The organism is Nocardioides oleivorans (genome assembly GCF_004137255.1).
Classification (GTDB): domain Bacteria; phylum Actinomycetota; class Actinomycetes; order Propionibacteriales; family Nocardioidaceae; genus Nocardioides; species Nocardioides oleivorans.
This window is the reverse complement of the sequence record NZ_SDWT01000001.1, coordinates 958,608-1,069,878: the sequence shown is the minus strand read 5'-3', so window position 1 is coordinate 1,069,878 and position 111,271 is coordinate 958,608. Positions and strand designations below refer to the sequence as shown.

At 70.6% G+C, this 111,271-nt stretch carries 107 protein-coding genes, 1 tRNA gene and 2 pseudogenes (2 of these 110 only partly in view); 59 read left to right on the top strand and 51 right to left on the bottom strand.

The features are described 5' to 3' along the window. The 3 genes in view from EUA93_RS05155 to EUA93_RS05145 are tightly spaced (at most 5 nt apart) and all read left to right on the top strand, a layout consistent with a single transcriptional unit that may run on beyond the window. On the top strand, positions 1-131 hold the 3' portion of the coding sequence (locus tag EUA93_RS05155; protein WP_129399159.1) for a TlpA family protein disulfide reductase. 493 nt of this gene lie to the left of the window's left edge; the window shows 131 of its 624 coding nt (coding positions 494-624); the start codon falls outside the window, past its left edge; it ends in the stop codon at positions 129-131. Next, positions 128-853: an NUDIX hydrolase gene (locus tag EUA93_RS05150; protein ID WP_242497245.1), complete on the top strand. Its 726-nt coding sequence runs from the start codon at positions 128-130 to the stop codon at positions 851-853. The genes EUA93_RS05155 and EUA93_RS05150 overlap by 4 nt, the downstream gene beginning before the upstream one ends. 5 nt (positions 854-858) lie before the next feature. Then, complete coding sequence (locus EUA93_RS05145; protein ID WP_129399158.1) at positions 859-2,034, top strand: MarP family serine protease; 1,176 nt, start codon at positions 859-861, stop codon at positions 2,032-2,034. Between the two features lie 171 nt (positions 2,035-2,205). Here EUA93_RS05145 and EUA93_RS05140 read toward each other — a convergent pair whose 3' ends face one another. Beyond that, complete coding sequence (locus EUA93_RS05140) at positions 2,206-2,604, bottom strand: phage holin family protein (RefSeq protein ID WP_129399157.1); 399 nt, start codon at positions 2,602-2,604, stop codon at positions 2,206-2,208. 156 nt (positions 2,605-2,760) lie between these two features. Between EUA93_RS05140 and nhaA the strand changes: the two genes are divergently transcribed. Together nhaA and EUA93_RS05130 are read left to right on the top strand one after the other, a co-directional pair. Next, positions 2,761-4,176, top strand: coding sequence for a Na+/H+ antiporter NhaA (gene nhaA / locus EUA93_RS05135; RefSeq protein ID WP_129399156.1), 1,416 nt, complete (start codon positions 2,761-2,763; stop codon positions 4,174-4,176). A 9-nt stretch (positions 4,177-4,185) separates the two neighbouring features. Then, positions 4,186-4,617 carry a VOC family protein gene (locus EUA93_RS05130; protein WP_129399155.1) on the top strand — a complete coding sequence of 144 codons (432 nt, stop codon included), beginning with the start codon at positions 4,186-4,188 and terminating at the stop codon, positions 4,615-4,617. Positions 4,618-4,641: 24 nt separating this feature from the next. Here EUA93_RS05130 and EUA93_RS05125 read toward each other — a convergent pair whose 3' ends face one another. From EUA93_RS05125 to EUA93_RS05095, 7 genes are read right to left on the bottom strand one after another with little or no spacing between them, the layout of a single operon-like run. Further along, on the bottom strand, positions 4,642-5,787 hold the full coding sequence (locus EUA93_RS05125) for a sensor histidine kinase (RefSeq protein WP_129399154.1): 1,146 nt from the start codon (positions 5,785-5,787) through the stop codon (positions 4,642-4,644). Next, positions 5,784-6,494 carry a response regulator transcription factor gene (locus EUA93_RS05120; protein WP_129399153.1) on the bottom strand — a complete coding sequence of 237 codons (711 nt, stop codon included), beginning with the start codon at positions 6,492-6,494 and terminating at the stop codon, positions 5,784-5,786. Before EUA93_RS05120 ends, EUA93_RS05125 begins: the two co-directional genes overlap by 4 nt. A gap of 4 nt (positions 6,495-6,498) precedes the next feature. Beyond that, on the bottom strand, positions 6,499-6,912 hold the full coding sequence (locus tag EUA93_RS05115) for a hypothetical protein (protein WP_129399152.1): 414 nt from the start codon (positions 6,910-6,912) through the stop codon (positions 6,499-6,501). Beyond that, positions 6,909-8,081 carry a molybdopterin-dependent oxidoreductase gene (locus EUA93_RS05110; protein WP_129399151.1) on the bottom strand — a complete coding sequence of 391 codons (1,173 nt, stop codon included), beginning with the start codon at positions 8,079-8,081 and terminating at the stop codon, positions 6,909-6,911. Before EUA93_RS05110 ends, EUA93_RS05115 begins: the two co-directional genes overlap by 4 nt. Further along, complete coding sequence (locus EUA93_RS05105) at positions 8,081-8,716, bottom strand: class I SAM-dependent methyltransferase (RefSeq protein ID WP_207208604.1); 636 nt, start codon at positions 8,714-8,716, stop codon at positions 8,081-8,083. The genes EUA93_RS05110 and EUA93_RS05105 overlap by 1 nt, the downstream gene beginning before the upstream one ends. Next, complete coding sequence (locus tag EUA93_RS05100; protein ID WP_129399150.1) at positions 8,713-9,363, bottom strand: TIGR04282 family arsenosugar biosynthesis glycosyltransferase; 651 nt, start codon at positions 9,361-9,363, stop codon at positions 8,713-8,715. Before EUA93_RS05100 ends, EUA93_RS05105 begins: the two co-directional genes overlap by 4 nt. Beyond that, on the bottom strand, positions 9,360-10,028 hold the full coding sequence (locus EUA93_RS05095; RefSeq protein WP_207208603.1) for a glycosyltransferase family 2 protein: 669 nt from the start codon (positions 10,026-10,028) through the stop codon (positions 9,360-9,362). The genes EUA93_RS05100 and EUA93_RS05095 overlap by 4 nt, the downstream gene beginning before the upstream one ends. Positions 10,029-10,141: 113 nt before the next feature. On the opposite strand from EUA93_RS05095, the gene EUA93_RS05090 reads away from it, so the two are divergent. Further along, complete coding sequence (locus EUA93_RS05090) at positions 10,142-11,470, top strand: hypothetical protein (RefSeq protein ID WP_129399149.1); 1,329 nt, start codon at positions 10,142-10,144, stop codon at positions 11,468-11,470. 3 nt (positions 11,471-11,473) lie between these two features. Here EUA93_RS05090 and EUA93_RS05085 read toward each other — a convergent pair whose 3' ends face one another. The 5 genes from EUA93_RS05085 to EUA93_RS05065 form a co-directional block, all read right to left on the bottom strand. After that, a complete protein-coding gene (locus EUA93_RS05085) occupies positions 11,474-12,523 on the bottom strand; it encodes an NAD-dependent epimerase/dehydratase family protein (RefSeq protein ID WP_129399148.1) in 1,050 nt (349 codons plus the stop codon). Then, a complete protein-coding gene (locus EUA93_RS05080; RefSeq protein WP_129399147.1) occupies positions 12,520-13,332 on the bottom strand; it encodes an S-methyl-5'-thioadenosine phosphorylase in 813 nt (270 codons plus the stop codon). The genes EUA93_RS05085 and EUA93_RS05080 overlap by 4 nt, the downstream gene beginning before the upstream one ends. Positions 13,333-13,456: 124 nt before the next feature. Further along, positions 13,457-15,385 (bottom strand): acetate--CoA ligase, encoded by a 1,929-nt coding sequence (gene acs / locus EUA93_RS05075; RefSeq protein ID WP_207208734.1) that lies wholly within the window; start codon positions 15,383-15,385, stop codon positions 13,457-13,459. A gap of 207 nt (positions 15,386-15,592) precedes the next feature. Next, the gene (locus EUA93_RS05070) at positions 15,593-17,200 is read right to left on the bottom strand and encodes a solute symporter family protein (protein ID WP_129399145.1); all 1,608 of its coding nucleotides are present in this window, start codon (positions 17,198-17,200) and stop codon (positions 15,593-15,595) included. Continuing rightward, positions 17,200-17,553: a DUF485 domain-containing protein gene (locus EUA93_RS05065; RefSeq protein ID WP_129399144.1), complete on the bottom strand. Its 354-nt coding sequence runs from the start codon at positions 17,551-17,553 to the stop codon at positions 17,200-17,202. Before EUA93_RS05065 ends, EUA93_RS05070 begins: the two co-directional genes overlap by 1 nt. Before the next feature lie 212 nt (positions 17,554-17,765). On the opposite strand from EUA93_RS05065, the gene EUA93_RS05060 reads away from it, so the two are divergent. The 4 genes from EUA93_RS05060 to EUA93_RS05045 are packed head-to-tail and all read left to right on the top strand — an operon-like array spanning position 17,766 to position 20,177. Then, the gene (locus tag EUA93_RS05060) at positions 17,766-18,422 is read left to right on the top strand and encodes a phosphatase PAP2 family protein (protein ID WP_129399143.1); all 657 of its coding nucleotides are present in this window, start codon (positions 17,766-17,768) and stop codon (positions 18,420-18,422) included. After that, positions 18,419-19,321, top strand: a complete 903-nt coding sequence (locus tag EUA93_RS05055) for an NAD-dependent epimerase/dehydratase family protein (protein WP_129399142.1) — start codon at positions 18,419-18,421, stop codon at positions 19,319-19,321. Before EUA93_RS05060 ends, EUA93_RS05055 begins: the two co-directional genes overlap by 4 nt. Beyond that, positions 19,318-19,758 (top strand): hypothetical protein, encoded by a 441-nt coding sequence (locus EUA93_RS05050; protein ID WP_129399141.1) that lies wholly within the window; start codon positions 19,318-19,320, stop codon positions 19,756-19,758. The genes EUA93_RS05055 and EUA93_RS05050 overlap by 4 nt, the downstream gene beginning before the upstream one ends. A 17-nt stretch (positions 19,759-19,775) precedes the next feature. After that, entirely contained in the window at positions 19,776-20,177 is a 402-nt protein-coding gene (locus EUA93_RS05045) for a VOC family protein (RefSeq protein ID WP_129399140.1), read from the top strand. Between the two features lie 30 nt (positions 20,178-20,207). On the opposite strand, the gene EUA93_RS05040 is transcribed toward EUA93_RS05045, so the two are convergent. Together EUA93_RS05040 and soxR are read right to left on the bottom strand one after the other, a co-directional pair. After that, positions 20,208-20,624 (bottom strand): GNAT family N-acetyltransferase, encoded by a 417-nt coding sequence (locus EUA93_RS05040; protein ID WP_129399139.1) that lies wholly within the window; start codon positions 20,622-20,624, stop codon positions 20,208-20,210. 55 nt (positions 20,625-20,679) lie between these two features. Next, complete coding sequence (soxR, locus tag EUA93_RS05035; protein ID WP_129399138.1) at positions 20,680-21,156, bottom strand: redox-sensitive transcriptional activator SoxR; 477 nt, start codon at positions 21,154-21,156, stop codon at positions 20,680-20,682. Positions 21,157-21,206: 50 nt separating this feature from the next. On the opposite strand from soxR, the gene EUA93_RS05030 reads away from it, so the two are divergent. Next, positions 21,207-21,905 (top strand): SDR family NAD(P)-dependent oxidoreductase, encoded by a 699-nt coding sequence (locus tag EUA93_RS05030; RefSeq protein ID WP_129399137.1) that lies wholly within the window; start codon positions 21,207-21,209, stop codon positions 21,903-21,905. After that, a complete protein-coding gene (locus tag EUA93_RS05025) occupies positions 21,902-22,951 on the top strand; it encodes an S-adenosylmethionine:tRNA ribosyltransferase-isomerase (protein WP_129399136.1) in 1,050 nt (349 codons plus the stop codon). Before EUA93_RS05030 ends, EUA93_RS05025 begins: the two co-directional genes overlap by 4 nt. Before the next feature lies 1 nt (position 22,952). Here the strand turns inward: EUA93_RS05025 and EUA93_RS05020 are convergent, their stop codons facing one another. Next, positions 22,953-23,525 carry a hypothetical protein gene (locus EUA93_RS05020; protein WP_129399135.1) on the bottom strand — a complete coding sequence of 191 codons (573 nt, stop codon included), beginning with the start codon at positions 23,523-23,525 and terminating at the stop codon, positions 22,953-22,955. A 134-nt stretch (positions 23,526-23,659) separates the two neighbouring features. Here EUA93_RS05020 and EUA93_RS05015 point away from each other — a divergent pair, with 134 nt between their 5' ends. Beyond that, a complete protein-coding gene (locus EUA93_RS05015) occupies positions 23,660-24,346 on the top strand; it encodes a VOC family protein (RefSeq protein WP_129399134.1) in 687 nt (228 codons plus the stop codon). Positions 24,347-24,358: 12 nt separating this feature from the next. Here EUA93_RS05015 and EUA93_RS05010 read toward each other — a convergent pair whose 3' ends face one another. From EUA93_RS05010 to EUA93_RS04975, 8 genes are read right to left on the bottom strand one after another with little or no spacing between them, the layout of a single operon-like run. Beyond that, positions 24,359-25,873: a sodium/solute symporter gene (locus tag EUA93_RS05010; RefSeq protein WP_129399133.1), complete on the bottom strand. Its 1,515-nt coding sequence runs from the start codon at positions 25,871-25,873 to the stop codon at positions 24,359-24,361. Then, entirely contained in the window at positions 25,870-26,268 is a 399-nt protein-coding gene (locus tag EUA93_RS05005; RefSeq protein ID WP_129399132.1) for a hypothetical protein, read from the bottom strand. Before EUA93_RS05005 ends, EUA93_RS05010 begins: the two co-directional genes overlap by 4 nt. A gap of 10 nt (positions 26,269-26,278) precedes the next feature. Then, on the bottom strand, positions 26,279-26,992 hold the full coding sequence (locus tag EUA93_RS05000) for a LytR/AlgR family response regulator transcription factor (RefSeq protein ID WP_129399131.1): 714 nt from the start codon (positions 26,990-26,992) through the stop codon (positions 26,279-26,281). Further along, positions 26,989-28,119, bottom strand: a complete 1,131-nt coding sequence (locus EUA93_RS04995; RefSeq protein ID WP_129399130.1) for a sensor histidine kinase — start codon at positions 28,117-28,119, stop codon at positions 26,989-26,991. Before EUA93_RS04995 ends, EUA93_RS05000 begins: the two co-directional genes overlap by 4 nt. A gap of 21 nt (positions 28,120-28,140) precedes the next feature. Next, positions 28,141-29,358, bottom strand: coding sequence for a hypothetical protein (locus tag EUA93_RS04990; RefSeq protein ID WP_129399129.1), 1,218 nt, complete (start codon positions 29,356-29,358; stop codon positions 28,141-28,143). Between the two features lie 59 nt (positions 29,359-29,417). Continuing rightward, complete coding sequence (locus EUA93_RS04985) at positions 29,418-30,788, bottom strand: calcium-binding protein (RefSeq protein WP_129399128.1); 1,371 nt, start codon at positions 30,786-30,788, stop codon at positions 29,418-29,420. 19 nt (positions 30,789-30,807) lie between these two features. Continuing rightward, on the bottom strand, positions 30,808-31,659 hold the full coding sequence (locus tag EUA93_RS04980; RefSeq protein ID WP_129399127.1) for a class I SAM-dependent methyltransferase: 852 nt from the start codon (positions 31,657-31,659) through the stop codon (positions 30,808-30,810). Between the two features lie 36 nt (positions 31,660-31,695). Next, positions 31,696-32,982: a hypothetical protein gene (locus EUA93_RS04975; protein WP_129399126.1), complete on the bottom strand. Its 1,287-nt coding sequence runs from the start codon at positions 32,980-32,982 to the stop codon at positions 31,696-31,698. 88 nt (positions 32,983-33,070) lie between these two features. Here EUA93_RS04975 and EUA93_RS04970 point away from each other — a divergent pair, with 88 nt between their 5' ends. Both EUA93_RS04970 and EUA93_RS04965 read left to right on the top strand, forming a co-directional pair. Then, positions 33,071-33,796 carry a hypothetical protein gene (locus EUA93_RS04970; RefSeq protein WP_129399125.1) on the top strand — a complete coding sequence of 242 codons (726 nt, stop codon included), beginning with the start codon at positions 33,071-33,073 and terminating at the stop codon, positions 33,794-33,796. A 19-nt stretch (positions 33,797-33,815) separates the two neighbouring features. Continuing rightward, complete coding sequence (locus EUA93_RS04965; RefSeq protein WP_129399124.1) at positions 33,816-34,532, top strand: Fic family protein; 717 nt, start codon at positions 33,816-33,818, stop codon at positions 34,530-34,532. A 358-nt stretch (positions 34,533-34,890) separates the two neighbouring features. On the opposite strand, the gene EUA93_RS04960 is transcribed toward EUA93_RS04965, so the two are convergent. From EUA93_RS04960 to EUA93_RS04950, 3 genes are read right to left on the bottom strand one after another with little or no spacing between them, the layout of a single operon-like run. Continuing rightward, a complete protein-coding gene (locus tag EUA93_RS04960) occupies positions 34,891-35,685 on the bottom strand; it encodes an HAD family hydrolase (RefSeq protein WP_129399123.1) in 795 nt (264 codons plus the stop codon). Positions 35,686-35,725: 40 nt separating this feature from the next. Further along, positions 35,726-37,186, bottom strand: a complete 1,461-nt coding sequence (locus EUA93_RS04955; RefSeq protein ID WP_129399122.1) for a mechanosensitive ion channel domain-containing protein — start codon at positions 37,184-37,186, stop codon at positions 35,726-35,728. Beyond that, positions 37,183-39,417 (bottom strand): adenylate/guanylate cyclase domain-containing protein, encoded by a 2,235-nt coding sequence (locus tag EUA93_RS04950; protein ID WP_129399121.1) that lies wholly within the window; start codon positions 39,415-39,417, stop codon positions 37,183-37,185. The genes EUA93_RS04955 and EUA93_RS04950 overlap by 4 nt, the downstream gene beginning before the upstream one ends. Before the next feature lie 205 nt (positions 39,418-39,622). Between EUA93_RS04950 and ssd the strand changes: the two genes are divergently transcribed. From ssd to EUA93_RS04930, 4 genes are read left to right on the top strand one after another with little or no spacing between them, the layout of a single operon-like run. Continuing rightward, on the top strand, positions 39,623-40,633 hold the full coding sequence (gene ssd, locus EUA93_RS04945) for a septum site-determining protein Ssd (RefSeq protein WP_129399120.1): 1,011 nt from the start codon (positions 39,623-39,625) through the stop codon (positions 40,631-40,633). Next, positions 40,630-41,793 carry a TadA family conjugal transfer-associated ATPase gene (locus tag EUA93_RS04940; protein WP_129399119.1) on the top strand — a complete coding sequence of 388 codons (1,164 nt, stop codon included), beginning with the start codon at positions 40,630-40,632 and terminating at the stop codon, positions 41,791-41,793. Before ssd ends, EUA93_RS04940 begins: the two co-directional genes overlap by 4 nt. After that, positions 41,790-42,476, top strand: a complete 687-nt coding sequence (locus tag EUA93_RS04935) for a type II secretion system F family protein (protein WP_165355063.1) — start codon at positions 41,790-41,792, stop codon at positions 42,474-42,476. The genes EUA93_RS04940 and EUA93_RS04935 overlap by 4 nt, the downstream gene beginning before the upstream one ends. Continuing rightward, a complete protein-coding gene (locus tag EUA93_RS04930) occupies positions 42,473-43,159 on the top strand; it encodes a type II secretion system F family protein (RefSeq protein ID WP_129399117.1) in 687 nt (228 codons plus the stop codon). The genes EUA93_RS04935 and EUA93_RS04930 overlap by 4 nt, the downstream gene beginning before the upstream one ends. Positions 43,160-43,192: 33 nt before the next feature. On the opposite strand, the gene EUA93_RS04925 is transcribed toward EUA93_RS04930, so the two are convergent. Next, the gene (locus tag EUA93_RS04925; protein ID WP_165355062.1) at positions 43,193-43,666 is read right to left on the bottom strand and encodes a GNAT family N-acetyltransferase; all 474 of its coding nucleotides are present in this window, start codon (positions 43,664-43,666) and stop codon (positions 43,193-43,195) included. 173 nt (positions 43,667-43,839) lie between these two features. Here EUA93_RS04925 and EUA93_RS04920 point away from each other — a divergent pair, with 173 nt between their 5' ends. The 3 genes from EUA93_RS04920 to EUA93_RS04910 are packed head-to-tail and all read left to right on the top strand — an operon-like array spanning position 43,840 to position 44,755. Continuing rightward, entirely contained in the window at positions 43,840-44,058 is a 219-nt protein-coding gene (locus EUA93_RS04920) for a DUF4244 domain-containing protein (RefSeq protein ID WP_129399115.1), read from the top strand. Next, positions 44,058-44,420: a TadE/TadG family type IV pilus assembly protein gene (locus EUA93_RS04915; protein ID WP_129399114.1), complete on the top strand. Its 363-nt coding sequence runs from the start codon at positions 44,058-44,060 to the stop codon at positions 44,418-44,420. Before EUA93_RS04920 ends, EUA93_RS04915 begins: the two co-directional genes overlap by 1 nt. After that, complete coding sequence (locus EUA93_RS04910; protein ID WP_129399113.1) at positions 44,417-44,755, top strand: Rv3654c family TadE-like protein; 339 nt, start codon at positions 44,417-44,419, stop codon at positions 44,753-44,755. The genes EUA93_RS04915 and EUA93_RS04910 overlap by 4 nt, the downstream gene beginning before the upstream one ends. A gap of 4 nt (positions 44,756-44,759) precedes the next feature. Here the strand turns inward: EUA93_RS04910 and EUA93_RS04905 are convergent, their stop codons facing one another. Together EUA93_RS04905 and EUA93_RS04900 are read right to left on the bottom strand one after the other, a co-directional pair. Continuing rightward, the gene (locus EUA93_RS04905) at positions 44,760-45,059 is read right to left on the bottom strand and encodes a hypothetical protein (RefSeq protein WP_129399112.1); all 300 of its coding nucleotides are present in this window, start codon (positions 45,057-45,059) and stop codon (positions 44,760-44,762) included. A 10-nt stretch (positions 45,060-45,069) separates the two neighbouring features. Further along, a complete protein-coding gene (locus EUA93_RS04900) occupies positions 45,070-47,418 on the bottom strand; it encodes a DEAD/DEAH box helicase (protein ID WP_242497244.1) in 2,349 nt (782 codons plus the stop codon). 190 nt (positions 47,419-47,608) lie between these two features. Here EUA93_RS04900 and EUA93_RS04895 point away from each other — a divergent pair, with 190 nt between their 5' ends. Beyond that, the gene (locus EUA93_RS04895) at positions 47,609-47,944 is read left to right on the top strand and encodes an anti-sigma factor antagonist (protein ID WP_129399110.1); all 336 of its coding nucleotides are present in this window, start codon (positions 47,609-47,611) and stop codon (positions 47,942-47,944) included. A 171-nt stretch (positions 47,945-48,115) separates the two neighbouring features. Next, positions 48,116-50,407 carry a sodium-translocating pyrophosphatase gene (locus EUA93_RS04890; protein WP_129399109.1) on the top strand — a complete coding sequence of 764 codons (2,292 nt, stop codon included), beginning with the start codon at positions 48,116-48,118 and terminating at the stop codon, positions 50,405-50,407. 80 nt (positions 50,408-50,487) lie between these two features. Here EUA93_RS04890 and EUA93_RS04885 read toward each other — a convergent pair whose 3' ends face one another. Next, a complete protein-coding gene (locus EUA93_RS04885) occupies positions 50,488-51,381 on the bottom strand; it encodes a phosphotransferase family protein (protein WP_129399108.1) in 894 nt (297 codons plus the stop codon). A gap of 38 nt (positions 51,382-51,419) precedes the next feature. Between EUA93_RS04885 and EUA93_RS04880 the strand changes: the two genes are divergently transcribed. After that, positions 51,420-52,910, top strand: coding sequence for a DUF7059 domain-containing protein (locus EUA93_RS04880; RefSeq protein ID WP_129399107.1), 1,491 nt, complete (start codon positions 51,420-51,422; stop codon positions 52,908-52,910). On the opposite strand, the gene EUA93_RS04875 is transcribed toward EUA93_RS04880, so the two are convergent. Then, on the bottom strand, positions 52,903-53,703 hold the full coding sequence (locus tag EUA93_RS04875) for a hypothetical protein (RefSeq protein ID WP_129399106.1): 801 nt from the start codon (positions 53,701-53,703) through the stop codon (positions 52,903-52,905). The two genes, EUA93_RS04880 and EUA93_RS04875, sit on opposite strands and share 8 nt — an antisense overlap. 300 nt (positions 53,704-54,003) lie before the next feature. On the opposite strand from EUA93_RS04875, the gene topA reads away from it, so the two are divergent. The 5 genes from topA (at position 54,004) to EUA93_RS04850 (ending at position 61,837) form a co-directional block, all read left to right on the top strand. Further along, entirely contained in the window at positions 54,004-56,766 is a 2,763-nt protein-coding gene (gene topA / locus EUA93_RS04870) for a type I DNA topoisomerase (protein ID WP_129399105.1), read from the top strand. A 202-nt stretch (positions 56,767-56,968) separates the two neighbouring features. Continuing rightward, positions 56,969-58,411 (top strand): Vgb family protein, encoded by a 1,443-nt coding sequence (locus EUA93_RS04865; protein ID WP_129399104.1) that lies wholly within the window; start codon positions 56,969-56,971, stop codon positions 58,409-58,411. A gap of 48 nt (positions 58,412-58,459) precedes the next feature. Further along, complete coding sequence (gene tmk / locus EUA93_RS04860; protein WP_129399103.1) at positions 58,460-59,098, top strand: dTMP kinase; 639 nt, start codon at positions 58,460-58,462, stop codon at positions 59,096-59,098. Then, positions 59,095-60,270, top strand: coding sequence for a DNA polymerase III subunit delta' (locus EUA93_RS04855; RefSeq protein ID WP_129399102.1), 1,176 nt, complete (start codon positions 59,095-59,097; stop codon positions 60,268-60,270). Before tmk ends, EUA93_RS04855 begins: the two co-directional genes overlap by 4 nt. A 10-nt stretch (positions 60,271-60,280) precedes the next feature. Continuing rightward, positions 60,281-61,837: an alpha/beta hydrolase gene (locus EUA93_RS04850; RefSeq protein ID WP_129399101.1), complete on the top strand. Its 1,557-nt coding sequence runs from the start codon at positions 60,281-60,283 to the stop codon at positions 61,835-61,837. A gap of 86 nt (positions 61,838-61,923) precedes the next feature. On the opposite strand, the gene EUA93_RS04845 is transcribed toward EUA93_RS04850, so the two are convergent. After that, entirely contained in the window at positions 61,924-62,367 is a 444-nt protein-coding gene (locus EUA93_RS04845) for an OsmC family protein (protein WP_129399100.1), read from the bottom strand. A 122-nt stretch (positions 62,368-62,489) separates the two neighbouring features. Here EUA93_RS04845 and EUA93_RS04840 point away from each other — a divergent pair. Both EUA93_RS04840 and EUA93_RS04835 read left to right on the top strand, forming a co-directional pair. Next, a tRNA-Thr gene (locus tag EUA93_RS04840) sits at positions 62,490-62,562 on the top strand. A 159-nt stretch (positions 62,563-62,721) separates the two neighbouring features. Next, positions 62,722-63,222, top strand: coding sequence for a GtrA family protein (locus tag EUA93_RS04835; RefSeq protein ID WP_165355061.1), 501 nt, complete (start codon positions 62,722-62,724; stop codon positions 63,220-63,222). Here the strand turns inward: EUA93_RS04835 and EUA93_RS04830 are convergent. Next, positions 63,219-63,524 carry a hypothetical protein gene (locus EUA93_RS04830; protein ID WP_129399098.1) on the bottom strand — a complete coding sequence of 102 codons (306 nt, stop codon included), beginning with the start codon at positions 63,522-63,524 and terminating at the stop codon, positions 63,219-63,221. The two genes, EUA93_RS04835 and EUA93_RS04830, sit on opposite strands and share 4 nt — an antisense overlap. 130 nt (positions 63,525-63,654) lie before the next feature. Here EUA93_RS04830 and EUA93_RS04825 point away from each other — a divergent pair, with 130 nt between their 5' ends. Further along, complete coding sequence (locus EUA93_RS04825; protein ID WP_165355060.1) at positions 63,655-64,281, top strand: alpha-ketoglutarate-dependent dioxygenase AlkB; 627 nt, start codon at positions 63,655-63,657, stop codon at positions 64,279-64,281. A 39-nt stretch (positions 64,282-64,320) separates the two neighbouring features. Here EUA93_RS04825 and EUA93_RS04820 read toward each other — a convergent pair whose 3' ends face one another. Together EUA93_RS04820 and EUA93_RS04815 are read right to left on the bottom strand one after the other, a co-directional pair. Next, complete coding sequence (locus EUA93_RS04820) at positions 64,321-66,510, bottom strand: MMPL family transporter (RefSeq protein ID WP_129399096.1); 2,190 nt, start codon at positions 66,508-66,510, stop codon at positions 64,321-64,323. Positions 66,511-66,574: 64 nt separating this feature from the next. Further along, on the bottom strand, positions 66,575-66,886 hold the full coding sequence (locus EUA93_RS04815; protein ID WP_129399095.1) for a hypothetical protein: 312 nt from the start codon (positions 66,884-66,886) through the stop codon (positions 66,575-66,577). Positions 66,887-67,155: 269 nt separating this feature from the next. On the opposite strand from EUA93_RS04815, the gene EUA93_RS04810 reads away from it, so the two are divergent. From EUA93_RS04810 to EUA93_RS04800, 3 genes are all read left to right on the top strand, one after another. Beyond that, positions 67,156-68,175: an NADPH:quinone reductase gene (locus EUA93_RS04810; RefSeq protein WP_129399094.1), complete on the top strand. Its 1,020-nt coding sequence runs from the start codon at positions 67,156-67,158 to the stop codon at positions 68,173-68,175. Positions 68,176-68,304: 129 nt separating this feature from the next. Next, positions 68,305-69,684: an L-serine ammonia-lyase gene (locus EUA93_RS04805; RefSeq protein WP_129399093.1), complete on the top strand. Its 1,380-nt coding sequence runs from the start codon at positions 68,305-68,307 to the stop codon at positions 69,682-69,684. A gap of 25 nt (positions 69,685-69,709) precedes the next feature. Next, positions 69,710-70,735, top strand: a complete 1,026-nt coding sequence (locus EUA93_RS04800) for a serine/threonine-protein kinase (protein ID WP_242497243.1) — start codon at positions 69,710-69,712, stop codon at positions 70,733-70,735. 10 nt (positions 70,736-70,745) lie between these two features. On the opposite strand, the gene EUA93_RS04795 is transcribed toward EUA93_RS04800, so the two are convergent. Next, the gene (locus EUA93_RS04795) at positions 70,746-72,746 is read right to left on the bottom strand and encodes a vWA domain-containing protein (RefSeq protein ID WP_165355059.1); all 2,001 of its coding nucleotides are present in this window, start codon (positions 72,744-72,746) and stop codon (positions 70,746-70,748) included. An 85-nt stretch (positions 72,747-72,831) separates the two neighbouring features. Here EUA93_RS04795 and EUA93_RS04790 point away from each other — a divergent pair, with 85 nt between their 5' ends. Beyond that, positions 72,832-73,332, top strand: a complete 501-nt coding sequence (locus EUA93_RS04790) for a helix-turn-helix domain-containing protein (protein ID WP_129399091.1) — start codon at positions 72,832-72,834, stop codon at positions 73,330-73,332. Positions 73,333-73,335: 3 nt separating this feature from the next. Here the strand turns inward: EUA93_RS04790 and ilvA are convergent, their stop codons facing one another. Further along, positions 73,336-74,607 carry a threonine ammonia-lyase IlvA gene (gene ilvA, locus EUA93_RS04785; RefSeq protein WP_129399090.1) on the bottom strand — a complete coding sequence of 424 codons (1,272 nt, stop codon included), beginning with the start codon at positions 74,605-74,607 and terminating at the stop codon, positions 73,336-73,338. Positions 74,608-74,737: 130 nt separating this feature from the next. Between ilvA and EUA93_RS04780 the strand changes: the two genes are divergently transcribed. The 7 genes and pseudogenes from EUA93_RS04780 (at position 74,738) to EUA93_RS04755 (ending at position 82,983) form a co-directional block, all read left to right on the top strand. Further along, a complete protein-coding gene (locus EUA93_RS04780) occupies positions 74,738-75,418 on the top strand; it encodes a response regulator transcription factor (protein ID WP_129399089.1) in 681 nt (226 codons plus the stop codon). Positions 75,419-75,507: 89 nt separating this feature from the next. Then, the gene (locus tag EUA93_RS04775; RefSeq protein WP_129399088.1) at positions 75,508-77,766 is read left to right on the top strand and encodes an aminotransferase class III-fold pyridoxal phosphate-dependent enzyme; all 2,259 of its coding nucleotides are present in this window, start codon (positions 75,508-75,510) and stop codon (positions 77,764-77,766) included. Positions 77,767-77,827: 61 nt separating this feature from the next. Next, a complete protein-coding gene (locus EUA93_RS04770) occupies positions 77,828-78,523 on the top strand; it encodes a response regulator transcription factor (RefSeq protein ID WP_242497242.1) in 696 nt (231 codons plus the stop codon). After that, positions 78,520-79,716 (top strand): annotated as a pseudogene (locus EUA93_RS04765) (HAMP domain-containing protein); the annotation flags it as partial. The gene EUA93_RS04770 and the pseudogene EUA93_RS04765, both read left to right, overlap by 4 nt. A gap of 21 nt (positions 79,717-79,737) precedes the next feature. Then, complete coding sequence (locus EUA93_RS22290; RefSeq protein WP_420819073.1) at positions 79,738-80,181, top strand: sensor histidine kinase; 444 nt, start codon at positions 79,738-79,740, stop codon at positions 80,179-80,181. Between the two features lie 56 nt (positions 80,182-80,237). Further along, positions 80,238-81,491 (top strand): alpha/beta hydrolase, encoded by a 1,254-nt coding sequence (locus tag EUA93_RS04760; RefSeq protein WP_129399086.1) that lies wholly within the window; start codon positions 80,238-80,240, stop codon positions 81,489-81,491. 49 nt (positions 81,492-81,540) lie between these two features. After that, positions 81,541-82,983, top strand: coding sequence for a mycothione reductase (locus EUA93_RS04755; protein WP_129399085.1), 1,443 nt, complete (start codon positions 81,541-81,543; stop codon positions 82,981-82,983). Between the two features lie 4 nt (positions 82,984-82,987). Here EUA93_RS04755 and EUA93_RS04750 read toward each other — a convergent pair whose 3' ends face one another. Next, the gene (locus EUA93_RS04750) at positions 82,988-83,293 is read right to left on the bottom strand and encodes a CBU_0592 family membrane protein (RefSeq protein WP_129399084.1); all 306 of its coding nucleotides are present in this window, start codon (positions 83,291-83,293) and stop codon (positions 82,988-82,990) included. Between the two features lie 118 nt (positions 83,294-83,411). On the opposite strand from EUA93_RS04750, the gene EUA93_RS04745 reads away from it, so the two are divergent. After that, positions 83,412-84,332 (top strand): LysR family transcriptional regulator, encoded by a 921-nt coding sequence (locus EUA93_RS04745; RefSeq protein WP_129399083.1) that lies wholly within the window; start codon positions 83,412-83,414, stop codon positions 84,330-84,332. Between the two features lie 90 nt (positions 84,333-84,422). Here EUA93_RS04745 and EUA93_RS04740 read toward each other — a convergent pair whose 3' ends face one another. After that, positions 84,423-86,984: an AAA family ATPase gene (locus EUA93_RS04740; protein ID WP_129399082.1), complete on the bottom strand. Its 2,562-nt coding sequence runs from the start codon at positions 86,982-86,984 to the stop codon at positions 84,423-84,425. A gap of 336 nt (positions 86,985-87,320) precedes the next feature. On the opposite strand from EUA93_RS04740, the gene EUA93_RS04735 reads away from it, so the two are divergent. Then, complete coding sequence (locus EUA93_RS04735) at positions 87,321-88,238, top strand: hypothetical protein (RefSeq protein WP_129399081.1); 918 nt, start codon at positions 87,321-87,323, stop codon at positions 88,236-88,238. Between the two features lie 388 nt (positions 88,239-88,626). Here the strand turns inward: EUA93_RS04735 and EUA93_RS04730 are convergent, their stop codons facing one another. From EUA93_RS04730 to EUA93_RS04720, 3 genes are all read right to left on the bottom strand, one after another. Beyond that, positions 88,627-89,655 (bottom strand): DUF2510 domain-containing protein, encoded by a 1,029-nt coding sequence (locus EUA93_RS04730; RefSeq protein ID WP_129399080.1) that lies wholly within the window; start codon positions 89,653-89,655, stop codon positions 88,627-88,629. Between the two features lie 91 nt (positions 89,656-89,746). Then, positions 89,747-90,667, bottom strand: coding sequence for a hypothetical protein (locus EUA93_RS04725; RefSeq protein WP_129399079.1), 921 nt, complete (start codon positions 90,665-90,667; stop codon positions 89,747-89,749). Positions 90,668-90,856: 189 nt separating this feature from the next. Next, positions 90,857-91,996 carry an AbiH family protein gene (locus EUA93_RS04720; protein ID WP_129399078.1) on the bottom strand — a complete coding sequence of 380 codons (1,140 nt, stop codon included), beginning with the start codon at positions 91,994-91,996 and terminating at the stop codon, positions 90,857-90,859. Between the two features lie 240 nt (positions 91,997-92,236). Here EUA93_RS04720 and EUA93_RS04715 point away from each other — a divergent pair, with 240 nt between their 5' ends. From EUA93_RS04715 to EUA93_RS04705, 3 genes are all read left to right on the top strand, one after another. Continuing rightward, a complete protein-coding gene (locus tag EUA93_RS04715) occupies positions 92,237-93,781 on the top strand; it encodes a hypothetical protein (RefSeq protein WP_129399077.1) in 1,545 nt (514 codons plus the stop codon). 361 nt (positions 93,782-94,142) lie between these two features. After that, positions 94,143-95,774: a hypothetical protein gene (locus EUA93_RS04710; RefSeq protein ID WP_129399076.1), complete on the top strand. Its 1,632-nt coding sequence runs from the start codon at positions 94,143-94,145 to the stop codon at positions 95,772-95,774. A 585-nt stretch (positions 95,775-96,359) separates the two neighbouring features. After that, on the top strand, positions 96,360-97,589 hold the full coding sequence (locus EUA93_RS04705) for an ApeA N-terminal domain 1-containing protein (protein ID WP_129399075.1): 1,230 nt from the start codon (positions 96,360-96,362) through the stop codon (positions 97,587-97,589). A gap of 116 nt (positions 97,590-97,705) precedes the next feature. Here the strand turns inward: EUA93_RS04705 and EUA93_RS04700 are convergent, their stop codons facing one another. Both EUA93_RS04700 and EUA93_RS04695 read right to left on the bottom strand, forming a co-directional pair. After that, complete coding sequence (locus tag EUA93_RS04700; RefSeq protein WP_129399074.1) at positions 97,706-98,260, bottom strand: hypothetical protein; 555 nt, start codon at positions 98,258-98,260, stop codon at positions 97,706-97,708. A gap of 60 nt (positions 98,261-98,320) precedes the next feature. Next, entirely contained in the window at positions 98,321-99,139 is an 819-nt protein-coding gene (locus tag EUA93_RS04695; RefSeq protein WP_242497240.1) for a nuclease-related domain-containing protein, read from the bottom strand. Positions 99,140-99,296: 157 nt separating this feature from the next. On the opposite strand from EUA93_RS04695, the gene EUA93_RS04690 reads away from it, so the two are divergent. Beyond that, positions 99,297-100,202, top strand: coding sequence for a tyrosine-type recombinase/integrase (locus tag EUA93_RS04690; RefSeq protein ID WP_129399073.1), 906 nt, complete (start codon positions 99,297-99,299; stop codon positions 100,200-100,202). A gap of 80 nt (positions 100,203-100,282) precedes the next feature. Then, positions 100,283-100,582 (top strand): hypothetical protein, encoded by a 300-nt coding sequence (locus tag EUA93_RS04685; RefSeq protein ID WP_129399072.1) that lies wholly within the window; start codon positions 100,283-100,285, stop codon positions 100,580-100,582. Between the two features lie 87 nt (positions 100,583-100,669). Here EUA93_RS04685 and EUA93_RS04680 read toward each other — a convergent pair whose 3' ends face one another. Together EUA93_RS04680 and EUA93_RS04675 are read right to left on the bottom strand one after the other, a co-directional pair. Next, entirely contained in the window at positions 100,670-100,888 is a 219-nt protein-coding gene (locus tag EUA93_RS04680; RefSeq protein WP_129399071.1) for a hypothetical protein, read from the bottom strand. Positions 100,889-101,346: 458 nt separating this feature from the next. Further along, positions 101,347-102,060, bottom strand: coding sequence for a DUF6994 family protein (locus tag EUA93_RS04675; RefSeq protein WP_129399070.1), 714 nt, complete (start codon positions 102,058-102,060; stop codon positions 101,347-101,349). A gap of 182 nt (positions 102,061-102,242) precedes the next feature. Here EUA93_RS04675 and EUA93_RS04670 point away from each other — a divergent pair, with 182 nt between their 5' ends. Together EUA93_RS04670 and EUA93_RS04665 are read left to right on the top strand one after the other, a co-directional pair. After that, on the top strand, positions 102,243-103,025 hold the full coding sequence (locus tag EUA93_RS04670; RefSeq protein WP_129399069.1) for a hypothetical protein: 783 nt from the start codon (positions 102,243-102,245) through the stop codon (positions 103,023-103,025). 106 nt (positions 103,026-103,131) lie between these two features. Next, a complete protein-coding gene (locus EUA93_RS04665; protein WP_129399068.1) occupies positions 103,132-103,590 on the top strand; it encodes a hypothetical protein in 459 nt (152 codons plus the stop codon). Positions 103,591-103,739: 149 nt separating this feature from the next. Here EUA93_RS04665 and EUA93_RS04660 read toward each other — a convergent pair whose 3' ends face one another. From EUA93_RS04660 to EUA93_RS04650, 4 genes and pseudogenes are all read right to left on the bottom strand, one after another. Beyond that, a complete protein-coding gene (locus tag EUA93_RS04660) occupies positions 103,740-104,228 on the bottom strand; it encodes a hypothetical protein (protein ID WP_129399067.1) in 489 nt (162 codons plus the stop codon). Continuing rightward, entirely contained in the window at positions 104,225-104,497 is a 273-nt protein-coding gene (locus EUA93_RS04655; protein WP_129399066.1) for a hypothetical protein, read from the bottom strand. Before EUA93_RS04655 ends, EUA93_RS04660 begins: the two co-directional genes overlap by 4 nt. 254 nt (positions 104,498-104,751) lie before the next feature. After that, positions 104,752-104,973: pseudogene (locus EUA93_RS22285) on the bottom strand (DUF6152 family protein); the annotation flags it as partial. Between the two features lie 247 nt (positions 104,974-105,220). Further along, a complete protein-coding gene (locus EUA93_RS04650; protein ID WP_129399065.1) occupies positions 105,221-106,105 on the bottom strand; it encodes a helix-turn-helix transcriptional regulator in 885 nt (294 codons plus the stop codon). Positions 106,106-106,206: 101 nt separating this feature from the next. Here EUA93_RS04650 and EUA93_RS04645 point away from each other — a divergent pair, with 101 nt between their 5' ends. The 6 genes from EUA93_RS04645 to EUA93_RS04620 form a co-directional block, all read left to right on the top strand. After that, positions 106,207-107,517 carry a multidrug effflux MFS transporter gene (locus EUA93_RS04645; RefSeq protein ID WP_129399064.1) on the top strand — a complete coding sequence of 437 codons (1,311 nt, stop codon included), beginning with the start codon at positions 106,207-106,209 and terminating at the stop codon, positions 107,515-107,517. A 46-nt stretch (positions 107,518-107,563) separates the two neighbouring features. Next, positions 107,564-108,586: a zinc-dependent alcohol dehydrogenase family protein gene (locus EUA93_RS04640; RefSeq protein WP_129399063.1), complete on the top strand. Its 1,023-nt coding sequence runs from the start codon at positions 107,564-107,566 to the stop codon at positions 108,584-108,586. 230 nt (positions 108,587-108,816) lie between these two features. Next, entirely contained in the window at positions 108,817-109,179 is a 363-nt protein-coding gene (locus EUA93_RS21935) for a cyclophilin-like fold protein (protein ID WP_242497239.1), read from the top strand. A 47-nt stretch (positions 109,180-109,226) separates the two neighbouring features. Continuing rightward, positions 109,227-109,622, top strand: coding sequence for a (R)-mandelonitrile lyase (locus EUA93_RS04630; RefSeq protein ID WP_129399062.1), 396 nt, complete (start codon positions 109,227-109,229; stop codon positions 109,620-109,622). Positions 109,623-109,679: 57 nt separating this feature from the next. Further along, a complete protein-coding gene (locus EUA93_RS04625; RefSeq protein ID WP_242497238.1) occupies positions 109,680-110,495 on the top strand; it encodes an aldo/keto reductase in 816 nt (271 codons plus the stop codon). Between the two features lie 115 nt (positions 110,496-110,610). Next, positions 110,611-111,271: the 5' portion of an FAD-dependent monooxygenase gene (locus EUA93_RS04620; protein ID WP_207208601.1), read on the top strand. Its footprint extends 347 nt past the window's final position; only the first 661 of its 1,008 coding nucleotides appear in the window; its start codon is at positions 110,611-110,613; its stop codon lies off the right edge, out of view.

The following is a 111,271-nucleotide window of genomic DNA, read 5'->3' as shown; positions in this document are numbered from 1 at the left end:
GCCGCCGCGGCCTGCCGGCGTTCGTCTTCGTCGACGCCGACGGCACGGTCGTCTCCCAGACCTCCGGTGGCGTGGAGTCGATGGACGAGCTCAAGCAGCTGGTCGCCGACAACCTCGGGATCATTCTGTGACCCTCCCCGGCTGGCTCGCGCCCGTGGTCGAGGCGTCGTCGACGATCACCGTGCACGAGCTGACCCGGTTCATGCCGCCCGCGGACGCCGACCCCCGGCGCAGCGCGGTGCTCATGGTCTTCGCCGACCGGGACGGCGACGTCGCCGGACCCGACGACCTCGCCCACCGGGGCGAGCTGGTCCTCACCGAGCGCAACCACCACATGCGCTCGCACCCCGGCCAGGTGTCGTTCCCGGGCGGCTCGCTCGACCCGGGGGAGACCGCGGTCGAGGCGGCGCTGCGCGAGGCGTGGGAGGAGATCGGGCTCGACCCGGCCGAGGTGGAGGTCTTCGGGGAGCTCCCCGAGCTCTGGCTGCCGCCGAGCAACAACGCCGTCACCCCGGTCCTGGGCTACTGGCGCGACCGCGGCGACGTGCACATCGCCAGCCCGGCCGAGGTGCACGAGATCCACCACGTCGCGATCGCCGACCTGCTCGACCCCGACAACCGGATCCAGGTCCGCCACCCCAGCGGCTGGCTCGGGCCGGGCTTCCTGATCGGCCCCGACCGTGACGTGATCCTCTGGGGCTTCACCGCCGGCATCATCGCCCGGCTGTTCTCCTACCTGGGCTGGGCCGAGGACTGGGACCGGGCGCGGGTGCGTGACCTGCCCGACCACATGCTGCAAGGTGTCCCCCAGAACGCGCGACAGGTCGCGCCGAACACCGATCTCGAGGAGTGAGCTCCATGAACGTCCTCGACTGGTGCCTCGTCGCGCTCGTGGGGATCTATGCGCTCTCCGGCTACTGGCAGGGATTCATCACCGGTGCCTGCGCCACGGCCGGCCTCCTGCTCGGCGGCATGCTCGGGATCTGGGCCGCGCCCCTCGCGCTCGGTGACGCGGCGCCCTCGCTGTGGGTCTCGCTGGGCGCGCTCTTCATCGTCATCATCGCCGCCTCGCTCGGGCAGGCGGTGCTGCAGTTCGCCGGCACCCGGATCCGCGACCGGATCACCTGGCAGCCGGTGCGAGCGGTCGACGCGGTCGGCGGCGCCGCGCTGAGCGCGGTCGCGGTGCTCCTCGTCGCGTGGGCGCTCGGCGTGGCCGTCTCCGGCACGCGCATCGGTGCGATCACGCCCCTGGTGCGCGACTCCACGATCCTGGCGAAGGTCGACCAGACGCTGCCGACCGACTCGAGCAAGGTGCTGCAGGCCTTCAACAACGTCGTCGGTACGACCTTCTTCCCGCGCTACCTCGAGCCGTTCGCGCCCGAGCGCATCGTCGCGGTGAAGCCCGGTGACCCGCGGATGCTCACCGACCCCGACGTGGTCGCCGCCGAGGCGAGCGTGGTCAAGGTCCGGGGCGCCAACGGCTGCGGGAGCGGCGTCGAGGGCACCGGCTTCTTCTACGCGCCCGGCCGACTCATGACCAACGCCCACGTCGTCGCCGGCGTCACCCGGCCCGAGGTCGAGGTCAACGGCTCGAGCGTGGTCGCGTCGGTCGTGCTCTACGACCCCGACCTCGACATCGCCGTCCTGTCCGTGGCCGACGCGGGCGTCCCGTCGCTGGCGTTCGACACCGAGGTGGAGCCCCGCGACCCGATCGCCGTACTCGGCTACCCCGAGGACGGGCCGTACGACGTCGAGACCGGCCGCGTCCGGGCCGAGCAGCGACTGCGTTCGCCCGACATCTACGGCGAGGGCACCGTGATCCGGCAGGTCTTCTCGCTCCGCGCGCTGATCCGCCCCGGCAACTCCGGCGGCCCGATCGTCACCTCTGCCGGCGAGGTCGCCGGCCTGGTCTTCGCCGCCTCGGTCAGCGACCAGGACACCGGGTACGCGCTCACCGCCGACCAGGTCGCGGAGTCCGCCGAGGCCGGGATCTCGCGCACCTCGCCGGTCGACACCGGCACCTGCGTGCGCTGAGCCGTCGTACCCCGCGGTCCGGGCGGTGCGTGAGCCACGTTCTCGGCGTCACGAATGTGGCTGCGACACCGCTCGCCGGCGAGTCGCGAGCATGTCCTGCGCGGGCGGTGCGTCAGCCACGTTCGCGAGCTCCGGAATGTGGGTGGCTCACCGCCCGGAGCGGGACGAGCGTCAGCCCTTGCCCTTGAGGGCGTTCGGGATCTGCTTGCCCTGCTTGATCGCGCGCTCGGGCGCCTTGACCTGCTTGACCTGCTTCACGCCGACGAGGCCGAGGATCGCGGCGAGCAGGACGTAGAGGCCGAACACGATCAGGAACGCCCAGTGGAGGCCCAGGCCCGCCCAGTGGATGAAGTAGGCGATCGACACCGACAGCATGATGATCGCGAGCAGCAGGAGGAAGGCCGCGCCGGCGAAGAGGCCGATGCCGAGCCCACCGTGCTGGACGCTGACCTTCAGCTCCGACTTGGCGAGCTGGATCTCCTTCGAGATGAGCGAGGAGATGTCGCGCTGCGCGTCCATGACGAGCTTGCCGAGCGTCGGATCGTCGTCCTTGATCGGTGCGTGTGCCATGTGCGGAGGTGTCCTTAGGTACGCCGGTGTGGTGACGTCGTGACCCTACCAACGGGCCGCGTCTAGACTGGGGTCCAGGTGAGCCGGGAAGTCTGGTCGGCCCGTGGTGCCACGCCGCGGTGATGTCCGAACGACCACCCCGAAAGGTGGCCCTGCATGGCCTCCAGTCCCGGCACCCCCGACCCCCGCGAGCTCGACGAGCTCTGGGAGGCCGGTCCCGTCTACAGCGCGAGCGACCGGCCGCTGGCCCGGCTCGTGGCCCGACCGGTGCGCGAGTTCCTCCGGGTCGAGGCCGCCGGCTCGCTGCTGCTGCTCCTCGCCGCGGCCGTCGCACTCGTGTGGGCGAACAGCCCGTGGGCGGCGTCGTACGACTCCCTCTGGCACACGCACCTGGTGCTCGACCTGGGGCCGCTCCACCTCGACGAGTCGCTCCAGCACTGGGTCAACGACGCGCTGATGGTGGTCTTCTTCTTCGTCGTGGGGCTCGAGATCAAGTACGAGCTGGTCAACGGCGACCTGCGCGACCCGAAGACCGCCGCGCTGCCGATCGTCGCCGCGGTCGGCGGGATGGTCGTGCCCGCCGGCATCTACCTCGCCCTCAACCCCCCTGGCAGTGACGGCAACGCCGGGTGGGGGATCCCGATGGCGACGGACATCGCCTTCGCGGTCGGGGTGCTGGGCATCCTGGGACGCCGGATCCCGTCGGCCGCGCGACTCTTCCTGCTGACCCTCGCGATCGTCGACGACATCGGCGCGATCCTGGTGATCGCGGTCTTCTACACCGCCGACCTGTCGCTGGTGTGGCTCGCAATCGCGCTCGGGCTGCTCGGGGTGATGGTGCTCGCGCGGCTGCTGCGGGTCTGGTCGACGGTCGTCTACCTGCTCCTCGGCGTCGGTGTCTGGTTCGCCCTGCTCGAGTCCGGCGTGCACGCCACGCTGGCCGGCGTCGCGATCGGCCTGCTCGCCCCGGCGACGGCGCTCCTCAAGGAGGACGTCGCCCGGGGGTACGCCGTCGACGCGCTGAGCGACAACGAGCTCGACGCCGACGAGCTGCACCGGTTGCGCTTCCTGCTGCGCGAGTCGGTCTCCGTCGTTGAGCGGCTGCAGAGCAGCCTGCACCCGGTGTCGGCGTACGTCGTGCTCCCGGTCTTCGCCCTCGCCAACGCCGGCGTCGAGCTCGGCGCGATCGACAAGGTCTTCACCGAGCCCGTCGGCGTGGGCATCGTGCTGGGGCTGGTGGTCGGCAAGCCGGTCGGCATCTTCCTGGCGTCGTTCCTGGCCGTACGCCTGGGGCTGGGCCGGCTGCCCGACGGGACCTCGTGGCCGATGCTGGTCGGCCTCGGCGCGGTCGGCGGGATCGGCTTTACCGTCTCGATCTTCATCGCCGGGCTCTCCTTCCCGGGCGCGGACCTGCTGACGGAGGAGGCGAAGATCGCGATCCTGCTGGCCTCGCTCGTCGCGGCCGTCGTGGGCGTCGTGCTGCTGCTGGTCACGACCCGGGGCGCCTCGGCCCCGGAGGAGCCGGCCGACCGGGCCGAGGCGCGCGGGCACGCCCCTTCGGGTGGCGGGTAGACAGGTCGTATGGCACTCATCACCAGCAGCGGCTTCGCCCACGTCCGGCTCACCGTCACCGACATCGCGCGCTCGAAGGACTTCTACGACCGGCTCTTCGGATGGCCGACCGCGGTCGACAGCTCCGACCGCGTCGACGAGCCGGGTGTCCGTGACTCCGCCGAGGAGTTCTACGGCGGCACGGTCTACCAGACCCCGCAGGGCACCCTGTTCGGCCTGCGACCGGTCGGCGCCGAGGGCTTCGACCCCGACGCGACCGGGCTCGACCACATCAGCTTCGCCGTGGAGTCCCGCGACGCCCTCGAGGCGGCCCTGGCCGCTCTCACCGACGCCGGCATCGAGCACGGCGAGATCATCGACCTCACGGACGCCGGGATGGCGATCCTGTCCTTCCAGGACCCTGACGACATCAACGTCGAGCTGACCGCGCCGCTCGGCTGACCGCGGCCGGCGCCCGACCTCCCGTCAGCCCGCGGGCAGCACCACGCGGAAGCGGCAGCCGGGGGCGGGCGAGGCCGCGCTGCCGACGTTCTCCACGACCACCTGTCCGTGGTGCGCCTCGACGATGCCCTTGACGATGGCCAGCCCGAGACCGGCCCTCGACGTGTGCACGTCCTGCAGCGGGCTCTCCGGTGTGCGAGCGCTGGTCCCGCGGTAGCCGACGTCGAAGATCCGGTCGCGCGACTCGTCGGGGATCCCGCTGCACCCGTCGGTCACCACGAGCTCGACCCCGCCGTCCACGGGCGCGGCGCTCACGTGCACGGTCCCGTCGGCCGGGGTGTGGCGGATGCCGTTGACGATGAGGTTGGCCAGCACCCGGGAGAGGCCGGCGGGGTCGGCGGCGACCTGCAGGCCGTGGGTGACCTCGCCCCCGAGGGTGACCCGTCGTGCGCGGGCGACGGGGTCGGCGGCCGCGAGGGCCTCGCTGACGAGGTCGCCGAGCACGACCGGCTGCGTTTCTACGACGAGCTGGCCGGCATGGATGCGGGACAGCTCGAAGAGGTCGTCGACCATGGTCACCATCCGGTCGACCTCGCCGCGGATCTGACGGTGGTAGCGCGCCGGGTCGGTGGCGATCGAGTCCTCCAGCGCCTCGGCCATCACCCGGATCCCGGCGAGCGGGGTGCGCAGGTCGTGGGAGACCCACGACACCAGCTCGCGTCGGGACTCCTCGAGCCGATGCTCGCGCTCGCGCGCCGCGGCGAGCTTCTCGTGCGCCGCCGACAGCTCGGCCGACAGCTCCTGGAACTCGGCCGGGCCGCGTCGCTCGGCAGCGACCGCGCCACCCGCACCGACCCGTCGTACGTCCTCGCGCAGCGACCGCGACCACCGTACGAGCGCCGTGGAGAGGACCATCGCGGCGACGAGGGACACCACGGCGGCGGCACTGGTGACGATCAGCACCACCGAGCGGTCGTGGGACGAGATCAGCATCCGCCGCGAGATCGCCTGCACCCCGAGGAGGACGGTCAGCGTGGTGACCACGGCGACGAGGGCGAGCTGCCAGCGCAGCGACCGGTGGCGCAGCGCCCAGCCGACGAGCAGGCCGAGGAGCCCGACGACGAGGCCGCTGCCGATCGCCACGACCCAGATCTCGGTCAGGTCGCTCATCGGCTCTCCTCCTGGTCGTGCGGTGGCCGGGGCTCCCAGCGGTAGCCGACGCCCCAGACGGTGAGCAGGCGGGTCGGGTTCGTCGGGTCGGCCTCGACCTTCTCGCGCAGCCTGCGGACGTGGACGGTGACGGTCGACTGGTCTCCGAACGACCAGCCCCAGACCTGTTGCAGCAGGTCGTCGCGGGAGAAGGCGACACCGGGCCGGGAGACGAAGTGGGCCAGCAGGTCGAACTCCCGGACGGTCAGGGCCGCCTCCCGTCCGGCGACGGTGACCACCCGGCCCGGGCGGTCGATCACGAGGTCCCCGTCGACGACCACCGGCGGGACGGACGCGTCGGCGGTGCTCGCCGAGCGACGCAGGATGGAGTCGACCCGCAGCACGAGCTCGCGCGGGCTGAACGGCTTGGTGACGTAGTCGTCGGCGCCGATCTCCAGGCCCACCACGCGGTCCTGCTCGCCGCCGAGCGCGGTGAGCAGCACGATGGGTACGTCGCTGTGCCGCCGCAGGCGACGACAGACCTCGAGCCCGTCGAGGCCCGGCATCATCACGTCGAGGACGACCAGGTCGGTCTCCACCCGGTGCACGGCGTCGAGCGCTCCGGCGCCGTCGACGGCCTCGTGCACCTGGTGCCCGGCGTTGCGGAGGTAGTCCACGACCACCTCGCGCACGGTCGCGTCGTCGTCGACGACGAGCACCCTGGCCATCGGCTCACTCCCCGCCGCGGGCACGGCGGGATCGGACGAACCCGGCGAGCGCCACGGCCACCACCACGATCGCACTGAGCGCCCACCAGGTCGCGACGTAGGGCCGGTCGAGCAGCGTGGGGTTGTCCGCACGCGCCCCACCCCGGGCCAGCACGGGCACGGCGACGACGGTGAGCGAGCCCCACACGACGAGTGCGACGAGCGACGGCGCCCGCCACGGCCGGGGGAGCAGCCGCGTCCCGGCCAGGCAGACGCCGACGAGGATCGCGGAGAGCACGAGGTCGTGGGCGACCGCGCCGGCGCCGAGCCAGAGGACCACCTCGAGCCACTGGCCCGGGTCCTGCCGGGACAGGAAAAGGAAGGCGCCGTAGAGGCCGAGCAGGACACCCGCGGCGCCGATCGCCAGTCGGGTCCTCACGTGCCCACCTCCAGCCGGGTGACCCACTTGGTCTGGAGCACGCCGGGTCGGTTGGGTGCGATGAGACGGCACGGGTAGCCGTGGTCGAGCGCCAGCCGGTCCCCGGAGAGGTCCAGCGCGAGCAGCGTGCGCGGGTCGGCGGCGAAGCCCGCCGGCAGCGTCGTGACCCGGTAGGGGCCCGACTCCTGGAGTGAGGTCACCGTGACGTCGCGGTCCGCGGGTGCGCCGGCGGCACCGAGCAGGTCGGCGAGCCGGACGCCGGACCAGCTGCCCTGGGCGCTCCAGCCCTCGACGCAGGCGATCGGCAGGTCGGCGGTGTGCTGCGGCATCGCGCGGAGGTCGTCGTACGCGAGCGAGGCGGCGACGACCCCGTCGACCAGCACCTCCAGCCGCCAGTCGCCCGACATCGCCGACTCCTCGACCCCCGCAGCTCGCGCGGACTTGTTGATCGGCACCCCGCCCGGCGCCTCGCCGGTGCGGGTGGCGAAGACCGAGACCTTCCGGAGCCACGGGACGGTGCCGCCGGCCGTGGCGAGGACGGCGACACCCGCGGCGGCGAACGTCGTACGCACCAGGCCGCGTCGAGAGAGCGCGCCGGGGGTGGTCGCCGTCGCGCGGTCGTGGTCGCTCGCCTCGATGTCGCTGGTCAGCACGTCCCGGATGATCGGCAGCTTCACTGCGACGTGCACGACGAGCGCGCCGATGGCGACCCAGGCGATGGCGAAGTGCGTGGTGCGGAAGGAGAAGGTCGTCCAGGGGTACCACTGGGCCGCGTTGAGCAGCCCGGTGGCGAGCTGGAAGATCGCTGCCGCCACCAGCACGCCGATCGAGCCGCGCTCGAGCACCGCGAGCAGCAGCCGTCGGTGGTCGCGCAGCGGCAGGCGCTCGAAGAACTTCGGCAGCACCGACCAGAGCTTCACCAGCAGCAGGGGGATGGCGGCGACCCCGGAGGTGACGTGCAGCCCCTGGGTCACCCGGTAGCCCCAGCTCGGGCTGGTCGGGAAGGGGATCGGCGGCGTGGGCAGCTGGGCGTAGTGGCTGACCAGCCCGGTGACGAAGCAGATGCCGAACGACACCCCGAGCCAGACGCCGACGCGGGCGGCGACGGCCGGGCTGCGGAGCCGGGAGGTGAACTGCTCGGGCGTGGGAGGGGCCAGCGGGGCCTTCATCAGTCGGCGTCCCACAGGACGGCGACCCAGCGGTCGGCGAGCCGGTGCACGTCGAGCACCGCGAGCCCGGCCCGTGCGGCGACGGCCTCGAGGTCGTCGAGGCCCAGGGTCGCCCAGCGGAAGGGGCGGCTGCGCTGGCCCTCGGCGTCGAGCACGGCCCAGCTCTGCACCAGCCCGGTGCCGGGCCCGGTGACCTCGACGACGACGCGGCCGCTGGGGGCCAGGAGGGTCAGCACGCGCTGCAGCAGGGTGACCGGGTCGCCCCCGATGCCGATGTTGCCGTCGGCCAGGAGCACCGTCTCCCACCGGCCCTCGCCCGGCACGCGACGGAAGACGTCGCGGCAGAGCGCGGACGCACCCCGCTGTCGGGTGAGTGTCACGGCGGCGTCCACCACGTCGATGCCGAGCGCGACGTGGCCGGCCTCCTGGAGCGCGTGGGTCATCCGGCCCGGGCCGCAGCCGATGTCGAGGGTCGAGCCGGTGCACAGCGCGACCACGGCGTTGTCGACCGCGTCGGCCGCTCGGGTCCACAGCTCGACCGGCAGCGCCACCGGCTCGTCGCCCAGGCCGACCACGACGGTGGGCGAGCCGTGCAGCGCGTTGCCGAACACCTCGGTGAAGGACTGGTCGGTCACGGGGTGCCCCCTCGAGCCGTGCTGCGCCAGAGCCGCGCGAACCTGGTGTGCGGGGCGAGCGCGGCCACGCGGTCGGCGTCCTCGACCGTGTCGACGTCGGTCATGGCGTCGGTGCTGCCGACCCGGCAGCCGGCCCGCTCGAGCGCGCGCCGGGTGTCGGCACAGGTGTGCGCGGTCGACATCTCGACCTCCGCCACGTGGCGTACGACGTCGGGGTCGCGGCGGGCCAGCGCCCACCAGCCCCCGTCGTCGGCCGGGCCCAGCACCGCGTCGTGGTCGGCGAGCCCGGCGACGGCAGCGGTCAGGGCCGCGGCGGTGACGTGGGGGGTGTCCATCCCGATCTGCACGACGACGCCGGGCCCTGCGTCCTCGTGGGCGTGCACCAGGCGCTCGGCGAAGGTGTCGCCGCGCTGGGGGGTGATGGACCAGCCGGCGAGGGCCGCGGTGATGGCCTCGCCCCGCACGGCGCCCGCGAGGTCGCCGGCCAGGCTCAGGTGACCCGCCATCCCGGCCTCGCCACAGGCCTCGATCGTGTCGAGCAGGGCAGCAGCGGCGAGCTCGGCGGCCGCCTCGGCCCCCACCTCGGCGCCCAGCCGGGTCTTCACCCGGCCGGCGACCGGCGCCTTGGCGACGAGCAGCACCTTCATCGCAGCACCCGCATGAAGTCACGTGCCGTGCGTGCGGTGCCGACGACGGAACCGGACACCTTGGAGCGGGTGCCCTCGGCACGCGGGTGGTAGGCGACGTCGTGCTCGACGACGCGCCATCCGGCACGGGTGATCGACTGGAGCAGCTCGACCGGGTAGCCGAAGCGGCGGTCCTGGAGGTCGAGGGCGAGGAGGGCCTCGCGCCGGCAGACCCGCATCGGCGCGATGTCGTGCGCGTCCATCCCGATCGAGCGGCGCAGCCACGCCGCGATCAGCGCGTTGCCCACCCGCGCGTGCCAGGGCCACACGCCGCGTGCGGTCGGACGACGCCTGCCGACGGCGATGTCGGCGCGCCCCTCGCGCACGTCCGCGAGCAGCGGGAGCAGGTCGGCGGGGTCGAACGAGCCGTCCCCGTCCATCACGGCGACGTAGTCGCGGGTGGCGGCGACCATGCCCGCGTGGACGGCCGAGCCGTAGCCCGGCACCGGCTCGACCACCACGCGGGCGCCGAGGTCGGCGGCCACCGAGGCCGTCTCGTCGCGTGAGCCGTTGTCGACCACGATCACGCCGAACTCGGCCGGCACCCGGGCCAGCAGCGCGGCCAGCGCCGGTGCCTCGTCGCGGCACGGCAGGACCAGGTCACAGATGGCGGCGGCGCTGGTCATGTGATCGAACCTAGGCCGTGGGTCGTCGCCACGGACCACCCTTCGGCTTACGAAACTGTGACGCCGCATCCGCACGGGTGGGCCGCGGTCGGCGCCCACCTAGGCTCGACCACATGACCGCCCAGGGCCGTGCCGCACGAGCTGCCGCGGTCGGCCTGGCGGTTGCCGCCGTCGTGCTGCTCGCCTCGTTCCTGGTCCCGGTGCTCACCGGCTGGGACGTCGACGCCCGCAGCGACATGCTCGGCGCACCGCCCACCCACGGCTACTGGCAGGCCAAGGTCGGGGTCGGGACGGCTCCGGCCCTGGTGCTCGCGGCGGCCGGGGTGTGGCGGGCCGAGGCCTGGGCGCTCGCGTGGTCGTGGCGACGCGTGCTGCTGACGTCGTACGTCGCCGGGCTGGCGTGGATCCTGGCTCTCGCCCTGGTCGACGGCACGTCGGGCCTGACCCGGGTGATGACCAACCACCACGAGTACCTCGTCTCCGCGCGCGAGATCACCGACGTGCCGGCCATGCTGCGCGAGTACGTCGACCGCATCCCGCGCTCGCACCCCGAGAACTGGCCTACGCACCTCGCGGGCCACCCGCCGGGCGCGGTGCTGTTCTTCGTCGGGCTGGTGGCGGTCGGCCTCGGCGGCGACCTGGCCGCCGCGCTGGTCGTCTGCGCGGTCGCGGCGAGCATCCCGGTCGCGGTGCTGCTCGCGCTCCGCGCCCTCGGCGTCGACCGCGGCGCCCGGCTGGCCGCACCGTTCCTGGTGCTCAGCCCGGCCGCGGTCTACCTCGGCGTCTCCGGCGACGCCGTGTTCGCCGCCCTCGCGGCCTGGGGGCTGGCCGCACTGGCTGCCTCGGCGACGGCGCGGTCGACCCGGGCGATGGTCGGACGGGGAGTCGCCGCCGGCCTCCTGCTCGGCTGGTGCGTGATGAGCTCCTACGGCCTGCCCCTCCTCGGCCTGCTCGCCCTGGCCGTCCTCTGGCTGGCCCGCTCGTGGCGGCCGCTCCCGGTCGCGGCCCTCACCGCGCTCGCCGTGGTGCTCGCCTTCGCGGCCCTGGGCTTCGCGTGGTGGGAGGCCTACCCGGTGCTGGTCGACCGCTACTGGGACGGGATCGCGGCGACCCGCCCGGCGTCCTACTGGGTGTGGGGCAACATCGGGGCGCTGCTCGTCTCGGCCGGGCCGCTCCTCGGCGCCGGGCTCGCCGTCACGCTCCGGCGCCACGAGGGCGAGCCGCGGGTGCTCGGCGCGCTGGCCCTCGCGGCCGCCGGTGCCGTCGTGCTCGCCGACCTCAGCGGGATGTCGAAGGCCGAGGTGGAGCGCATCTGGCTGCCGTTCGTCCCGTGGCTGACCCTGTCGCTCGCGCTGCTGCCGGACAGTTGGCGGAGGTGGGGGCTGGCGCTGCAGGTCACGTCGGCGCTGCTCGTGCAGCACCTGCTCTACACGTCCTGGTGACGTTCAGGCCCGCAGTGACGCCGTCGCGAAGGCGGCCAGCCCGGTCGCGGGACCGACGGCGGCGGTGAACCCGAGCTCGGCGCTCGCTCGGGCGGGCGAGGCCACGACGTGACGCACGTCGCCGGGCCGGAACTGGCCGGTCACCTCGGGCTCGATCCCGCTCCCGGTGCCGGCGCTGACCTGCCGCGCGACGTCGAGGATCGTGACGGGCGTGCCGGAGCAGACGTTGTACGCCGCGAAGCGCGGGGCCTGCTCCGCCACCACCTGCTCGAGGGCGAGCACGTTGGCGCGGGCGACGTCGTCGACGTGGACGAAGTCGCGCACCTGCCCGCCGTCCTCGTAGACCTGCGGGCGCTCGCCGCGCTCGATCGACGAGCGGAACATCGCCGCGACCCCGGAGTAGGGGGTGTCACGGGGCATCCCCGGGCCGTAGACGTTGTGGTACCTCAGGGCGACCGCGCCGGCGCCGGCCTGCCGCACCCACGACGACGTGTAGTGCTCCTGGGCGAGCTTGCTCGCGGCATAGCTGCTGCGCGGGTCGAGCCCGGCGTCCTCCGGGACGAGCGACCAGCCGAGCGGCCGGCCGCACGCCGGGCACTGGTTCTCGAAGTCGCCGCCCTCGAGGGCCGTGACCGACCGCGGCGGCGGCTCCTGGTCGCCGTGCTCGGGGCAGGTGTATCTGCCCTCGCCGTAGACGACCATCGACGAGGCGAGGACCAGCCGGTCGACGCCCGCGTCGTGCATCGCGGCCAGCAGAGCCGTCGTACCGACGTCGTTGTGGGAGGCATATGCCGGCAGGTCCCCGACGCGCACGCCCGCACCGACCAGGGCGGCCTGGTGGCACACGACGTCGGTGCCGCGGAGCAGGTCGGCCCACTCGGGCGACCCCGCCTCGCGTACGTCGAGCTGGTGGACGCCGTCGGGCGGGGTGCTGTCGCCGTGGGCGGAGGCGAGCATCAGGTCGACGCCCACCACCTCGTGACCGGCCTCGGCGAGCCGGGCGCCGATGGCGGTGCCGATGAAGCCGGCGGCGCCGGTGAGGAGGACCTTCACCGGCCCTCGACCCCGGGCACGTCGTAGGTCAGGTCCATGCCGTCCCACCACGATCCGCAGGCGCAGCCGTCGGGGCCGGGGAGCGCGGCCACGGCGGTGCTGAGCAGCCCGGTGAGGCGCTCGAGGTTCACCCGGAAGAGGGCGAAGACCTCCTCCTGCCCGACGCCCTCGCCGGACTCGGCGCCGGCGTCCATGTCGGTCACGAGCGCGAGCGAGGCGTAGCACTGGCCCATCTCGCGGGCGAGCGCGGCCTCGGGGGCGCCGGTCATGTTGATCAGGTCCCAGCCCTGGTCGGCGTAGTGGCGCGACTCGGCACGGGTGGAGAAGCGCGGTCCCTCGACGACGACCATCGTGCCGCCGCTCCGGACGTCGGGGTCGGCGCCGGCCAGCGCGGCGGACACGCCGGGGCAGTAGGGATCGGCGAAGGGGAGGTGGACCGCACCGGACTCGACGAAGGAGCCCACGCGGCGGTGGGTGCGGTCGACGAGCTGGTCGGGGACCACCAGGTCACCCGGGGCGACGGTGTCGCGGAGGCCGCCGACCGCGCACGGGGCGATCACCTGGCGGACGCCGAGCGAGCGGAGGGCCCAGGCGTTCGCGCGGTAGTTGATGCCGTGGGGCGGGGCCTCGTGGTGCTTGCCGTGGCGCGGCACGAAGGCGACCGAGCGGCCCGCCACCTCGCCGACCGCGATCGGCGCCGACGGATCGCCGTACGGCGTCGCGACCTCGTGCTCGGTCGCGTCGGGCAGGAACGAGTAGAAGCCGGATCCGCCGATCACGGCGACGTCGGCGTGCGGTGCGGCGCTCATCCGGTCACCCTAGTGAGCCCGCCCTGATCGGGATATCCAGGGACGAAGTGGTGGGCGAACCAGCGGTCGGACCTACCGGATCGTCCCTAGATATCCGGGCGGGGAGGTATCCGGGCGGGGAGGCTCAGTCCTCCGAGGCGCCGGTGGACCTGGACTTGATCAGGTCCATGACGGTCGAGTCGGCGAGGGTCGTGACGTCGCCGACCTCGCGGTCCTCGGCGACGTCCTTGAGCAGGCGGCGCATGATCTTGCCGGAGCGGGTCTTGGGGAGCTCGGCGACGACCATGATCTGCCGCGGCTTGGCGATCGCGCCGATCTCCTTGGCGACGTGCTTGCGGAGCTCCTCGACGATGTCCTCGCCGCCGTCGCCCGCGGAGTCGCGGAGGATGACGAACGCGCAGACGGCCTGGCCGGTGGTCTCGTCGGCGGCACCGACGACGGCCGCCTCGGCGACCTTCGGGTGCGACACGAGGGCCGACTCGATCTCGGTGGTGGAGAGGCGGTGGCCGGAGACGTTCATGACGTCGTCGACCCGGCCGAGCAGCCAGATGTCGCCGTCGTCGTCGAGCTTGGCGCCGTCGCCGGCGAAGTAGAGGCCCTTCCACCGCGACCAGTAGGTGTCCTTGAAGCGCTGGTCGTCGCCCCACAGGGTGCGCAGCATCGCCGGCCACGGCTCCTTGAGCACGAGGTAGCCGCCGTTGCCGTTGCCGACCGACTTCGCGTCGTCGTCCACCACGTCGGCGGCGATGCCGGGCAGTGCCTTCATCGCCGAGCCCGGCTTGCCTGCGGTGACGCCGGGCAGCGGGCTGATCATGATCTGGCCGGTCTCGGTCTGCCACCAGGTGTCGACGACCGGGCAGCGGTCGCCCCCGATGACCTCGCGGTACCAGACGTAGGCCTCGGGGTTGATCGGCTCACCGACCGAGCCGAGCAGCCGCAGCGACGACATGTCGTACCCGTCGGGGATCTCGCGGCCCTGCTTCATGAAGGTCCGGATCGCGGTGGGCGCGGTGTAGAAGAGCGTCACCTTGTAGTCCTGGACGATCTGCCACCAGCGCCCCTTCTCCGGGGTCCCCTCGAACATCACCTGGGTCGCGCCGTTGGCCAGCGGGCCGTAGACCATGTAGGAGTGGCCGGTGATCCACCCGACGTCGGCCGTGCACCAGTAGACGTCGTCGTCCTTGAGGTCGAAGACCTCCCAGTGGGTGAACGACGTGCCGGTGAGGTAGCCGCCGGTGGTGTGGAGGATGCCCTTGGGCTTGCCCGTGGAGCCCGACGTGTACATGACGAACAGCGGGTGCTCGGCGTCGTGCAGCTCGGGCTCGTGGTCGGCGGAGGCGTTGTCGACGGCCTCGTGCCACCACACGTCGCGGTCGTCGTCCCAGTCGACGTCCTGACCGGTGCGGCGCACGACCAGCACCTTCCTGGCCAGCTCGTCGTCCTCGAGCTTGGTGACCGCCTCGTCGACGGCCGGCTTCAGCGCCGAGGGCGCACCGCGTCGGTAGCCGCCGTCGGCGGTGATGACGACCTTCGCCCCGCAGTCGGTGATGCGCGAGGCGAGGGCGTCGGCCGAGAAGCCGCCGAACACGACCGTGTGCGGGGCGCCGATCCGGGCGCAGGCGAGCATCGCGACGACGACCTCGGGGATCATCGGCATGTAGATCGCGACCCGGTCACCCTTCTGCACGCCGAGCTCGGTCAGGGCGTTGGCCGCCTTCGAGACCTCGTCCTTGAGCTGGGCGTAGGTGATGTCGCGGGTGTCGTCCTCAGGCTCGCCGATCCAGTGCAGCGCGACCTTGTCGCCGTTGCCGGCGGCCACGTGGCGGTCCACGCAGTTGACCGAGGCGTTGATCGTGCCGCCGACGAACCACTTCGCGAAGGGCGGGTTCGACCAGTCGAGGACCTGGTCCCACTTCTGGCCCCACTCGAGGCGGTCCGCCGCGGCGGCCCAGAAGGCCTCGCGGTCGGAGTCGGCACGGGCGTAGGCCTCCTCCTTCACGTTCGCGTCGGCCGCGAGGTCGGTCGGCGGCTCGAAGCGGCGGTCCTCGTGCATCAGGTTCGACAGGGTCTGCTCGGACAAGGCTCTCTCCTCGGGAGGGACACGTGTGCAGGGGTGGTGCTGACGGGGAAGGTGACCCCCTCGCCGAACCTACTCCGGCTCGGCGAGGGGGTCACCGGTGGATCTGTGACGGCGGACACAGGCTGGCGCAGGCCGCGTGGCAACCGCGTCGCCGTCGTCGTACGACGCCTCTGCGATGCGTCAGTGCTGGGATGCCTCCTCCGCACCGGCGCCGGTGAGGGCGCGCACCTCGAGCTCGGTGAAGCGGTCCTCGGCAGCGGGCTCCTTCGAGGTGACGGCGCCGATGTAGCCGAGCAGGAAGCCGATCGGGATCGAGACGATGCCCGGGTTGTTGAGCGGGAAGACCGCCCAGTCGGAGTCCGGGAAGAGCGACGTCGGCAGGCCCGACATCACCGGCGAGAAGAACACCAGGCCGACGGCCGCGATCAGGCCGCCGTAGATGCTCCATGTCGCGCCGCGGGTGTTGAAGCGCTTCCAGAACATGTTGAAGATGATCGACGGCAGGTTGGCCGACGCCGCGACCGCGAAGGCGAGCGCCACGAGGAACGCGATGTTGAGCCGCTGCGCCGGGATCGACAGGGCGATCGCGACCGCACCGATGACGAAGGCCGCGATCCGGGCGACCCGGACCTCGTCGTGCTCGCTGACCGGCTGGTCCTTCTTGATGACGCCCTTGTAGAGGTCGTGCGCCACCGAGGACGAGCTGGCCAGGGTGAGGCCGGCGACCACCGCGAGGATCGTCGCGAAGGCGACCGCGGCGATCAGGGCGAGCAGGATCGCGCCGCCCGTGGACCCGTCGCCGCCACCGACCGCCTCGGCGAGGAGCGGCGAGGCGAGGTTCTGGTTGCCGCCCTCGAGCGGGTCGACGGCCGAGCGGTCGAGCAGCGCCGCGGCGCCGAAGCCCAGGACCAGCGTCATCAGGTAGAACACGCCGATCAGCCCGATGGCCCACAGCACCGACTTCCGCGCGTCCTGCGCGGTCGGCACGGTGTAGAAGCGGATCAGGATGTGCGGGAGCCCGGCCGTGCCGAGCACGAGGGCCAGGCCGAGCGAGAGGAAGTCGATCTGCGACGTCAGCGTGGCGCCGTACTGCAGTCCGGGCTGGAGGAACGCCTCGCCCTTGCCGCTGTTGTCGGCCGCGGTGCCGAGCAGGTCGGACAGGTTGAAGTTGAACTTGGCCAGCACCAGCACGACGATCAGCGCGGAGCCGATCATGAGCAGCACGGCCTTGACGATCTGGACGTAGGTCGTGCCCTTCATGCCGCCGACGACGACGTAGAAGATCATCAGGACGCCGACGCCGACGATGGTGAGGTTCTTGATCGTCTGGCTGTCCACGCCGAGGAGCAGCGCGACGAGCGAGCCGGCGCCGACCATCTGTGCGAGCAGGTAGAAGATCGAGACGACGACCGTCGAGATCGACGCGGCCGTGCGCACCGGGCGCTGGCTCATCCGGAACGCGAGCTGGTCGGCCATCGTGTAGCGGCCGGCGTTGCGCAGCATCTCCGCCACCAGCAGGAGCGCGACGAGCCACGCCACCAGGAAGCCGATCGAGTAGAGGAAGCCGTCGTAGCCGTAGACCGCGATGGCGCCGGAGATGCCGAGGAACGACGCCGCCGACATGTAGTCGCCGCCGATGGCGAGACCGTTCTGGAAGCCCGAGAAGGAGCGGCCGCCGGAGTAGAAGTCGGCGGCGCTCTTGGTCTGCCGGCTCGCCCAGAAGGTGATGCCGATCGTGAACGCGACGACGAGCAGGAACAGGCTCGTGGTGAGCACCTGGGTGTCCATCAGGCCTCGCCTCCCTTGCGGTACTCGGCGTCGAGCTGACGCGCCAGCGGGTCGAGCTTCTGCTGGGAGTAGCGGGCGTACATCCAGGCCAGCCCGAAGGTCGTGACGAACTGCAGCAGCCCGAAGATCAGCGCCACGTTGATGTGGCCGACGACGCGGGTGTCCATGAAGCCGCCGGCCCAGTTGGAGAGGATGACGTACAGCAGGTACCAGGCGAGGAAGGCAGCCGTCGCCGGGAAGACGAAGCTGCGGTAGCGGCGGCGCAGCTCGGCGAACTCCGGCGTGGCAGCCAGCCGGTCGTAGATGGGGTCGTGGCGTGTGGCCTGCTCTGCGGCCTCGTCGTGCTCTGTCACGGAGCGCGTCCTTCCGGGCGGGGGAGGTCACCGGGTGTGACCGCCGTCACCGTGACACCGGTCACAGGACGGGCGGCAGGGGCACGTACGCCTCGCTCGTCCGGTGGGCACCGCTGCGCGCCGAGCGGTGGGTGGCGTACGACGAACGGTCGCGCCGCCACCCCACCCGAGCGGGGCTGCCCGCCCCGGTCCCGGGGTGGGAGGCTCGCCCGATGAGGATCGAGGGCGGACGACGCGCAGCCACCGTGCTGGTCGTCGCGTGGGCGGTGCTCCTGGCCTGCGTGCTGGGGATCGGCTGGCTCCTGACGCACCCGCTCGAGCGCCACGTCGAGCCCTGGGACGACTCAGTGGTGCGGTGGTTCGCCGACCACCGGACCTCAGGGCTCGACGTCGCCGCCGACGCGGGGAGCAAGGTCGCCGACACGCTCGTGGGGATCGCGCTGACCGTCGTCCTCGCGGCCGCGATCTCGCGGTGGCAGCGGTCGTGGCGGCCGTTCGCCTACTACGCCGTCCTGGTCGGCGGCACGTTCGTGCTCTACCTGGTCGTCACCGCGCTCGTCCCGCGCGACCGACCGCCGGTGGAGATCCTCGACCCCGGTCTGGTGCCCGACCACAGCTTCCCGTCCGGCCACGTCGCCACCGCGGTCGTCGTCTACTGCGGCACCGCCCTCCTGCTCAATGCCCTGGTCCCACGCTGGCGCCGGCGCACGTGGCCGCTCCTGCTCGTGCCGCTCGTGGTGGCGCCGTCGCGGCTCTACCAGGGCGCCCACCACCCGACCGACGTCCTCACCAGCCTGCTGTTCGCCTCGGCCTGGCTCGCCGTCGTCGCACGCGTCCTCCTCCACCCGCCTGACAAGGTGGAGGCATGACCTCTCCTGTCGTCGTCGTGACCGGTGCCAACGGACTGGTGGGCAGCCACGTGGTGTCCGCCCTGAGCGAGCGCGGCGCGAGCGTGCGTGCCGTCGTACGACGACCGGGCACCGCACCCGACCTGCCGGGCGTCGAGGAGCACGTCGGCGACTTCGCCGACCCGGGCTTCGCCGGCTCGGTGGTCGTGGGTGCGGACGCACTCGTCACGACCGTGCACCCGATGGGCGACGACCGCGACAGCCAGCGCCGGGTCGGGGTCGACGGCACGCTCACCATCGCCGACGCGGCCGCCACGTCCGGCGTCGCGCGCCACGTCCACGTCTCGACCGCCGCGGTCTATGACCGCAGCCCCGGGACCGGCGACGTCGCCGAGGACGGCGACCTCGTCGGTGACGACGGTGGCGACTACGCCGTCGTGAAGCGCGACGTGGACGCAGCGCTCGACCGGGCCGCGGGGACGACGCGCGTCCTCGTGCGGCCGCCGGCGATCCTCGGGCCGGGTGGGTCCTCGGTCTGGAACGCCCTGCGCCCGGCGCGGATCCGCGACGACGAGGGCCAGCGGCACGCGGTGCCCGACGCGAGCTTCGCCTGGGTGCACGTCGACGACCTCGCCGCCCTGGTCGCGGACCTGGCCTCCGGTGCGATCGCGGCGGGTGACGACCCCGAGGCCGGTCCGGTCGCCGGTGGCTGCACCCCGGTCAACGCGGCCGGCGAGCCCGCGACCCAGCGCGACTACCTCGGCGCCGTGACGTCGGCGCTGGGCCTCGAGCCGGTCTGGGACGACGAGCCCGCCTGGACGGGGCAGATCGTCGCCGACCGAGCGCGTGGCTGGGGTTGGTCGCCGAAGGTGACGCTCGATGAGGCCCTCGAGGAGCTGAAGGCCGGCCTGCGGCAGTGACCGCCCCGCTCGCCCAGGCGGTCACCGAGGGCGACCTCGGGGCCTGGGTGATCAAGGCCCGGGGGAGCGAGCCGTCCACCCAGGAGCACGTCCGCAGCGGGTTCGTGCAGGCGTCCTCGTGGTGCGTACGACGCTCCTACCGCACCGACCTCGTCCGTGCCGGGCAGCCGGTGCTGCTCTGGGTCAGCGGGCGCGAGGCTGCGGCTCCGGCGGGGATCCACGCCCGTGGCTCCACGACGGGCGTCGTCACCGGGGACCGGATGCCGGTGCGCCTGGAGTCGCTGCCGAGGCCACTGCTCCGGTCCGAGCTCGCCGGCCACCCTGCGCTGGAGGCACTGGAGGTGCTCCGGATGCCCGCCGGCAGCAACCCGTCCTTCGTCAGCCGCGATCAGCTGGTGGTGCTGCAGGAGCTGGGGCTTGACCTCAGGTGCACCTGAGGTCGGACGATGACGGCATGACCGAGGTCCAGGAGCTCCGCATCACCCTCACTGTCGACGACTTCGACGCCGCGGTGGCGTTCTACCGCGACGCGCTCGGCCTGCCACAGCTCGAGGACTGGAGCAGCGAGGAGGGCCGGGTGCTGCTGCTCGACGCCGGCCGGGCGACCCTCGAGCTCTTCGACGAGCGGCAGGCCGCGATGGTCGACGACCTCGAGGTGGGGCGGCGGGTATCGGGGAAGGTGCGGTTCGCGCTGCAGGTGTCCTCGGCGGCCGAGGCCTCCACGTCGCTGGTCGGTGCCGGCGCCACCGAGGTCGCTCCGGCGAAGGTCACGCCCTGGGGCGACACGAACGCCCGGATCGCTGCTCCTGACGGGATGCAGCTGACGCTCTTCTCGCCGTCCGACGACCCCGCCTGATGGATTTCCACGCGCTGGGGTGGAAGTCCATCAGGGCGTCGGCGTGCGGATCATCCACATCGTCGGGTCGGGGAGCGGTGCGAAGCCCAGCGGCTCGTAGACGCCGTGGGCGGTGCCGGTCGCGAGCAGGGTGCGTCGTACGCCGAGCGCGTCCAGGTCGCGGTTGACGGCCTCGACCACCATCCGACCCAGGCCGCGACCGCGGTGGTCGCGGTCGACGTACACGTCGCAGAGCCAGGCGAAGTTGGCGTGGTCGGTGACGACCCGGGCGTAGGCGACCTGCTCGCCCTCGTGGAAGACGCCGTAGTTGAGCGAGTGCGCTGCGGCCGTCCCGACGTTGTCGCGGGTGCGGCCGAGCGCCCAGTACGCGTCGGTGCTCAGCCACTCGTGGACGCGGTCGAGGTCCATCGCGTCGGAGTCGGTGCGGAGCTCGTAGCCGTCGGTCATGTGCTTGATCCTGACATCGGGCGGTCGTCCCGACCGGCAGCCGTATCGCGCTGGACTACCCCGAGCGGCGGGAGGGGTGCGGGCGCCGGAGGGTGTCGGGCAGGAGCTGGGCGCCGGGACCGCGCTCGGCCGCCCAGTCGCCGGCGTTGGAGAACGCGCACGACCGCAGGCTGAGGCAGCCGCACCCGATGCACGAGTCGAGACCGCCCTTGAGCCGCTGGAGCGCTGCGATCTGCTCGTCGAGGCGGGCGCCCCAGTGCTTCGAGATGCGGTGCCAGTCGGCCTTGGTCGGGGTGCGGTTGCCGGGCAGCCGGCCGAGCTCGTCGCGGATCTCCTCGATCGTGAGGCCGACGTTGGACGCGGCACGGATAAAAGCCAGGCGTCGCAGCACGCTGCGCTCGAAGCGCCGCTGGCCACCGCCGGAGCGGTGTGCCTCGATCAGTCCCTCGGCCTCGTAGTAGCGGATCGCCGACGCGGCGAAGCCGCTCCGGCTGGTGATCTCCCCCATCGGGAGCAGGTCCTTCGCATCCATCTGCCATCAACCCTTGAACTCAAGTTCACTTCAACTTGAACCATGGTGCCATGAACACCACGACAGAGACACGGGTGGCCCTGGTCACCGGAGGTTCGGCCGGTCTCGGACTGGCCCTGTGCACGGCGCTCGCGGAGCGGGGATGGGACGTCATCACCGACGGACGCAGCGCCGAGAAGTTCAAGGAGGCCGACCTGCCCGCCGGGGTCACGGCCGTCGTCGGCGACCTGACCGACGCCGACCACCGGTCGGCGCTCGTCGCCGAGGTCGAGCAACGCGGTCGCCTCGACCTGCTGGTGCACAACGCCAGCACGCTGGGCCCGCTGCCGATGCGCCCGCTGGAGGAGGTCGACATCCCGGACCTGATGCACGTCTGGCGCACCAACATCGGCGGACCGCTCGTCCTCACCTCGGCGCTGCTGCCGCGGCTGCGGGACGCGGACGGCGTGCTCCTCTCGCTCAGCTCCGACGCTGCCGTCGAGCACTACGAGACGTGGGGGCTCTACGGCGCGAGCAAGGCGGCGCTCGACCACGTGACGCTGACCTATGGCGCGGAGACCGGGCTGAGGGCGTACGCCGTCGACCCGGGTGACATGCGTACGGCGATGCACCAGGACGCCTTCCCGGGCGAGGACATCTCCGACCGTCCGCTCGCCTCGACCGTCGTCCCGCGGCTGCTGGCGCTGCTCGACGCGCGACCGGAGTCCGGGCGCTACCGGGCTGCCGACATCGGGGAGGACGTCCGATGAGCCTGCTCGCCGAGACCCCGCACACCCGCTTCGCGGCCTCCGACTTCGCCCCGCAGCCCGCCGAGTCGCGCGGCCTCGAGCGCGACGAGGTGCGCCTGCTCGTCGGCACACCGGACGGCCTCGCGCACGTGCGCTTCCGCGACCTGCCCGACCACCTGCACGCCGGTGACGTGCTCGTCGTGAACACGTCCGCCACCGTCAACGCCGAGGTCGACGCGACGCTCGACGGCGAGCCGGTCGTGCTGCACGTGGCCCACCACCTCGAGGACGGCGACCGCGTCGTCGAGCTGCGGTCCTCCCCGGATGCGGGCCGGGCCATCCTCGATCGGACGTCGGGCGACGTCGTCCGGGTCGGTGACGTACGCCTGGTGCTGCGGTCGCCGTGGCCCGGGGAGGCGTCGTCGCCGACCGGTGCCGGCAACCGCCTCTGGCAGGCGTCGGTCGCGGGCGACCTCGACCGACAGCTGGAGTGGAACGGTCGGCCCATCGCCTACGGCTACCTCGACCGGCGCTACCCGCTCGCCGACTACCAGACCGTCTTCGGCACGCGGCCGGGCAGCGCCGAGATGGCGTCGGCGGGCCGGCCGTTCACCCCGGCGCTGGTGACCCGGCTCGTGACCGCAGGCGTCCAGCTCGCGCCGGTCACGCTGCACACCGGGGTGTCCTCGCAGGAGGCGGGCGAGGCGCCCGGCCCGGAGTGGTTCGAGGTGCCGCCCACGTCGGCACGCACGATCAACGGCGCCCGCGAGAACGGCGGCCGGGTCATCGCCGTCGGCACCACCGCCACGCGAGCGGTCGAGTCGTCCGTGCTCGGGCGGCACGTCGTCGCCTCGCGCGGCTGGACGTCGCGGGTGGTCACGCCCGCGCAGCCGCCTCGCGTCGTCGACGGCCTGGTCACCGGCTGGCACGACCCGATGGCCTCGCACCTCCTCCTCGTCGAGGCGGTCGCGGGCGAGCGCCTGACGCAGGCGGCGTACGACGCAGCGGTGGCCGAGGGCTACCTCTGGCACGAGTTCGGCGACTCGGCGCTGCTGCTGCGGAGATAGGTCAGGAGCAGGTGCCGGCGATGTTGGTGATGGTGATGTCGTCGCCCACGTTGCTCGTCAGGCTCGCGACGGTGGTGTGGACGAAGGACAGGGTGACGTTGCCGGTGACGTTGCTCAGCCAGGTGACCGACCGGGTGCCGGCCGTCGTGCTCGTGGAGGTGTCGATGGTGCTCCCGTTGACGGTGACGCCGTTGACCTGGAGGACCGAGGTCTGCGGACGCGGGTTCGAGAGGTACGCCGTCCAGCTGTAGGTGAACCGGTAGGTGCGACCCGACGTCACGCAGATGCTGCGCGCGGCGGTGACCGCCAGGGTGCCCAGGGCCGGAGGGTCGGCAACGGTGATGAAGGACCCGTTCTCGAACCGGTCGGTCCCGCCGCCCGGGCTGGCCGTCGAGGAGGTCAGGGTCCAGCCGTTGCCGAGGGTGCCGGACGCGGGGAACCCCTGGAAGTAGAACTCCGGGCAGTTGCACGGGGACGCCGCGAACGCGGGCGCCGCGGTCGCCACGGCCACGACGGGGACCGTCCACGCGGCAGAGCGCGTGAGCGTGCGTCGGGTGGGGCGGAGGGGTTCCATGCGGCGGGTCCTGGGGTGGCGGGGCGTGGGGGGATCTGGACGAATGTCAAGAAGTTACCAAGACGCCACAATTGTGTGGAGGTTTTGTTGATTTGAGTGGCAGATCACACACGCGGTCGCCCTACGCTGCCCAGATGGCTGTCCGACTGCACGCACTGACGATCCTGGCCGCCGATCCCGTCCGGTCCGCCCAGTTCTGGGGCGACCTCCTCGGCTGGGACGTCGACGGGGTGGCGCTCGTCCCGCGCGACGGCACGCCCTTCGAGGTGCACCTCGAGCCGTGGCTCGAGCCCCTCGTGCTGCCGACCCAGGTCCACCTCCACCTGAGCAGCAGCTCCGCCTCCCAGCAGGAGACCGTCGCCCGCGCGCTGGCGCTCGGCGCCAGCCACGTCGACGTCGGCCAGCAGCCCGACGAGGACCACGTGGTGCTCGCCGACCCCGACGGCGTTCCCTTCTGCGTGATCGAGGAGGGCAACCGCTGGATGGCCGGCACGCCCTTCCTCGGCGAGGTCGCGTGCGACGGGACGCGGGAGGTCGGCCTGTTCTGGAGCGCGGCGATCGGCTGGCCGCTGGTGCACGACGAGGACGGTGAGACCGCGATCCAGCCCGCCGACGGCGGTCCGAAGATCGCCTGGGGCGGCGAGCCGCTCGACGCCCGGGTCGGGCGCAACCGGATGCACTTCGTGCTGGTGGCCGACGACCTCGACGCCGACGTCGCGCGCCTCGTGGAGCTGGGGGCGAGGGAGGTGGCCCGGGCGGACGACGGGGACGTCGAGATGGCCGATCCCGACGGCAACGAGCTCCACGTCCGACCGGCGTAGTCCCCCTGGGCGTCAGCGCTGCAGCTCGACCGCCTCGGGGGTGTGGAGGCGGACCATGAAGCGGTTGGCGTGGGCCGGGACCGAGGCCCGGGTCAGGTGCGACACGACGACCATCGTCGCGAGCGACGCCGGCACCGACCAGGCCGCCGGCTGCCCGAGGAGCGCGGCCGACCAGCCCGACGACGTCGACGAGGCGAGGGTCCAGGCGACGGCGGCACCCGACCCGAGGCCGCCGACGAGGAGCCCCGCGACAGCGCCGGTCGGGGTGAGCCCGCGCCACCAGATGCCGAGCATCAGCAGGGGCGCGAAGGTCGACGCGGTCACCGCGAACGCCAGGCCCACGGTCCGCGCGACCGGCACGTCTTGGGCGGGCAGCGAGAGCAGGAGGGGTACGACGACAGCGATGGCCGCCGCGACCCGGAAGGCGGCGACCCCGCCGAGCCGGCGGGAGCCCCACCGCCGACCCGTCACGTCCTGCGACAGCACGCCCGCGACGGCGATGGTCAGCCCCGAGCTCGTCGAGAGGAAGGCCGCGAAGGCTCCGGCCGTCACGAGTCCGGTGAGCACGGCGCCGAGCACCCCGCCGACCACCAGGTTCGGCAGCTCGAGCACGAGCACGTCGGACCGGCCGTCCGCGAGATCGGGAGCGTAGAGCCGGCCGAGGGCGCCGTACACCGGCGGGAGCACGTAGAAGATGCCCAGCAGACCCAGGACCGCGAGCGTCGTACGACGTGCGGCGCGGCCGTCGGGGTTCGTGTAGAACCGCACCACCACGTGCGGCAGCCCCATCGTCCCGAGGAACGTCGCCACGATCAGGGAGTACGTCGTGTAGAGCCCGATGCCGCCTCCCGGCGAGGCGAGCGGGATCGACCACGACGCGGGTGCCGAGGCGGACGGGTCGGCGGCGCCGTCCGAGACCCACACCGCGAGCAGGATGCAGACCGGGATGAGCAGGGCGGTGAGCTTGAGCCAGTACTGGAAGGCCTGCACGAAGGTGATCGACCGCATCCCGCCGGGGCTCACCGACGCGAGCACGACCATCGCGACGACCAGCGAGCCGGCCCAGGTCGGCGCGCCGATCGTCGAGCGCAGCGTCACCCCGGCGCCCTGGAACTGCGGCAGCAGGTAGAGCCAGCCGATGCCGACGACCAGGACCGAGCAGAGCTTGCGCACACCTCGGGAGCCGAGCCTGGCCTCGGCGAAGTCGGGCAGCGTGTAGGCCCCCGACCGGCGCAGCGGCGCGGCCACGAGCACCAGCAGGACGAGGTAGCCCGCGGTCCAGCCGACGGGGTACCAGAGCATCTCCGCGCCGAAGGTGAGCAGCAGGCCGGCCACGCCGAGGAACGAGGCTGCCGAGAGGTACTCCCCGCCGATCGCGCTCGCGTTGAGACGTGGTCGCACGGTCCGCGAGGCCACGAGGAAGTCGCTGGTGGTGCGCGAGATCCGCAGCCCCCACGTGCCGATCGCCAGCGTCGCGAGCGAGACCAGGACGACGGCGACGACGCCCGGGACGACGTCGGCGTTCACCGCTGGTCCTCGTCGGCCGTGGCGGTCTCCCCGACCAGGTCGGCGAAGTCGCGCTCGTTGTGCTCGGCCCGCCGGACGTAGACCCAGCCGAGCACGAGCAGCCAGGGATAGGTCAGCACGCCCAGCACGAGCCAGGCGAGCGGCACCGGTCCGACCTCGACCTCGCCGAGCGCGGGGTGGAGGTGGAACACCAGCGGGACCAGTCCGAGCGTGAGGGCCAGTGCTGCGAGCACCCGCAGCGCCAGCACGAGCTGCTCGCGCAGCAGCGAGCGCATGAAGACCTCTCCGAGGGCGGTCTCGGCGTCGATCTCGCGCGCCCCCGGAGTCCGTACGACGCCCGCGCGACGCCGCGGCGGCCCCGTGACCCGCACCCGGGGCGGGGGCGTCTCGGTCACGGTGCGCCCCTCACGGGGTCCGCTTCGTCAGCACCGAGCGGAGCTCGCGGGTGTGGCGTCGAGACACCGGCAGCTCGGTGCCGCCGACCACGACGCTGACCCGCCCGGCCTCGCTGCGCACCTCCTCGACGTGGGGGAGGGCGACGAGCACGGAGCGGTGGATCCGGACGAAGCCGGCCGAGGCCCACTGCTCGGCCAGCGACGTCAGCGGCGTGCGGACCAGGTGCGAGCCGTCGGCGGTGTGCAGCCGCGCGTAGTCGCCCTGGGCCTCGACGTGGGTGATCTCGGAGCGGTTGACGAACCGCGTCACCCCGCCGCGCTCGACGGGGATCTGCACGTCACCCGAGGGTGTCGGGCCGCCGGCCTCGACCACGCGGCGTACGGCCTCGGCGAGACGCTCCTCGCGCACCGGCTTGAGGACGTAGTCGACGGCGCGCAGCTCGAAGGCGGCGACGGCGTGCTCCTCGTGCGCGGTGACGAAGACGATCGGCGGCGGGTTCTTGAAGCGGGAGAGCACCTGGGCGAGGTCGAGGCCGGTCAGCCCGGGCATCTGGATGTCGAGGAAGACCGCGTCGACCTCCTCGGCCTGGAGCACCCGCAGCGCGTCTGTCGCGGAGTCGCTGCCGCGCACCTCGCCGATGCGCGGGTCGCGGCCGAGGAGGAAGGTGAGCTCGTCGAGGGCGGGGCGCTCGTCGTCGATGACGAGGACCTTCAGAGCAGTCATACCTGGACTCCCGGGGCGAACTTCGGCACCCGCACGATCACCTTGGTGCCGGCGCCGGGCGCGGTCTCGACGACCAGACCGTAGTCGTCGCCGTAGGCGTTGCGCAGCCGCGCGTCGACGTTGCCGAGACCGACCGAGTCCACCGACGCGTCGCCGGCCAGGGCCTGGCGGACGCGCTCGGGGTCCTCGCCGGTGCCGTCGTCCTCGACCTCGATGACGCACTCCTGGTCGAGGTCGCGCGCCGTGATGTGGAGCCGGCCGACGCCGTCCTCCTTGTCGGCGCTGGCCTCGAGCCCGTGGCGCACGGCGTTCTCCACCAGCGGCTGGACGCACAGGAACGGCACCGCCACCGGGAGCACCTCGGGCGCGACCTGCAGGGTGACCTGGAGCCGGTCGCCGAAGCGTGCCTGCTCGAGGAGGAGGTAGCGCTCGACCGAGCGGAGCTCTTCTGCGAGCGTCGTGTACTCGCCGTGGCGGCGGAAGGAGTAGCGCGTGAAGTCGGCGAACTCCAGCAGCAGCTCGCGCGCCCGGTCGGGGTCGGTGCGCACGAAGCTGGCGATCGCGCCGAGCGAGTTGTAGATGAAGTGCGGGCTGATCTGCGCCCGCAGCGCGCGCACCTCGGCCTCCATCAGCCGGGTGCGGGAGAGGTCGAGCTCGGCGAGCTCGAGCTGCCCGCTGACCCACGACGCGACCTCGTCGGCGGCGCGGACGAGCCCGCCCGTGGTGTGCGGGGCGCCGACGACGAGCGCCCCGACGAGCGTGTCCTCGGCGACCAGCGGGCTGACGATCGCCTGCCGGACCTCGCAGCCGCCGTCGTCGCAGACCAGGGTCCGCTCGTCGACGATCATCGTGCGTCCGGTCTCCGCGACCTGCTGGATCGTGGGCACGAGCTGGGCCTTGTGGTGGCCGCCGAGGCCGTCCCACGCGAGCAGCCCGCTCGTGTCGCCGAGCCCGGCGGCCGGGGTGCCGAGCAGTGCGCGCAGGTGGCGCACGGACCGCTCGGCGCTCGCGCTCGTCAGGCCTTCACGGAGCGCCGGGCTCGCCAGCGAGGCGTTGTGCAGCGCACGGAAGGTGGCGCGGTCGGTCTCCCCGCCCAGCGACGTACGCCGCCACCTCCACCTCGCCACGCACGTGACCCTAGTCGGGGCTCAGCGCTCGCAGCCGACCATCTTCTCCGCCACGCAGCGGTCGCGGCCCGGGCCACCGTCGGCCCGGTCGCGGCCGCGACCACCGACGAGCGTGTCGTCCCCCCGGTCGCCGAGGAGCACGTCGTGGCCGGCGTCGCCGAAGATGGTGTCCTCGCCGCGCGTGCCGCTGAGCCGGTCGTTGCCCGGCCCGCCGTCGATGCGCGCGGTCGGGCGGCAGTCGAAGGTGGTCTCGAAGACGGCGTCGAAGGTCGCGCGGCGCACGACGTCCGCGCCCTGGTGTGCCTGGACGACGGCACGGCAGGCGAGGTAGCGGAGGGTGTTGCCGCCGGACGTGCCCGTGAGCACCACCCTCGGCGCCGCGACCTCGGCGTCCTCGAAACCGGTGACCGGGACGCGGTAGGGCGAGGCGACGTCGACGAGCAGCCGCCGGCGCTCGAGGTCGAGCGCCAGGTCGGTGTCCTCGGACGAGACGGCGAGGAGGTCGCGTCCCGGACCGCCGTCGATCCGGCTGCCCTGCGCCGGGCCGAGCCCCGCCCGGTAGCTGTCGTCGCCGTCACCGAGGTCGATGGCGACCGGTGTCGGCACGGCTGTCTGGTCGACGACGAGCTCGTCGGCGTCGGAGCCGAGGAAGGTGAGCGGCCGGGCCTCCTTGGAGTGGCCGAGCCAGAACTCCTCCAGACCGGTCCACGTGGCGCGCACCTGCCCGTCGGAGGTGAGCCGCCCGGCGACGTTGTCGATCGCTGCGGCCCCCGGGCCGGTCGTGACGAAGAGGCCGTCGGACCCACCTGCGGCGCTGATGACGTCGGGCGTGGCGGAGGCAGGGTCGGGGTAGTCGACCGTCACGCGGTCGTCGGCGGACCCGCCCAGGAAGATGTCGGCGCCGGAGCCCAGCGTCGCGAAGACCGCCTGCTCCGGCGAGGTGGTGCCGTCGACGAGGTCGTCGCCGCCGCCGGTGTCCACCAGGATCCAGTACTGCATCTTCCCGGTCACGCACACCACGTCGTCCCCGCCGAGGGTCCTCACGTCGGTCGCGCCGTTCGTGACGACCACGTCGGGACCCTCGGTGCCGTTCAGCGGCGCGTCGGGTGTGCCGATGATCGTGGCGGCCGCACCTCGGCAGGTCTCGCCGGCGGCGCTCGCCGTTGCGGCGAGCGAGGCGGGGACGACCAGGGCGGCGCCCAGTGCGGCCGCAGCGGTGAGTGACGTCGTACGACGCATGTGAGTTCCTCCCGGGGACACGAGCTGCCCTACGTCCGATGAGCGGACCCTAGTCGGGCTCAGCGCTCGCAGCGGTTCTTCTGCTCGGCCACGCAACGGTCGGGGCGACCGGGGCCGCCGTCGGCCTTGTCGCGGCCCTTGCCGCCGATGAGCCTGTCGGCGCCGTCCTTGCCGGAGAGCGTGTCGTTGCCGGGGCCGCCGACGATCGTGTCGTCGCCGCCGTAGCCCTCGAGGTCGTCGCTGCCCTGGCCACCGTCGATCCGGTATCCCTCGGGACACTCGGGCCTCGACTCGAACCAGGCGTCGTAGGACCGGTGCGCGACGTCGTCGCCGCCCCGGCCCCGGATGCTGCCGGTGCAGGCCGAGAAGAAGAGGTGGTTGCGGCCGTTGTCGCCCTTGATCCGGACGCTGTTCGCGTGGAGCTCGGCGTCCTCGAAGTCCTCGACCGCCGCCAGCCGCGGCCCTGCTCCGTCGTCGCGGCCGCTCCGGAACCGCCCTGACCCGAGGTCGAGGCTGAAGACGGCGCTGCGGTCCATGGCGTAGAAGAGGTCGCGCTGGGCGCCACCGTCGACGGTGCTGCCGTCGAGCAGGACGGAGCCGGTGATGAAGGTGTCCTTGCCGCCGGCCATGGAGGCGCGCACGACGGCGCGGTCGGCGTACGACACCAGGCTCTCGTCGGCGTCCGTTCCCCGGAACGTGAGGTCGATCGGGTCATGGTGGGTCGTCGAGATCGTGAAGCGCTCGAGGCCGGACCACGACAGGGACGGTTGACCGTCCAGCGTCGACCGGCCGACGCTGTTGTCGACCACGAGCGTGTGACCCGAGGTCGGCAGCGCGAGCGTGTCGGCGCCGGCGCCGCCCGCGACGCTGCCGCCCGCCGAGGGGATCCCGTTGTAGGTCAGGTAGTCGTCACCGCCCCCGAGGTCGACCACGTCGGTGTTGGGCACGCCGGACTGTCCGCTCCTGAGGGAGTCGCGGCCCCCGCCGCCGACGAGGACGTCGTGGTCGGCGTCGATCGGCAGGAAGTCGCCGTCGCGTGCGCCCGCCTCGAGGTAGTCGGTGCCCGCTCCGCCGTAGAACGTGTCGGACCCGGCGCCGAGGAGGCCGTCGGCCGGCCAGTCGGGTGCGGCCGTCCCGTCGACGACGTCGTTGCCGTCACCCGTGTCGATCGCGACCGGGCGGTAGCCGCTGCGCTGGTCCGGGCCGGTGATGCACACCAGGTCGTCGCCGCCCAGGGTCTTCACGTCCTGGCTCCGGTTGGTCACGACGACGTCGCGACCCTCGGTGCCCACGATCGCCACCCGTGGACCGCCGACGATGGTCGCGGCCTCGCCGCGGCAGGTCTCGCCCGCGGCGCTCGCGGTCGTGGTGGGCGCGAGCAGGGCCAGGCCCAGCAGGGTCGCGGCGGTCAGCGAGGTCGTACGACGCATGGGTCCCCCCGTGGAGCAGCTAGCGGAAGTCGATGAGCAGCATGTCGGTGTCGGTGCCGTCGCTCACGACCGGTCCCTCCTGTGACGGGTCCTCGTCGCCGGAAGTTGCCGGCTCGTCGGGATCGACCACGACGGCGCGGTAGCAGCGGGTGACGTAGGGGATCTGCATGCCGTCCATGCCGCGGCCGTACTCGTCGTAGAACGCGAGCACCTTCGACAGGTTCTCCGACCGCTCGGCCTCACCCATGACCGCGAAGTTCGACCGCGAACGCGCCAGGTCGAGGATCGACTCGCGGTTGACCTCCTGCCAGTTCTTGAAGGTCGTCTCCTCCGTCTCCGCGAAGAGCTCGCTCTCGCCGAGGAGCCGGGCGGAGGAGGTGTCACGGTCCTGGATGCCGAGGAGGTCGCCCATCTTGCGCACCCACGGGATCCGCTCGTCGCGGCTGTTCCACACGAGCGCGAGGTGGCCGCCGGGCTTGAGCACCCGGGCGATCTCGGCGAGCGCGACCTCGTGGTCGAACCAGTGGAAGGCCTGCGCGACCACCACCACGTCGACCGAGCGGTCGTTGGCCGGGATCTCCTCGGCGGTCGCGACCTTGGCGCTCACCTCGGGCACCCGCTCGCGCAGGATCGCCAGCATCGCCTCGTCGGGCTCGGTGGCGAACACGGCGTGGCCCTGGTCGACGAGGTCGCGAGTCAGCTTGCCGGTGCCGGCGGCCAGCTCGAGGACCACCTTGGCCTCGCCGCCCATCAGCCAGGTGATCGCCTCGGCGGGGTACGACGGACGCCCGCGGTCGTAGGCCTCGGCCACCGACCCGAACGAACGGGAGCGGTCGACGTGGGAGGGGCTCTCGGGCTGATCGTCGCTCATCCCGCTCAGGTTACAAGCGCCGGAGCGCCCGTGCGATCAGCGACGTACCTCGCAGCTGATGCGCACCTCGGCCTGGCAGGTGTCGCGGCTCTGGCGCCCGTTCGCCCTGTCGCGGCCCGGGCCGCCTACGAGCACGTCACCTCCCGCCGAGCCCACGAGCACGTCGTTGCCGGGACCACCGAGGAAGGTCGTCCGACGCCCCTTGCTGCACTCGACCCGAGCGCCGTCCGGGGTGTTGATGAAGGCGGTGATGTCGTCACGGCCACCCAGCCCACTCACGGTCGCTCGGCAGGCGTTGACCTCGAGGTCGTTGGCGCGGCCGGTGCCCGTCAGCGTGACCGTGGAGGATGCGAGGCGCGCATCCTCGAAGCTGTTGGCCTCGGTGCGGACGGCCTTCCTGCCCGACCCGATCGTCAGCTCCTCGCGCGCCAGGTCGAGGTCGATGCGCGACCGTGAGCCGGCGATGAGCTCGTCGGTGCCGTCGCCGCCACTGAAGCTGCTCTTCGCGGAGAAGAGCCCGATGCCCAGCCGGTCGTCTCCGCCGCCGAGGGCGACCTTCTGCTCGACCTTCGCGCTGGTGTCCCACCCGAGGCCGACGCTCTCGTCCAGGTCGCTGCCCAGCACCGTGACCTGGCGCAGGGTGCGGTAGCCGCGGACGGTGAACACGGTGAATCCGTCGAGGTCGAGCCGGGGGCCAGATCCCGTCGACAGGTAGCCGGCCCGGGTGTCGATCTTCAGGCGGGCGACCTCGTTGTCGTAGATCATCTGGAACGTGCTGCCCGTCCCGGCGTGGGCGACGCTCGCCGAGGTGGGGATGCCGCTCCAGAAGAGCTGGAGGGTGCTGCCGCCACGGATCTCGTCGGCGTTCTCCTCGCCGCCCCTCCCGGAGGCGACGGTGTCGAACCCGCCGAGCCCGACGTCGATGACGTCGCGCTCGGTGTCCCGGTTGTCGCCCTCGCCCGCGGTCACGTAGTCCGAGCCCGCCGAACCGAGGTAGGTGTCGGCCCCGGCTCCGAGCGTTGCGCTCGTGCCCACGGTCGCGAGCGTGGCGTCGACGACATCGTCGCCGGCTCCTCCGTAGACACTGGTGTTGGTGTCGCCCGTGATGCAGACCAGGTCGTTGCCACCCAGGGCGTTCACGGTGAGCGCGTCGTCGGCGACGATCACGTCGTTGCCCTCCGTCCCCGTGAGCGTGCCGGTCCCGGAGATGGTCGCGGCGACCCCCCGGCAGGTCTCGCCGGCTGCACTGGCCGGCGAGACAACGGCGGACAGGGATGCCGCGAGGGCGACCGTGGTCAGGACGGGGACGAGCGAGCGCATCATGGGCCTTCCGAGATCGGGTTCGAGCGTGGGTACGACGCCTGTGACGTGGCGCCGACCCAGAAAGTTGTCGAGCCCTACGCTGGCCTGCGTGAGCTCGTTCGAACGCCTCGACGCGGGGCCGGTCGCCGACACCGTCGCGCGCCTCGAGTCTCGCATCGCCGCACGGTTCCCCGACCGCGGGCTGCTCGCGGTCGTGGGCGAGCTCGGTGTGCTCACCGCCGACGTGGCGGAGGGGTCGTCGGCGATCCGGGTCCGGCTGAGGTGGGTCCGGCTGGCCTCGCGCCTGGCCGCGGTCGTCGTACTCGTCGCGACGGTGACGATCTTCGGGCTCGCCCTCCGCGACGCCGTGCGGATCGGCCCGGAGCGCACCTTCGAGTGGGTGCCGCTGATCGAGTCCGCGATCAACGACCTGGTCTTCGCGGGCCTGGCGCTCTGGTTCCTCTACGCGCTGCCGCAGCGCCTCGAGCGCGGACACCTGCTCGACCTGCTGCACCGGCTCCGCTCGCTGGCGCACATCGTCGACATGCACCAGCTCACCAAGGACCCCGAGCGTCTGCGCCCGGACTTCGTGAAGACCGACACGATGGTGAAGGTCGACCTCGACCGCGGCGAGATGGAGCGCTACCTCGACTACTGCTCGGAGATGCTCTCGCTGATCGGCAAGGTCGCGGCGCTGTGTGCCGAGGAGTCGCGCGACTCGCTGGTGCTGACGACGGTGAGCGACCTGGAGACGCTGACGACCGGGATGTCGCGCAAGATCTGGCAGAAGATCTCGCTGCTCCCGAGCGAGGGTGCCCGGCCGGTCGCGGACTGAGCCAACTAGCGTCCTGCCCATGACCGACCCGCTCGCCTGGCTCATCGACCTCGAAGGGGTCCCGTCGGCCTACGCCGGCGTCCGCGACGGGATCGACGTGATGCTGCGCGACCGCGGCCTGCGTCGTACGTCGCCGGAGATGACCGCCGAGTCGCTGCTGCGTGGCGCCCACGCGAGCGCCGTCCTCGAGGGCTCGGCGTCGTCGCTGGACGAGGTGCGCGCGGGCTCCGGTGACGAGATCGCCACCGACGCGGTGCGGCTGTCCGCCTCGATGCTCGCCCTCGCGCCCCTGCTCGAGACCGCACCGCTCCAGGCGATCGCGCGGCTGCACGCCGTCGTCGGCGCCGGCTCCCTCGACCCCGAGCAGCTCGGCCGTCCGCGCGACGCCGCGTCGGCCGATCGGCTGCGCGGCGTCGCCGAGCTCCTGCTCTCCGGCACGTCGGCCCCGGCCCTCCTCGTCGCGGCTGTGGCGCACGCCGACGTCGCGACCGCCGCCCCGTTCGCCTCCCACAACGGCATCGTCGCCCGGGCCCTCGAGCGGCTCGTGCTGGTCTCCCGTGGCGTGGACGCCAAGTCGCTCGTCGTGCCCGAGGCCGGACACCTCCACCACCGGGCGGCGTACGAGTCGAACCTCCGGGCCTACAGCGACGGCGGCCCCCGCGGGGTCCACGCCTGGGCGATCTACGGGGCCGAGGCGTTCTCGGCCGGGGCCGAGGCCTCGCCGCTGCGGGGATAGTCCAGTGCGAGCTGGTCGCCCGATCCCACGGCCGGCGGCGTCAGCAGGGAGACCTGCGGACGTGCGAGCGGCACCCGTTCGCGTGGATCGGGTGCCGCCGCTGACACGTGACGCCTGGCTACCAAGCGTGCTCTTCTCAATCGCTGCCTCGGGCAGATCCCGATCGGTCAGCACCCCATCGGATGGGTGGATCGCCGCGTGGGTACCTGGTTCACGTGTTGCCTGTGGAGTTGGTGCTTCAGTTCTAGCCCTGTCGTGGGACAGTCACAAGCCTTGACTTTGGGAGCGTGCGGTGAGCGTCCGATGACCGTTCAGTAGCGGGTCCCGACGACCTCGTACGACGTCCGCGCGCCGGCGTTCAGTCGGGCCCGCGGCGCCTCCGGTTGGCCCAGATCACCCCGCCGGCCGCCACGGCACCGCCCACGGCGAGCGCCGCGAGGGTCGGCCTCGCCGGCGGCACGGGGATCCGGCGGCGCAGCGCGACGGGCCGGACGAAGCTGAGCACCGGCCAGTCGCGCTCGTGCGCGATGCGGCGCAGCTCCTTGTCGGGATTGACGGCGAACGGGTGGCCGACGACGTCGAGCATGTGGACGTCGGTGACCGAGTCGCTGTAGGCGAAGCACTCGTCGAGGTCGTAGCCCATGGTCGCGGCCAGGTGCTCGATCGCGCGGGCCTTCTCCTCGGCGTAGGCGTAGTAGTCGATGGTGCCGGTGTACTTCCCGTCGACGATCTCCATGCGGGTCGCGATGACCCGGTCCGCGCCCAGCATCTCGCCGATCGGCTCGACGACCTCGGCACCCGAGGCGGACACGATCACGACGTCACGCCCGGCCGCACGGTGCTCCTCGATCAGGCTGACGGCCTCGTCGTAGACGAGCGGCTCGACGATGTTGTCCAGCGTGTCGTGGACGATCTCGCGCACCGTCGCCACGTCCCAGCCGGCGCACAGCTGCGACATGAACGCGCGCATCTTGTCCATCTGGTCGTGGTCGGCGCCGCCGGTGAAGAAGACGAGCTGGGCGTAGGCCGAGCGCAGCATCGCGCGCCGTGAGATGAGCCCACCGGCCTGGAACTCCCGGCTGAACGCGAGCGTGCTCGACTTGGCGATGATCGTCTTGTCGAGGTCGAAGAATGCCGCGGTGGGGCGGGTCATGCCGCCATCGTAGGGGTGGGGTCCGACGGTGGCAGGAGGTTCAGGCCGAGGCCCGGTCGGTGCCGGCGCGGGTCGCCGGCGCGACCACGACGGCCAGCGAGTCGCCGGTGTTGACCGACTCGAAGGCCTCCCGACGCTGCCGCTCACGCACGGCGACGAGGTTGTTGAGGGTGCGGGCCACGATCGGCTTGCTCGCGACGAGCCGGTCGACCGCGTCGAGCGGCACCTGGAGCACGTCGACGTTGGTCAGTGCGCGGCTCGACATGGTGGCCCGCTGGCGCAGCAGCGCGTCCGAGCAGACCACGTCGCCGACCTCGAGGTCGGCCACGTCGAGGCTCGCGGCGTCGTCGGTCGCCGCGCTGAGGCGGACGGACCCCGACACGATGAAGGCGAAGCGTTCGGGCACCCGGCCCTCGCGCAGCATCACCTCGCCGCTGCCGTAGGTCTCCACCTCGCACACGAGGGCCATCGCCTCGATGTCCTCCTCGGTGAGGTCGAGGGTGGGTCGCACCTTCTCCAGCGCGCCCACGACGACCTCGCGCGGGTGCTGGACGAACGACTCGCCGTCGAGGGAGAGCTCGTGGCGCCGCGAGGAGTACCAGAGCCAGGTCAGGAAGAGGGACTGCGCCGTCGAGGCCTGACCGGCGGAGACGAGCGGGATGGTGGTGGCGTACGCCCCGTCCCCGACGAGCTTGACGGTGGGCGTCGCTCCCGGCCGCAGCGACGGCAGCCCCGACGCCACCGCGAGCAGCGTCGTCGTCACGTCGTGCGGGCTGTCGGACTTGCTGAAGCTGGTGGTGAGGACGAGGTCGTGGGCCGGCGTCGGACGGCTGAAGTTGGAGAACGACGCCCCGGCGAGGGTCGCGTTGGGGATGACCTGCACCCCGCTGCCGATGTCGAGGTGGGTCGAGCGCCAGTTCATCTCGACGACCTTGCCCGTGACGCCGCCGACGTCGAGGGTGTCGCCGATGCGGAACGGCTGCTCGAAGAGCAGGAGGAGTCCGGAGACCACGGACCCGATCGCGTTCTGGAGCGCGAGACCGATGACGATCGATCCGACTCCGAGGGTGGCCCAGAGGCCGCCGACGTTGAGCCCCCAGACGTACGACGCCACGATGGCGGCGCCGGTCACCACGAGGATCAGCCGGGCGAGGTCGACGAAGATGCTCGGCAGCCGGTCGCGCCACGTGCCGTCACTGGCGTTGCCGAAGAGCACCGCGTTGAGCCCGCCGAGCGCCACCATCACGGCGAGCACGCCGACCAGCGTCGCCACGACGCGTACGCCGTTGTTCTCGCTGGACCGCTCGCCGACCTGGGTCAGCACGATGTAGAGGCCGGCCAGCGGCAGCAACCAGATGCGCAGCCGGTTGACTGGCCCGGCGAGCGCGTTGCCGCGGCGGGTCAGCCGCAGGTGGAGCTCGGAGAGGAGGAGCACCGCCACCGGCAGGCCGACGATGACCCCCACGACCCAGGGGAACCACGGCTGCGCGGTGAGGTTCACGACGGGCTCCCGCTGCCCGGCCGGACCGACCAGACCGGGACGGTGGTGTCGCCCTCGGTGACGGTGCCGGACTGCTGGAAGGCATAGCCCCCGCCGAGCCGCTGCTTCACCTCGTCGGTGACGTAGATGCCGGGCTCGCCCGCCGCCGTCCGGACGCGGTAGGCCAGCTCGACCGAGTCTCCCCAGAGGTTGTAGACGATGTCGCTGCGCCCGACGATGCCCGAGCTGACGCTGCCGGTGTTGATGCCTGCGCGCATCGAGAGCGACGAGCCGTTCTGGGAGTTGAAGCGCTCGACCATGTCGGCCACCGACAGCGCGAAGTCGACGACCCGGCGGGCGTGGTCGACCCGCTGGACGACGAGCCCGGACGAGGCGACGTAGCCCGTGCCGACCTGACGTACCTTCTCGATCCCCGCCGAGCGGGCCGCCTCGTCGAAGCCGCGGGACAGGCCGTTGAGCAGGTCGAGCGACTCCTTGGCCGACTTGCGGCGCGAGAAGGCGTCGAAGCCCTCGACCTCGACGTAGACGACGGACACGTCCTCGTGCTCCGCGGAGATCTCGGTCTCGCCGCCGCGGTACCGCTCGGCGAGCGGCGCGGGCATGATGCCGCCGAGGATGCGGGAGTTCTCCGCCTGCTGGGCCTCGAGCAGCCGCTGCTTGGAGTTGAGGCTCGACGACATGTCGTTGAAGGCCGCGCCGAGGTCGCCGAACTCGTCGCGGCGGTTGCCGCTGTCGACCTGGGCGCCGAGGTCGCCCCCGGCCACCGCGCGTACGCCGTCGACGAGCCGGTTGAGCGGGATGGTGAAGACGCGCGCCATCAGGATCGACGCCGCGCACACCAGCAGGATCACCAGGGCGGTGGCGATGAGCAGGTTGCGGGCGAAGTCGTTGATCGGGGCAAGGGCCTCGTCGGCACTGATCTTGGTGACGAGCGACCAGGCGAGGCCCGGGATGTCGGCGGGCTGGTAGGCGGCGAGCACGTCGTGGCCGAGGTAGTCGGTGGTCTCGATGGTGCCGTCCTGCCCCCGGCCGGCCCGCTCGGCCGGGGTCGAGCGGTCCTGCAGGAGCAGCATGGTGCGCTGGGTCGCCATGATGAGGTCGACGGTGTCGGCGCTGTTGCCGGCGTTGATCGCCTCGTCACGGAACTCCTCGCCGTCGGTGAACAGCTCGCGGGAGTCCGTGCGCAGCGTCTCGTCGGGGCCGACGAGGTAGGCCTCGCCGGTGTCGCCGAGGCCCTGGAACTCGCCGGCCTGCGCATCCCCCGACAGGACACCGTTGATCTTCTCCGAGGACAGCTCGTAGACCAGGACGCCGGTGAGCCGGCCCTCCGTGCCGATCGGGGAGGCGATGAACATCGTCGGCGCGCCGTAGGACGGGAGGTAGGACTCGAAGTCGGCCGTCGCGACGAAGTCGCGCGAGTTGGAGCGGACCGAGTCCTGGAACACCTGCTGCAGGCCGCCGGAGCGGAAGTCTCCGGTGACGATGTTGGTGCCGAGCTCGGCGCCCTTGTAGAGCGAGTAGACGATGTTGCCGTCACCGTCGAGCATCAGCACGTCGTCGAGCCCCAGGCTCTCGCCGACCGCGCGGAAGTACGGGTTGAAGCGGGCGTTGGCCGCCGACCAGGCCGAGCCGTCGCCGGCGTCGTCGAGCCCGGCGACCTCGTCGAAGTCGGTGGAGGAGATCGTGTAGTTGGCCTGGAGGTAGCCGGTCGCCCCGCCCCGCGGCACGAAGCCCGCGGCGTCGAAGTCGCCACCGGTGCCGTTGTTGAGGTGGGGGATGTAGGTGTCGGAGTAGAACGACTCGAGGTCGGCCTGCTGGGCGTCGGACACCTGCGCGCCGTCGAGCTCGCGGAAGGCGCTGTTGAACGCGCGCGAGGCCTCGACGCCGACGCCCTGGCTGTCGAGCACCACCGCACCGCGCTGGTTGGCGACGAAGTCCTGGATCGCCTTCAGCCGCTCGTCGCCGACCTCGCTGAGCCGGGAGTACGTCGCGTCGCGCAGCGAGTCGGTGCCCGAGCGGAAGCCGAACCAGCCGACGATCACGGTGGAGATGATGCTGGTGAGCAGCAGCATCAGCAGGAGCTTGCTCTGGATGCTGCCGATGCCGTTGGGCAGCAGGCGCCGGCGGGGGCGCTCGTCGGCAGCAGCGGGGACGCCGGGGACCGGCGCCGGCGGTGAGGGCGCGTCGCCCGGGCTCGCGGCCTCCGGTTCGGCTACCAGCTTCTCCGTCATCGACACCCTCCCCCGAACGTGTGAACCCGTGGAAAGTAGCACCAGAATTGGGTACGGCATCAGCCCCTCGGACGCATCGTGGACACGGGTGACGGTCGTCTCCGAGGGGCCACGAACCGTCCACAGGTGGCCCGTCCTCGGCGTTCTCCACAGGGACCGCCCGTCCGCGCTGGTCGTCGTCGGCGGGCGGCGCGAGGGTCGGCGCATGGCTGTCCTGCTCCTGACCGGTTCCCCGTCCGTCCACGAGGTCGTCGTGCCGTTGTGCGCCGCCGCGGGCGTCGGTGCCGAGGTGTCGTCCACGCCCGCGCTCGCGCTGCCCGCCTGGGCGGAGGCCGACCTCGTGCTCGTGGGCGCCGACCTCGCGACGGCGGTCGCGGACCTCGCACCGCCGCGTCGCCCGGGCGTCCACGTGGTCGCCCATGCACCCGACGACGCGGTGTTCCGCAGCGCGCTCGAGATCGGTGCGTCCTCGGTGCTCGACCTCTCGTCGGGCTCGGCCTGGCTGGCCGACGCCCTCGCCGACGTCGGTGAACGGGCCTCGCCGGGCCGGGTGGTCGGCGTCGTCGGGGGAGCCGGTGGTGCCGGGGCGACCACGCTGGCCTGCGCGCTCGCCCAGTGGCAGTCCGGACGTACGCCGACGTTGCTCGTCGACGCGGACCCGCTCGGTCCCGGGCTCGACCGGCTCCTCGGGATGGAGGACGTGGCGGGAGTGAGGTGGGAGGGACTCGTCGACACGGCCGGGCGGCTGGGGGCCCGCGCCCTGCGCGAGAGCGTGCCTCGCACCAACGGGCTCGGGGTGCTGACCTGGTCCGGGTTGCGTCGACGCCTCGACGTGCCGACGCTGCGCCGGATCCTGCCCTCGGCGGCGCGCGGTCACGACCTCGTCGTGCTCGACCTCGCCCGTCAGGGGCCCCACCTGTCCGAGCTCGCGGACCGGTGCGACGACCTGCTCGTGGTGACGCCCGCGACGCTCCCCGGGCTGGCCGCGACGGCACGACTGGTGGCCGAGCTGCGACGCGACACCGGTGCGGGCCTGGTGCTCCGCCCCGGCTCGGTGAGCGACGCCGACGCCACCCACGTGACCGGCCTCCCCGTGGTGGCGGCCGTCGCGGACCAGCGCGGGCTCGCCGCCGCGGTCGACCGGGGCCTCGGACCGCTCGGCTCACGCGGTCCGCTCCTGCGCGCCGCCCGCGACCTGCTGCCGGTGGCCGCATGAGCGCGCCGGTCCCGGCCGCGGTCCTCGACGACGTACGCCGTCGGCTGGCGGGCTCCGCCGGTGACCTGACGCCGCACCGGGTGGCCGAGGCGTTGCGGGCCTCCGGGTCGCCGGTCGGCGACGCGACCGTGCTCGCGGTCCACGACCTCCTGCGCCGCGACGTGCTCGGGGCCGGCCCGCTCGAGGACCTGCTCCGGCTGCCGGACGTCACCGACGTCCTCGTCAACGGCCCGGACGACGTGTGGATCGACCGCGGTGCCGGGCTCGAGCGGGCGTCGGTCTCCTTCCCCGACGACTCCTCCGTGCGCCGCCTCGCGCAGCGGCTGGCGGCGTCGGCGGGCCGGCGACTGGACGACGCGACGCCCCACGCCGACGTCCGGCTCCCCGACGGGACGCGGTTCCACGCCGTGCTGGCCCCGGTCGCACGGACCGGGACGGTGCTCTCGCTGCGCGTGCCGCGGGGTCGGGTGTGGACACTCCCCGAGCTCGTCGCCGCGGGAGCCCTGCCGCCCGACGGCGCCTTCCTGCTGGAGGAGCTGGTCGACGCGCGGTGCGCGTTCCTGGTCACCGGCGGCACGGGAACCGGCAAGACCTCGGTCCTGTCGGCGTTGCTGTCCCTCGTCGACCCCGGTGAGCGGATCGTGCTCGTCGAGGACGCCAGCGAGCTGCGGCCCGACCACCCGCACGTCGTCGCGCTGGAGGGGCGACCGGCCAACATCGAGGGCGCAGGGGCGATCTCCCTGCAGACACTGGTGCGGCAGGCACTGCGGATGCGCCCGGACCGACTCGTGGTCGGGGAGGTCAGGGGCGCCGAGGTCGTCGACCTGCTGGCGGCCCTCAACACCGGTCACGGCGGCGGGTGCGGCACGCTCCACGCCAACTCGGCGGCCGACGTGCCGGCCCGGATCGAGGCCCTGTCGCTGGCCGCCGGGCTGCCGCGCGAGGCGGCGCACAGCCAGCTGGCCTCGGCGCTCGACGTCGTGATCCACTTGGGGCGAGGCCGCGACGGACGCCGGCGCGTGCTCGAGCTCGGTGTGCCCGAACGGGACAGTGCCGGCCTCGTGGCGCTGCGGACCGCCGCCAGCTTCGAGCCCGACCGGGTCGTGCGTGGGCCTGCGGCGGCGGCGCTCATGGCGCGTCTGGGTGGGGTGGCGTGGTGAGCATCGAGCCGGCCTGGGTCGCCGCAGCGGTGCTGGCGCTCGCCGTCTTCGCCCTGGTGCCCCACGGCACCACGATCCCGGCGTCCCGGGTGCGCGGTCCTCGGGCCGGTCGGTGGAGGTGGCGGTGGCGTCCCGGTCGACGGCGGACGGTCGCCGAGGACCGGGCCGCGGTGCTCGAGCTCTGCGACCTGCTGGCCGCCGAGCTCGCAGCGGGCCGGCCGCCAGGATCGGCGCTCGCGTCGGCGAGCGAGCGCTGGGCGCCCCTGTCCGCTGCGGTGGAGGCGTCACGGCTCGGCGCCGACGTGCCGGAGGCCCTGCGGCGGCTGGCCTCCGAACGACCCGGGGCCTCCGACCTCCGATGGGTGGCCGCGGCCTGGCAGGTGGCCCAGGACTCCGGTCACGGGTTGGCGGCCGCCCTCGAGCGCACGGCGGCGGGACTCCGGGTCCGCCGGCGCACCCGGCGTCTCGTCGACTCCGAGCTGGCCTCGGCGCGAGCGACCGCTCGACTCGTCGCCGCCCTGCCGGTGGCGGTCCTGCTCATGGGATCGGGCGCAGGCTCGGACCCGTGGTCCTTCCTCCTCACCACACCGATCGGGTGGCTCTGCCTCGTCCTGGGGATCGGCCTGCTCGCGCTCGGCCTGTGGTGGATCGAGCGTCTGGCCGACCGAGCGGCCGCGCCGTGACCTGGCTCAGCGTGCTGTGCCTGGCGCTGGCGGTCGCGGTGGTGGTCCCTCCGGTCCCGCGGGTCGATCGGCCGCGGTCACCGTCCGGTCCGCCCGTCCGGTCGCTGGCCGCCGTGGGTGCCGGCGCCGGCGCGTGGTTGCTCGTCGGGGGCCTGCCCGGAGCGGCAGCCGGAGTCATCGCGGCCGTGGTCGCCCGCCGGGTGCTCGCGAATGCCGAGCCCTCCTCGGTGCGGCGTGACCGGGAGGAGACCGAGCGCACGCTGCCCCACCTCGTCGACCTCTTCTCCTCCACCCTGCGGGCCGGGGCCGAACCCGTCGCCGGCCTGGCGCAGGCGTGCGCCGCCCTGCCGGGCCCCGCGTCCGACCGGCTCGCAGTCGTCGTCGAACGGTCACGGTGGGGCGCGTCCGGTGCCGAGGCCTGGTCGTCGGTCGCTGCCGACGACGTCCTCGCACCGCTGGCCCGCGCGATGGTCCGGTCGCAGGCGACCGGCGCCTCGGTCGTGCAGACCGTCGAACGCCTCGCCGACGAGCTCGAGCGCGAGTCGCTCGCCCGGGCCGAGGACGCCGCGCGCAAGGTCGGGGTCTCCGCGGCGGTCCCGCTCGGTGTCTGCCTGCTCCCGGCGTTCCTGCTGCTCGGCGTCGTGCCGACGGTCGCGTCCCTCTTCAGCACCGTCGCGCCCTGACCTCGCGGCTCGGGCTGACGGAGCGCGGAGGCGTCAGCCGTCGTGGCGCATCCGGCGCTCACGCGGAGCGTCGGTCGGCCAGCCGTCCGGGACGCCGAGGTCGGTGAACCCGGCGCGCGTGTAGGACCGGATCGCGGCCTCGTTGTCGTCGCGCACCATCAGGAAGGTCGGCTTGTCGCCTGACGCGGCCCAGGCGACCACCTCCTCGATGAGCCGTCCGGCCAGCCCGGTGCCGCGCTGCTCGGGCGCCACCCACATCGAGATCAGCTCGACCCGGTCCCCGGCGTCGGCTCCGGAGACCACGCCGACGGGCCGGGTGCTGCTGCGCGCGACGACCGTGAGCGGAACGTCGACCAGTCGCCGGCGCCAGCGGTCCTCGGCAGCGTCCACCCAGTCGTCGTACGTCGCCCCGAACGCACCGGGTGCGTCGCGCAGCGATGCGAGCCGGACGTCGCGGAACTCCTCCCACTCGTCGGGCCCGATCCGGACGATCTCGATCTCGCTCACGAGCCCGAGGCTAGCCAGCGCAGGGTCCCGGAGCGCGCCACATTCCGTCCACAGGAGCCCCGATCCGGCCATCGTCCCCAGCCTGCGCCGGTCCCGGATGCGCTGGTCGGTCGTTCGTCGAAGGCTGGGTGCGTCGGGGCTCACCGGGAGCCTCGCGACGAGAGGGGGAAGCGATGAAGGTCGGGACCAAGAAGGTCGGGACGAAGAAGGTCGGGACGGAGAAGGACGCCGCGCGCGACGAGGCGGGCATCACGACCGCGGAGTACGCCGTCGGCACCGCGGCCGGCGCCGGGTTCGCCGGACTGCTCTACACGCTGCTCACCGGGAGCTTCGGCGACCAGCTGCTCGAGCGGCTGTTCAAGCACGTCATGGGCCTGCTCGGCATCGGCTGATGGCGAGGCGGGCTCGGGACCAGGCCGGCGCGGCGACCGCCGAGCTCGCGCTGGGGATCCCGCTCCTGGTGGCGCTGACGGCCGGGCTCGTCTGGATGCTGGCGGTCGGCGCCGCCCAGGTCCGGGTGATCGACGCGTCGCGGGAGGCCGCGCGTGCTGTCGCCCGGGGTGACGACCCCACCTCGGCCGAGGCGGTCGCGCTGCGGATCGCGCCGGACCCCGCACGGGTCTCGATCGCGGTGGGTGACGCTCAGGTGGTCGTGACCACGAGTGCCCGGGTCTCGGGGCCGGGTGGGCTGCTCGGGGCGCTGCCGGGGGTCACCGTGTCCGCCGAGGCGACCGCCCTGGTGGAGGAGCCGTGACGCGGCTGCGCGGCGAGGACGGCGGTGCGACGGTGCTGGTGGTCGCCATGGCGGGCGTGCTGATGTTCGTGATGCTCGGCCTGGGTGCCGCCGGAGGCCTGGTCACGGCCCAGCGCCGGGCACAGGCGGCGGCCGACCTCGCGGCCCTCGCCGGGGCGACGACGAGCGATGACGCGTGCGTCGAGGCGGCGCGGGTCGCCACGGGCAACGACGCGGTCCTGGACCGGTGCGTCGTGACGGGCGACGAGGTCACCGTCGAGGTGTCGGTCGCCGGGCCGGACGTCCCGTGGCAGGAGGTCAGGGTGAGCGCCGAGGCGAGGGCCGGGCCCGGCTGAGGCGTCAGGCGGGGTCCTCGTGGCCGTCGGCACGTCGCTCGGCCTCGACCCGCTCGAGCTTGGCGTTGAGCTGGTTGAGCTCCTTGCGCTCCTTGCGGTGCGCGAGGCTGCGCTTGGTGCCCCACTTGAGGATCGCGAAGCCCCACAGGATGGCAGCACCGGCGCCCACGCCGACGAAGAACGACTCGAGCGTGGTGACGTCGAAGCCGAGCAGCTCGCCACCGGTGCCGGGCTGGCTGACGAAGAGGGCGGAGAGGATCGCGATGCCGCCGATGATGATGAGTCCCAGACCGATGATGACCATGGTGCCGAATCTAGTCCTCTTCGGGCGTGCGCGGAGCACCCGCGAGGAGGGCATCGAGCAAAGAGATCGCACCGGCCTTGTCGAGGGGGTTGTTCTGGTTCCCGCACTTGGGGGACTGGATGCAGGAGGGGCATCCGCTCGTGCACTCGCACCCCGCGATCGCCTCCCGCGTGGCCGACAACCACGAGACGGCGGTGTGGAAGCCACGCTCGGCGAAACCCGCGCCGCCGGGGTGGCCGTCGTAGACGAACACGGTCAGCACCCCCGTGTCGGCGTGGCGGGCGGTGGAGACCCCGCCGATGTCCCAGCGGTCGCACGTCGCGAAGAGGGGGAGGAGCCCGATCGAGCAGTGCTCGGCGGCGTGCGCCGCGCCCGGCACGTCGAGGGCCGCCAACCCCGACTCGGCGACCACGTTGTCGGGCACGGTCCACCACACCGCCGTCGTGCGCAGGGTGCGCTCCGGGAGGTCGAGCGACTCCTCCGACAGCACCTCGCCGCCGGGCTGGCGTCGCTTGAGGAAGGAGACGACCTGGTGGGACACGTCGACCTCGCCGAGCGAGAGCTCGCACCCACCCCACGAGCGACGCTCGCGGGTCGACACGATGCCGATGTCGGTGACCTCGCGCGCCGTGGTGCTGTACGACGGCTCGTCGCGGCGCATCGCGGCCACGTGGTGCTCGAGGTCGAGGCTCTCCACGAGCCAGGTCTCGCCCTGGTGCACGTAGACCGCGCCGGCGTGTGCCTGGTTGTGAGCCCCGCTGGCGTCGACGGTGCCGACCACGCGCCCGGTGTCCGCCTCGATCAGCTGCACGGCCGACCCGCCGGCCGACCGGATGTCGGCGAGGTCGGCCGCGCGCGAGCGGTCGGTCCAGAACCACCCGCGCGGCCGCACACGGAGCAGCCCCAGGCGGACGAGCTCGTCGACGACCGTGCGGGCCGTCGGACCGAAGAGCGGCAGGTCGGCCTCGGTCAGCGGGGACTCCTGCGCTGCTGCGCAGAGGTGCGGGCCCATGACGTGCGGGTTCGAGGGGTCGAAGACCGACGCCTCGACCGGCGCCCCGATCAGCATCTCCGGGTGCGTCACCAGGTAGGTGTCGAGCGGGTCGTCCTTGGCGACCAGGACCCCGAGCGCGTCCTGGCTGCCTCGACCGGCCCGGCCCACCTGCTGCCAGAAGGCCGCGCGGGTCCCGGGGAACCCGGCGATCAGCACGGCGTCGAGACCGCTGATGTCGATGCCGAGCTCGAGGGCGTTGGTGGCCGCGAGCCCCACGAGGTCGCCCCGCCGCAGCGCCGCCTCGAGAGCACGGCGCTCCTCGGGCAGGTAGCCACCGCGGTAGGCCGCGACCTTGTCCGGGAGCGATCGGTCGATCTCGGCAAGCAGCTCGGAGGCGGTCAGGGCCACCTGCTCCGCGCCCCGGCGCGAGCGGATGAACGCCAGGGTCCGGACGTCCTCGGCGACCAGGTCGGCGAGCAGGTCGGCCACCTCCGACGACGCCGCGCGCCGCACCGGGGCGCCGTTCTCGCCGGCGTACGACGTGAAGGGCGGCTCCCAGAGCAGGACGGACACGGTGCCGCGGGGCGAGTCGTCGCGGGTGAGTGCCACGACGTCGAGCCCCGTGAGCCGCGAGGCCGTCACCTCCGGCTCCGCCACGGTGGCCGACGCGAGCACGAACGTCGGGTGGGCGCCGTACATCGCACACACCCGACGCAGCCGCCGCAGGACGTGCGAGACGTGCGCGCCGAAGACGCCCCGGTAGTGGTGGCACTCGTCGACGACGACGTACTGCAACGACCCCAGCAGCCGAGACCACCGGTGGTGGGAAGGGAGGAGCGAGCGGTGGAGCATGTCGGGATTGGTGAGGACGTACTCCCCGAAGTCGCGCGTCCAGTCGCGCTCCTCGTGCGAGCTGTCCCCGTCGTGCGCGGCGAGGCGCACGTCGAGGCCGAGCGACGACAACCCGGCGAGCTGGTCGTGCGCCAGCGCCTTGGTGGGGGCGAGGTAGAGCACGGCCGCGCCGCGCTCGCCGCGCGGGCCGCGAGCGGCGCGGATCGCCGACAGGCCCGGCAGCTGGTAGGCCAGCGACTTCCCGGACGCGGTGCCCGTCGCGACGATCACGTGGTCACCCGCGTGGGCCGCGTCCGCGGCGACGACCTGGTGCCGCCACGGTCGCGCCACGCCCTGGGCCGCGAACGCACCGCGCACGTCGTCCGGGACCCAGTCGGGCCAGTCCTCGTGGACGGCGTCGCGTGCGGGGAGCACCTCGAGGTGGCGGAGCCGGTCCTCGCGCCCGGGGACCTCCGAGAGACGTCGGACGAGCGCATCGACGGAAGTCGAGGCGTGCGGGTGGGGCGGGCTCACCCGCCGAAGTCTGGCAAAGGCCACCGACCGCGGGTCCACCTCCCCGGAAGCGGTGACCCCACGCGGGGAACTGTTGGGGAGTCCTGCGAAACCCGGGGCGACGTGGTTTGATACCACCCGGAATGAAGGGGGGCGCGTCTCGCGCCCCCGCCGCACTGTCCGAACGAGTTCGGGGACCGGGGAAGCAGTCGTGGATCTCACCCTTGCGACACGCGAGGTGGATGGTCGTGCCATCGTGTCCGTCGGTGGCGAGATCGATGTCTACACCGCCCCCAAGCTGCGCGACTGCATCACCGAGCTGGTCGGTGCCGGCACCTACGACATCGTGGTCGACCTCGAGTCCGTCGAGTTCCTCGACTCCACCGGGCTCGGCGTGCTGGTGGGCGGCCTGAAGAAGGTCCGCGCCCACGACGGCTCGCTCGACCTCGTCTGCACGCAGGAGCGGCTCCTCAAGATCTTCCGGATCACCGGCCTGGCCAAGGTCTTCGTCATCCACGACTCGATCGGCCTCGCGCCCGGCGCCTGATCCACCTCCCACCACCCCTCCGGCCGTCCCCAGGACGAGCCCCGGAGGGGTTTCTTCATGCCCGGACCTGCAGACCGCGTGTGGTGTAGGTCACCCCCTCCCGTGATCTGGGTCACTTCTGCGTAGACTCCGGCGCGTTCATGAACTTGGCCAAGTCCTAGGAGGACGCGCATGACGGGGATGCTGCCCGCAGTCGTGAAGCCGGAGCTCGAGGGCGGGAACCTCGTCCTGGTCGTCGTTGTCGCCCTGATTGCGCTCGCCGCACTCGGGATGGCCGCGATGTTCCGGTCGCAGGTGCTCGCCGCGGGCGAGGGCACCGACAACATGAAGACCATCGCTCAAGCCGTCCAGGAGGGCGCCAACGCCTACCTGCAGCGGCAGTTCCGCACTCTCGGGATCTTCGCCGCTGTCGCGTTCGTGATCCTCTTCGCCCTGCCTGCCGATGACGTCACCGTCCGCATCGGCCGCTCCGTCTTCTTCCTGGTCGGTGCCGGCTTCTCCGCCGCCATCGGCTACCTCGGGATGAGCCTCGCCGTGCGCGCGAACCTGCGCGTCGCGGCCGCTGCCGAGACCGAGGGCCGCGACCCGGCCATGACGATCGGCTTCCGCACGGGCGCCTTCGTCGGCATGGCGACGGTCGGCCTCGGCCTCCTCGGCGCCAGCGTCGTCGTGCTCCTGTTCAAGGACGAGGCGCCGCACGTGCTCGAGGGCTTCGGCTTCGGTGCCGCGCTGCTCGCCATGTTCATGCGGGTCGGCGGCGGCATCTTCACCAAGGCCGCCGACGTCGGTGCCGACCTCGTCGGCAAGGTCGAGCAGGGCATCCCCGAGGACGACCCGCGCAACGCCGCGACCATCGCGGACAACGTGGGCGACAACGTCGGTGACTGCGCCGGGATGGCCGCGGACCTGTTCGAGTCGTACGCCGTCACGCTGGTCGCCGCGCTGATCCTGGGCGCCGCCGCCTTCGGCGACAAGGGCCTGGTCTTCCCGCTGCTGATCCCCGCGATCGGCGCGCTCACCGCGGTCGTCGGCATCTACATCACCAAGCCGAAGCCCGGTGAGAACGGCCTCACCACCATCAACCGCGCGTTCTACATCTCCGCCGCGATCGGTGCGGTCGCGTCGGTGATCCTGTCCTACGTCTACCTGCCCGGCTCGTTCGCCGACTTCGGTCCGGACTTCGCCGCGATCGACGGCGACCCGCGCTTCATCGCCAGCGCCGCCGTCGTCATCGGCATCGTGATGGCTGCGGGCATCCTCGCGCTGACCGGCTACTACACCGGCACCGAGTACCGCCCGGTCAAGGACGTCGGCAAGACGTCGCTGACGGGTCCGGCCACGGTGATCCTCGCCGGCCTGAGCGTCGGCTTCGAGTCGGCGGTCTACACGACGCTCGTCATCGGTGCCGCCGTCTTCGGTGCCTACCTGCTCGGTGGCGCGACCCTCACGGTGTCGCTGTTCGCCGTGGCGCTCGCCGGCTGCGGCCTGCTGACCACCGTCGGCGTCATCGTCGCGATGGACACCTTCGGCCCGGTCTCCGACAACGCCCAGGGCATCGCCGAGATGTCCGGCGACGTCAGCGAGGAGGGCGCGCAGATCCTCACCGAGCTCGACGCCGTCGGCAACACCACCAAGGCCATCACCAAGGGCATCGCGATCGCGACGGCCGTGCTCGCCGCGACGGCGCTGTTCGGGTCGTACGCCACCTCGGTGGCCGAGGCGCTCGTCGAGGCGCAGCCGACGCTCGAGGAGGCCGGACTGCTCAGCTTCGAGGTCTTCAACCCGGCCGTCCTCGTCGGCGTGCTGCTCGGTGCAGCCGTGGTCTTCCTCTTCTCGGGGCTCGCCATCAACGCGGTCGCCCGCGCTGCCGGCGCGGTCGTGATGGAGGTGCGCCGCCAGTTCCGCGACATCCCCGGGATCATGGAGGGCACGGGTCGTCCGGAGTACGGCAAGGTCGTCGACATCGTGACGCGCGACTCGCTCCGCGAGCTGATCACGCCCGGCATCCTGGCCGTGATGGCCCCGGTCGCCGTCGGCTTCGGCCTCGGAGTCACGGCGCTCGCGGGCTTCCTCGCCGGCGCGATCGGCACCGGCACCCTGATGGCCGTCTTCCTGGCCAACGCGGGTGGCGCCTGGGACAACGCCAAGAAGCTGGTCGAGGACGGCAACCACGGCGGCAAGGGCTCTCCCGCCCACGAGGCCACCGTCATCGGCGACACCGTCGGCGACCCGTTCAAGGACACCGCCGGCCCGGCCATCAACCCGCTCATCAAGGTGATGAACCTGGTCTCGCTGCTCATCGCGAGCGCCATCGTCTCGATGAGCGTCGGCAAGGACGAGAACGACGCCCTCCGCATCGTCATCGCCCTCGTGGCGGTCGCGATCATCACCGTCGCGGTGGTGATCTCGAAGCGCCGCGAGGTCGTCATCTCCGACGACGCGCCGGCGGCCTCCACGGTCTGACCGGCGTACCGCCTGCAACGTGATGGCGGTCGGTTGCTCCGGCAACCGGCCGCCATCACGTCATCTCAGCCCTACGACCCTCAGCGATCGCCGAAGTGCGGGCGGGTGAGCTCCTCGGTCAGGCCGCCGAGCGCGGTGTGGTCGTCGGTGTCACCGGCGTGCGGACCCTGCAGCCACTGGGCGAACGACCAGATCTCCGAGAGCCGCCACTCGAGGTCGAACAGCCGCACGACCTGCGGGTCGTGGTCGACGTCGCGGCCCTCGTGCACCAGCGTCGCGAGGTCGCGCTCGCGCGGCGCGAGGACCAGGGACTCCCAGTCGATCAGCCAGGTCCGGCCACGGGCGATCCACTGGTTGCGGACGTGCGGCTCGCCGTGGGTGACGACGTACGTCGCCGGGTCGAGGAGGCCGAGCAGTCGGGCGTGCTCGCGCACCCAGCCGCCCACCTGGGACAGGTGGTCCACGACGAGCTCGCGCGCGGCGGGGCCGAGGGGTGCGTCCCACGGCTGCTGGAGCAGGTCGCGGAGGTGGTGGGGGAGGTCGGGGTCGATCTCGCTCGCCCACGACCGGGCCGTCGCCGGCGGCGGGGTCGCGTGCAGCTCGGCCAGGAGGTCGGGCAGCTCGTCGACCGAGGCCTCCGGACGAGTGCCGTCCAGCCATCGGGTGGCGCTCGCCGTCCGCGCGCCGACGGGCACGGCGTACGCACCGTCGACGGTGGGGACGCTCGGCCACACGAAGTCGAGCGGCAGGGCGGCAGCCGAGGCGTAGGCCGCCTCGAGCGAGGCGTGCGTGTGGCGGGGCAGGTCGGGGTCGAGCGTGAGGAACAGGACCGCTTCGCCGGCGACGTCCACCCGCCAGTGGTGCGCACCCCACCCGACCGGCAGGTGCTCGACGGCCTCGGCGCGCGGCTCCCAGTGTCGGCGCACGACGGCGAGGACCTCGTCGTCGCTGACGTCCGGCGGTCGCTCGAGCACCGAACCATCGTGGCACGGCTGTCTGCGAGGCTGGACCCATGCCGTCCGACCTCGACCTCGCCGGGCCCCTGCGTGACGCCCTGCTCGCCGCCGACTTCACCTACGACCGCGTGGCCGACGCCATCGGGGAGGAGGCGCACCGCGCGCTCGGTCGCAACGAGACCCTGCCCGCCCTGCGGCGCACGACGTCGGGCGGCCCGCTCGACACGCTGGTCCGCCTGTTCCTGCTGCAGACCACCGTGGCGCGCGACGACGCCGACCGGGCGCTGCCCGGGTTGGTCGACCGCCTCTGCAACGCCGGCCTCCTCGAGCAGAGCGTCAGCGAGGTCGCGGCCCGCATGGACTGCCGGCCCTACGCCGCCGACGACCAGGACCTGTGGGTGGTCTCGGACCTCACGCCCGGGCTCGACGGCACGCCCGTCGCGGTCGGCTCGGACCACGTGCTCGGCATCTCGAGCGCCTCGACGAGCCTGGCCCAGCTGACCATGCGCGAGCCGGTCGCCTCGGCCCTCGACCTCGGCACCGGCTGCGGCGTGCAGGCGCTGCACCTGGCCGCGCACTCCGGCCGGGTCGTCGCGACCGACGTCAACACCCGCGCCCTCTGGATGACCCGGCTCAACGCTGCCCTCAACGAGGTGCCGGCCGAGGTCGAGGTGCGGGACGGCTCGTTCTTCGAGCCCGTCGCCGGCGAGCGCTTCGACCTCATCGCGACCAACCCGCCGTTCGTCATCTCGCCGGCCACCGGCGAGCGCTTGGTCTACCGCGACTCCGGCCTCCCCGGCGACCGCGTGGTCGAGCACATCGTCAGAACCGGACCCGACCACCTGACCGACGGCGGCTGGCTCCAGGTGCTCGCCAACTGGGCGATCGTCAAGGAACGGCCCTGGGACGAGCGGCTGGGCTCGTGGCTGCGCGACGACTGCGACGCACTGGTCGTGCAGCGCGAGACGCTCGACCCGGCGGCCTACGTCGAGCTCTGGCTCAAGGACAGCGGGCACCACGGCGGCCCCGACTACGCCCAGCGCTACGACACCTGGCTCTCCTGGCTGGAGGAGACCGGCATCGAGGGCGTCGGCTTCGGCTGGATCAACGTCCGCCTCGGGAACAGCGCGACGGCGGGGGGAGGCACCCACGAGCTCCTCGAGTGGCCCTACGACGTCGAGCAGCCGGTCGGCCCGGCCATCCGTGCGTGGGGCGACGCCGTCGCCGACCTGCGGGGGCTGGGCGACGAGGAGCTGCTCGCCACCACCCTGCGGGCCCGCGAGGACGTCCAGCAGGAGACGGTCGGTCGTCCGGGGGCTGAGGACCCCGAGGCGATCGTCCTGCGGCAGCAGCGCGGCTTCCGTCGGGCGCGCACCGCCGACACGGTCGAGGCGGCCTTCCTCGGTGCCTGCGACGGGGACCTGTCCGTCGACCAGCTCCTCGGCGCGCTGGGTGCCCTGCTCGAGCGCGACGTCGCCGATCTGCAGGAGACCTACCTGCCCGTCGTGCGCGAGCTGGTGGGCGAGGGCTTCCTCGAGGTCAGCTGACGTCACGGTCTCGCTCCGCGAGCGCCTGGTCGCGCATCAGCACGAGGTCGTCCACGACCGACGCGGTCAGCAGCTCCGCACGGCCGGTCGCGTAGAGCTCGGGGTAGGCGTGCGGCCACGGACGGGACGACGGCCAGCCGACCCGGCGGACGTGGCCGCAGACCGCTCCACCGTGGGTGCCGAGCGAGGAGACACCCAGGCGGGAGGCGATGCTCACCTGGGTCACCGGCCCGGCAGGCCCGATCGCGGCGTTGGCCTTGCCGACCAGCCACACGATCCCGGCGGCGACCCGGTCGGGTGCCAGCCGCTCGGGCAGCCACGGTGCCTTCGCGTGGAGCAGGAGCAGGCACCGCCTCAGCGGAGCCTCGAGGTCGGGCGAGAGGAGCTCCTCGCACACGTCGGCCACGAGCTCGTCGACCACGAGCCACGGCTCGTCGGCGACCGGGTCTAGCACCTCGCGCAGCAGGGGCTTGGCGGGATCAGGCGCCAGCGCGAGCAGCGCCTCGCGCCCGCCGGCGATCCCGTCGAGCCAGGCGAGCACCTGCTGGTGGCGTGGTGGCGGCGGGGGCGACCGCACGACCTGCGGCGTCCGCTCGGCGTCGTACTGCCGGGCCAGGGCGTCGTAGGGGGTGTCCGACGGGTCGTCGGTCCAGGCGTCGACCAGCCGGCCGTCGAGGAAGACTAGGTGGCTCACCCGACCGCCGCCGGCCAGCAGGGGCGGCTCACCCCAGAGGCGGCCGCCGGAGGGGTGGGGCTCGTCGTCGAGGTGCATGTGCCAGCGGTCTTCGTGCATCGGAGGGCTCCTGGAGGTCTCGAGGGGTGTCGAGGAGGTGTCGGGGTCGGGACACCCACGCTCGACGCGACCCCCCGACACCGGCCCCGTGCAGGCGGGGCGCCCTGTGGACGACGCCCGATGTGGCCTGCCTGTGGACGGAAATCGGCCCGGTCTGGACCGCTCCGGGCACGATTCGGGTACCAAGGTGGACGTGGTCCACGGTGGGACGACAGGGGAAGCGGCCGACCACCAGGGCTGGTCATCTCGGGATGTGGCGCTACGGTTGCGGCGCCGGAAGCAAATAGAGGAGCAACAACTGTGGCAAAGCTCGTCATCGTCGAGTCGCCTGCCAAGGCCCGCACCATCGGCGGCTACCTGGGCAAGGACTACGTCGTCGAGTCCTCGATCGGTCACATCCGCGACCTGCCCAACAACGCCGCGGACACCCCGGCCAAGATCAAGGACAAGCCGTGGGGCCGGCTCGCTGTCGACGTCGACAACGGGTTCGAGCCCTACTACGTCGTGCCGCGCGACAAGAAGAGCCACATCGCCAAGCTGAAGAAGCTGGTCAAGGACGCCGACGCCCTCTACCTCGCCACCGATGAGGACCGCGAGGGCGAGGCGATCGCCTGGCACCTCCTCGACGAGCTGAAGCCGCCGAAGGGCCTGCCGGTCCACCGGATGGTCTTCCACGAGATCACCAAGCCCGCGATCCTCGCCGCGGTCGAGAACCCCCGCGAGATCAACGACGACCTCGTCGAGGCCCAGGAGGCGCGTCGCATCCTCGACCGCCTCTACGGCTACGAGGTCTCCCCGGTGCTGTGGAAGAAGGTCATGTCCGGCCTGTCCGCCGGCCGCGTCCAGTCGGTCGCCACCCGGCTGGTCGTCGACCGCGAGCGCGACCGGATGAAGTTCCGCGTCGCCTCCTACTGGGACCTCGACGCGACCTTCGACGCCGGCACCGGCCACGACCCGCGCATGTTCCCGGCCAAGCTGCACTCCGTCGACGACGTCCGTGTCGCCCGCGGCGCCGACTTCGACAACACCGGCGAGCTGAAGGGGCTCGGCTCTTCTTCTCGGGCGGAGCGCGTCCACCTCAGCCGCGCCGACGCCGAGTCGCTGGCCGCCGGCCTCGCCGACACGACGTACGACGTGCGCTCGGTCGAGTCCAAGCCCTACCGCCGCTCGCCGTACGCCCCCTTCCGCACGACCACCCTCCAGCAGGAGGCGAGCCGCAAGCTCGGCATGAGCGCGAGCGTGACGATGTCGGTCGCGCAGCGGCTCTACGAGAACGGCTTCATCACCTACATGCGTACGGACTCGACGACGCTGTCGGGTGCCGCCATCGGCGCGGCCCGCGACCAGGTGCGCGAGCTCTACGGAGCCGAGTACGTCCCGGACTCGCCGCGCACCTACACCTCGAAGGTGAAGAACGCGCAGGAGGCCCACGAGGCGATCCGCCCCGCCGGCGACTCGTTCCGCACGCCCGCGCAGACCGGGCTGTCCGGCGAGCAGTTCCGCCTCTACGAGCTGATCTGGATGCGCACCGTCGCCTCCCAGATGAAGGACGCGGTCGGCAACTCGGTCACCATCCGCATCGGTGGCGCCGCCGCCGACGGCCGCGACGTCGTCTTCAGCGCGAGCGGTCGCACGATCACCTTCCACGGCTTCCTCAAGGCCTACGTCGAGGACATCGACGACGCCTCCAAGCGCAAGGACGACGCCGAGACCCGGCTGCCCAACCTGGTGCAGGGCGCCACCGTCTCCGCCGCGACGCTCAGCCCCGAGGGCCACGAGACCAAGCCGCCCGCGCGCTACACCGAGGCGACCCTCATCAAGGAGCTCGAGGACCGCGAGATCGGCCGCCCCTCGACGTACGCCTCGATCATCGGCACCATCCTCAACCGCGGCTACGTCTACAAGAAGGGCACCGCCCTCGTCCCGGCCTGGTTGGCGTTCTCGGTGGTCCGGCTGCTCGAGGAGCACTTCCCGCGGCAGGTCTCCTACGAGTTCACCGCGTCGATGGAGGACGTCCTCGACGAGATCGCGGGCGGTCGCAAGGACCGTGCCACCGAGCTCGGCGAGTTCTACTACGGCGCCGGCGAGATCGTCGGCCTCAAGACGCTCGTGACCGAGCTCGGCGACATCGACGCCAAGGAGATGGCGACCTTCCCGATCGGCACGCCCGAGGACGGGATCAACCTGCGGGTGGGTCGCTACGGCCCGTACGTCGAGGGCCCCCCGTCCGAGGACGGCGACGGTGCCCCGGTGCGCGCCAACGTGCCCGACGACCTGCCGCCCGACGAGCTCACCGTGGCGATGGCCAAGGAGCTGCTGGCCAACCCGGCCGGCGAGGAGCAGGTCGTGGGTGCGCACCCCGACACCGGCCTGCAGATCGTGGCCAAGAACGGCCGGTTCGGTCCCTACGTCACCGAGCTCCTGCCCGAGGACGCGCCCAAGTCGGCCAAGCCGCGCACCGGCTCGCTCTTCAAGTCGATGACGCTCGACACCGTCTCGCTCGAGCAGGCGGTCCAGCTGCTCGACCTGCCGCGCGTCGTCGGCACCGATGAGGACGGCACCGAGATCACCGCGCAGAACGGTCGCTACGGGCCCTACCTGAAGAAGGGCACCGACTCCCGCTCGCTCACCAGCGAGGACCAGATCTTCGACATCACGCTCGACCAGGCCAAGGCGATCTACGCCCAGCCCAAGCAGCGCGGTCGCGGCGCGGCCACCCCGCCGCTCAAGGAGCTCGGCAACGACCCGGTCTCCGGCCAGCCGGTCATCGTGAAGGCGGGTCGCTTCGGCGAGTACGTCACCGACGGCGAGTACAACGCCACGCTCCGCAAGGACGACACCGTCGAGTCGATCACCCTCGAGCGCGCGGCCGAGCTCCTCGCCGAGCGTCGCGAGCGCGGTCCTGCCAAGAAGGCGGCCAAGAAGGGCGCGAAGAAGGCCCCGGCCAAGAAGACCGCCGCGAAGAAGACGACCGCCAAGAAGACCGCAGCGAAGAAGACCGCGGCCAAGAAGACGACCGCCAAGAAGACGACCGCCAAGAAGACGACCGCCAAGAAGGCCTGACCTCGCGGGACGTGTGACGTTGCGGCGGTCCTGACCGCCGGATCGCCACACGACGTGCCCGGGTCCTCGGCGGCGACCTGGCTCGAGGGCGGCAGTTCATCCGATGGTCCGTGTTTGAAACCGCTCCGAACTGGTGAGGTGTCAAGCACGGCCGGACGCGTGGTCATGGGAGGCACGCGTCGCCGCGGACGAAAGTGACCCGATGACCCGCGCTCGCACAGCCCTGCTCGCCACCCTCGCGCTCCTCGTGAGCCCGCTCCTCGTCGTGGTCGGTACGACGCCCGCGCACGCCGCGGTCAACGTGTTCCCCGTGCCGACGAGCGCCGCGAACCTCGGGCGGATCACCACCGCGCCCGACGGCAGCATGTGGTTCCTCGAGCGCGGGGCCAACAAGGTCGGCCGCATCACCACCTCCGGTGCGATCCAGGAGTTCCCGCTCCCGGCGACGGACTCGAGCGTCGACAACCCCGCCAAGGGCCTCGACGTCGGACCCGACGGGGTGGTGTGGGTGACGACGGAGCACGGCGAGAACGTCGTACGGCTCTCGCCGGCCGGAGTGGTGCTCAACAACTGGCGATTCCCGGCCGACGACCCCTGCGTCTTCGACGTCTGCCCCTACGCGGGCGAGATCCGGGTCGGCCCCGACAACACCGCGTGGATCTCCATGAACTACGACCGGTCGTTCGTGGTCAAGCTGGGTCCGACCGGCGCCCTGACCGAGTCCCCGAACGCCCCGGCGTGCGACGACGTCCTCGGTGAGGCCGCCGACGGCGCGATGTGGTGCCAGGGCGGTTCGGCCGAGGGCCAGGACACGATCACGCGCGTGAACGCCGACGCGGCAGGCGGCGTCACCTACCCGCTGCCGAGCGACGCGACGTACCCCATGGGCCTGGCGGCCGGGCCGGTCGGATCGATCTGGTTCACCCGCAGCAGCACCGACGGCAGCCTGACCAGCCCCTCGCGGGGCTCGATCGGCTACCTCGACGCGGCCAGCGGGGGCACGCAGATCTGGTCGACCGGCTCGCGCTCCGCGCCGCAGGACCTGGTCATGGGGCCCGACCGGCAGATGTGGTTCACCAACCGGGGCGCGGCTCCCGGCATCGGGCACATCGCGGCCAACGGTGTCGGCGCGATCAGCTCGGTCGGCAACTACGAGCCCACGTCGCTGACCTTCGGGCCCGACGGCGCTATCTGGTTCACCGACGCCAAGAACAACTCGATCGTGCGGGTGACCACCGACCAGCTCGGCACGACCAACGTCGACCTCGGCGACGGCGTCACCATGATCCCGCCGGGTGGCGGCGGGGGTGGGGGCGGTACGACGGCCGTCGTCGGTGCCCTGCCCGCCGTCAAGGGCGTCACGCCGATCCGCAAGGGCAGGCTCACCGTGCCGGTGAGGTGCGCGAAGGGGGCCGCGTGCGCCGGCAGGCTCACGGTGGAGCTGGCCAAGGGCGGCAAGGCGTTGGCGAAGGCGAAGTCCTACGGGATCAAGGCGGGCAAGAAGTCGAAGGTCACGGTGAAGCTGACCAGGAAGGGCCTCGGCAGGCTGCGGGTCGGCCGGGTCGTGAAGGTCCGCATCGAGCTCACGGCGCCGGGTTCGAAGAAGGTGCTGGCCAAGCGCGTGATCAAGGTGCGCCGCGTCTGACTCGCTGTCAGGCCCGACCCGTAGGGTTCAGCCCGTGAGGACCACCGGATGAGCGCCGGCGTCTACTCCGAGGCAGGCCTCTTCGTCTGCTTCGAGGGCGGCGAGGGGGCAGGCAAGTCGACCCAGTCGCGCCTGCTCCGCGACTGGCTCGTCGAGCGCGGAGAGACGGTCCTGCTGACCTTCGAGCCCGGCGACACCCCGGTCGGCAAGGAGCTGCGCCGGATCGTCCTCGACCCGGCCACGGGCCATCTGTCCGACCGCACGGAGGCGTTGCTCTACGCCGCTGACAAGGCCGAGCACGTCGACCACGTCGTGCTGCCGGCACTCGCGCGCGACGAGGTCGTCATCACCGATCGCTACGTCGACTCGACGCTGGCCTACCAAGGCGCCGGCCGCACCCTCGACGTCGCCGAGGTCGAGGCCGTCGCCCGCTGGGCCACCGGCGACCTGCGTCCCCACCTCACCGTCGTGCTCGACCTCGAGCCCGAGACCGGGCTCGGACGGTTCGAGGAGCGCGACCGGATCGAGGGGCAGTCGCTGGAGTTCCACCAGCGCGTGCGGCAGGGCTTCCTCGACCTCGCCGCCGCCGACCCCGACCACTACGTCGTCCTGGACGCGCGTGCTCCGATCGACGAGATCGCCTCCGCCGTCCGGGTGCGGATCGAGCCGATGCTGGAGGGCCGATGACGACGACGACCACCTCCGTGTGGGACGACCTGGTCGGGCAGCGCCCCACGATCGAGCTGCTCAAGGAGGCCGCCGCCGGGCACGGCATGACCCACGCGTGGCTGGTCACCGGTCCGCCCGGGTCCGGCCGCTCCAACGTCGCACGCGCCTTCGCCACCGCGCTCCAGTGCGAGACGCAGAGCGGGTGCGGTCACTGCGAGGCGTGCCGGCTCGGGATGAAGGGCTCGCACCCCGACATCACCTGGGTGCGGTCCGAGACGTCGGTGCTCTACGTCAACGACATGCGCGACCTGGTGCAGTCGGCGGCGAAGTTCCCGTCGATCGGGCGCTGGCAGATCGTCGTGATCGAGGACGCCGACCGCCTCGGCACGCCGGAGAACCCCCGCACCGGAAACGCGCTGCTCAAGGCCATCGAGGAGCCGACGCCGAAGACGGTGTGGCTGCTGTGCGCGCCGACGGTGCAGGACGTCCTGCCGACGATCCGCTCACGCTGTCGCACGCTGACCCTCGCGACGCCCGGCACCGAGGACGTGGCCCGCTTCCTGGCCCGCAACGACGGGGTCTCCGAGACGATCGCCAGCTTCGCGGCGCGTGCCAGCCAGGGCCACATCGGCCGGGCGCGCGCGCTGGCGCTCGACGAGGACACCCGCTCGCGCCGGCGCGAGGTGGTCAGCATCCCGGCCCGGCTGACGACCCTCGGCGCCTGCATGACGGCGGCGACCAACCTCGCCGACCTCGCCAAGGAGGAGACCGAGGCGATCACCGCGGACGCCGAGAAGCGCGAGCTCGGTGAGCTCCAGGCGATCTTCGGCAGCGAGCGCAAGGACCTCGCCAGCCGCTCCTACAAGGCCGCGCTCAGCGGGCTGGAGAAGCTGCAGAAGCAGAAGGCCAAGCGCCGCGTGCTCGACGTGATCGACCGCGCCCTGATGGACCTCGTCTCGGTCTACCGCGACGCGATCGCCCTGTCCGTCGGGGCGCCGGGACAGCTGGTCAACGAGGAGCTGCGCGCCGACGTGCAGGTCGTCGCCCGTGCCGCCTCGCCCGACGAGCTGCTGCGGATGATCGACGCGATCTTCACCGCCCGCGACCAGATGCTGGAGTTCAACGTGCCGCCGCTGCTGGCGCTCGAGTCGATGGCCGTCGCCCTGCGACTGCCCGGAGGACATCGGTGACACCTCGATGATGAAGAAGGTCCTGGCCCTGCTGGTCGTGCTGGCGGTGGTCCTCGTCACCGTCGTCGCCGTGGGACTGTCGTTCCAGGGCGGTTCGACCGACGCTCCCCGCCCCACGCCCACCCCGTCGCCGACGACCGCGCCGCCCGCGTCGGTCACCGAGGCGCCCGCGTCCGACCTGGCCGACCTCTACGCCCAGCGCATCGACTGGCAGCCGTGCGAGGCCAACGCCGACCAGGACTGCGGCACCCTGACCGTGCCGATCGACTACGCCGACCCGCAGGGCGAGACCTTCGAGCTCAACCTGCTGCGGGTGCCCGCCACCGGCAAGCGCATCGGCTCCCTGGTGGTGAACCCGGGCGGCCCCGGCGCACCCGGGACGACGTACGCCTCCCTGGCCGGCCGCGTCTTCCGCGAGCCGGTCCTGCAGGGCTACGACGTCGTCGGCTTCGACCCGCGTGGCACCGGCCGGTCCGACCCGGTCGACTGCCTGACCGACGCCCAGCTCGACGCCTACCTGGCCGGCGACCCGACCCCGGACACCCCCGCGGAGGTCGCCGACTACCGCGCCGGCGTGATGTCCTACGGCGCCGACTGCGTGGCCAACAGCGACGCGATCATCGGCCACGTCACCACGATCGAGGCGGCGCGCGACATGGACGTCCTGCGCTCGGCGCTCGGCGAGGAGCAGCTGACCTACTTCGGTGCGTCGTACGGCACCAAGCTGGGCGCGACCTACGCCGAGTTGTTCCCCGATCGGGTCGGCCGCTTCGTGCTCGACGGCGCCGTCGACGTCTCGCTCGACGCGAAGTCCGCGGCGCTCGACCAGGCCGCCGGCTTCGAGACCGCGCTGCGCGCCTACGTGCAGAACTGCCTCGACTCCACCGACAACTGCTTCCTCGGCGACACCGTCGACGAGGGCCTCACCACGATCAGCGACCTCCTCGACTCGATCGAGGAGGAGCCGCTGCCGGCCGGGGACCGTGAGCTGACCGTCGGCAACGCGTTCTACGGGATCATCGCGCCGCTCTACAACCGCGACTACTGGTTCCTGCTGAGCACCGCGCTCGGCTCGGCGATCGACGGCCAGGGGTCGGCGCTGATGCAGCTCGCGGACGCGTACTCCTCACGCACCAGCGGCGGGTCCTACAGCGACAACTCGATCGAGGCCAACTACGCCATCAACTGCCTCGACGACCCGACGTCGGTGCCGTTCGCGAAGGTTCCCTCGCTCTTCGGGGAGTTCGAGCAGGCCTCGCCCACCTTCGGCGACGTCTTCGCGTGGGGGATGACCGGCTGCCGCGGGGTCGCGGTCACCTCGAGCGAGGAGCCGCTCGACATCCGCGGGGCGGGGGCCGCTCCGATCCTCGTGCTCGGTACGACGCGCGACCCGGCGACGCCGTTGAAGTGGGCCGAGGCGCTCTCCGCGCAGCTCGACTCCGGCGTGCTCGTCACGCGCGACGGTGACGGCCACACGGCCTACAACGCCGGCAACGACTGCATCAACGCCGTCGTCGAGGACTACCTGGTGGACGGGACAGTCCCCGACGACGGGACGACCTGCTGACGCCCGCTGGTCGAGCAGACCCGCTGGCGCCCGCTGGTTGAGCAGCGAGCGCCAGCGAGCGTGTCGAAACCAAGGGCTTCGCTGGCTCAGGACTCCAGAGCGGCGTCGAGCGTGATGTCGACGCCGGTGAGCGCCTTGCTGACCGGGCAGCCGGCCTTGGCCTTCTCGGCAGCCTCCTTGAAGCCGGCGTCGTCGAGCCCCTCGACCTCGCCGCGGACGGTGAGCTTGATGCCGGTGAGCTTGAAGCCGCCGGCCTCCTTGTCCTCACCGAGCGAGACGTCGGCGGTGACCTCGAGCGCCTGCGGCGTGCCGCCGGCCTCGGCGATGAGCGCCGAGAACTGCATGGCGTAGCAGGAGGAGTGCGCGGCCGCGATGAGCTCCTCGGGGCTCGTCGTGCCGCCGGCGTCCTCCGCCGCGCGCTTGGGGAACGAGACGTCGTAGGTCCCGACGCCGGAGCTGGTCAGCTCGACCTGGCCGGAGCCGTCCTGGAGCCCGCCGTTCCAAGCGGTGCGTGCAGTGCGAGTGGGCATCGTGTCTCCTCTGGTGGGGTGGGGTTCCTACCTCGAACCCAACCACGCACCCGGTGATTTCAGTCCCGCCTCGACGCTCCGTATACTCTCTCGCGGTCCTCCGAGCACGGCTCGAGGGCCTTGCCGCCTTAGCTCAGTCGGTAGAGCGAGTCACTCGTAATGACTAGGTCGTCAGTTCGATTCTGACAGGCGGCTCTGACTCCCCCGGGGACCCGAGACCCCGGGGGAGTCTTCTGCGCCTTCGTGGAACAGCTCTCCCACGGAGTGGTCCGTGATTCGCGCGACACGGGGAATAGTCCCCGGTCGCTGGCGTTCAGCCCTGATGTGCGTGCCACCGTCCCCTCCCCCGCGGCCGTGAGGCGGGAGTCGGTTCCGTCGGCGCGCGACGCGGCATCCGCCTCGATCCTCGTCGGAAGCCGCCACCAGCGCGTGCTGGCCGAGCTGGGTCGCTTCCTCACGGTGGGCGGCGTGGCCACGGTCGTCGCCTTCGTCCTCTTCAACGGGCTGGTGCACGGCTGGGGCGCCGGGGACCGCGCGCTCCTCAGCGATCGACCGGTCCTTGCGTACGTCCTGGCCAACACCGTGGGCATGGTGATCAGCTACCGCGGCGCCAGGAGCTGGGCGTTCAGGGACCGCCCGCCACGTCAGGCGGACGGCGGACGGGTGGCGTACGTCCTGATCAACCTGGTCACCATGTCGCTGCCGATCGCGTGCCTGGTCGTCAGTCGCGACGTGCTGGGTCTCGACGACCCGGTGTCGGACAACATCGCGGCCAACGTGATCGGCCTCGCGCTCGGACTCGGCGCGCGCTTCTACCTGTTCCGACGATTCGTCTTCCGGCGGCCGCTCGGCTAGCCCAGACCCCAGGCGAGGCGGAACTCGTCCGGTGCCATCGTGTCGAGCTGGTGGCGCAGGATGCCCATCAGCTCGGCCGCAGCCTCCGCACCGCCCACCGGCAGTCGCAGCTCGAGCGCGCCGTCGCTGCGCAGCCGCACCACGACGTACCCCTCGCCGGTCAGCTCGAACCGTCCACCCGTGGTGGCGCACCACAGGTCGAGCGCGCCGGCGACGAGCCGGCCCCACCGGCGCGTGCGCCGGGGCTCGAGCCCGAGCAGGTAGACCTCTGCGGCCGAGAGGGGCTCGAGGGTGGACGTCATCACTCGAGCCTAGGCGGTCGGCGGATGGGGCTCGTCCACATCAGTCCCCCCACACCGCACGGTCCAATGGCGCCCAGGAGGATCCCGCGCCCGGATGCCGCTGTCGGTGGCGTCGGGTAGTGATGGTGTCGTGACCGACACCGCTCTGCCGTTGTTCGGCGACGACGGACGCCCGGGCGTTCCGGGTGTCGACGAGAGCTTCGCGACCGCTCACCGGGTGAGGCTCGACGAGCACTCGTGGGTCGAGCACGTGCCGAGCTGGCTCACGGGCGCCGACAGCCTCTTCGACGAGCTGCTCCAAGGCGGGGCGTGGGAGCAGCGCCGTCGTTGGATGTACGGCGAGCGGACGGTCGAGCCACGGCTGACGGCGCAGTACGACGACCTGGCGACCGCGCCGGCCCTCCTGCTGGAGGCGGCGCAGGCACTCACCTCGCACTACGGCGTGACCTACGACCACCTGTGGGTCAACCTCTACCGCGACAACCGCGACAGCACCGGATGGCACGGAGACGGCGCCTCGACGCGACGGCGCGAGTGCGTGGTGCCGGTCCTGAGCCTCGGCGCGAGTCGCCGGTTCCTCATCCGGCCGGCAGATGGAGGTCCCAGCTCGACGTTCCGCCCGCTCGCCGGCGACCTGATCGTGATGGGCGGGCGCTGCCAGTCGGACTGGAGGCACTGCGTCCCCAAGCAGACTTCGCCGACCGGGCCGCGCATCAGTGTCAACTTCGCCGCGTCGAGCCAGGGCCGCGCCGACTGACGACTGCCTCGGCGAGGCCCCGGGTCAGCAGGCGTCGCGTCACCGACCGCGTCGCCCCGACGACCTGCCAGCGGAGTGCCGCGGGTCGACGTGCCCCGGGGTCCCCAGGTGTCGTGGCTCCGAGGGACGGAGCAGGAGTGCGCGTGACAGGACGCGCGGGATGGTCCAGTTGGCGCGCCCGAGCACGCCGACGAGGGCCGGGGCCAGCAGGCCCCGGACGATGACGGCGTCGATGGCGATGCCGAGCGCCAGGGCGGTGGCCAGCACCTTCACCTCGACGGTCGGCACCGTGGAGAGGGCGATGAAGGCGAAGAACAGGATCAGGGCGGCGGAGGTGACGAGTCGTCCCGTGCTGGCGATCCCCTCCACGACGGCTCGGTCGGTGGCCTCGCGCTCGGTGCTGGCACCCGCGGACGAGGTGGAGGCGGCCATCAGGTCGTCGTACTCCTCACGCATGCGGGAGAGGATGAAGACCTCGTAGTCCATCGAGAGCCCGAAGAGGAAGGCGAACGCCGCGATCGGCACCCAGATCGTGACGGCCCCCGTCGCCGTCCGGTCGAAGAGGAGCTCGGTGCCGCGCCCGTCCTGCCAGATGAGGACGGTGACGCCGTAGGCGGCGGCCAGGGACAGCGCGTTGAGCGCCAGCGCCTTGAGGGGGAGCCAGAACGACCGCAGCGCGCGGGCGAGGAGCAGGAAGGTCACGACGGCGACCCCGAGCACGACCCAGCCCGCCTTGCCGTAGACGGCCGCGATGAAGTCCGCGTCCTCGGCCGGAGTGCCACCGACGGCGACGCCGAGGCCGTCGGCCTCGTCCCGGACGCGCTGCAGGGTGGCGCGTCCGGTCTCGGTGGTGGGGTCGGTGTCGGTCCAGACCTGGAGCAGCGACTGCCGGTCCGCCGACCACTCCTGCCCCGGGGGCGCGACGACCGCGGCGACCCCGTCGAGGCCCGTCAGCTGCTCGACGGCTCCCGGCACGTCTCTCTCGGACGCGAGGACCTCCGTCGGGCGTACGACGCCTGCGGGCACGCCGTCGGCGACAGCGTCGACGAGCGCGCGCGAGGCCGCCGAGCCGTTGGCCAGGCCGCTGAGCTGCGCGGTGCCGAGCGTGAGGCCGAGCACGGGAGCGGCGAGCGCGAGCAGCACGACCACGGAGCCGATGACGGTCAGCCATCGCCGACGCAGCACCCGGGTCGCGATCGCGGCCCACAGCCGGCTCCGCGTCACCGCGGGCTTGCGGCGCGGCCAGTTCATGCGCGGACCCACCGCGCTGAGCAGGGCCGGCACCAGGGTGAGGGACACGGCGACGCTGAAGAGCGGGATCAGGAGGCCGCCGAGCCCGATGCTCCGCAGGAACGGGATCGGCACCAGCACGAGCGCCGCGAGGGACACCGCCACGGTGACGCCGTTGAACACCACCGACCGGCCGGCGGTCGCCATGGCCGCGCCGATCGCCTCGTCGTTGGCCACCCCCTTGGCCGACTCCTCGCGCCACCTCGTCACGACCAGGAGGGAGTAGTCGATGGCCACGCCGAGGCCGATGAGCGCGATGAGGTATTCCACGACGGCCGAGACGTCGGTCAGGTGGGTGAGGCCCAGCAGGGCCAGGAAGGTGCCCAGGATGGAGACCGCGGCCACCAGCAGGGGCAGCCCGGCGAGCAGCGACCCGAAGACGAGCGCCAGCACGACGAGCGCGCCGATCCCGCCGATCAGCACCTCCACGATCAGGCCGCGGTCGTCGCCACCGCCTTCCTCGAGCACCGAGAAGCCCGTCAGCGTGACCGTGGTGCCATCACCGGACGCGGCCTCCGCGACCTGCTCGAGCGCGGGCTGCGCCTCGGCGTACGACTCGGGGCCGGGGGTGAGCGGCGCGTAGGCCACGACCACCGCCGAGCCAGCATCGGTGGCCAGGACGTCAGCGCCCTCGTCGCCGGGGGAGACCGTGCGGGTCCCTGGGACCGCCGAGCGGACCTCCTGGGCCACCTCGTCAGCGCGGGAGGCCGCGTCGTCGCCCTCGACCACGAGGAGCAGGGGGTCGGTGAGCCCGCCGTTGCCGAACTCGTCGACGATCCGCTGGTTGGTCTCGTAGGCCGGCTGTCCGGGGAGGTCGAAGTCGAAGGTCAGGCGGTCGACGGTCGTGGACGCTGTCGCTCCGCCGGCGATCGCGATCGCGAGCCAGGCCACGGCGACGATCACGCGGTGCCGCAGCACCGCGGCGGTCAGACGGTTCATCGATCCGTGCTCCTCGGGCGTGGAGGTCCTGATGGCGTCGGCTCGGCGGCCGCCGTCACGGAGGTCAGTCGAGGTCGATCGTGCCGACCCACCGCTCACCCGCGTCGCCGCCCCAGGCGTCCCACGCCACTCGCCCGGGGGACGGGAACCCGTCATCACCCTGCGAGAAGCCTTCGGCGTCCTTGTCCACCGTGTGCCGCGCGAAGTAGGCCTGGATCTTCCGCACGACCTCGTCGCTCACCTCCTTGCCGTCGGCCAGCTGGGAGGCGCGGCGACGGCCGGTGTCGGTGAAGCCCTTGCCGGCCTTGTCGTCCTCGATCCACCGCACTGCGCGCTGAGCTGACTCCTGGACGTCCTTCGGTGGCTGGTGTCCCACGCGGTCCTCCTTCTAGTGCCCCGGACCCTCGACGCTAGGCGTGCGCTCCGGTCATCGGCTCACCCTGACGTGGGGGCGAAGGTCGTGCTGGCCGGCGACCACGTCATCGACAGGGCGATCACCGTGCCAAAGACCTCTGCCCGTGTCGCCGCCCCCTTCTCGCCCATGGCGCCGAGCCCAACGGGACGGTTGGTTCTCCCTGCGGCATAGGCAGCGGGGCGTCTGTGTTGTCATCGACGGACAGGTCCCCCCCGACGGAAGAAGACGTGATGCGTGCTGTGGTCTACACCGAGAGCGGCGACTCCTCGGTGCTCGAGCTGGTCGAGCGAGAGGTCCCGGAGCCCGGGCCCGGCGAGGTGCGCGTGCGGATCGTCCGGGCCGGCGTGAACCCGACCGACTGGAAGTTCCGCGCCGGCGGCATGGGTGAGCTCGCCTTCCCCGAGATCGTGCCCGGCCAGGACGGCAGTGGCGTCGTCGAGGCCGTCGGGGAGGGGGTCGACCTCGAGGTCGGCGACCGCGTCTGGACGATGCTCGCGCAGCACCAACGGCCCGGCGGCACCGCGCAGGAGCAGGTCGTCCTGCCGGCGGCCCGCGTGACCGTCCTGCCGGACGCGGTGTCGTACGACGTCGGCGCGTCGCTCGGCGTCCCTGCGGTGACTGCCCACCGCGCGCTGACGACCTCCGAGGACGGCCCGGACCGGCTCGCGCCAGGTGCGCTCGACGGGCTGACGGTCCTCGTCGCCGGTGGCGCGGGCGCGGTCGGCAACGCCGCGATCCAGCTGGCGCGCTGGGCCGGAGCGACCGTGGTGAGCACGGTGAGCGGTCCCGAGAAGGGAGCCCTCGCCACGGCGGCGGGCGCCCACCACGTCGTCGACTACACCGCCGGCGACACCGTGGCCGCCATCCGGGAGCTGGTCCCTGATGGCGTCGACCTCGTCGTCGAGGTCGCACCGGCACAGAACATCTCGCTCGACCTGAAGGTGATCAAGCCGCGCGCCACCATCGCGATCTACGCCAACAACGGTGGCGACGAGGTGGCGCTCAGCGTCCGCGAGACCTTCTCCACCAACGCGCGCTTCCAGTGGGTGCTGCTCTACACGGTCGGCCAGGCCGCGCTGACGGCTGCCGCCGAGGACATCACGGCGGCGTTGGCCGACGGGGCGTTTGGCGTCGGCGACGACCACGGCCTGCCGCTGCACCGCTTCCCGCTCGAGCAGACGGCCCAGGCCCACGCGGCGGTCGAGGACGGCGCGGTCGGCAAGGTGCTGATCGACGTGTCGGAGGGCTGAGCAGGAACGCACGCTCGTTGCGTCATGAGCAACGCGGATCGCTGAACGCAACAATGCCTTGCCTCAGGACCTCCGCGGCCCCATCATCGGAGGGTTCGCCGACAACGAGGTCGGGGGCGGAGGAGCGCCATGACCATCAGCGTGTTCGACCTGTTCAAGGTCGGGATCGGCCCGTCGAGCTCGCACACCGTCGGGCCGATGAAGGCCGCCTACCTCTTCGCCGACGGGCTGCTCGCCGACGGACTGCTCGACGACGTCGCTCACGTGCGGGTGGAGCTGTTCGGCTCGCTGGGCGCCACGGGGCACGGCCACGGCAGCGTCAAGGCGGTCGTGCTCGGCCTGGCGGGTGAGCAGCCGCACCTCGTCGACCCGGTCGCGGCCGACCCGATGGTGGCCGAGGTCCGCGAGACCGGCGAGCTGCTGCTGGCCGGCAAGCACCGGATCGCCTTCGCCGCGGACGACGACGTGGTGATGCACCGCCGCAAGCGGCTCGAGTTCCACACCAACGGCATGGTCTTCCTCGCGACCGACGCCGACGGCGCTGACGTGCGGCGCCGGGAGTACTACTCCGTCGGCGGTGGCTTCGTGCTCGACGAGGACGACGTGGGCAACCCGGTCCTGGTGCCCGACGCGACGCCGGTGCCCTACGACTTCCACACCGCCGACCAGCTGCTCGCGATCACCCGCGAGACCGGGCTGCGGATGAGCGACGTCATGCTCGCCAACGAGCTGGTCCGCCGCAGCGAGGACGACGTACGCAGCGAGCTGCTCGCCATCTGGGGCGTGATGCAGGAGTGCGTCGCCCGCGGCGCCGCGACGACCGGCGTGCTGCCGGGCGGGTTGAAGGTACGACGTCGCGCGGCCGAGCTGAAGTCCCGGCTCGAGGCCGAGGCCGCCACCGGCATCCCCGACCCGCTCGGCGCGATGGAGTGGGTGACGCTCTACGCGCTCGCGGTCAACGAGGAGAACGCCGCCGGCGGCCGGATCGTGACGGCGCCCACCAACGGCGCGGCCGGCATCATCCCGGCCGTGCTGCTCTACTACCACCACTACGTCCCCGGGGCGGACGACGACGGCATCGTCCGGTTCCTGCTGACTGCCGCCGCCATCGGCCTGCTCTTCAAGGAGAACGCGTCGATCTCCGGCGCCGAGGTCGGCTGCCAGGGTGAGGTCGGATCGGCGTGCTCGATGGCCGCCGCCGGCCTGGCCGAGGTCCTGGGCGGCTCGCCCGAGCAGGTCGAGAACGCCGCCGAGATCGGCATCGAGCACAACCTCGGGCTCACCTGCGACCCGATCGGCGGGCTCGTCCAGATCCCCTGCATCGAGCGCAACGCGGTCGCCTCGATCAAGGCGATCACCGCCGCGCGGATGGCCGTGCGTGGCGACGGCGCCCACTTCGTCTCCCTCGACAAGGCGATCAAGACGATGCGCGACACCGGCCGCGACATGAAGGACAAGTACAAGGAGACCGCCCGCGGCGGCCTCGCCCTCAACGTCGTCGAGTGCTGAGCCCGCACCGGCTACGGTGACCGGCGTGGGGGAGGTCTTCGCCGGGCGCTTCGAGCTGCTCGAGCCGATCGCGGACGGCGGCATGGGATCGGTGTGGGTCGTGCGCGACCTCCGCGACCAGCAGACCTACGCCGGCAAGCTGCTGCGACAGTCGGACTCGGCGTCACTGGTGCGCTTCATGCGCGAGCAGGCCACCCGCATCGATCACCGCCACGTCGTCACGCCGCTGTCGTGGGCGGGGGAGGACGACCGGGTGCTCTTCACAATGCCCCTCGTCCGCGGCGGTTCGGTCGCCACGCTGCTCGGTGACCACGGGGCCCTTCCCGCGATGTGGGTGCGCGAGCTCCTCGTGCAGCTGCTCGACGCGCTCGACGCGGTCCATGCCGCGGGTGTGGTCCACCGCGACGTGAAGCCCGCCAACCTGCTGCTCCACGCGACCGGGGCCGACCGGCCGCACCTGCTCCTGACCGACTTCGGGATCTCGGCGCGACTCGACGACCCCAGGCTCACCCACGCGAGCCAGGTGATCGGGTCGCCCGGCTACATGGCGCCCGAGCAGCTGGCCGGGGCCGATCCCGCCGTGGCGCAGGACGTCTACGGCGTCGGCATGGTCGGCCTCGAGATGCTCACGGGCGTGCGTCCGCCCCACACCCGGGACGCCGTCGAGACGGCGGTCGGCGCCCAGCCCAGCCTCCGGCCGCTCGTCGACCTGCTGCTCGACGCGGTGCAGCACGAGTCCACCGCCCGGCCTGCGTCGGCTGCGCGACTGCGCGAGCAGCTCGTGGCGCTCGACCTGTCCGCGACCCCCGGCCCCGTCGAGCCCGTGGTCGTCCTCGACCAGCTCGAGGAGCTGGCGCCGCCGGCCACCCGCGTGCGCCCGCGCCGGACCCGTCCCGAGGAGGACGTCGTCGAGGAGGACGACCCCGCCGGCCGTACGACGACCACGCCGGCCCAGGGTCCGAGCGACGACCGTCGGGGCCTGGTCGCCGTGCTCCTCCTGGTCGTCGCGGCCGCGTGCCTGCTCGGCGCCGCCTGGCTGGTGCTGGCCTGAGGTCCGGGCGTCAGGCGCGGCGGCGCCCCCTCAGCAGCGCGAGGGCGACGCCCACGCAACCGAGGGCGACGGCGCACAGGCCGCCTGCGGCGAGCAAGGTGCCGGTCGAGACGCCGCCCGGGTCGTCGGCAGCCGAGCTCTGGACCCCGTCGGGCTCCTCCGAACCTGCCGTCCCCTCGGGTTCCGACGGGTCCGCGGTCGCCTCGGTCGTCGCGACGGGCTCGCCCAGCGGTCCGTCGCTGCCGGTCAGCAGCGCCTGCCCGTCGGCGTACTCCGGCGCCCCGGACTCCTCGCCGCGCACCTGCATCTCGAGGCGGAAGGGCATCTCGTAGGACCGTCCGCTGCTGTCGGCGTCGGCGGCGTAGACGAGGTAGTAGTAACCCGGCAGGCTGCTGCCGACGCTGGCCGAGCTGTCGCGGTTGTTGTAGCGGACCTGGGGCGTCTGGACACCGAGCACGTCCGAGCTCGACCCGGCGGCGAAGCCGGTGGTCTTGATGCCGTCGCCGCTCATGGTCACCTGCCCGCGCATCGGGCTGTAGACGTTGAGCGAGCCGAACGGCCCCTGGAATCCGACCTCGTCGCGCAGTGCGGGTCCGGCCGGAGGCACGAGCACGCGTGCGCTCAGCGTCTGGCCGTAGGCCAGCTCGACCCGGAACGCCTGCGTCTCGCCCGGGACGATGGTGCCGCGGTAGGCACCGTCGGTGAGCACCGGCGCGGTGGCGAAGGAGTCGCCGCCGTCGACGCGGCCCGGCTTGCCGGGGACGTCCGGCGGGTCGAGCACCAGGCCGTTCCAGTCGTCGGCCTCCGGGAGCGCGGTGCCGTCGACGGGAGGCTCCTCGGCGACCTGGAGGCTGTAGGGCGCCTTGCCGCGGCCGAGGTTCCCGAGCGAGCGGGAGACCGAGATGAGGATCTCGTCGGAGGTCGCGCAGTCGTCGCTGCCTTGGGGTGCGCCGACCGCGACCTCGGCGCCGAGGAGCTCGGAGGAGATGATGTTCTTGAACCCGCTGTCGGTGCCGCAGGTGCCGCCCAGCGGCGTGCTGGTCGCCAGCTGGACGGTGTCCCACTCCTCCGGGTCTCCGCCGAGGCTGGCGATCCCGACGCGCACCGTCGAGCCGGGCATCGTGCGGGTGTAGGAGAACCATCGCTCGGAGGTCCTCGACGTGGTGCCGACGGAGTCGCTCCAGAGCCCGACCTCCACCGGGGTCGGGCTGGCCGAGTCGCCTCCGGCGAGCGGGGTGCCCTCGAGGGCGAATGGCCGGAGGGCCCGGTCGGTCGCGGTCTGGAGGCTCTCCACGATGTCGTCCGCGTCGTCCGCGTCGTAGTAGGTGCCGTTGCCCTTCGCGGCCACGCAGCGCAGCTGGGCGCGGGCCTTCGCGTCGACGCTGAGCCCCACGACGTCGATCTGGAGGTCGATCCCCTGCTGGGCCAGCTCGCCGGCCACGACGCAGGGATCGGGCTCGCAGGTGGCGATCCCGTCGGAGACCAGCACGATCGACCGCGTCGACTCTCCGCCGATGTCACGGGCCGCCTGCCGCAGGGCGTAGCCGATGGGCGTCTCGCCGTAGGGCTCGTACTGCTGGAGCGCCGAGCGGAGCTCGTCCCGGTTGTCGGTGGCGGGGTCCACGACCAGCTGGGAGTCGGTGCACGCGCCCTGCTGGTCACGCGAGAACACCTTCGCCCCGTAGACCCGCAACCCGACGTAGGCGTCGTCGGGCAGCCCGTCGACGACGGTCCCGAGGGCCCGCTTCGCGGCCTCGATCTTCGTGCCGCCCGAGCCGGCGGGCTCGGCCATCGAGCCCGAGGAGTCGAGGACCAGGACCATCCGGGCGTAGTCGGTGTCCGTCCCCGCCCCTGTCTCGGCCCCAGACTCCGTGCTCGTCGTCCCGTCCTGGCTCCCGGCGTGCGCCGGGGCCGCCGCGACGACCGCGAGCGACAGCGCGACGGCGGCCAGTGCGGCCCGGGTCGCGACGAACGTGGCCCCGGGCGGGGTGGTCCGGTGATCGTGCTGCATCCGCGTCATGGTGGAACCTCCTGCGGCCCGTCTACCCATCGTTAGCAATCGCAAACATACTATGTGCGTGCGTTACGATCCAGGCATGGTTGCGCAGTCGGACAGTCGCCGGCGCCAGCAGGAGCTCTACGGCGCGGCCATCGGCGACGTCCTCGAGCGCGTCACCTCGACCCTCGGCCTCAGCCAGGCGGCCGTCGCGCGCACCATCGGGGTGTCCGCCCCGATGCTCTCGCAGCTCGCCAGTGGCCGGCGTACGACGATCGGGAACCCGCTCGCGGTGCAGCGGCTCCGCGCGCTGGTCGAGCTGTCCGACGAGGTGGTGGCGGGCCTGGCGCACAGCCAGGTCGCGGTGCGCCTCGAGGAGATCGGCCGGCAGGACTCGACGACCCTGACCGGGCCGTCGGCGCGACCCACGGGCGACCCGTCGACGGCCCAGCTGCTGCGGGCCGTCGCGTCGGGGCAGGACCTGCTGCGCGCGGCCGAGACCCTCGCCGCGGAGCACCCCGCCCTGGCCGAGCTGATCCGGGTGCACGGCACGGGCTCGCCGGACGAGGTGCGCCGGCACCTCGACGGGTTGCTGCGGTAGGCCCTACTGCACGAAGCGGAAGAGCGGGCTCGACGGCTCGACCAGCTCCACGCGCAGCGCGGAGTCGGCCATCCGCCTCATCAGCGGCTCGTAGTCGTCGCGTCGCTGGAGCTCGACGCCGACCAGTGCCGGGCCGGTCTCGCGGTTGGATCGCTTGACGTACTCGAACAGCGTGATGTCGTCGTCGGGCCCGAGCACCTCGTCGAGGAAGCGCCGCAGCGCGCCCGGCTCCTGCGGGAAGTCGACGAGGAAGTAGTGCTTGAGCCCCTCCTGCACCAGCGCGCGCTCGACGACCTCGGCATAGCGGCTGACGTCGTTGTTGCCACCGGACAGCACGCACACGACCGTCGAGCCGGGAGCCAGCCCGAGGTCGAGGAGGCGGAGCGCGGCCGGGGCCAGCGCGCCTGCGGGCTCGGCGATGATCCCGTCGCACTGGTAGAGCGCGAGCATCTCCACGCAGACCAGGCCCTCGGGCACGACGCGCAGGTCGGGACCGTGGCGTCGTACGACGTCGAAGGGGACCGCGCCCACCCTCCGCACCGCGGCACCGTCGACGAAGGGGTCCACGTCGGTGAGGTCGACCGGCTCGCCGGCCTCGACCGCGGCGGTCATCGAGGCCGCGCCCTGCGGCTCGACGCCGATGACGCGGGTCGTCGGCGCGTGCTCGGCGACGTGGGTCAGCACGCCGGCGAGGAGACCGCCGCCGCCCACGGGTACGACGATCGCGTCCGGCTGCGCGCCGACCTGGGTGGCCAGCTGGGCGAGCACCTCGGCCGCGATGGTGCCCTGCCCGGCCACGGTGCGCGGGTCGTCGAAGGCCGGCACCGGGATCGCTCCGGACGTCTCGGCGTGCACGCGCGACAGGGCGGCAGCGTCGTCGTACGTGTCGCCGTCGACCACGACGTCGACGTAGGACCCACCGAGGGCGGCGATGCGCTCGCGCTTCTGCCGCGGGGTCGTGCGGGGCAGGTGGATGCGGGCGTGGACGCCGGTGCGGGAGCAGGCGTACGCCACACCCTGCGCGTGGTTGCCCGCGCTCGCGCAGGTGACTCCGGCGGCGCGCTCGGCGTCGCTGAGCTGCACGATCAGGTTGTAGGCGCCGCGGCCCTTGTAGGACCGCACCTCCTGCAGGTCCTCGCGCTTGAGCCAGACGTCGAGGCCGGTCAGCGAAGACAGCCGCGGCGAGCGGTGGAGGGGCGTGCTCTCGACGACGCCGGCCAGCCGGGCGGCAGCCTCGTCGATGTCGCGTGCAGTGACCTGGGCTGGCTGATCCACGTCACCATGCTCCCGCACCCCGCGCGGTGACCAGACTTTGTCCGTGCGGCACCGAATCGGTGGAAGGTGGTGGATCTTTTGTTGAGCGCGGGTATCGGCAACGTGCTCGTGGGGTACTTATGCTGTTTTGGTGCATGTGTTGATGGTCGAGGACGACGTGGAGCTCGCTTCGTCGTTGTCGCACCTGTTCCGTGCCGGAGGGTTCGAGGCCGCGGTCGTCACCAACGGCCAGGAAGCCATCGCGCACGTCGAGTCCACCGAGGTCGACCTGCTGATCCTCGACCTGATGCTGCCCGACATGGACGGCGTCGACGTGTGCCGTGCGCTGCGCACCCTCGGGTTCACCGGCGGCATCGTCATCATGTCGGCGCGCAACGACGAGCTCGACGTCGTCGCGGGCCTCGATGCGGGTGCCGACGACTACCTCATCAAGCCGTGCTCGATCGCCGAGCTCCAGTCGCGCGTGCGGTCGGTGCTGCGCCGGATCCACCGCCACTACGACGCCACGGCCCAGGGCCTGGCCGAGCACGAGCAGCTCGAGGTCGTCGACCACCACATCGTGTTCGGCGGGGAGGAGATCGCCACCCACGGCCGTGAGTTCGACGTGCTCGCCCTCCTGATCGCCCAGCGCGGACGCGTCGTGCTTCGCGAGACCCTGATGGACAAGGTGTGGGGCGCCGACTGGGAAGGCTCGCCGATGGTGCTCTCCGCCGCGGTCGGCCGGATCCGCACCCGGCTCGAGGCCGTCGAGGCCACCGAGCAGGTCGAGAACGTCCGCGGCGTCGGCTTCCGTCTCTCCCCGGCGGTGTAGCCCGCTCGCTCGCCCGCCGAGCCGCCCGCCGGTTGAGCAGCGAGCGCCAGCGAGCGTGTCGAAACCTCGGGCACTGGAATGATCCCCTTGTGATCGACGACGTCATGGCCGAGCCCGCGCCGGCGCTGTCCGCCTCGCGGGTGACGGCGCTGATGAGCGACCTCTGGGGCGTGCCCGTCCCGTCTGTCCACCCGCTCTCCAGCGAGCGCGACCTCAACGTCCTCGTCGGAGGTGCTCCCGACGGCCACGTCCTCAAGGTCTCCAACCCCGCCGAGGACCGGGCGCTCGTCGAGATGGAGGTCGCCGCGATGGCGCACGTCGCCGCCGTCGACCCGACCCTGCCGATCCCTCGTGGCACTCGTCTGCTGGCGGGTGGCGACGTCGCCGTCGTCACCGACGACCTCGGCCGCGACTGCCTGGCGCGGCTCATCACGACCGTGCCGGGCGACGGGCTCGAGGGGCAGGTCGTCACCGAGGACCTCGCCGAGCAGGCCGGCGCGATCGCGGCCCGCGTCGCGCAGGCGCTGGGCGGCTTCTTCCACCCGGCGGCGGGTGCCCGCGACCTCGACTGGGACGTACGCCGCCTCCCGGCCGTCGCCGCGTCCCTACCCGCCGGCGACCCGCTGCTGTCCGTGGTGGACCGGGTGTCGCCCGCGCTGGAGCGGTGCGCCGCCCTGCCCGGCGGCATCCACCACGCCGACGTGACGCTGACCAACCTGCTCGTCACCGACGGCGTGGTCACGGGCGTCATCGACTTCGGCGACATGCACCACACGGCCGACGTCGCCGACCTCGCCGTCACGCTGACCTCGGTGCTGCGCAACACGAGCGAGACCCAGGTCTGCTCGCTGTGGGAGCTGGCCGGCGCGACCCTCCGTGGCTACCAGCGGCTGCGTCCCCTCGCGCCCGAGGAGGTCGAGGTGCTCGGCGAGCTGGTGCTGTCGCGGCTCGCGCTGAGCGCGATCATCTCGGGCCGGCGCGCGGCCGCCCACCCCGACAACACGGCCTACATCACGCAGTACGACGACGCCGACACCCGCGTGCTGACCTCGCTGTCGGACCTGTCGCCCGCCGAGCTGGCCGCACGCCTCCACCGGCTGGCCGGGACCGCTCCCGTCACCTGGTCGTCGGTCGGCGAGCGCCGCGACGCCGCGATGGGCGGGCCGGTCGCGCCGCTGTTCTACGACGAGCCGCTGGAGGTCGTGAGCGGCTCGGGTGCCTGGCTGACCACCTCCGACGGCCGGCGCTACCTCGATGCGTACAACAACGTCGCCGTCGTCGGCCACGCCGACCCGACCGTGGCGAACCGCGTCTCGCGGCAGCTGCGCACCATCAACACGCACTCGCGCTACCTCCACCCCGAGGCCGTCGAGCTCGCCGAGCGGCTGGTCGCCACGATGCCGCCGGGTCTCGACACCGTGCTCTTCACGACCTCCGGCACCGAGGCCAACGAGGTCGCGTGGCGACTGGCCACCGAGCTCACCGGCGGGTCGGGCGCACTGATCGTCGACCACGGCTACCACGGGAGCACGAAGTGGATGGCCGACCTGAGCTCCAACGAGTGGCCGCCCGGGCACCAGCCGAGCGCCGTCGGGCGCTTCCATGCACCGCACGGCGGCGCGGACCCGACGGCCTCCGTCGCGGCGGCCGCTGCGGGTCTCGAGGAGCGGGGCCATCGGCCGGCGCTGCTGCTCGCCGACTCCGGCTTCACCAGCGAGGGCGTCCACGACGCGCCGGCGTCGTACTTCTCGGGGCTGCGCGACGCCGCACACGCCGCCGGTGCGCTCTACCTGGCCGACGAGGTGCAGGTCGGCTACGGCCGCACGGGTCCGCTGATGTGGCGCTTCCTGCAGTCCGGCGTCGTGCCCGACCTCGTGACGATCGGCAAGCCGATGGGCGCGGGCTACCCGATGGGCGCGGTCATCACGCGCCGGGAGCACGTCGACCACTTCGCGCAGCACTACGAGTACTTCTCGACCTTCGCCGCAACCCCTGCCGCCGCGGCCGCGGGCAACGCGGTGCTCGACGTCCTCGAGGACCGGGGCCTGCCGGCCCGTGCCCTGGTCACCGGCGACCACCTGGTCGCTCGGCTGCGATGCCTCGCGGCGACGACCGAGGTCCTCGGCGAGGTGCGGGGGACCGGCCTCGTCGTCGGCGTCGACGTGGCCTCCCGCCCGGTCGCGAGGGCGTTGCTCCAGGCCCTCGTCCGCGAAGGAGCACTTGCCGGCCTCACCGGCGCGGGCGGCGATGTCCTCAAGGTCCGCCCGCCACTGGTGTGGGACGAGTCCCACGTGGACCACTTCATCGCCTGCCTGACGCGCGCGCTGGGCCAGGTCGCCGCTGGTTGAGCAGGTCGCCCGGCGACAGTGTCGAGACCGGGGCTCGGCCCCGCCACCTACAGTCACTCCCGTGGCACGGATCCTGGTCGCCGAGGACGACCCCAAGCAGGCGGAGCTCGTCCGGCGCTACGCGGTCGCCGAGGGCCACCACGTGACGGTCGTCGGTGACGGACGCGAGGCCGTGGACGCGGCGCGGCGGTCCACCCCCGACCTGATGGTGCTCGACGTGATGATGCCCGGCATGGACGGCCTCGACGTCTGCCGCATCCTGCGCGCCGACGAGGCGACCGAGGCCGTGCCGATCCTCATGCTCACCGCACGCGCCACCGAGGACGACCTGCTCCACGGCCTCGACCTCGGCGCCGACGACTACCTGACCAAGCCCTACAGCCCCCGCGAGCTGATGGCTCGCGTCCGCTCGCTGCTGCGCCGCCGTCGCATCGACGCCGCCGAGGCGGGACGCTCCGCGGTGACCCTCGGACCGCTGACCGTGGCGCCCACCACCCACGAGGTGCGCTGGCACGGCGCGGTCGTCACCTGCACGCCCGGCGAGCTCCTGCTGCTCGAGGCGCTCGCCGCCGAGCCGGGCCGGGTCTTCTCCCGCGCCCAGCTCCTCACCCGCCTGCACGGTCGCGGCGACGCCGCCCACGTCACGCCCCGCACCGTCGACGTCCACGTCGCCAACCTCCGCAAGAAGCTCGACCCCGCCCTGATCCGCACCGTCCACGGCGTGGGGTACGCCGCCGTGGCCCCGGCCGACGCGTGACCGGGCGCTCCGCCCGGGTGCCGTGGCGACGCAGCCTGTTCGTCCGGCTGTTCGCCCTCGCCGCGGTGATCGTGCTGGTCGCCGTCGTCGCCACGACCTGGGCGACCGTGCGTGCGACGTCGGTGGCGGTGCGCGAGAGCCAGGCCGCCTCGCTCGAGGTGGACGCGCGCGCCTACGACGCCCTGGTCGAGTACGCCGCCACCCACCGCGGCTGGGCGGGTGCGGCCGGCCTGGTGGACGAGCTGTCGGCGGAGCTGCGCCGACCGGTCACCGTCACCGACCTCACCGGCACGGTCCTGCTCGACTCCGACGGGCGCGACGCCCCGCGCGCGCCGGCCGACGCCCGCGCCCGGCTCGACGCGCTCGACGTCGACCCGGTGCTGCGCGAGCCGCTCCAGCCGGCGACCGTGCCGGCGGAGTCGGTCGAGCCGCGACCCTGCGACGCGACCCTCCGCTGCCGGGCCTACGTCGTGGAGCCGACCGGTCTGGTCGACAGCCGGGTGTCCGTCGACGCGGCCGACGCGGCCGACGCGAAGGCCGCCGTGGTCGGCCTCCTGCGCGACACGAACCAGTGCCTGCGGACCGCGGGGCTCCGGCGGGCCGACGCCGTGCGGCCCGACTTCGCGGTGCTCGTCGACTACCGCCGCGGCCACGACACGGTCGCGCAGTGCGCAGAGCACGCCCGGCGCGACCTGCTCTCGTCCTCGGTTGCGCCACCCGCGCTGCTCTACCTGAGCGCCGACGCAGCCCCGCCCGAGGTGCTGTGGGACCTCTCGCGCGCGAGCCAGGAGCGCATCGGCCTGCTGGCGGGCGGCGTACTGCTGGTGACGCTGCTGCTCTGCGCCCTTTTGGCCGGCAGCATCGTGCGACCGCTCCGGCGGATGGCCACCGCGGCGCAGCAGGCGGGGGAGGGCGACCTCTCGGTGCGGGTGCCCGTACGGCGTCGCGACGAGGTCGGCGAGGTCGGGGCCGCCTTCAACCGGATGGCCGAGCGCCGCGAGGCCGACGACGCGGCGCGCACCCGGCTGACCAGCGACGTGTCGCACGAGCTGCGCACCCCGCTCGCCAACGTGCGCGGCTGGCTCGAGGCGGCGCAGGACGGGCTGGTCGAGACCGACCGTGAGCTGCTGGACAGCCTGCACGAGGAGACGCTCCTGCTGCAGCGGCTGGTCGACGACCTGCGCGACCTGGCCGTCGGGGACGCGGGCGGGCTGGTGCTCGACCTCGAGCGGACCGACCTTGCCGACCTCGTCGAGCGCACCGTCCAGTCCTTCGGTGGCGTCGCCGAGGCCGCCGGTGTCACGCTCCTCGCGACGGGGGAGCCCGGCTCGGTGGTCGACGCGGACCCGGTGCGGCTGCGCCAGGCGGTCGCCAACCTCGTCGCCAACGCCGTACGCCACACGCCTGCCGGTGGCACCGTCACCGTCCGCTCCGCACCCGGCCTGGTCGAGGTCGAGGACACCGGCGAGGGCATCCCGGCCGCCGACCTGCCGCAAGTCTTCGACCGGTTCCGCCGCGTCGACCCGTCTCGCAGCCGGGTGACCGGGGGGAGCGGGCTCGGGCTGGCGATCGTGCGCCAGATCGTCGAGGCGCACGGCGGCACGGTGACGCTGGCGAGCGCGCCGGGCGTGCGGACCGTCGCGTCGATCCGGCTCTGACCGGCGCGTGACACCGGCCTGACAACTTCCTGACATCCGTCGACGAGGCTGCCGCCATGAATCGTCACCCCCTCCTGCCCAGATCTGTGCCCCGGCTCCTGCGCCGCGCCCTCCCGATGGTGGTCGCCGGTGCGCTCGTCGCGTCCCTGACCGCCGCCACCACGACGTCGTACGCCGCACCGGCCGGCATCTCCGACCGCGCGAGCGGCGACCCTGCGTCCGAGGTGGCCGTCTACGACTACGACCTGGGTGACGCGGCGATGACCGTGCCCGGTTTCCGTGGGTACGACGACAAGGGGATGCCGACCAAGGGGCGGGCGCCGATCGAGCTGACCGGCCGCGTCTACGCACCGGCTGACGCTGCGGGCCGGCACCTGCCGGTCGCGATCCTGGCGCACGGGCTCTTCTGGAGCTGCGCCAACGATGCTCGCGGCAGGACCGACATGGGCTGGCCGTGCCGTGCCGGGTTCACTGGCATCGCCAGCGACGAGGGCTACGACTACCTCGGCCGGACGCTCGCCGCCCGCGGGATGCTCGTCGTGTCGGTGGGTGCCAACGGCGTGAACGCCGGGTCGCTCGGCGAGGTGGCCGACCGGGCGCGCGCCCTCGTCGCCTTCCGGCACCTGCGGCTGTGGCAGAAGCTCACCGAGCAGGGGAGCGGCCGGCTCGTCGGCGCCTTCCGGCTGGCCGGGACGGACACGCCTGCGACGCCGGACTTCGCCGGTGCCGCCGACTTCCAGCGCGTCGGCCTGATGGGCCACTCGCGCGGCGGACGCGGGATGATGTGGGCCGCGGCGAGGAAGAACCGCCACCTCGTGCCCGACGGCGTACGACTCCGCGCGGTCTTCGGGCTCGCGCCGGCCGAGCCGCCGTTCATGGACCGCGCCTTCAAGCGCCTGCAGGTCACCGACGTGCCGCTGATGACCTGGGCCGGGTCGTGCGACCCGACCGGCGACGAGGCGGAGTTCAACCGGCTCGCCCGTCGCGCCGACAACCCGGTCAACATCGCGATCATGGTGCGCGGCGCCAACCACAACAACCTCAACACCCGCTGGGCCGCGAGCAGCGGCCTGCCCGGCGGCGAGGACGACGCGATGCACCCGAAGGGCCGCCCCGGGAAGTGCGTCTCGCAGCTGGACGGCACGCTCCACGACACCCTCGGCGAGGACGACGAGCGCGCGGTCGCCGCGACCTACATCGAGGCCTTCCTCGCGCGCTACCTGCAGGACGACCGCTCGTTCGACGCGGTGCTCGCGGGGACGAGCAAGCCGGTCAAGGACCTGACCCGGGTGGACGTGAGGACCTACTAAGAGGTGGTCTCGCGAGGCTTCTTCTCGAGTTCGTGCCTAGCCTCTCGGCATGACCTCTGAGCACTACGACCTCGTCATCGTCGGCGCCGGCTCCGGCAACACGATCGTCGACGACCGGTTCGACGACTACCGGGTGGCACTCGTCGAGCGGGGGCCGTTGGGCGGGACCTGCCTGAACCGCGGGTGCATCCCGTCGAAGATGTTCATCCTGCCGGCCGACGTCGCGACCGCGGCCCGTCGCGGGGACGCTCTTGGCGTGCCCGCGACGGTGGGACCGGCCGACTGGCCGGCGATCCGCGACCGGGTGATGGGCAAGGTCGACGAGGACGCCGCCGAGGGCCTGGCCGGGCGCAGGGAGGCCGACAACATCGACGTCTACCAGGGCACCGCGACCTTCACCGGTCCGCGCCAGCTCTCCGTGGACGTCGACGGCGTCCGCACCACCATCACCGCCGACCAGGTCGTCCTGGCGACCGGGACGCGGCCGGTCGTGCCTGACGTCCCGGGCCTGGAGGAGGCCGGCTACGAGACCAGCGACACGATCATGCGGCTCGAGACCTTCCCCGCCCGGCTCGGTGTCATCGGCGGCGGGTACGTCGGCTCGGAGCTGGCGCACGTCTTCTCGTCGTACGGCGCCGACGTGGTGCAGGTCGAGGGGAGCGACACGCTCCTGACCGGCCAGGACGACGACGTCGCCGCCCACTTCACCGCGGCCGTGAAGGAGCGCTGGGACGTCCGGCTCGGCACCGAGCTCGAGAAGGTCAGCGGTGGCGCGGGCGGGCCGATCACCCTGCACCTCGCCGACGGCGGCGAGGCCGAGGTCGACGTCCTGCTGCTGGCCACCGGCCGCCGGCCCAACTCCGACCTGCTCGACCTCGACGCCGCCGGGGTCGAGGCCGACGACCACGGCCGCATCGTCGTCGACGAGCACCAGCACGCCTCCGCGGCCGGCGTGTGGTCCCTCGGCGACGCGAGCAGCGAGGAGCCGCTCAAGCACGTCGCCAACCAGGACGCGCGCGTCGTCCAGCACAACGTGCTCCGTGCGCTGCGGGCCGGCGACGACGACCGGTCGTCGTGGGTCACGAGCGACCACACCGCGGTCCCGCAGGCCGTCTTCGCACACCCGCAGGTGGGCCGCGTCGGGCTCACCGAGGCCGAGGCCCGCGACGAGCACGGCGACGACGTGGCGGTCGCGCGCCACGACGTGGCGGACGTGGCGTACGGCTGGGCGCTGGCCGGTCACCTCGACGGCGACGCCGAGGCCCAGGGGTTCGTGAAGCTGGTCGCGCGCCGCTCGACCGGCCGCCTCCTCGGCGCCCACGTCGTCGCTCCGATGGCGTCGGTGCTGGTGCAGCCGCTGGTCATGGCGATGGCGCACGACCTGCCGGTCGCCGGGCTGGCGCGCTCGATGTACTGGATCCACCCGGCGCTGACCGAGGTCGTCGAGAGCGCCCTGCTGGCCCTCGAGGAGGAGCTCGGCGCCGACGGCTGAACGGTCAGACCAGGCAGTCGATCGGCTCGTAGAGCGCCTGCATCGCGGTGGTCGCCCGCGAGCGACGGCTGCGGATGCGGCGGCGTACCTCCACGACGATGCTCTGCAGGCCGACTGCGGCCCAGACGAAGTTGGACGCGACGCTCGGCCACGCGCCGTAGTAGGCGCTGGCGGCACCGCCGAGGAACCCGCCGACGGTGTTCATCAGCGCATAGGTGAGGGAGTCGGAGCCGAGCTTGCCCCGCCACAACAGGATGTAGGCCGCGAACGTCCCCATCGTGCCGACCCAACCCAGTGCTGCCGCGATCATCGTGCTGTTCCTGCTTCTCCTCAGGCGACCCCCACGGCCGCCGACTCCTGAAGTCTGACCCTGTTGGGTATTCAGATCAAACGCACATTTCTACATCGGCAGTTTAGTGTTGCTGAACATGGAGATCGATCCCCGCCGCCTCAGGTTTCTCCTCGCCGTGGCGCGCTCCGGAGGCGTCCTCGCGGCCGCCGACGACCTACGTGTGACGCCATCTGCCGTTTCCCAACAGCTGGCCAAGCTGGAGGCCGAGGTGGGCCGCCCGCTCGTGCGTCGTACGCCGACGGGCACCGTGCTGACCGACGACGGCCTGGCGCTCGCGGAGGCCGCCGAGGACGTGGAGAAGGTCCTGACCGAGGCTCGCGCGCGACTCATCGACGACGAGGACGAGCCCGGCGGCACGGTCCGCGTCGGCGGCTTCCACAGCTTCCTGTCGCAGGTGCTGCTGCCGCAGATCCCGGCCTGGCGCGAGGGCCACCCCCGGTTGCGCTTCGAGGTCGTCGAGTCGTCCGAGGAGGAGACGCTGCGCATGCTCCGTGCACGCGAGCTCGACATCGCGATCCTGGAGATCGACGTCGAGGAGACGGCGCGCAAGCTCCCCGCTCGCCTGACCGAGACGCCGCTGCTCGACGAGCCGTGGAAGGTCGTCGTCCCCGCCGGCACGATCACGTACGACGACTCCCTCGACCTGTCCCGCCTCGGGCTCCCTTGGCTCGGCGTCGACCCCGACGGGGCCTGGGCCAGGGCCCTCCAGCGCGTACGCCGCGCCACCGGCAGCAACACCCCGACCATCCACCAGTACGCCGAGACGCGCACGGCCCTCGCCCTCGTCGCCGCCGGCGAGGGCATGGCCCTCGTGCCCTCCCTCGCTCTCGAGGGCATCACGCAGGAAGGCATCGAGACCCTCGACGTCCCCGGGCTCGGCCAGCGGCGCATCGTGCTCCGGCGCTACGAGGGGCGCGGGGTGCCGAAGGTGGTGGACCTGGCGGCCGGGTTGATCCGGGATGCAGCCTCGGCCTGGGACTTCGGGGGTGGGGAGTGACGCTGGGCCGATGTAGCCCAGCCCGCCCACTATGAGCGTGTCCCGTTGAGCGCAGATGTCGCGTTGGGAGGGCATGAGCCGGTTCGCCGCTCAGGCTTGGTCATGCTTCTTCTTGCACTCGGTGAGCGTGTCCCAGTCCTGCTTCAGGCCATCGAGCGTAGGAGCGACGCCGAGGGTGGCGAGCGGCTGAGAGTGCGCCTCTGTGTAGCGACAAGCGTCTTCGAACACTCCATTGACTGTCTCAAAGCAGTCTGGGAGAGCGTCGAGCTTGATACGTGACAGCCCACCCATGGACACGTTTGGCTGCAGGCGCTGCGTAACTCCTTGGAGCACCTCTTGTTCAATGAACACTTCGCACCAGGATCGGATCAAGCTGTAAGCGACGCTGATGTGCGCCTCTCGCGCTTGACCGCTCTCGGCGCCAGCCCGCTGGATGGCTTCATTGATCTGGCCCCGTAGCTTCGAGAGGCTGTGCCAGCGGGGCCCGGATCCTTGGTTGATCTTTCCCTTGGCGCCGTCCTCATCCGAGACGTGAAGGTACGTGCAACGCTTGGACTTCTCGAATAGCGATAGCAGCTTTGTTGTGAAGAGAATGTCGTGTGTGAAGACGATCACCTGGGTCTCTGCGGCGAGGCGAGCGATCCTCTCGGCAACTTCGTTGATACGGCGGTGATCAAGGCTTGAAACGGGGTCGTCAAAGATCACCGGAGCCGCGATGCCCGCAAGGCGTGCCTCTGCAAGGAAGTCCGCAATGGCAAGCACCTTCTGCTCCCCTTCAGAGAACACCCTGGAGGGCTTGTGCCTACCGCCGATCATTTTGCGACGCTGAGCCTTGCCTTCGCGTCCTACGAACTGGAGCTTGAGTTCCTTTGCCCTGAGCGAGGCACACTCCTCATGGAAGAGTTCCTCGAAACTGTTGTTGATGAGTTCGTTGCTGGCGTCCTTGGCAAGGCCCGTCACAGATCGCAGGAGTGTGGGCACCGCCTTGGCCAGGGTCGCGAGCCGATCAGCCTGCTTTGCGTCCATGACCCGGTTTTCAATAGCCGTCCACGACTTGGCCAACTCGGCAGCGGCGATGAGCTCGCTTAGTTCGCGCTGTCGAGTGCTGAGCGTCTCGCTCCGGTTGCCGGCCTGCTGGCGCAAACTTGCGAGCTCCGCTGTGAGTTCCGCGAGCGCATCTGCAATGCGCGTCGTGCGTGTGTCAAGGTCGGGATCGGCAGGAAGTGCGGTGCCCTGGTCGATCGATGCCTGTATCTCGGTGTCATTCGAGAGCACTGCCTTCAGGTCCGCCAGGTACGGCGGTGGCTCGGCGTCGTCATCATGCTCGGCGAGGAAGCTCGTGATTGCACCCAGTTGCACCGCGCCAAGTGGTGCCTCAAGACCCCGCAACTCATCTCGTGTGCCGGCAAGGTCTGCGCTGATCTTGTCCTCAAGGTACTGCTGATACCTCTCGATGAGGTCTCTCGCCTTGGCGTCGAGCGCCTGCCGGCAGTACAGGCAGCGCTCGTCGTCGTGAACGTCTTGCTGCTCGAGGTGGAGGCGGTAGCGGGCGCCCGCGCGTACGAAGCCCTCCCAGGTCTCCTCAGGTTCCGTCGGCAGGGCGGCCGACGCAAACAGGGCTGCTCGAAATTCCCTGTAGTCGGTCTCGTATTGCTCCATCTGGGCCAGAAGTTCGATCCGCTTTGAGGCGTCGAACCCGTTCCACGTCTGGGACGCCACATCGGCCTCACGAAGTGCCCGCACTGCGCCCTGCCGGCTCGAGATCTGAAGGTCGAGAGTGTTTGCCTGGAGTGCTGCGACGGTCGCGCGGAGAGCCTCTATCTCGTCATCGACCTTAATGCTCACACTCGCCCGCTCCTTCAGCTCGACGAGGTCGGACGATGCTCCCAACGTCTCGATGAATGGATAGACCGTTGAGTCCCGCGGGAACCGGGCCAGAAGCTGACTCAGGCTTCCGCTCTGCAGGTCGCGGATCTTCCCGTCGATCCGTTCTTGGACACCGCGCAGTCCACCAATCACGTACTCGAACAGGGAGAGGACGGCTGGTGTGTAGACGTACTCGATGTCGTCATCGACATGAATGTTTACGGCGCGGGTGTCGAAGATCGACATCCGGCTAAACGGGGACTTGCCTGACTCGCCTTTCCACTTCAAAACGTGGGCATCAGTACCAACGCGGTACTCGATCGTCGCACTGATGGGTTCGTCTGCCTCGGTATCGACGTTGCCCAGAATCGGATCGGCAGTCCGGCTTGCAGCCAAGGTCTTGAAGATGCGGGAGTATCCCGTCTTTCCGGTGCCGTTCTCGCCATAGAGGACAGTGAGGCCCACGTGGGGTTCGATCACAGAGCCGGGCGCGATTGCGTTCACCCCGTGAACATCGGAGAGTTTCGTAACGACGAGCGGTTCTTCTCCGTCGTCAGAGCTTGCTCCAGTCTCGAGTCTTGGCTCAGCGGGCAGGACGCGCTCGTCGAGAGACTTCTCCTGCCGGAAGAGTGCGTAGACCGAGTCCAGGGTGTCTGAATCGAGCGGCGCGCCGGTCGCGAGCACAACTCGCACGATCTGGCGTACCCATTCATCGTTCGAATTTGCCCACTCGGCGAGCGAATGCCGAGGATCACTTGCCGCGCCTGTTCCGGTGTCGTCACTCATCGCGCGTAACTATCTCATTGCCGCTAGGGCTGGTGAGCCGTTTCAAGGGGTGCAGGTCGGCTCCGTCAAGATCCTCATCCCGCTTGCTCATGCCATGCGAGGTGGCGCTTCGCACTACCCGGATCTTGGCGGACAAGGCATGCACAGATGTCGCACACCATTCCTCCGGTGGAGCCGAGTTGGAAGCCCCGCGCCCAGACGCTGGAGTCGAAGGGATCATCGCCCGGATTGGCCTGACGAGTTGAGAAGTCCATACAGCACAGGGTCGCACGGTCTTGCGACAGCCCCGGTTGCACGCGGCGAGTTACTGCCAACGAGTGCTGACAGTGTGCCTTAGTGCCGCCTTCGCACCTGATCTCACGATATGAAGGAGAGGTGCAGGTGATTAGGTATGCCGAGTTCAGCGACTATGATCGTCGGCGCCAGGACGCCAACACGGCGATCAATGCCATGCTCGCGGGCTGTCGACTAGCAAGCCACGTGCTGGCTCTAACCCATGGCGCCACGCGCCCCTTGGCTGAAATCTTCCCGAGTATCCCGCGCATCAAGCTCTTCAATCTGCGAACCGATGTGGCCAGTCACGTTCTTGATGACGCAGAGCATCATCTCGGCCTCATGGCGGTTCCGTACATCCAGGCGATCCATGAGGACTACGCAATCAACTGCCTTGAGCTCCTTCGAGATCACGGCCTCACCTCACGAACTCAGGTGAAGACAGCAAACGCCTCCAACCTTCACGCCAAGTTTGCGGTAGCCACTGGAGCCGAACTCGAGCCGCAGGCTCGCGAGATCTTCCGATTCCTGCGCCTGCTGCGAAACGCAGTAGTACACCGCGGAGCTACCGCCGACGAGGAGATCGTCACCGCCTGCACCGAGATGTCCGTGGCAGCGCGGGAGCTCTGGACAAAGATCACCTCGGAGCCGCCCCCACTCTACGAGATGGGACAGGTCGTGCGCCTCGGCTTCAGCGAGACCATCGCCGAGCTGGCAGTAACAAAACGTTTGGCGCGCGAGATGAACCTGGCCATGGGCACGGCCATGCCACGATCGTTCTGGCTCGGCCGTCTGGTTGATGACTTTGCGGTACTCCGCGACGTCCCGCCTCAGCCAAGCAAGCGCGTCGCAGTAGCGATGCGCCTAGGCAACTTCGACTACGGTCCGGTCGCGTTCAAACACGGGGAAGTAGAGGCGGAACTGGAACGTCGGGGACTGCTCTACGTGACCGGGAAGAAAGAACGGGGCTCTGCCAGTTGAGCTACATCCGGCATGAGACCGGCGCTGGGGCTTGAACCCAGATCTCCCGTTTGAGTGCCGGATCGGGTTGCGAACCCATAGACCGTATCGTCGCCGACTGAATTTGACTGTACCAGCGATTCGGGCGGCCGGCTTCCGGCTTGTAGCCACTCTGATCTCCGCGCCATCTGTATCCGTGCGTCCTCGTCCGTTAGTCGGCTCCTGACAGACTTCGCGGCGCGCCGAGAACCCGGACCCCGTTTCGGTTGGTGAGTCAAACCGCCGCCTGGTGGCGCGGGCCGTGTATGCCACCGCAGTGAGCGAGTGCCTCCGTCAACTTCCTCGCAGTCCCACGCGAGCGACCAGACGGCGCCGCTACTCAACTTCTTGGCGCTACTCAACTTTCTTGTCAGGGTGCTTCGATGCCATCGAGCCACTTGTGCGGTACCTCGCTCGTCCGTGCGACATGCACTGTTACATCTGCACGGAGATCCGAACCTTTCACGATCGCTCGGGCTACGGGCACGCGATTCTTTGCGGCGACGAACGCGACGAGGTCGTAGACCTGCTCGCTGACTGCCTTGCTCATCACGCCGACGCGTTGCTCGTCGAGGCGCACCTCTACAAGTCGTACTGGGTCGCCGGTCTTCCGCGGCTCCTCCACGACGTGGAGCGTCGCTGCAACGTGACGAGGATCGGTCCCAAGCGCGAATGTGCGCAGCACATCCATATGTAGTTCCTCGCCAGTGATCTGGATGGCGCGACCCCAGGGCAAGACGCTGTGCAAGTCATCGGGGAGATCGTTGAACGGGCTGATGCCGTCGGGTTCGGGCAGACGGACGCCGACGCTGCCGCGAATGCCGCCCGGCTTCGGGGCACCCGTATCCCGATCCCACTCGTCGCGCCCCACCCACACCCGGGCCGGCACCTGTAGGTACGTGCCACGGTCAAGCGACTCCAGTTTGGGGGCATATTGAGTGGCGACATTTCGCGGGAGATGCCCGACCAGATGCCTGCCTTCTACCCACACCGCCACGGCGTTGGCGTCGAACTCGTTGTCTGGGTCTGGAACGACCGCGGCGAGGGCTTCCGGGACCTCGTAGCCGTGGTCAGGAAGGGTCTTCTGGCCGTACTCCGCGGCGATCGCCCTAAAGGCGTCTTCGTGGAAGGACTCGCCGACGATGCCTTGATACACGAGCTTCTCCGACCACGGCGTTACCGGTTGACCGAACGGTCTTCCGTTGCGTCGACGCGCGCTGTGCGCATGGGAGCGGTCTGCTGCAGCTTGGGCTTGCTGGTCGGGCATCGGCGAGCGGTGGTCCGTCCAGACGGCGCCGTCCCAGTACCTAAGTTGTCCGGACCGGGCTCCATCGGGGTACCAGCCCGGCTTCGCGGTGACTGGAGCTTCTGACTGCTTGCTGCGGCGGAACCAACCCATACCCCGCAGGTTATGGCTGATTCCGACCACTCGTCATGAGAAGCGCGACTTCTCCAATTCGTAGTCAGCCAAGCTCGCGCAGGCCCACGCCCTAGGCCCGCCTTGCACCCAAGGCACCAGCTTCGATGAACGTGAGTTGCCGGCGATCGGACAGGTCTTCTTGGCCCTTCCCGTCTCGCTCAGCATTCCTTGAAGGCTCGAGACCTCCGATCGGGTCGTCAATGATGCGAAACGCGTCAGGACCGCCCGTCAGATTGCTGGCGAACGGAGCAAGTGTTGCCATCCCTGTCTCGCGCCACTCACGGCGATCGGTCCTTTTCACTTGCTGCAGCATCGCTACGATCTCCGACCGGTCGTAATCGCGAGCCGTGACTGAGTCAATCGGGAGTCGAATCAGTTGACTCCAACCATCGCGACCGCACATCTGAAGGTCGCTCCAGAACTGCCGCCACGGAATGCATGTTGGTTCAGGAGCCCCGGACCCCCACGAACGAGTCGGTGCGGTCGCGCTGGCCGTCAGGTCGAACCGAACTAGAAGACACGACGCGTTCTTTCGGGTTGAGGATCCATGAGCCGCAAGTTCGGATGCGAGGACGCTGGCAACTTGGTCAGTGGTGAGGACCACAAGCCAGTCCGCGAACCACCAATCTTGACCACTCCGAGAGAAAGCGAGCTCGCTGGGCGGAATATTCGCAGCGATTGCCACCGCCTCGAGATCGCCGGTCCAATCCGGCCACGGGAAGACATAGAATGGCTTCTGCCCTGGCGGCAACTGGTCGTAGTCCCACAGTTGACCGAGGTTGACCTTCACGTCCTGAAGATTGGCCCCTGCCACAATGGACGTCTTCAGTTCGAGTTGCACGGCCTTCCCTGGGCAGTTTGGAAGCCATCGAACGTCGATATCGGCACCAGTCGTTGGCCACCACATAGCCGCCCTCGAACGGTACCTGTAGGCGAGATAGAGGCTTGACCAGTGCTCGAGCGTCTTTTCCGGAACGGATACCTTCGCCACGGTCACGACACTAGGTCAGCTCGACCTGCACTCTGCGTATTCGCAGTGAGTCTTTACGCCGCGAACGCTGCCGAAGTGTCCGGCGCGGCGACGAGACATGGCCAGCCAGCGCTGCACTTGAGATTTCGCTGCCGGACCAGCGATGGTAGTGCCTAACCAGTTCCCTCGTTGGTGTAGAGGCTCAAGCCGCTAGGTGGCGAGCCACACCGGAGGGTCGAGGTCGGTGTAGACAACGACTTGAATCCGGTCCTCAACCCGACACCGAATGGGGTCATTTGGCTCGACACCAGCCCCTACCAAGAACTTGCTAATGACGTCTGCGCTTGCAACGGAAGCTTCAGCAGGACTCCACCAGTAGATGATGAGCTCGCTCGTGGGTCCTTCCGCGTCAGGTTGGCTGCGGAGTTGGTCCAGGGTCCGGCGCCACCACCATCCGTCAGTGACGCCGAGAGAACATCCGAAGATGATGAAGAGTTCCACGCCTGCAAAGAGGTGGCCATACTCGATGTCAGTCATGGCCCAGTAAGGCTTCATCAGCTTTCTGTGCGGATGCGTCCCGGGGTCGAACCCGTCTGGCGCATCGATCCCAAACAGCAGAGAGCGAGGGATCGCCTGCTGGCCATGCGGATGGACAACCTCCGTTCGCAGGTAGCTCGACCATCCGGTATCCGCGTTGCCATGCCCTCTCGGATCGCTGGTGGGGTTCGGGTGAAACTGGAAGTTCCGATCCGCTCGCGTGAACTGGCGCGGTTGCCACTGCACAGGATCCCGATACATGTAGTCATCCAAGAGCGGCGTGTAGTTCAGGTTCACCAGCATGAAGTTGAACAAGTCGTAGTGACTCGTCTCCGCCGGGAAGTGAAACTTCTCGAAGTTTGGGCTCCTTGTCACGTCACCGACGAAGTCCGACATCGAGCGGATCGCCAACGAACCGGTAGAGGACTCCTTCCCCAACGCAGCGAGGAGGCTTGGAGGCGCGACAAGTTCCAGATACTCCGAGAAGGCTTCTTGGATCGCGACTGTCGCCTCGTAAATCAGGTCGGTTCCGACAGTTGAAGGGGGCCTTAGAAGGGATGCGATGGCCCCTTCGAGGTCACTCCAGTCGTTCCTGCCCAAGTCCTTGAGCCACGCCATCTGCTGAACAATCACGTTCGTCGAGTCGAAGTCGCGTGCGTGAAGGTAGTGATAGAACGCGGTGTACCGAGGCGAGAATCGCGTCCTGTACTTGCGCGTGACCTGAATGTCGAACCCGTTGCCTACCAGTGCCATGACGTTGTGCTGCGTACGCAGGTCCGCGTACTCGCTGGTGCCGAACTGTCGGAAGCCCATGGCTCAATCCTGTACCAGAGCACTGGCTGGATCGCCGGATGCTTGGCGGATTCTGCTGTGCTCACTCGTCGCTACCCCACCAGATTGGGAGAAGGTCATGTATGCGGTCAGGCGGAACCAAGCGTAGGTGCGACATACCGCCGCGGGTGCTGCCAGCCGCGAGAGGGTTCCGCCCCGGGTGAACGCCACGTCGTTCTTGTCGCCAGTCATCGGTGCAGTTGATGGGGAATGATGGCGGGCGTGGTGTCTCGTTTTCCGGCGTCTGAGTCATCGAGCGTCGGCAAGTTCTGGCTGGCCAAGGACAGTGTCGAGCCCGACGACAACGTCAAGTCCGGCGGCGCATGCCGGATCGAGGACGGCCAAGTCGAAGTCGATGTCGCCGGAGAGTTCACGACTGGCATGATCGAGGTCAGCAGTGGCGTCAGTGTCCAACAGCCTGAGTCGAAGTCGTTCGACGTCCACGGATCAATCCCGATCGCTCCTTGGTATGTCTCGTTTCTCGACTGCGTCACCAAGAGCCGCCGGCGCAACGGCTTGAGTCTCTTCACAAAAGAATCCGTGCCGCGGCACTTGGTGCGGGGAGTGTGGGCGGTCGTGGGGGCTCACGTGGTCGCCGGAGACCGCTACCAGGGCGTGCGTGTGAGGCTCTCTGGGCTAGAGGAGTGGGCGAGGACGCCGGGCCTCGAGCAGACCATCACGAAGGGCGAGTCGCTCGGGAGTGCCGTGGTCTTCTCTGCTCAGCCGCAGGTCGTCACGCCGTTCGGCCTATTCGGAGAGAGCGGCTCTCTGGTGGTCGACACCGTCGCGAACATGGACGCAATCGATGTGCACGGAGGTCAGATTCGGCGTTGGAATCGCATTGGTCTCACGGATCTAGGCGGTTGGACGCTGGAAGAAACTTTCCTCTTCTTTGTGCTGCCGATGAAGACGCTGATGACTTTGCTGAGCGGGCAAGAGGCAAAGGTCCTTTCTGTCGAGGTGCAGATGGAGGACCAGTGGTTCGAGGTGTTTGGCCGGTACGTCGACGGCGGAGCTCGCGACGCTAAGCCGGGAACGGTTCCAATGATGCTGGGTGCGGATGTCTTCACATTGGAGCGCGTCGTGACCTGGCTGGCTGTCGTTCACCAGCTTTCGCCTGTGCCGAACGTGGTTGCCGCCGCCATCGCTGGTGAGTTCACCACCGTCGACACCCGTGCGCTCGTAATGGCCACATCGGTTGAAAGCATCGATCGTCGGCTGCGGCCCGACCATCGCGAGTTCGACGCGCATGTCATTGTCGAGGCCTTAGAGGTTCTTCGGGAGACCGCGATCGATGACGGCCTGCAAAAGAAGCTTCTGGATGCTGTCGACACCTACATGCACGAGCCCTCTATGGCCAAGCGTGTGGCGGAGCTCGCCGAGAATGTCGCTCGTGTCGCCCCTGACTGCGTCGGAAGGACGAATCGCTGGAAGCAAGCTGTCACCGGGATGCGTATCCGGGGCGCTCATGGCTTGGCGGACGAAGGAGCGGCCTCTCCGGGGCTGAACTCGCCACACGGTGAGCTTGATGCGGCCCAAGGAGCTGAGCCAGCGCGCAACAAGGCCGGCCCGGACACCGACGCCAACGAACTTGTAAGGCTGCACACGCTCGCTTTGTCGGTGCAATGGGCCCTGCGGATCAGGGTCCTACAGGCGTGCGGTGTGCCTGACGAGGATCTGACCGCGGCCTTGGGCACTTTCGACGAGTACACGCAGAATCGGTACGTATGGCGGAACTACTGGCCCCGCATCTTCGACGGGTTCTGAGCCGGCGGAGCCCAGTGAGACTCTCAACGTCCTCCAGGCTCCCGAGGGCGGCCGCCGAGTTCTAGCCACTCGGTCGGATGCGTGGGTGAGCGCAATGTGGTCCCGAGGCAGCTACGGGACGTGCGCGGTTGCCCAGGACCTGCTGTCGACTCTCGTTCGCTGAGTCCGTACGCGATCGCAGGAAGGGCCGGGAGCGGGGTTGCTGCGTCCCGACAACAGGTTGCGACGTACAGCAGCGAGTCCAGGAAGCACATCGACACAATCTCTCCGTAGATTGACGGTTGCGACGCCGTCCGGTCCGAGGTTTCGCTGAGTAGGGTCGTCGCCAACACGTCGATACGACTCAAGACAGGGAGGGCCCGTGGGAAGCCATCCAGACGCAAGCGGCAAAAGGCGTAGCTTCTCTCAGCGGGTCGGGACTAAGGGTGAGAACGCGTTCCGCACCTTTGCCGACGACATGGGTTTAGTCCCAACGAAAATCGAAGAAGACTTCGGGATTGACTTTATCTTCCAAGTGGACCTCGACCACAGGGCTCCCGCCAGCGATATCGCCAACATCTTCATTGGGGCTTGCGTTCGAGCGACGACCTCAGGCAAGCGTAGGGTCAAACTTACACGCGTCGATGCGCTAAATCTCGTGAACTGTCGAAGTCCCCTTATCTTCATCTTGGTGCACCTCCGCGAGGACGGAAAGAGGGATGTATTCCATCGCGTGGTGGACGACGCCTTCGCTGAAGAACTGACGTCGTTCATCGAGTCGAAGACGCCAGCGAAGTTGACGCTTAACGCCGACGACTGCCTACCCTCGACCGAATTTCTCGCAAGCCTCAGAACCGTAGTCGCACCTGGCTTCACTGAGGCGGTCCATCTACGACTCACCCACCAGAGGATCAGCGCGTCGGTCCCCGGGGCGAATATCGTCATTACAAAGGACGCCAACCGCCAGCTTACTTTGGTGACAGCCGTCAACTTCTTCGACTACTTCGAGGTTTCGTCAGAGGATGCTGAAAAGGGAGTGCTTGAGGCCGCATTCGGCTCGGAGGCCCATGCTCTAGACCGCATCGCGCAACTCTCGCCTAAACCGGAGATTCTTCCGCACCTAAATACGTTGCCTCGGCCATCGGTACTTGCCGGCTTCACCGAGGAAGCGGACGGCGTGCTGCGGGTGACAGGAAAAGAGACTGTCGAGCTCAACGTCGTGATGCGACGCATCGGGACACACTTCGGCTGGGTGCACGAGGCCGGTTTCAGTTTCATCATCTCGCGCTCCCGACCCGGTCCTAACGGCGCGATGGTCCACGAAACCGAACTCTTCATCGACCCTTTGGTCAAGTGCGCCATGGAGGACGTGCCCATGGAAGTTCGCGACTTCTTCGGAGCTTGTGACGAGGAAGCGACCCTCGAGGTTGTTGGACCGAAGGGCGAACGCTCGCCCGGCCCGCGCTTCTCGGTCAAGGAGCACTTCCCAGCTGCTCTGGTAGTAGCCACCTTTTTCGACGCGTGGAATACGTGCAAGTCCTTTACTGGTTGGCCGACACGCGAAGTGCAGCTTCGAGATGCGCGCAACGAGGAGGTGTTCAATACCGTCGGAGTGCTGGCGGCTCTGTGGAGTCGTCCAGATTCGCTAGCCGGATGGTCGTTCGTGCTTGAGACGTCTAACGACCAGGTGGACCCCACGTCTCTGCGCTCAACCCCGGTCATGGCGGCAGCGCCCTTCATAGCACGGCTCGCGTCACGCACCCTGGTGGCGTACTTCAACGGAAGCGCCGAGGTGTTGGGCGAGATAGACGACCCCACTGGCCTGCGCTTCGCAGAGGTCGCCTGGATCGAAATCGACGTCTTCGACGAACTAGTCCCCAAGGTCACTCTTTATCCAGAGCTCGTGATAAGTCCCGCGCTGCCGACCGTCGCGTTCAGTCCTAGCGGCAGGGTCGAGGGGACAGTGCATCCGAGCCTGGAGAACGTCACGCTTACATGGTCACCAGCAGACTAATCGTGCCTATACATCGCCTTCCAGAGGCGAACGGTGGGTAGTTCGACCCGCAACGGGGCTGCCGCCCTTGGCAACGGGCCCATGATGCATCGCGACCGCCGTGTCGCGAACCAGCGCGTATAGGCCGTTCCTGCACAGTTACTGGTCGAACATCTCGAAGCCGGAACGTGCCGTGGCTTTCAAGCTCCGTCGATTGCAACGCGAGTAGACCGGGTTCCGTGCGGCCAACCATCTGCGTCCTTTCGCCGCTTGTCGGGATGCCCCGGTCTGTCGACCGAGGCGGGCTTTAGAATCACGGCATGGCGATCATTCGTCGCTTGGCGCAACGCAGCCTTTACCGCGTGGTCGAGACCGCAGCGGGGGGTTGCATAGGTCGGATCCATACACACGCGAGCTGATTTCGGCTTGCAAGGCGACGAGGGTCCTTCGGGCAGCTAACACGTCGTAGTTGTGTGGACTCGCTGCAAGGACGGTGTCGGTGACCTGTGGCACGGTGCAGGCATGCCGGAACGACCTGCTCTTACTCCAGGAAAGCCCCGCCTAGGAACCGTCTACTTCGATCCGAGAGACGCCGGACGACCTGCGATGGCCTTCGACAACGGCGAAGACATCGAGCTCACGCTCAACTTCGATCATGGAGACCCAATCGGTCGCCGCTTCAGTGGACGATCCATGTCGTATGGCGACGATCCCGAGTACGAGCTCCACGACTACTCAATGCCGTCGCAAGCGTGGTTCCACGATCCGCACGGGGTCATCTGTTTGGTGGAACCGCACGGGAGATCGCATAGCTTCGGCATTCTTCAAGAGGGACGGCTGCGGTTCGCGTATGCCGTCGAAGTCGGCGACATCGGGCTACGGTACGAGCGGATCAACGCGATGCAGTCCCGTATTGAGGGTTTGGAAGAGTGGATCCCTATCAGCTCGATCGAACACGAGTACGTTCAAGAGGATGACTCGACCTTGTCGAGCACATTCACAGTCCGGCGCCAGCCGCCCGTGAGGATCTCCCGCGTGCTCAACGCAGAGATCCGACCCGCCTACTCGTTCATGGCTTCGACTGTTCCAGGGCAAACCACGCTTGCAGATGAGATGCGAGTGAAGACAAGCGCCGGGCGAGCACGTCCCTGGCACGAACATCTCGATGTTCACCAAGGAGTACGTGACCTTCTCGTTGTCTCGGGGTGGCGCGATTACGGTACCTGGGACCTGAGCGTGTATCGCCAGGACGACCCTGAACGCGCGCTGGCCGGTAACGCCTTAGGCGACAGGTGGGCCAGCGTGTCGACCTACGCGATGCCAAAACCGACGGAGAACGACCAACGGAACCGCTTTCTATTTAGGTTTGACGACGTTGGTGCGCGAGGCATTGGCCGCTGGCTTCGACTTAGGCGCACACATCGACGGGCTATCGCCGGGATGATTTACTCAGTGGGCATGCCAGGCGTCGCCCTCGAAACGTCGATTTCAGAAGCGGGCGCGGCCCTTGAACATCTTGGCTACGGCATTGCCGTCGAGCGAGATGAGCCCCCGGGCAGACATCTCGCGAGTCACCTACGGCGAGTAGCGGAGCAATGCCATGCTGACGTGGGCGTAGACCTGGACACTTGGCCGGATCGATTTGCCGACGCATACAACACGGTCAAGCACCCCGACCGGCCGGACGAGTGGGACACGCTCGACCTTCACAACATCCTTCGAGAATCTCGCCTCTTATTTCGAACTTGGGTCGCTCACCGGCTGGGAGTCTCGGCCCTCGATGTGGAGCGCAATCGCGGCATCGTTTCAATGTCCCGCCCGTACGAGCGCTGGTGATGGGAGCGTCTCGGAACCAAAGCACGGCAGCAGCGCAGGTCAGGGGTGAGGGTCCGCCGTGGCGAGCGCGTTTTTGCGCCGCGACTCTGCGCCGCCCTCGGAGGTGACCTCGCGAACTAGACTGCTGGCGGCTCGACTTGAGGAGCATGGCGGCCTGAGGCGAATGTGCCTCCCGCCTCCCAGAAGCCGTCGTTGCCGGCGCCAGGATCGAGCTTCAAGTAGCCCACCGTGTTGCGGTGCCACCACCGATTGCGCGTATCTCTGAAGTACAGAGCCGGCATGAGGAACTCGGGCTGCCAGTCAGCCGGTAGCTCAACTGAACTCAGGTCGACCTCGGTGAACTTCAGACTCCCTGGCGGGACAGTACCGACGTCCACGCGGATCGGGTGGCCGTCGACTTGGTCGCGGTAGTCAACGAACGCACCGAAAACTGGTTCATCAGTCCTGTTCGTGACCGTGATTACGGGGCGGCGCAGCACGGCCCCAGAAAGCACCGGGAGTCCGTCGGACGACCAGTCCGCCCAACAGCTGACGCGGCTGGCGTGTTCTCGATCGCGGTCGCGCTTCAGCTCCTGCTTGTCTTGCAACTGGAGACGTAGTACGTACAACGAGAGAAGGACTGCGACGACGGCCGACGCCGAGGTTGCCATGTCAGTGACGTTCTCGAGCATGAGAGAAAGCGTCGCAGAACCTACCGACACTGCGTCACTTCGCCGCGTGCCCGCTCGGCGTTACGCCGATGGAAGGGTCGTTGCGAGGTCGCGGTGGGCTCGGTCAATCACGTCGGCGTCGAGGGCGCCGGGAGATCCGAGGGTCGGTTGCAATCGTTTGGGCCAGAGGACCTGGACGTCGCGTGTGGTGAATGAGCCGCCGATCAGTGGCCAGTCGGCGTCAACGAAGCACAAGACGCCGTGCACCGGAATTGGGTCACCGACGATCGTGCGGACGATCTCGATTTGCTTGAGGACGCCGTCGACCAGCTTGGTGCAGTCCCGACGTCCGACCATCAGCCGTTCCACCCGTGGACGAAGGAGCCCGCCCTCGACCCGGAGCTGCGGTCGGCCGCTGTACCTCTTGGCGTCGATGACGTAGACGCCAGTCGGTGTCACGGCGAGTTGGTCGATGTTCGCGCGACTACCGGGAATGCGTCGGTCGTGGAGGATCCGGCACGTCTCGGACTGCAGGGAGTTCAGCCGGCGGCCAAGGCGTTCCTCACCGACCGCTCCGGCGTTCCAGGCTGTGGTGGACTGAGGTTCGTCGCTGAGGGCAAGGATGAGGCCACCGAGTCTTGGGTGCTTGTCGCGGATGCGTTGCTCGCGCGCGGCCTTTCGGCGTTCGAACTCGCGTCGTGCGGAACTCCCGGCCTCACTGATGTCGACCTCGGCGACGGGCTCGGGCACATGGTGGTCGTGGGTCAGGCAGCGGACGGTCTTGGTCTCGCGCTCGTAGACGGCCTCGGTCTTTGCCGGTAGCGCGGCCTCGCAGATTCGGCAGTTGCCGGCGTAGCGCAGGCGCATCCGCTTCGCGGCTGGCGTCGTCGTGTCGTCCACGCCGGGACCGTAACTGTTGATCGCGCACCTGGTCCGGGCATTGCTGAAGGTGACAGCGATCCCGCGGCGGCAGCTGCTGGTCTTAGCGTCGGGCAAGTGCCTCGTCCTCGTTCGGCGGACCAGGGCGAGGCTTGGCCGACCCCGCCTGGTGACACCGATGAACACCCTGCTGCCGTTCCAGCCCGATGCCATGACACCGGCCCAGCTCGCTGCCGTGTCGTACCTTGCCCGCTACTCCGGGCACACCCACACGCTGTACTCCTCTCAACTGCGGCGCTGGTTCGCCTGGTGCGAGACCAACACCCTCGACCCGCTTATTGGGATCCAGCGCGCCCACATCGAGCTCTACATCCGACACCTCGGACAAGCCGGGCTGATGGCGTCCTCGGTCGTGACCTCGATGCACGCCGTCCGCGGCTACTTCCGCTACGCCCACATCGACGGACTCATCGCGTCCGACCCAGCCGTCTACGCACGCCTCCCAAGAGTGCACCGCGACGAATCCCGCACCCAAGGCCTGGACCGCCTCGAGCTCATCCGCTTCCTCCAAGTCGCCCAGACCCTCACCGTCCACCACGGCGCCCTGGCCTTCCTCCTCGGCATCAACGCCCTACGCGCATCCGAGGCGGCCGCGGTCCGGATCGAGGACTACGCCGAAACACTGCGAGGACACCGCGTGATCCACCTCGTCGGGAAGGGCGACAAGCCCGCCACCATGCCCATCACCGTCCCTGTGCTCCGCGTCCTCGAGGCCTGCCGCGGAGACCGCACCGAAGGCAGGCTCATCCTGCGCCCCGTATCCGGCAACCCCATCGACCGCCGAGATGCCTACCGGATGGTCGCCCGCATCGCGAAAGCAGCAGCCATTCCACGCCACATCAGCCCACACTCACTCCGCCACGCCGCGATCACCAACGCCCTCGACGCCGGCGTCCCGCTACGCGACGCCCAGATCCTCGCCAGGCACTCCGACCCACGCACCACCGAGCACTACGACCGCGCCCGCGGCAACCTCGACAGACACGGCGTCCACTTCCTTACTGCGTACGTTGCCGGGGTCTAGACGAGAGCTGACGTCGATGGCGTGTGCGCCCGACGCCCCGTTCCTGACAGAGGGAGCAGGAACCCGTCATGCTCTGCCACATGAGATTCCTTGGAGCGCTCATCATCGAGTTGGCCGACGGAACTACCAGGACCTTCAAGGACAGGACCAAGGGGCGCTACGACGAAGCCAACGACGAAACGCAGTGGTGGACTCATACCTTTGAAAAGGATTGGGACGAGTCTCTGATCGTCGTCCGTCACGTTGCCTCGGTTGCCAGTTGGCAGGCGGAAGACGATGCGTTCACGCGACACCGCGGCAGCCATTCCAACTCGGAGTACACGGTGGCCCGGTACCAGGTCGGCGAGTGGCGGCGCGCCACCCGAAAGTTGCCCAAGTAGGTGGCCTTAACGGCGATGGGTTGGTTCGCCTGTGCGCCGACGTGGGCGAGCCGCCGGTTCCCTGGCCGCTCCGGCCATTTTGGTCTGCTACTCGCACTCACCCTCGGCCATTGCGGCGTACATGTCCTCGTGCTGGTCGTACTCGAAGTACGGGTCGTCTTGATAGAACGCGAGCTCTCGCTCGTAGCACTCCTCGAACGCCTTCTCCTCCGCGCTCATACCCAGATTGCACCCCGACAACGCGGAGGTGGACACAGTCATCATGACGACGAGACCCATCGCGCGGCGCAGCACACGACCACTCATAGCTTCCCCCTATGAATCGCGGCCGGCGCCCTGATTACGAGGTCCGCGTCGCTGGAGCGTAGGCGTCCATAACCCTCGACGTGCGCGTTTCGACAGATCGGACTAGGCCAACGACGAGTGCTGCGATAAGGCCAGCCCCTTCATTGTTCGGCGGTTTCGGTCTGGATCTCTGCTCTACGCCCGCGGGCCAGGGGATCGGCGTGAAGCGCCATGAACGTCTTCTTGCCGTCCTAGTGGACGCCCCGGATTCGAATTCTCGACACGCCTAGAATTTCCGCCGTCTGTCGGGTCCGATCTCAGCACTCAGCACTCAGCACTCAGCACTCAGCACTCAGCCCGAAGAGCCTCGGTTCGCGTTGGTTGCGTCGCCAGCTCGGCGATCAGGTTTGCGACTCGTGCGCGAGTGGCGTCGCGTCGCAGACGGGACGGGTGTCGCTGATGGCTCTCGATGCGCTCACCTACTGCAGGCTCGCCCAGCGAGCGATCCGCTGATTCCTGGCTGTGACGAACGCCAGGACGTTGTCCAAGTGTCTGCGGTACGCGTGGTCGTTGCCCGGCAGGGCAGCGCTGGAGAAGGACCACTCTGTTTCAGCGGATTCGTCGAACCACTTGATGTTGTTCCCCACAACCAAGTCCTGGAAGTGGAAGAACTCGACATAGGCCTCGAATCCCTCTTGTCCCACTCCGAAGAGCCGGAAGAACTCACGATCCGCCGTCAGTACCGCAGCGAGGGGATTGGGGACCAGGTCCAGGTAGTGCCGGCGGATGCACTCCAAGGTGAGGTCGAATCGGTCCGAAATGGCCCGTTCCCACCCACGTTGTTGGTTCAGGGATTGCGGGTGTCGGGGGAAGATGTTGAACCCGCCGATCGTGTAGAACGCGCGCATGTAGGTCTCTTGGTCTTTGGGACCTAGGCCGGCCCAGAGAAGGGGCACGTATCGCTCGTGCAGAGACGCGATGGTGTCGCTCGACACGCGAAAAGTCCCGAGAGGCGAGTCGTGGGTCAGGCAAGTCGTCTCGAGCTCTTCGGTCCATTCGATCATCCGGCCGTCGGGGAGGTCCTTGCTCCACAACAGAGCATGCCAATGCTGGAGGATCGCGCTGTCGCTGTCCGCGTCGGACCGGAAATCCGGGTCGTCGTAGAAGCAGAAGTCAACGTCGATGCTTGCCATCGGTTGACCGTACCGGGACTAGATGTCGGTGGTCGCAGCTAACGTCACGTGCTCCTGAATGACCGAGCAGAGCGCCCGGCGGGGCGCCGGTCGATCGGATGGTCGACGAGATCTCGAGAGGGTCCAGCCGCATGTTCGACTCCGCTTCAAGTCGCCCCCGCGAGGCGCCCCGACCATGGCAGATGATTGAGCAGCGATTCCAACTGGGCTCGCTGTCGGACGCCGAGGCGATCACCGAGATCCGTTCGGCGCTTCAGGAGAACGTGGCGGACCTTGAAGAGATTGAGCGAGCGCCGGCGGTACTTCAATGCCTGCGTATCGTCGATCGAGTCGGCCACACGTCGCCGGACACCAGGCGCCATGCCAACGACTTCCGTCAGTGGGCGGACCGGACCTTTCCGCAGTCCGACGAGACGTTCGACCACCTCGAGATCGACGCTCGACGCCTCGACCTCGCGAACCAGCACGCCGACCACACCGCGTGGTTGCGCTCTCGCGTCAGATCGGCACCCCTGGGTTTGTCCATGGCCAACCGTTTGTCCCTGATGGACGTGGCTCTAGAGAACGGCATCGCAGCCGCGCTGGGCGACTCTCTGCGATGGCGATCGGGAATCCGTGGCGGAATAGCTGCTCCAGGACTGGTCGAGCCACACCTGACCGAGTGGGCGGTGCGAGCACTCTTCGTCCTGCTCCAACGGCGCGAAAACAAGGCCACCGCCCTGCACGAGCTAATCGCCGCGCTGCGCGATCCGCTGCTTGCCCCCATCGTGGCTCGGTTGGCGACCAACACGATGCTCACCGGAGACAAGACCCGCATGTCAGTCACCAAGGGCGTCGCGGCGCTTCGCCAGGTTCTCGGAGCGACCCACGACGAGTGGACTGCGGACGAAATGAGTGCCGCTGAGACGGCAGCACGCTGGCTAGAGGCCCGGCTCGCAGCAACCACCCACCTTTCGACTTCGTGACTTGGAGTGCGTCCTTCCGCCGCGAGCGGGTATCCCGGAGATTCGTTGGTGCCGACAGCAGGCGACGCCGCGCCGTCCCTGTCGGCAGAGAGGGCACGATTGGGCCATGGAGTTCTTCACGATTGCTTTTAGTACCTTTCTCGGCGCAGCGGTTGCGCTCGCTGCGCAGCGGCTGGCAGCGGCCCAAGACGCTAGCCGACGAGAGGAGGCCGCTCTCAACAACCTCATACTGGACCTGGCGGCGAAGCGCGCATTCCTTGTTGCCGACGACTGGCATTGGACACAAGACGAGGTGGATCGAGTTGTCGGTTCGGTTAAGCATGCGCGCGACTTGATTCGCGAGGCCCGCCTTGCGTCGCGCCCCCGGTCAGCAGCGTTGCCTCATCTTCAGCAGATGACCCGTTCCTGCAACATGTTCCTCGAGTTGAGCGAGCGTGTGGACCGTGAGCGCCTCAAAGGGGCACTACGGCAGCTCGCCGCAGAACTCTCCCGGGAGGTGGATGGTCTTCACCGGGGAGATCCCCGATACATCCTGAGCGACGCACCGGGCAGTCTCGCGCTCTGAGTCTCCGTGGTCATGGCCTGTGACATCGCGTCAGCACGGCACGGGGTCCACTGCGCGAAGCGGGAACACCCGCACTAGCCCATACCGCCGCCTGTCGGGGACATCGCGACTTGTCGAAGCCGGACGGTCACCCGAGGCGCCAAGGCTGGTCAGGTGTAGGCGAGGAGCCGGCCGGCGAGTGTGACGCCAGACCAAGAGGCGAGGGAGACAACGGCGGCGAGGCGGGCGGTGCCCGGGGGCGGCCGGTCAAGGTCCCAGCCGGCGACGTTGCGGTACATGCGTCGGTGGAAGAGCGCGATGTTGAGTCCCGCGATGATGAGCAGGCCGAGCTTCCACGGTGCGCTGGCGCGGTCGGCGATGAGGTTGGCGCCCGGGAGGAACATGGCGATGCCGGTGACGGCTGCGACGGCGAACCCGATGCGCGCGAGGGGCAGTAGGTAGTCGGCGGCGACGGTGACGGACAAGAGACGCCGACCGAAGCCGAGGAGGCGCAGGTCGAAGGCCGCGGCGGGGCCGGCGAGAAGGGCGATGCCGATGATGTGGATCGTCTCCAAGGTCGGGTACAGGTACGGCGTACCACGCACGGCCTCGGCGACGACGTTGTCCTCGAGCCAAGAGTAGATGTCCGCGACGCTCATGAGGCGGTTAGTGAACGGCGGGCTCGGGTGCGCAGGTACAGGGCGCTTCCGGCGAGGGCGGCGAGAAGTGCAGCAGCCAGCCCTGCCCAGACAGCGCCAGGCGATGTTGCCGACTCGGCAGCCTGGGCGTCTGCACTGCTGCCGGGCTCGTCGGCGGACGCGCCAAACGGTCCGGCGTCGTTGGCCGAGTAGGGCGGGTCGAGCGGCTGGGCCGGCAGTTCGCTGCCGAGCACTTGGTTGACCGGCTGGCCGTCGTCGAACCAGAACACGGCGGGTCGGAACTCGTCGGTGTGGCTACGGCCGATGTAGCCGACCGCCTCGACTCGTTCTCCGTCGACGAGGGGGCGGTCGAGCCCCCACGGGCCGGTGAAGCTGGGTGGGGCGATGACAACGTCGAGGAGCGTCTGCTGCCGTCGTAGGACGGCGCGTCGTGCACGGGGCCGCTGTCCTCGGGGGCTTGGAGGTCTTCGGGAAGGGCGAGGTCGGGGGTGTCGGCAGGGAGGTCGCTGTCGAGGGTGAGTGTGAAGTACGAGTGCGGCTCGCCCCACCTGACCTGAGAGACGGTGCCCGAGATGTAGAACGGGCGGTCGGTATCGAAGTCGTCCCACCCGTGGTGAGCGTGGGCCGTCCCGGCGGGTAGAGCGACGCTCAGCGTCAGGGCGGAGAGCAGAGCCGCACCGCGAGCTGCGTAGCGCGCAAGTTCGGGTGCGGGTGCGGGACCGGTCGAGCGGGTAAAGATGCGCATGGGATGCGTGTCCTTTCGAAGGCGTCGTGGGGTACGCATCCAGCGAAGGCCATCCGGTGCGGATGAGGGAGTTCCTGGCGTGGGAGGTACCGAGAGGGCACCACATGCGCGCAAGAGGGCGCGAGTGGTCCGCAGCTGGCCCGGGCGCCGGAGGGGCGCGGGCTCATGAAGGCCAGCGGGCGATCGCACGCCCGGGGGACGAACGAAGTTCTGTCGCCGGCGCAGCGAGTTTGTCCGGGTCTGGCGTTCAGGCGTTGCGGGACTTCGGCTCGGTCCTCTCCAGGGTGGCGGTGAGCGAGCCGAGGAGGGCAAGTGCTTCTGCGGTGGGGGAGGCGGGTTCGGCGGCGTAGATGGTTAGGCTGAGGCCGGGGTCGGAGACCATGTCGACGCTCTCGTAGGCGAGTTCGAGCTCGCCGACGGCGGTGTGGTGGAAGGTCTTGGTGCCGGAGCCATGGAGGCGGACATCGTGGCTGGACCAGCGGCGCCGGAACTCGTCGCTGCGGGTGGCGAGCTCGCCGACGAGGTCGTGCATCAGCCGGTCGTGGGGGTCGCGGCCGGCCTCGGTGCGCAAGATGGCCACCGCGGTGTCGGCGGCGGTGTCCCAGTCGGGGTAGAAGCGGTGCGAGTCCTCGTCGAGGAAGGTGTAGCGCGCGAAGTTCGGGACCGGTCCGGGTGTGCGTTCGTACAGCGAGGCGTGCATGGCCCGGCCGAGCGAGTTGGTGGCGAGCAGGTCCATGCGGCCGTTGCGGATGAGGGCTGGGCCGCCTGTGATGGCGTCCAGGACCCAAGTCAGGCTGGGGCGCGGCGTCCACGTCTTGGTGCGGCGACGGGGCCGGAGGATGTCGCTGGTGCCGTCGGCTGCTTGGGCGAGGTTGAACAGGTGGCTGCGTTCGGCGTCGTCGAGGCGCAGCGCACGGGCGATGGCATCAAGCACCGAGGTGCTGACGCCACCGAGGGCGCCGCGCTCCAGCTTGGAGTAATACTCGATGCTGACCCCGGCCAGAGCCGCGACCTCACCGCGGCGTAGTCCGGGAACACGCCGCTGGCCGACGTCGGGCAGCCCGACGTCGTCCGGTGTCAGCTTGGCGCGGCGAGAGCTTAGGAACTCGCGCACCTCCACACGGTTGTCCATGCCGTCGACGCTACCCGCGCCCAACCCGTTCTGGGATGCCCTGCTGGTACACCTCACGAGCGTGACTTCTCCGCGTCCGCGGCCGCGGGTTTCATGGAGTCATGCCACTCCTGCACGACCACACTTCCTCCTCAAACGGCGCGACCGCCCCAACCGCCGCGACCTCGCTGCCGTTCCCGGAGCCGTCGGGTCGTTCGGCGCTGCCGGCGTCGGTGCTGGGCAGTGTCGTGCTCATCACCGCGATCGCGCCGCTGGCCACCGACATGTACGTTCCCGCCTTTCCGCTCGTGGGCCGCGACCTCGACGCGTCCGCGACCCAGGTGCAGCTGACGTTGACGACGTTCTTCGTCGGGATGGCGCTCGGCCAGCTGGTCGGCGGCCCGTTCTCGGACCGGGTGGGGCGCCGGCGGCCCCTGCTGGCCGGGCTCGCGGCCCTGCTCGCCACGTCGGTGGCGTGCGCGTTCAGCCCGTCGGTGGCCGCGATGATGGCCGCCCGGTTGGTGCAGGGCTTCGCCGGTGGCTGGGCCATGGTCATCGCCCGGTCCGTGGTCATCGACCTCACCGACGGCGTCCGCATGGTGCGGGCGATGAACGTCGTAGCCGCCGTCGCAGGTGTCGCCCCGATCGTGGGACCGCTACTCGGCGCGCTGGTGTTGTCCGTGACGCACTGGCGGGTGTCCTTCTGGCTGGTCGCCGCACTCGCTGCCCTGATGGTCCTCGCCGTGGCGCTGGTGATGCCGGAGTCGCTGCCGGTTGAACGGCGCCACGGAGGTGGCCTCGGGCGGCTCCTGGGTGCGACCGGGGAGGTGTTGTCCTCGCGCGTGTTCGGCGGCCACTTGGTGGTGTTCGCGTTCTCGATGGGCATCACGTTCGCCTACGTCGCTACCTCGGCGTACGTGTTGCAGTCGATGAACGGGCTGACGCCGGTGCAGTACGCGGTCGACTTCGCTGCCAACGCCGGCGGGATGACCCTTGCCGCGTTGGTTGCTGCCCGGTACGCCGACCGCGTGCCCGCGCGGGTGTTCATCAAGATCGGCCTCGTGGCCACCGGCGCCGCTGGGATCATCCTCGCGGCCGCCGCGGTGTGGTTCTCGATGCCGCTGGTCGCGGCGCTCGTCGGGTTCTTTGTCCTCATGACCGCCCAAGGTCTTGTCGGGCCCAACGCCGGCGCGCTGGCCTCCGCCGCAGTCCCGGACCACCCCGGCACCGGGTCCGCGCTGCTGGGCTTCCTGCAGTGGGTCATGGCCGGCACCATTGCGCCGCTGGCCGGCCTCGGCGGCGAGCACACGGCCGTCCCGATGGCCGCCATCGTCCTGGTCCTCACTGCCGCCTCCGCCGTCGCCTACCGCATCGCCGGCCGCCGCCAGGCGCACCCGAGCCCCGCTGCCGACACAGCAGTCCGCACCCACTGAACCGAACCCTCAAACAGCAACACCCCCAACCCGAGAGGAACCCACCATGCGTGGAGTAGTGATGTACGGCCCCGGCGACGTGCGCGTCGTCGAGCGCGACGAGCCCCACATCGTCGAACCGACCGACGCAGTCATCCGCCTGACCGCGACCTGCATCTGCGGGTCCGACCTGTGGCCCTACCGTGGCGCCGAGCCCGCCGACGGCCTGCCCATGGGACACGAGTACGTCGGTGTCGTGGAGGAGGTCGGCTCGGCCGTGGAGACGGTGAAGCCCGGCGACTTCGTCATCGGCTCCTTCGTCATCTCCGACGGCACCTGCGACATCTGCCGCGCCGGATACCCGTCGCGGTGCGTGCACGCCCAGTTCGTCCACGGCACCATCGGCACCCAGTCCGACCGCGCCCGCATCCCGTACGCTGACGGCACCCTCGTCGCCACCCCCGGCATGCCGGACGACGACCTGGTCCCCAGCCTGCTGGCCGCCTCCGACGTCCTGGGCACCGGTTGGTTCGCCGCCGTCGCCGCCGAGGCCGGACCCGGCAAGACCGTCGCCGTCGTTGGCGACGGGGCCGTCGGGCTCCTCGGCATCCTCGCCGCCCGGGAGCTCGGTGCCGAGCGCATCATCGCCATGAGCCGCCACGCCGACCGCCAGGCCCTGGCACGTGAGTTCGGCGCCACCGACATCGTCGAAGAGCGTGGTGACGACGGTGTCGCCCGCATCAAGGAGCTCACCGACGGACTCGGCGCCCACTCGGTCATCGAAGCGGTCGGCACCCAAGAGTCGATGATGCAGGCCATCCGGTCCACCCGCCCCGGCGGCCACGTCGGCTACGTCGGCGTCTCCCACGACGTCCAGCTCCCCGGCGACGAGCTGTTCTTCTCCCAGGTGCACCTGCACGGCGGTCCCGCCCCCGTACGACGGTTCCTGCCCGACCTCATCGACCGCATCTGGAAGCGCCAGATCGACCCCGGCAAGGTCTTCGACCTCGAGCTCCCGCTCGCCGACGCGGCAGCCGGTTACACCGCCATGGACCAGCGGCGCGCCATCAAGGTGCTGCTGCGCCCATGACCAGCCGTCGCACATCCCGCCGAACCCGTGCCTTGGTGGCGGCCGCGACGGTCCTGGCCGTCGCGGCCCTCACCGGGTGTGGAACGAGCACTGACACCGCCCGCTCCGGCGGCGGTGAGGTCGCAGTCGAGCGGCAGGGAGGAGACGGACGCAGCGCGGCTACGCCGACGCCCAGCCCCAGTCCCCGGGAAACCGGCAGCCGCAACCAGAGTACCGCCGAGGAGAGCAACATGCAGATCGAGATCCGAGTCGCAGGCGAGCGGTTCGCCGCCACCGTCGACGACACCCCCGCAGGCCGCGACCTGCTCGCCCAGCTGCCGCAGACCATCGAGATGACCGACCACGGGGGCGTGGAAAAGACCGGCCGCCTCCAGGCGCCACTCAGCCTTTACGGACAACCCGACGGTGCTGACCCCGATGTGGGCGACCTCGGCTACTACGCCCCCGGGAACGACCTCGTCCTCTACTACGGCGACCAGTCCTACTACACCGGCATCGTCATCCTCGGCCGCCTGGACGAGACAGCCCCTTCCCGCCTTGCGGTGATGGCCGGCGACATCACCGCCAACGTCACGGCCACCGACGCGTCCTGAACGCACGCGCCCCGCACCCCACCCGCCCTGGCTGAAAGGAAGCCACTGTGAAATTCACCCCCAGCGGAGGCAGGACCGTCCCCGGCCCCAGCGACTGGTTCACCGGCTCTGTGCACATCGACGCCATCCGCAACCCCGACGAGCAGTCGGATGTCGGGTGCGCCCACGTCCGCTTCACTCCGGGCGCCCGCACCGCCTGGCACACCCACCCGCGCGGTCAGACCCTGTACATCACCGACGGCATCGGATTCGTCGCCTACCGCGGAGGCCCCGTGCAAGAGGTCCGGCCCGGCGACGTCGTCTACATCGAGCCCGATGAAGAGCACTGGCACGGCGCAACGCCTGACCGGTTCATGGCCCACGTCGCCATCCAAGAAGCGGACGAAGACGGCGAGGTCGTCACCTGGCTCGACCACGTCACCGACAGCGAATACCGCGCCTGACGTCCCCAAAGGAGAAAGAACGAAATGCGCAACGTCACCCTGAACAACGGCGTCGAGATGCCGATCCTCGGCTTCGGCGTTTTCCAGGTTCCCGACGACCAGACCCAGCAGGCCGTGGAGTCGGCCCTCGAGGCGGGCTACCGGCTGCTCGACACCGCCGCGGCCTACGAGAACGAAGCGGCTGTCGGCCACGCCATCGCCACCAGCGGCATCGCCCGCGAGGAGCTGTTCGTCACCACCAAGCTGTGGGTGCAGGACTCCGGCGAGGAGGCCGCCAAGCGCGCCTTCGACCGTTCCCTGCAGCGCCTGGGCCTGGACTACCTCGACCTGTACCTGATCCACCAGCCCTTCGGCGACTACTACGGTTCCTGGCGAACACTGGAGCGGCTCAACAGGGAAGGCCGCACCCGCGCCATCGGAGTGAGCAACTTCTACCCCGACCGGCTCGCCGACCTGATCGCCCACAACGAAATCACCCCGGCGGTCAACCAGATCGAAACGCACGTGTTCTTCCAGCGCACCGGCGACCAGGACACCATGCGCGAGCACGGCGTCCAGCACGAGTCCTGGGGGCCGCTCGCCGAGGGCGGCCAAAGTTTCTTCACCAACCCGGTGCTCACCGAGATCGGTGCCGCTCACGGCAGGTCGGTCGCCCAGGTCGCGCTGCGCTGGCTGACTCAGCGCGAGATCGTCGCCATCCCCAAGTCCGTGCGTCCCGAGCGGATGGCCGAGAACATCGCCGTCTTCGACTTCGAGCTCACCCGCGAGGAGATGGCCCGCATCGCCGCGCTCGATACCGGCAGCACCGCCTTGTTCGACCACCACGACGCCAAGTCGGCCACCTGGCTCGGCACCACCCGCTTCGACACCTGAGGAGCGAGAGGACACCGTGACACACCGCCCGAATGCTGACGCAGTAGTGGTCGGTGCTTCCCTGGCCGGCCTGATGACAGCGCTTGGACTGTCCCAGGCCGGCTACCCGGCCACCGTGCTCGAGCGCACCGGGCCTGCCCCCCGCAGCGGCGCGGCGCTCGGGAACGCCACCAGCGGTCTGCAACGAATCCTCAGCGGACGAAACGGCACCAGCGGCAACGGAGTCGACGCGTACGCCCCGAACGCCGTCGCCGAGACCTGGGAGCAGACCTACCGACTACTGAGAGCCGCCACCAACGACGACGCGAACATCCGCGTCTTACACAACCAGGTCGTCGCCCATGTCGGCCAGAACGATGACCACGCCTGGGCAAGGACGGCCGACGGCACCGTGCACGAAGGTGAGCTGTTGGTCGGCGCCGATGGCCACCGCAGCGTGGTGCGGCGGCTCGTGGCGCCCGACAAGCCAGACGCGACGTACGCCGGCTACGTGATCTGGCTCGGCATCGCCGAGGAATCCGAGCTCGACGTCGCCGCGATCGGGCGGCGGTGGCCGAGCGGACTCGACATCCGCGATGCCGGCCCCGACTGCCTGTTGGGCTACCCGCTGGGCCCTCACGACGGCTCACTAGGCGGCGGCCGACGACTGGGATGGGCCTGGTTCGACCCGCGCCGCACCCACTTGCTCCGCGAGACCGGATGCGTCGCCGGGGACGTCGTGCAGCACTCCATGCGCCCGGCCGATGTTCCCGCCAACACCCTGGCCGAGCTCGACG

What these genes read in the sequence shown, in the direction of transcription:
- EUA93_RS05145 (WP_129399158.1), top strand. Translation starts at nt 859, where the DNA reads ATGAACGTCCTCGACTGGTGCCTCGTCGCGCTCGTGGGGATCTATGCG.
- EUA93_RS05140 (WP_129399157.1), bottom strand. Translation starts at nt 2,604, where the DNA reads ATGGCACACGCACCGATCAAGGACGACGATCCGACGCTCGGCAAGCTC.
- nhaA (WP_129399156.1), top strand. Translation starts at nt 2,761, where the DNA reads ATGGCCTCCAGTCCCGGCACCCCCGACCCCCGCGAGCTCGACGAGCTC.
- EUA93_RS05130 (WP_129399155.1), top strand. Translation starts at nt 4,186, where the DNA reads ATGGCACTCATCACCAGCAGCGGCTTCGCCCACGTCCGGCTCACCGTC.
- EUA93_RS05125 (WP_129399154.1), bottom strand. Translation starts at nt 5,787, where the DNA reads ATGAGCGACCTGACCGAGATCTGGGTCGTGGCGATCGGCAGCGGCCTC.
- EUA93_RS05120 (WP_129399153.1), bottom strand. Translation starts at nt 6,494, where the DNA reads ATGGCCAGGGTGCTCGTCGTCGACGACGACGCGACCGTGCGCGAGGTG.
- EUA93_RS05110 (WP_129399151.1), bottom strand. Translation starts at nt 8,081, where the DNA reads ATGAAGGCCCCGCTGGCCCCTCCCACGCCCGAGCAGTTCACCTCCCGG.
- EUA93_RS05100 (WP_129399150.1), bottom strand. Translation starts at nt 9,363, where the DNA reads ATGAAGGTGCTGCTCGTCGCCAAGGCGCCGGTCGCCGGCCGGGTGAAG.
- EUA93_RS05095 (WP_207208603.1), bottom strand. Translation starts at nt 10,028, where the DNA reads ATGACCAGCGCCGCCGCCATCTGTGACCTGGTCCTGCCGTGCCGCGAC.
- EUA93_RS05090 (WP_129399149.1), top strand. Translation starts at nt 10,142, where the DNA reads ATGACCGCCCAGGGCCGTGCCGCACGAGCTGCCGCGGTCGGCCTGGCG.
- EUA93_RS05080 (WP_129399147.1), bottom strand. Translation starts at nt 13,332, where the DNA reads ATGAGCGCCGCACCGCACGCCGACGTCGCCGTGATCGGCGGATCCGGC.
- acs (WP_207208734.1), bottom strand. Translation starts at nt 15,385, where the DNA reads ATGCACGAGGACCGCCGCTTCGAGCCGCCGACCGACCTCGCGGCCGAC.
- EUA93_RS05070 (WP_129399145.1), bottom strand. Translation starts at nt 17,200, where the DNA reads ATGGACACCCAGGTGCTCACCACGAGCCTGTTCCTGCTCGTCGTCGCG.
- EUA93_RS05060 (WP_129399143.1), top strand. Translation starts at nt 17,766, where the DNA reads ATGAGGATCGAGGGCGGACGACGCGCAGCCACCGTGCTGGTCGTCGCG.
- EUA93_RS05055 (WP_129399142.1), top strand. Translation starts at nt 18,419, where the DNA reads ATGACCTCTCCTGTCGTCGTCGTGACCGGTGCCAACGGACTGGTGGGC.
- EUA93_RS05045 (WP_129399140.1), top strand. Translation starts at nt 19,776, where the DNA reads ATGACCGAGGTCCAGGAGCTCCGCATCACCCTCACTGTCGACGACTTC.
- EUA93_RS05040 (WP_129399139.1), bottom strand. Translation starts at nt 20,624, where the DNA reads ATGACCGACGGCTACGAGCTCCGCACCGACTCCGACGCGATGGACCTC.
- soxR (WP_129399138.1), bottom strand. Translation starts at nt 21,156, where the DNA reads ATGGATGCGAAGGACCTGCTCCCGATGGGGGAGATCACCAGCCGGAGC.
- EUA93_RS05030 (WP_129399137.1), top strand. Translation starts at nt 21,207, where the DNA reads ATGAACACCACGACAGAGACACGGGTGGCCCTGGTCACCGGAGGTTCG.
- EUA93_RS05025 (WP_129399136.1), top strand. Translation starts at nt 21,902, where the DNA reads ATGAGCCTGCTCGCCGAGACCCCGCACACCCGCTTCGCGGCCTCCGAC.
- EUA93_RS05020 (WP_129399135.1), bottom strand. Translation starts at nt 23,525, where the DNA reads ATGGAACCCCTCCGCCCCACCCGACGCACGCTCACGCGCTCTGCCGCG.
- EUA93_RS05015 (WP_129399134.1), top strand. Translation starts at nt 23,660, where the DNA reads ATGGCTGTCCGACTGCACGCACTGACGATCCTGGCCGCCGATCCCGTC.
- EUA93_RS05000 (WP_129399131.1), bottom strand. Translation starts at nt 26,992, where the DNA reads ATGACTGCTCTGAAGGTCCTCGTCATCGACGACGAGCGCCCCGCCCTC.
- EUA93_RS04990 (WP_129399129.1), bottom strand. Translation starts at nt 29,358, where the DNA reads ATGCGTCGTACGACGTCACTCACCGCTGCGGCCGCACTGGGCGCCGCC.
- EUA93_RS04985 (WP_129399128.1), bottom strand. Translation starts at nt 30,788, where the DNA reads ATGCGTCGTACGACCTCGCTGACCGCCGCGACCCTGCTGGGCCTGGCC.
- EUA93_RS04980 (WP_129399127.1), bottom strand. Translation starts at nt 31,659, where the DNA reads ATGAGCGACGATCAGCCCGAGAGCCCCTCCCACGTCGACCGCTCCCGT.
- EUA93_RS04975 (WP_129399126.1), bottom strand. Translation starts at nt 32,982, where the DNA reads ATGATGCGCTCGCTCGTCCCCGTCCTGACCACGGTCGCCCTCGCGGCA.
- EUA93_RS04965 (WP_129399124.1), top strand. Translation starts at nt 33,816, where the DNA reads ATGACCGACCCGCTCGCCTGGCTCATCGACCTCGAAGGGGTCCCGTCG.
- EUA93_RS04960 (WP_129399123.1), bottom strand. Translation starts at nt 35,685, where the DNA reads ATGACCCGCCCCACCGCGGCATTCTTCGACCTCGACAAGACGATCATC.
- EUA93_RS04950 (WP_129399121.1), bottom strand. Translation starts at nt 39,417, where the DNA reads ATGACGGAGAAGCTGGTAGCCGAACCGGAGGCCGCGAGCCCGGGCGAC.
- ssd (WP_129399120.1), top strand. Translation starts at nt 39,623, where the DNA reads ATGGCTGTCCTGCTCCTGACCGGTTCCCCGTCCGTCCACGAGGTCGTC.
- EUA93_RS04940 (WP_129399119.1), top strand. Translation starts at nt 40,630, where the DNA reads ATGAGCGCGCCGGTCCCGGCCGCGGTCCTCGACGACGTACGCCGTCGG.
- EUA93_RS04920 (WP_129399115.1), top strand. Translation starts at nt 43,840, where the DNA reads ATGAAGGTCGGGACCAAGAAGGTCGGGACGAAGAAGGTCGGGACGGAG.
- EUA93_RS04915 (WP_129399114.1), top strand. Translation starts at nt 44,058, where the DNA reads ATGGCGAGGCGGGCTCGGGACCAGGCCGGCGCGGCGACCGCCGAGCTC.
- EUA93_RS04905 (WP_129399112.1), bottom strand. Translation starts at nt 45,059, where the DNA reads ATGGTCATCATCGGTCTGGGACTCATCATCATCGGCGGCATCGCGATC.
- EUA93_RS04890 (WP_129399109.1), top strand. Translation starts at nt 48,116, where the DNA reads ATGACGGGGATGCTGCCCGCAGTCGTGAAGCCGGAGCTCGAGGGCGGG.
- EUA93_RS04880 (WP_129399107.1), top strand. Translation starts at nt 51,420, where the DNA reads ATGCCGTCCGACCTCGACCTCGCCGGGCCCCTGCGTGACGCCCTGCTC.
- EUA93_RS04875 (WP_129399106.1), bottom strand. Translation starts at nt 53,703, where the DNA reads ATGCACGAAGACCGCTGGCACATGCACCTCGACGACGAGCCCCACCCC.
- EUA93_RS04865 (WP_129399104.1), top strand. Translation starts at nt 56,969, where the DNA reads ATGACCCGCGCTCGCACAGCCCTGCTCGCCACCCTCGCGCTCCTCGTG.
- tmk (WP_129399103.1), top strand. Translation starts at nt 58,460, where the DNA reads ATGAGCGCCGGCGTCTACTCCGAGGCAGGCCTCTTCGTCTGCTTCGAG.
- EUA93_RS04855 (WP_129399102.1), top strand. Translation starts at nt 59,095, where the DNA reads ATGACGACGACGACCACCTCCGTGTGGGACGACCTGGTCGGGCAGCGC.
- EUA93_RS04850 (WP_129399101.1), top strand. Translation starts at nt 60,281, where the DNA reads ATGAAGAAGGTCCTGGCCCTGCTGGTCGTGCTGGCGGTGGTCCTCGTC.
- EUA93_RS04845 (WP_129399100.1), bottom strand. Translation starts at nt 62,367, where the DNA reads ATGCCCACTCGCACTGCACGCACCGCTTGGAACGGCGGGCTCCAGGAC.
- EUA93_RS04830 (WP_129399098.1), bottom strand. Translation starts at nt 63,524, where the DNA reads ATGACGTCCACCCTCGAGCCCCTCTCGGCCGCAGAGGTCTACCTGCTC.
- EUA93_RS04820 (WP_129399096.1), bottom strand. Translation starts at nt 66,510, where the DNA reads ATGAACCGTCTGACCGCCGCGGTGCTGCGGCACCGCGTGATCGTCGCC.
- EUA93_RS04810 (WP_129399094.1), top strand. Translation starts at nt 67,156, where the DNA reads ATGCGTGCTGTGGTCTACACCGAGAGCGGCGACTCCTCGGTGCTCGAG.
- EUA93_RS04805 (WP_129399093.1), top strand. Translation starts at nt 68,305, where the DNA reads ATGACCATCAGCGTGTTCGACCTGTTCAAGGTCGGGATCGGCCCGTCG.
- EUA93_RS04795 (WP_165355059.1), bottom strand. Translation starts at nt 72,746, where the DNA reads ATGCAGCACGATCACCGGACCACCCCGCCCGGGGCCACGTTCGTCGCG.
- EUA93_RS04790 (WP_129399091.1), top strand. Translation starts at nt 72,832, where the DNA reads ATGGTTGCGCAGTCGGACAGTCGCCGGCGCCAGCAGGAGCTCTACGGC.
- EUA93_RS04760 (WP_129399086.1), top strand. Translation starts at nt 80,238, where the DNA reads ATGAATCGTCACCCCCTCCTGCCCAGATCTGTGCCCCGGCTCCTGCGC.
- EUA93_RS04755 (WP_129399085.1), top strand. Translation starts at nt 81,541, where the DNA reads ATGACCTCTGAGCACTACGACCTCGTCATCGTCGGCGCCGGCTCCGGC.
- EUA93_RS04750 (WP_129399084.1), bottom strand. Translation starts at nt 83,293, where the DNA reads ATGATCGCGGCAGCACTGGGTTGGGTCGGCACGATGGGGACGTTCGCG.
- EUA93_RS04745 (WP_129399083.1), top strand. Translation starts at nt 83,412, where the DNA reads ATGGAGATCGATCCCCGCCGCCTCAGGTTTCTCCTCGCCGTGGCGCGC.
- EUA93_RS04740 (WP_129399082.1), bottom strand. Translation starts at nt 86,984, where the DNA reads ATGAGTGACGACACCGGAACAGGCGCGGCAAGTGATCCTCGGCATTCG.
- EUA93_RS04730 (WP_129399080.1), bottom strand. Translation starts at nt 89,655, where the DNA reads ATGGGTTGGTTCCGCCGCAGCAAGCAGTCAGAAGCTCCAGTCACCGCG.
- EUA93_RS04720 (WP_129399078.1), bottom strand. Translation starts at nt 91,996, where the DNA reads ATGGGCTTCCGACAGTTCGGCACCAGCGAGTACGCGGACCTGCGTACG.
- EUA93_RS04705 (WP_129399075.1), top strand. Translation starts at nt 96,360, where the DNA reads ATGGCCTTCGACAACGGCGAAGACATCGAGCTCACGCTCAACTTCGAT.
- EUA93_RS04700 (WP_129399074.1), bottom strand. Translation starts at nt 98,260, where the DNA reads ATGCTCGAGAACGTCACTGACATGGCAACCTCGGCGTCGGCCGTCGTC.
- EUA93_RS04690 (WP_129399073.1), top strand. Translation starts at nt 99,297, where the DNA reads ATGAACACCCTGCTGCCGTTCCAGCCCGATGCCATGACACCGGCCCAG.
- EUA93_RS04685 (WP_129399072.1), top strand. Translation starts at nt 100,283, where the DNA reads ATGAGATTCCTTGGAGCGCTCATCATCGAGTTGGCCGACGGAACTACC.
- EUA93_RS04680 (WP_129399071.1), bottom strand. Translation starts at nt 100,888, where the DNA reads ATGAGTGGTCGTGTGCTGCGCCGCGCGATGGGTCTCGTCGTCATGATG.
- EUA93_RS04675 (WP_129399070.1), bottom strand. Translation starts at nt 102,060, where the DNA reads ATGGCAAGCATCGACGTTGACTTCTGCTTCTACGACGACCCGGATTTC.
- EUA93_RS04670 (WP_129399069.1), top strand. Translation starts at nt 102,243, where the DNA reads ATGATTGAGCAGCGATTCCAACTGGGCTCGCTGTCGGACGCCGAGGCG.
- EUA93_RS04665 (WP_129399068.1), top strand. Translation starts at nt 103,132, where the DNA reads ATGGAGTTCTTCACGATTGCTTTTAGTACCTTTCTCGGCGCAGCGGTT.
- EUA93_RS04660 (WP_129399067.1), bottom strand. Translation starts at nt 104,228, where the DNA reads ATGAGCGTCGCGGACATCTACTCTTGGCTCGAGGACAACGTCGTCGCC.
- EUA93_RS04650 (WP_129399065.1), bottom strand. Translation starts at nt 106,105, where the DNA reads ATGGACAACCGTGTGGAGGTGCGCGAGTTCCTAAGCTCTCGCCGCGCC.
- EUA93_RS04645 (WP_129399064.1), top strand. Translation starts at nt 106,207, where the DNA reads ATGCCACTCCTGCACGACCACACTTCCTCCTCAAACGGCGCGACCGCC.
- EUA93_RS04640 (WP_129399063.1), top strand. Translation starts at nt 107,564, where the DNA reads ATGCGTGGAGTAGTGATGTACGGCCCCGGCGACGTGCGCGTCGTCGAG.
- EUA93_RS21935 (WP_242497239.1), top strand. Translation starts at nt 108,817, where the DNA reads ATGCAGATCGAGATCCGAGTCGCAGGCGAGCGGTTCGCCGCCACCGTC.
- EUA93_RS04625 (WP_242497238.1), top strand. Translation starts at nt 109,680, where the DNA reads ATGCCGATCCTCGGCTTCGGCGTTTTCCAGGTTCCCGACGACCAGACC.